The organism is Aminobacter sp. MET-1 (assembly GCF_026521175.1).
GTDB lineage: Bacteria > Pseudomonadota > Alphaproteobacteria > Rhizobiales > Rhizobiaceae > Aminobacter.
In genome coordinates, this window is record NZ_JAMSHL010000006.1 from 1 (window position 1) to 110,859 (window position 110,859).

Annotated in this window: 114 protein-coding genes and 2 tRNA genes (1 of these 116 only partly in view); 45 read left to right on the plus strand and 71 right to left on the minus strand. The window is 63.6% G+C overall.

The features are described from left to right. Positions 1-137: 137 nt before the first annotated feature. From NDO48_RS10410 to NDO48_RS10425, 4 genes are all read right to left on the minus strand, one after another. Entirely contained in the window at positions 138-1,295 is a 1,158-nt protein-coding gene (locus NDO48_RS10410; RefSeq protein WP_018427167.1) for an amino acid ABC transporter permease, read from the minus strand. 10 nt (positions 1,296-1,305) lie between these two features. Continuing rightward, a complete protein-coding gene (locus tag NDO48_RS10415) occupies positions 1,306-2,496 on the minus strand; it encodes an amino acid ABC transporter permease (RefSeq protein WP_018427166.1) in 1,191 nt (396 codons plus the stop codon). A 63-nt stretch (positions 2,497-2,559) separates the two neighbouring features. Next, a complete protein-coding gene (locus tag NDO48_RS10420; RefSeq protein WP_018427165.1) occupies positions 2,560-3,588 on the minus strand; it encodes an amino acid ABC transporter substrate-binding protein in 1,029 nt (342 codons plus the stop codon). Positions 3,589-3,842: 254 nt separating this feature from the next. Further along, entirely contained in the window at positions 3,843-4,730 is an 888-nt protein-coding gene (locus tag NDO48_RS10425; protein ID WP_267321431.1) for a phosphatase PAP2 family protein, read from the minus strand. Here NDO48_RS10425 and NDO48_RS10430 point away from each other — a divergent pair. After that, complete coding sequence (locus NDO48_RS10430; protein WP_267321432.1) at positions 4,729-5,904, plus strand: cystathionine beta-lyase; 1,176 nt, start codon at positions 4,729-4,731, stop codon at positions 5,902-5,904. The genes NDO48_RS10425 and NDO48_RS10430 overlap by 2 nt on opposite strands. Positions 5,905-5,977: 73 nt before the next feature. Then, positions 5,978-6,487, plus strand: a complete 510-nt coding sequence (locus NDO48_RS10435; protein ID WP_267321433.1) for a cupin domain-containing protein — start codon at positions 5,978-5,980, stop codon at positions 6,485-6,487. Positions 6,488-6,522: 35 nt separating this feature from the next. Here the strand turns inward: NDO48_RS10435 and NDO48_RS10440 are convergent. Further along, positions 6,523-6,599 (minus strand) — tRNA-Arg (locus tag NDO48_RS10440). A gap of 40 nt (positions 6,600-6,639) precedes the next feature. After that, the gene (locus tag NDO48_RS10445) at positions 6,640-6,945 is read right to left on the minus strand and encodes an ETC complex I subunit (protein ID WP_018427161.1); all 306 of its coding nucleotides are present in this window, start codon (positions 6,943-6,945) and stop codon (positions 6,640-6,642) included. Positions 6,946-7,134: 189 nt separating this feature from the next. Between NDO48_RS10445 and NDO48_RS10450 the strand changes: the two genes are divergently transcribed. Further along, a tRNA-Pro gene (locus tag NDO48_RS10450) sits at positions 7,135-7,211 on the plus strand. Positions 7,212-7,566: 355 nt separating this feature from the next. Here the strand turns inward: NDO48_RS10450 and NDO48_RS10455 are convergent. Together NDO48_RS10455 and NDO48_RS10460 are read right to left on the minus strand one after the other, a co-directional pair. Next, positions 7,567-8,586, minus strand: coding sequence for a porin (locus NDO48_RS10455; RefSeq protein ID WP_267321434.1), 1,020 nt, complete (start codon positions 8,584-8,586; stop codon positions 7,567-7,569). Between the two features lie 263 nt (positions 8,587-8,849). Then, complete coding sequence (locus tag NDO48_RS10460) at positions 8,850-9,554, minus strand: antitoxin Xre/MbcA/ParS toxin-binding domain-containing protein (RefSeq protein WP_267321435.1); 705 nt, start codon at positions 9,552-9,554, stop codon at positions 8,850-8,852. Between the two features lie 605 nt (positions 9,555-10,159). Between NDO48_RS10460 and NDO48_RS10465 the strand changes: the two genes are divergently transcribed. Together NDO48_RS10465 and NDO48_RS10470 are read left to right on the plus strand one after the other, a co-directional pair. Next, a complete protein-coding gene (locus NDO48_RS10465; RefSeq protein ID WP_267321436.1) occupies positions 10,160-11,260 on the plus strand; it encodes a helix-turn-helix transcriptional regulator in 1,101 nt (366 codons plus the stop codon). 75 nt (positions 11,261-11,335) lie between these two features. Continuing rightward, positions 11,336-11,614: a hypothetical protein gene (locus tag NDO48_RS10470; RefSeq protein ID WP_267321437.1), complete on the plus strand. Its 279-nt coding sequence runs from the start codon at positions 11,336-11,338 to the stop codon at positions 11,612-11,614. A gap of 4 nt (positions 11,615-11,618) precedes the next feature. Here the strand turns inward: NDO48_RS10470 and hdaA are convergent, their stop codons facing one another. From hdaA to NDO48_RS10485, 3 genes are read right to left on the minus strand one after another with little or no spacing between them, the layout of a single operon-like run. Further along, positions 11,619-12,320, minus strand: a complete 702-nt coding sequence (gene hdaA, locus NDO48_RS10475) for a DnaA regulatory inactivator HdaA (RefSeq protein ID WP_018427156.1) — start codon at positions 12,318-12,320, stop codon at positions 11,619-11,621. A 2-nt stretch (positions 12,321-12,322) separates the two neighbouring features. Next, positions 12,323-13,483, minus strand: coding sequence for an AI-2E family transporter (locus NDO48_RS10480; RefSeq protein ID WP_018427155.1), 1,161 nt, complete (start codon positions 13,481-13,483; stop codon positions 12,323-12,325). Continuing rightward, positions 13,455-14,012: a CDP-alcohol phosphatidyltransferase family protein gene (locus tag NDO48_RS10485; protein ID WP_267321438.1), complete on the minus strand. Its 558-nt coding sequence runs from the start codon at positions 14,010-14,012 to the stop codon at positions 13,455-13,457. The genes NDO48_RS10480 and NDO48_RS10485 overlap by 29 nt, the downstream gene beginning before the upstream one ends. A 189-nt stretch (positions 14,013-14,201) precedes the next feature. Here NDO48_RS10485 and purM point away from each other — a divergent pair, with 189 nt between their 5' ends. From purM to NDO48_RS10510, 5 genes are all read left to right on the plus strand, one after another. Next, positions 14,202-15,266 carry a phosphoribosylformylglycinamidine cyclo-ligase gene (gene purM / locus NDO48_RS10490; protein ID WP_267321439.1) on the plus strand — a complete coding sequence of 355 codons (1,065 nt, stop codon included), beginning with the start codon at positions 14,202-14,204 and terminating at the stop codon, positions 15,264-15,266. Further along, positions 15,263-15,970 carry a phosphoribosylglycinamide formyltransferase gene (gene purN / locus NDO48_RS10495; RefSeq protein WP_018427152.1) on the plus strand — a complete coding sequence of 236 codons (708 nt, stop codon included), beginning with the start codon at positions 15,263-15,265 and terminating at the stop codon, positions 15,968-15,970. Before purM ends, purN begins: the two co-directional genes overlap by 4 nt. 11 nt (positions 15,971-15,981) lie before the next feature. Continuing rightward, positions 15,982-16,509, plus strand: a complete 528-nt coding sequence (locus NDO48_RS10500) for a SixA phosphatase family protein (protein ID WP_267321440.1) — start codon at positions 15,982-15,984, stop codon at positions 16,507-16,509. Positions 16,510-16,582: 73 nt separating this feature from the next. Continuing rightward, complete coding sequence (locus tag NDO48_RS10505; RefSeq protein WP_018427150.1) at positions 16,583-16,999, plus strand: MarR family winged helix-turn-helix transcriptional regulator; 417 nt, start codon at positions 16,583-16,585, stop codon at positions 16,997-16,999. Between the two features lie 42 nt (positions 17,000-17,041). After that, entirely contained in the window at positions 17,042-17,434 is a 393-nt protein-coding gene (locus NDO48_RS10510) for a tautomerase family protein (protein ID WP_267321441.1), read from the plus strand. Positions 17,435-17,555: 121 nt separating this feature from the next. Here NDO48_RS10510 and NDO48_RS10515 read toward each other — a convergent pair whose 3' ends face one another. The 3 genes from NDO48_RS10515 to NDO48_RS10525 form a co-directional block, all read right to left on the minus strand. Then, a complete protein-coding gene (locus NDO48_RS10515) occupies positions 17,556-18,125 on the minus strand; it encodes a hypothetical protein (protein ID WP_267321442.1) in 570 nt (189 codons plus the stop codon). 109 nt (positions 18,126-18,234) lie between these two features. Then, on the minus strand, positions 18,235-19,128 hold the full coding sequence (locus NDO48_RS10520; protein ID WP_267321443.1) for a cation diffusion facilitator family transporter: 894 nt from the start codon (positions 19,126-19,128) through the stop codon (positions 18,235-18,237). A gap of 95 nt (positions 19,129-19,223) precedes the next feature. Then, entirely contained in the window at positions 19,224-20,129 is a 906-nt protein-coding gene (locus NDO48_RS10525; RefSeq protein WP_267321444.1) for a LysR substrate-binding domain-containing protein, read from the minus strand. A 97-nt stretch (positions 20,130-20,226) separates the two neighbouring features. Here NDO48_RS10525 and NDO48_RS10530 point away from each other — a divergent pair, with 97 nt between their 5' ends. Beyond that, positions 20,227-20,952 (plus strand): glutathione S-transferase family protein, encoded by a 726-nt coding sequence (locus NDO48_RS10530; RefSeq protein ID WP_267321445.1) that lies wholly within the window; start codon positions 20,227-20,229, stop codon positions 20,950-20,952. Positions 20,953-21,029: 77 nt separating this feature from the next. Here the strand turns inward: NDO48_RS10530 and NDO48_RS10535 are convergent, their stop codons facing one another. The 5 genes from NDO48_RS10535 to NDO48_RS10555 all read right to left on the minus strand — a co-directional run bounded on the left by NDO48_RS10535 (position 21,030) and on the right by NDO48_RS10555 (position 28,229). Beyond that, positions 21,030-23,135, minus strand: a complete 2,106-nt coding sequence (locus NDO48_RS10535) for a molybdopterin-containing oxidoreductase family protein (protein ID WP_267321446.1) — start codon at positions 23,133-23,135, stop codon at positions 21,030-21,032. Between the two features lie 203 nt (positions 23,136-23,338). After that, positions 23,339-25,216, minus strand: coding sequence for an ABC-F family ATP-binding cassette domain-containing protein (locus tag NDO48_RS10540; protein ID WP_267321447.1), 1,878 nt, complete (start codon positions 25,214-25,216; stop codon positions 23,339-23,341). 98 nt (positions 25,217-25,314) lie between these two features. After that, positions 25,315-26,589 (minus strand): MFS transporter, encoded by a 1,275-nt coding sequence (locus NDO48_RS10545; RefSeq protein WP_267321448.1) that lies wholly within the window; start codon positions 26,587-26,589, stop codon positions 25,315-25,317. 234 nt (positions 26,590-26,823) lie between these two features. Further along, on the minus strand, positions 26,824-27,492 hold the full coding sequence (locus tag NDO48_RS10550) for a hypothetical protein (RefSeq protein WP_018427141.1): 669 nt from the start codon (positions 27,490-27,492) through the stop codon (positions 26,824-26,826). Positions 27,493-27,716: 224 nt separating this feature from the next. After that, complete coding sequence (locus tag NDO48_RS10555; protein WP_267321449.1) at positions 27,717-28,229, minus strand: DinB family protein; 513 nt, start codon at positions 28,227-28,229, stop codon at positions 27,717-27,719. Between the two features lie 62 nt (positions 28,230-28,291). On the opposite strand from NDO48_RS10555, the gene NDO48_RS10560 reads away from it, so the two are divergent. Beyond that, a complete protein-coding gene (locus tag NDO48_RS10560) occupies positions 28,292-28,984 on the plus strand; it encodes a glutathione S-transferase family protein (protein WP_267321450.1) in 693 nt (230 codons plus the stop codon). Positions 28,985-29,061: 77 nt separating this feature from the next. After that, positions 29,062-29,484: a nucleoside-diphosphate kinase gene (ndk, locus tag NDO48_RS10565; protein WP_018427138.1), complete on the plus strand. Its 423-nt coding sequence runs from the start codon at positions 29,062-29,064 to the stop codon at positions 29,482-29,484. 202 nt (positions 29,485-29,686) lie between these two features. Here ndk and NDO48_RS10570 read toward each other — a convergent pair whose 3' ends face one another. From NDO48_RS10570 to NDO48_RS10595, 6 genes are all read right to left on the minus strand, one after another. Then, a complete protein-coding gene (locus NDO48_RS10570) occupies positions 29,687-30,454 on the minus strand; it encodes a YbaY family lipoprotein (protein ID WP_018427137.1) in 768 nt (255 codons plus the stop codon). A gap of 125 nt (positions 30,455-30,579) precedes the next feature. After that, positions 30,580-31,053, minus strand: a complete 474-nt coding sequence (locus tag NDO48_RS10575; protein ID WP_018427136.1) for a molybdenum cofactor biosynthesis protein MoaE — start codon at positions 31,051-31,053, stop codon at positions 30,580-30,582. A 3-nt stretch (positions 31,054-31,056) separates the two neighbouring features. After that, positions 31,057-31,308: a molybdopterin converting factor subunit 1 gene (gene moaD / locus NDO48_RS10580; protein WP_018427135.1), complete on the minus strand. Its 252-nt coding sequence runs from the start codon at positions 31,306-31,308 to the stop codon at positions 31,057-31,059. Between the two features lie 5 nt (positions 31,309-31,313). Beyond that, positions 31,314-31,910, minus strand: a complete 597-nt coding sequence (pgsA, locus tag NDO48_RS10585; protein WP_018427134.1) for a CDP-diacylglycerol--glycerol-3-phosphate 3-phosphatidyltransferase — start codon at positions 31,908-31,910, stop codon at positions 31,314-31,316. Between the two features lie 101 nt (positions 31,911-32,011). Beyond that, a complete protein-coding gene (gene uvrC / locus NDO48_RS10590; protein WP_018427133.1) occupies positions 32,012-34,081 on the minus strand; it encodes an excinuclease ABC subunit UvrC in 2,070 nt (689 codons plus the stop codon). Next, positions 34,078-34,842 (minus strand): SDR family oxidoreductase, encoded by a 765-nt coding sequence (locus tag NDO48_RS10595; protein WP_018427132.1) that lies wholly within the window; start codon positions 34,840-34,842, stop codon positions 34,078-34,080. Before NDO48_RS10595 ends, uvrC begins: the two co-directional genes overlap by 4 nt. Before the next feature lie 419 nt (positions 34,843-35,261). Here NDO48_RS10595 and NDO48_RS10600 point away from each other — a divergent pair, with 419 nt between their 5' ends. Beyond that, the gene (locus tag NDO48_RS10600) at positions 35,262-35,927 is read left to right on the plus strand and encodes an outer membrane protein (protein ID WP_018427131.1); all 666 of its coding nucleotides are present in this window, start codon (positions 35,262-35,264) and stop codon (positions 35,925-35,927) included. A 92-nt stretch (positions 35,928-36,019) separates the two neighbouring features. Here the strand turns inward: NDO48_RS10600 and NDO48_RS10605 are convergent, their stop codons facing one another. The 8 genes from NDO48_RS10605 to NDO48_RS10640 all read right to left on the minus strand — a co-directional run bounded on the left by NDO48_RS10605 (position 36,020) and on the right by NDO48_RS10640 (position 42,288). Continuing rightward, entirely contained in the window at positions 36,020-36,619 is a 600-nt protein-coding gene (locus NDO48_RS10605; protein ID WP_026227012.1) for a glutathione S-transferase family protein, read from the minus strand. 67 nt (positions 36,620-36,686) lie between these two features. After that, on the minus strand, positions 36,687-37,403 hold the full coding sequence (locus tag NDO48_RS10610; protein ID WP_018427129.1) for a ribonuclease T2 family protein: 717 nt from the start codon (positions 37,401-37,403) through the stop codon (positions 36,687-36,689). Between the two features lie 18 nt (positions 37,404-37,421). Next, positions 37,422-37,862 (minus strand): hypothetical protein, encoded by a 441-nt coding sequence (locus NDO48_RS10615; RefSeq protein WP_018427128.1) that lies wholly within the window; start codon positions 37,860-37,862, stop codon positions 37,422-37,424. Between the two features lie 53 nt (positions 37,863-37,915). Then, positions 37,916-38,770, minus strand: a complete 855-nt coding sequence (locus NDO48_RS10620) for a 23S rRNA (adenine(2030)-N(6))-methyltransferase RlmJ (protein ID WP_018427127.1) — start codon at positions 38,768-38,770, stop codon at positions 37,916-37,918. After that, on the minus strand, positions 38,767-39,309 hold the full coding sequence (locus tag NDO48_RS10625; RefSeq protein WP_018427126.1) for a hypothetical protein: 543 nt from the start codon (positions 39,307-39,309) through the stop codon (positions 38,767-38,769). Before NDO48_RS10625 ends, NDO48_RS10620 begins: the two co-directional genes overlap by 4 nt. A gap of 140 nt (positions 39,310-39,449) precedes the next feature. Further along, a complete protein-coding gene (locus NDO48_RS10630) occupies positions 39,450-40,064 on the minus strand; it encodes a hypothetical protein (RefSeq protein ID WP_018427124.1) in 615 nt (204 codons plus the stop codon). A 188-nt stretch (positions 40,065-40,252) separates the two neighbouring features. Further along, a complete protein-coding gene (locus NDO48_RS10635) occupies positions 40,253-40,702 on the minus strand; it encodes a DNA polymerase III subunit chi (RefSeq protein ID WP_018427123.1) in 450 nt (149 codons plus the stop codon). Positions 40,703-40,791: 89 nt separating this feature from the next. Next, positions 40,792-42,288 carry a leucyl aminopeptidase gene (locus tag NDO48_RS10640; RefSeq protein ID WP_018427122.1) on the minus strand — a complete coding sequence of 499 codons (1,497 nt, stop codon included), beginning with the start codon at positions 42,286-42,288 and terminating at the stop codon, positions 40,792-40,794. 314 nt (positions 42,289-42,602) lie between these two features. On the opposite strand from NDO48_RS10640, the gene lptF reads away from it, so the two are divergent. From lptF to rsmA, 6 genes are all read left to right on the plus strand, one after another. Next, positions 42,603-43,805 (plus strand): LPS export ABC transporter permease LptF, encoded by a 1,203-nt coding sequence (lptF, locus tag NDO48_RS10645; protein WP_018427121.1) that lies wholly within the window; start codon positions 42,603-42,605, stop codon positions 43,803-43,805. Continuing rightward, complete coding sequence (gene lptG / locus NDO48_RS10650; RefSeq protein ID WP_026227011.1) at positions 43,802-44,890, plus strand: LPS export ABC transporter permease LptG; 1,089 nt, start codon at positions 43,802-43,804, stop codon at positions 44,888-44,890. The genes lptF and lptG overlap by 4 nt, the downstream gene beginning before the upstream one ends. 12 nt (positions 44,891-44,902) lie before the next feature. After that, the gene (locus NDO48_RS10655; protein ID WP_018427119.1) at positions 44,903-47,284 is read left to right on the plus strand and encodes an LPS-assembly protein LptD; all 2,382 of its coding nucleotides are present in this window, start codon (positions 44,903-44,905) and stop codon (positions 47,282-47,284) included. A gap of 119 nt (positions 47,285-47,403) precedes the next feature. Then, on the plus strand, positions 47,404-48,336 hold the full coding sequence (locus NDO48_RS10660; RefSeq protein WP_018427118.1) for a peptidylprolyl isomerase: 933 nt from the start codon (positions 47,404-47,406) through the stop codon (positions 48,334-48,336). A gap of 2 nt (positions 48,337-48,338) precedes the next feature. After that, on the plus strand, positions 48,339-49,361 hold the full coding sequence (pdxA, locus tag NDO48_RS10665) for a 4-hydroxythreonine-4-phosphate dehydrogenase PdxA (protein ID WP_267321451.1): 1,023 nt from the start codon (positions 48,339-48,341) through the stop codon (positions 49,359-49,361). After that, a complete protein-coding gene (gene rsmA, locus NDO48_RS10670; RefSeq protein ID WP_018427116.1) occupies positions 49,358-50,185 on the plus strand; it encodes a 16S rRNA (adenine(1518)-N(6)/adenine(1519)-N(6))-dimethyltransferase RsmA in 828 nt (275 codons plus the stop codon). Before pdxA ends, rsmA begins: the two co-directional genes overlap by 4 nt. 130 nt (positions 50,186-50,315) lie before the next feature. Here the strand turns inward: rsmA and gmk are convergent, their stop codons facing one another. The 7 genes from gmk to fabD form a co-directional block, all read right to left on the minus strand. Continuing rightward, positions 50,316-50,969: a guanylate kinase gene (gmk, locus tag NDO48_RS10675; RefSeq protein WP_018427115.1), complete on the minus strand. Its 654-nt coding sequence runs from the start codon at positions 50,967-50,969 to the stop codon at positions 50,316-50,318. Positions 50,970-50,972: 3 nt separating this feature from the next. Continuing rightward, positions 50,973-51,863: a YicC/YloC family endoribonuclease gene (locus NDO48_RS10680; protein ID WP_267321452.1), complete on the minus strand. Its 891-nt coding sequence runs from the start codon at positions 51,861-51,863 to the stop codon at positions 50,973-50,975. Positions 51,864-51,896: 33 nt separating this feature from the next. After that, complete coding sequence (mltG, locus tag NDO48_RS10685) at positions 51,897-53,105, minus strand: endolytic transglycosylase MltG (RefSeq protein ID WP_018427113.1); 1,209 nt, start codon at positions 53,103-53,105, stop codon at positions 51,897-51,899. Positions 53,106-53,212: 107 nt separating this feature from the next. Continuing rightward, on the minus strand, positions 53,213-54,475 hold the full coding sequence (gene fabF / locus NDO48_RS10690; protein WP_026227009.1) for a beta-ketoacyl-ACP synthase II: 1,263 nt from the start codon (positions 54,473-54,475) through the stop codon (positions 53,213-53,215). A gap of 30 nt (positions 54,476-54,505) precedes the next feature. Continuing rightward, on the minus strand, positions 54,506-54,742 hold the full coding sequence (locus tag NDO48_RS10695; RefSeq protein ID WP_018427111.1) for an acyl carrier protein: 237 nt from the start codon (positions 54,740-54,742) through the stop codon (positions 54,506-54,508). Positions 54,743-54,989: 247 nt separating this feature from the next. Continuing rightward, a complete protein-coding gene (gene fabG, locus NDO48_RS10700; RefSeq protein ID WP_018427110.1) occupies positions 54,990-55,727 on the minus strand; it encodes a 3-oxoacyl-[acyl-carrier-protein] reductase in 738 nt (245 codons plus the stop codon). A 56-nt stretch (positions 55,728-55,783) separates the two neighbouring features. Further along, the gene (fabD, locus tag NDO48_RS10705; RefSeq protein ID WP_267321453.1) at positions 55,784-56,725 is read right to left on the minus strand and encodes an ACP S-malonyltransferase; all 942 of its coding nucleotides are present in this window, start codon (positions 56,723-56,725) and stop codon (positions 55,784-55,786) included. A 445-nt stretch (positions 56,726-57,170) separates the two neighbouring features. On the opposite strand from fabD, the gene NDO48_RS10710 reads away from it, so the two are divergent. The 10 genes from NDO48_RS10710 (at position 57,171) to purF (ending at position 68,062) form a co-directional block, all read left to right on the plus strand. After that, the gene (locus NDO48_RS10710; RefSeq protein WP_416377195.1) at positions 57,171-59,033 is read left to right on the plus strand and encodes an LTA synthase family protein; all 1,863 of its coding nucleotides are present in this window, start codon (positions 57,171-57,173) and stop codon (positions 59,031-59,033) included. Between the two features lie 299 nt (positions 59,034-59,332). Next, positions 59,333-59,791, plus strand: a complete 459-nt coding sequence (gene rpsF, locus NDO48_RS10715; RefSeq protein ID WP_267321455.1) for a 30S ribosomal protein S6 — start codon at positions 59,333-59,335, stop codon at positions 59,789-59,791. Then, positions 59,791-60,039: a 30S ribosomal protein S18 gene (gene rpsR, locus NDO48_RS10720; protein WP_018427106.1), complete on the plus strand. Its 249-nt coding sequence runs from the start codon at positions 59,791-59,793 to the stop codon at positions 60,037-60,039. Before rpsF ends, rpsR begins: the two co-directional genes overlap by 1 nt. 217 nt (positions 60,040-60,256) lie before the next feature. After that, a complete protein-coding gene (rplI, locus tag NDO48_RS10725; RefSeq protein WP_018427105.1) occupies positions 60,257-60,832 on the plus strand; it encodes a 50S ribosomal protein L9 in 576 nt (191 codons plus the stop codon). A gap of 136 nt (positions 60,833-60,968) precedes the next feature. Next, on the plus strand, positions 60,969-62,258 hold the full coding sequence (locus tag NDO48_RS10730; RefSeq protein ID WP_018427104.1) for a class I SAM-dependent methyltransferase: 1,290 nt from the start codon (positions 60,969-60,971) through the stop codon (positions 62,256-62,258). A 55-nt stretch (positions 62,259-62,313) separates the two neighbouring features. Continuing rightward, entirely contained in the window at positions 62,314-62,637 is a 324-nt protein-coding gene (locus tag NDO48_RS10735) for a YnfA family protein (RefSeq protein WP_267321456.1), read from the plus strand. Between the two features lie 190 nt (positions 62,638-62,827). Next, complete coding sequence (locus NDO48_RS10740; RefSeq protein ID WP_267321457.1) at positions 62,828-64,324, plus strand: replicative DNA helicase; 1,497 nt, start codon at positions 62,828-62,830, stop codon at positions 64,322-64,324. 124 nt (positions 64,325-64,448) lie between these two features. Further along, positions 64,449-65,852 carry a DNA repair protein RadA gene (gene radA, locus NDO48_RS10745; RefSeq protein WP_018427101.1) on the plus strand — a complete coding sequence of 468 codons (1,404 nt, stop codon included), beginning with the start codon at positions 64,449-64,451 and terminating at the stop codon, positions 65,850-65,852. Positions 65,853-65,879: 27 nt separating this feature from the next. Continuing rightward, on the plus strand, positions 65,880-66,506 hold the full coding sequence (locus NDO48_RS10750) for a CvpA family protein (RefSeq protein WP_018427100.1): 627 nt from the start codon (positions 65,880-65,882) through the stop codon (positions 66,504-66,506). An 86-nt stretch (positions 66,507-66,592) separates the two neighbouring features. Continuing rightward, the gene (gene purF / locus NDO48_RS10755) at positions 66,593-68,062 is read left to right on the plus strand and encodes an amidophosphoribosyltransferase (RefSeq protein ID WP_267321458.1); all 1,470 of its coding nucleotides are present in this window, start codon (positions 66,593-66,595) and stop codon (positions 68,060-68,062) included. Between the two features lie 28 nt (positions 68,063-68,090). Here purF and NDO48_RS10760 read toward each other — a convergent pair whose 3' ends face one another. Further along, positions 68,091-68,510, minus strand: a complete 420-nt coding sequence (locus NDO48_RS10760; protein WP_267321459.1) for a DoxX family protein — start codon at positions 68,508-68,510, stop codon at positions 68,091-68,093. 183 nt (positions 68,511-68,693) lie between these two features. Between NDO48_RS10760 and NDO48_RS10765 the strand changes: the two genes are divergently transcribed. The 3 genes from NDO48_RS10765 to NDO48_RS10775 all read left to right on the plus strand — a co-directional run bounded on the left by NDO48_RS10765 (position 68,694) and on the right by NDO48_RS10775 (position 72,022). After that, a complete protein-coding gene (locus NDO48_RS10765) occupies positions 68,694-69,440 on the plus strand; it encodes an SDR family NAD(P)-dependent oxidoreductase (protein ID WP_267321460.1) in 747 nt (248 codons plus the stop codon). Between the two features lie 110 nt (positions 69,441-69,550). Continuing rightward, positions 69,551-71,317 carry an SLC13 family permease gene (locus NDO48_RS10770; RefSeq protein WP_267321461.1) on the plus strand — a complete coding sequence of 589 codons (1,767 nt, stop codon included), beginning with the start codon at positions 69,551-69,553 and terminating at the stop codon, positions 71,315-71,317. A gap of 81 nt (positions 71,318-71,398) precedes the next feature. Further along, entirely contained in the window at positions 71,399-72,022 is a 624-nt protein-coding gene (locus tag NDO48_RS10775) for a hypothetical protein (RefSeq protein ID WP_018427095.1), read from the plus strand. Between the two features lie 4 nt (positions 72,023-72,026). Here NDO48_RS10775 and NDO48_RS10780 read toward each other — a convergent pair whose 3' ends face one another. Further along, positions 72,027-72,533: an OsmC family protein gene (locus NDO48_RS10780; RefSeq protein WP_267321462.1), complete on the minus strand. Its 507-nt coding sequence runs from the start codon at positions 72,531-72,533 to the stop codon at positions 72,027-72,029. Between the two features lie 117 nt (positions 72,534-72,650). Here NDO48_RS10780 and NDO48_RS10785 point away from each other — a divergent pair, with 117 nt between their 5' ends. Together NDO48_RS10785 and NDO48_RS10790 are read left to right on the plus strand one after the other, a co-directional pair. After that, positions 72,651-73,568: a DMT family transporter gene (locus tag NDO48_RS10785; protein WP_267321463.1), complete on the plus strand. Its 918-nt coding sequence runs from the start codon at positions 72,651-72,653 to the stop codon at positions 73,566-73,568. A 228-nt stretch (positions 73,569-73,796) separates the two neighbouring features. Continuing rightward, positions 73,797-76,016 carry an AMP-binding protein gene (locus tag NDO48_RS10790; RefSeq protein ID WP_267321464.1) on the plus strand — a complete coding sequence of 740 codons (2,220 nt, stop codon included), beginning with the start codon at positions 73,797-73,799 and terminating at the stop codon, positions 76,014-76,016. A gap of 25 nt (positions 76,017-76,041) precedes the next feature. Here NDO48_RS10790 and pssA read toward each other — a convergent pair whose 3' ends face one another. From pssA to NDO48_RS10815, 5 genes are all read right to left on the minus strand, one after another. Then, on the minus strand, positions 76,042-76,905 hold the full coding sequence (pssA, locus tag NDO48_RS10795) for a CDP-diacylglycerol--serine O-phosphatidyltransferase (protein ID WP_018427091.1): 864 nt from the start codon (positions 76,903-76,905) through the stop codon (positions 76,042-76,044). Next, positions 76,905-77,603: a phosphatidylserine decarboxylase gene (locus NDO48_RS10800; RefSeq protein WP_018427090.1), complete on the minus strand. Its 699-nt coding sequence runs from the start codon at positions 77,601-77,603 to the stop codon at positions 76,905-76,907. The genes pssA and NDO48_RS10800 overlap by 1 nt, the downstream gene beginning before the upstream one ends. 135 nt (positions 77,604-77,738) lie before the next feature. Beyond that, positions 77,739-79,634 carry an ABCB family ABC transporter ATP-binding protein/permease gene (locus tag NDO48_RS10805; protein ID WP_018427089.1) on the minus strand — a complete coding sequence of 632 codons (1,896 nt, stop codon included), beginning with the start codon at positions 79,632-79,634 and terminating at the stop codon, positions 77,739-77,741. A 14-nt stretch (positions 79,635-79,648) separates the two neighbouring features. Beyond that, a complete protein-coding gene (locus NDO48_RS10810) occupies positions 79,649-79,984 on the minus strand; it encodes an ArsR/SmtB family transcription factor (RefSeq protein WP_026227007.1) in 336 nt (111 codons plus the stop codon). A 68-nt stretch (positions 79,985-80,052) separates the two neighbouring features. Further along, a complete protein-coding gene (locus NDO48_RS10815; protein ID WP_267321465.1) occupies positions 80,053-81,435 on the minus strand; it encodes a LysM peptidoglycan-binding domain-containing protein in 1,383 nt (460 codons plus the stop codon). 112 nt (positions 81,436-81,547) lie between these two features. Between NDO48_RS10815 and NDO48_RS10820 the strand changes: the two genes are divergently transcribed. Next, positions 81,548-82,159: a TIGR00730 family Rossman fold protein gene (locus NDO48_RS10820; protein WP_018427086.1), complete on the plus strand. Its 612-nt coding sequence runs from the start codon at positions 81,548-81,550 to the stop codon at positions 82,157-82,159. Positions 82,160-82,298: 139 nt separating this feature from the next. Here NDO48_RS10820 and NDO48_RS10825 read toward each other — a convergent pair whose 3' ends face one another. The 10 genes from NDO48_RS10825 to cysS form a co-directional block, all read right to left on the minus strand. Further along, the gene (locus NDO48_RS10825) at positions 82,299-82,982 is read right to left on the minus strand and encodes a glutathione S-transferase family protein (protein WP_267321466.1); all 684 of its coding nucleotides are present in this window, start codon (positions 82,980-82,982) and stop codon (positions 82,299-82,301) included. A 10-nt stretch (positions 82,983-82,992) separates the two neighbouring features. Beyond that, positions 82,993-83,901 (minus strand): EamA family transporter RarD, encoded by a 909-nt coding sequence (gene rarD / locus NDO48_RS10830; protein WP_018427084.1) that lies wholly within the window; start codon positions 83,899-83,901, stop codon positions 82,993-82,995. 121 nt (positions 83,902-84,022) lie between these two features. Beyond that, complete coding sequence (gene cimA / locus NDO48_RS10835) at positions 84,023-85,636, minus strand: citramalate synthase (protein WP_018427083.1); 1,614 nt, start codon at positions 85,634-85,636, stop codon at positions 84,023-84,025. A 202-nt stretch (positions 85,637-85,838) separates the two neighbouring features. Beyond that, entirely contained in the window at positions 85,839-86,801 is a 963-nt protein-coding gene (gene pip, locus NDO48_RS10840) for a prolyl aminopeptidase (protein WP_018427082.1), read from the minus strand. Beyond that, the gene (locus NDO48_RS10845; RefSeq protein ID WP_267321467.1) at positions 86,798-87,274 is read right to left on the minus strand and encodes a GFA family protein; all 477 of its coding nucleotides are present in this window, start codon (positions 87,272-87,274) and stop codon (positions 86,798-86,800) included. The genes pip and NDO48_RS10845 overlap by 4 nt, the downstream gene beginning before the upstream one ends. Next, a complete protein-coding gene (locus NDO48_RS10850; protein WP_018427080.1) occupies positions 87,271-87,747 on the minus strand; it encodes a GFA family protein in 477 nt (158 codons plus the stop codon). Before NDO48_RS10850 ends, NDO48_RS10845 begins: the two co-directional genes overlap by 4 nt. Then, positions 87,744-88,235, minus strand: coding sequence for a GFA family protein (locus NDO48_RS10855; protein WP_018427079.1), 492 nt, complete (start codon positions 88,233-88,235; stop codon positions 87,744-87,746). The genes NDO48_RS10850 and NDO48_RS10855 overlap by 4 nt, the downstream gene beginning before the upstream one ends. Positions 88,236-88,247: 12 nt before the next feature. Then, positions 88,248-88,628 (minus strand): VOC family protein, encoded by a 381-nt coding sequence (locus tag NDO48_RS10860; protein WP_018427078.1) that lies wholly within the window; start codon positions 88,626-88,628, stop codon positions 88,248-88,250. Continuing rightward, positions 88,625-89,023 (minus strand): endonuclease domain-containing protein, encoded by a 399-nt coding sequence (locus tag NDO48_RS10865; RefSeq protein WP_267321468.1) that lies wholly within the window; start codon positions 89,021-89,023, stop codon positions 88,625-88,627. The genes NDO48_RS10860 and NDO48_RS10865 overlap by 4 nt, the downstream gene beginning before the upstream one ends. Before the next feature lie 313 nt (positions 89,024-89,336). Then, the gene (cysS, locus tag NDO48_RS10870; RefSeq protein WP_267321469.1) at positions 89,337-90,755 is read right to left on the minus strand and encodes a cysteine--tRNA ligase; all 1,419 of its coding nucleotides are present in this window, start codon (positions 90,753-90,755) and stop codon (positions 89,337-89,339) included. Positions 90,756-91,201: 446 nt separating this feature from the next. Between cysS and NDO48_RS10875 the strand changes: the two genes are divergently transcribed. After that, positions 91,202-91,351 (plus strand): hypothetical protein, encoded by a 150-nt coding sequence (locus tag NDO48_RS10875; RefSeq protein ID WP_018427075.1) that lies wholly within the window; start codon positions 91,202-91,204, stop codon positions 91,349-91,351. Here NDO48_RS10875 and NDO48_RS10880 read toward each other — a convergent pair. Together NDO48_RS10880 and NDO48_RS10885 are read right to left on the minus strand one after the other, a co-directional pair. Beyond that, positions 91,348-91,953 (minus strand): LysE/ArgO family amino acid transporter, encoded by a 606-nt coding sequence (locus NDO48_RS10880; RefSeq protein WP_267321509.1) that lies wholly within the window; start codon positions 91,951-91,953, stop codon positions 91,348-91,350. The genes NDO48_RS10875 and NDO48_RS10880 overlap by 4 nt on opposite strands. A gap of 134 nt (positions 91,954-92,087) precedes the next feature. After that, positions 92,088-92,867, minus strand: coding sequence for an SOS response-associated peptidase (locus NDO48_RS10885; protein ID WP_018427073.1), 780 nt, complete (start codon positions 92,865-92,867; stop codon positions 92,088-92,090). 127 nt (positions 92,868-92,994) lie between these two features. Between NDO48_RS10885 and NDO48_RS10890 the strand changes: the two genes are divergently transcribed. From NDO48_RS10890 to NDO48_RS10905, 4 genes are all read left to right on the plus strand, one after another. Then, entirely contained in the window at positions 92,995-93,417 is a 423-nt protein-coding gene (locus tag NDO48_RS10890) for an NUDIX hydrolase (RefSeq protein ID WP_267321470.1), read from the plus strand. Positions 93,418-93,476: 59 nt separating this feature from the next. Beyond that, positions 93,477-93,854, plus strand: a complete 378-nt coding sequence (locus tag NDO48_RS10895; RefSeq protein WP_018427071.1) for a TIGR02301 family protein — start codon at positions 93,477-93,479, stop codon at positions 93,852-93,854. A 133-nt stretch (positions 93,855-93,987) separates the two neighbouring features. Then, positions 93,988-94,245, plus strand: a complete 258-nt coding sequence (locus tag NDO48_RS10900) for a hypothetical protein (RefSeq protein ID WP_018427070.1) — start codon at positions 93,988-93,990, stop codon at positions 94,243-94,245. Between the two features lie 83 nt (positions 94,246-94,328). After that, entirely contained in the window at positions 94,329-95,144 is an 816-nt protein-coding gene (locus NDO48_RS10905) for a hypothetical protein (protein WP_040456075.1), read from the plus strand. A 54-nt stretch (positions 95,145-95,198) separates the two neighbouring features. Here NDO48_RS10905 and NDO48_RS10910 read toward each other — a convergent pair whose 3' ends face one another. Together NDO48_RS10910 and NDO48_RS10915 are read right to left on the minus strand one after the other, a co-directional pair. Then, a complete protein-coding gene (locus NDO48_RS10910) occupies positions 95,199-95,357 on the minus strand; it encodes a hypothetical protein (protein ID WP_267321471.1) in 159 nt (52 codons plus the stop codon). Between the two features lie 140 nt (positions 95,358-95,497). After that, complete coding sequence (locus NDO48_RS10915; protein ID WP_267321472.1) at positions 95,498-96,829, minus strand: dihydroorotase; 1,332 nt, start codon at positions 96,827-96,829, stop codon at positions 95,498-95,500. A 69-nt stretch (positions 96,830-96,898) separates the two neighbouring features. Here NDO48_RS10915 and NDO48_RS10920 point away from each other — a divergent pair, with 69 nt between their 5' ends. Beyond that, positions 96,899-97,753 (plus strand): YgfZ/GcvT domain-containing protein, encoded by an 855-nt coding sequence (locus NDO48_RS10920; protein WP_267321473.1) that lies wholly within the window; start codon positions 96,899-96,901, stop codon positions 97,751-97,753. Further along, on the plus strand, positions 97,753-98,370 hold the full coding sequence (locus tag NDO48_RS10925) for an HD family hydrolase (protein ID WP_267321474.1): 618 nt from the start codon (positions 97,753-97,755) through the stop codon (positions 98,368-98,370). Before NDO48_RS10920 ends, NDO48_RS10925 begins: the two co-directional genes overlap by 1 nt. 13 nt (positions 98,371-98,383) lie before the next feature. Here the strand turns inward: NDO48_RS10925 and NDO48_RS10930 are convergent, their stop codons facing one another. Further along, complete coding sequence (locus tag NDO48_RS10930; RefSeq protein WP_018427064.1) at positions 98,384-99,010, minus strand: glutathione S-transferase family protein; 627 nt, start codon at positions 99,008-99,010, stop codon at positions 98,384-98,386. Between the two features lie 171 nt (positions 99,011-99,181). Between NDO48_RS10930 and NDO48_RS10935 the strand changes: the two genes are divergently transcribed. Then, positions 99,182-99,937: a TSUP family transporter gene (locus tag NDO48_RS10935; protein WP_267321475.1), complete on the plus strand. Its 756-nt coding sequence runs from the start codon at positions 99,182-99,184 to the stop codon at positions 99,935-99,937. Between the two features lies 1 nt (position 99,938). Here NDO48_RS10935 and NDO48_RS10940 read toward each other — a convergent pair whose 3' ends face one another. The 6 genes from NDO48_RS10940 to NDO48_RS10965 all read right to left on the minus strand — a co-directional run bounded on the left by NDO48_RS10940 (position 99,939) and on the right by NDO48_RS10965 (position 105,786). Continuing rightward, complete coding sequence (locus tag NDO48_RS10940) at positions 99,939-101,123, minus strand: low temperature requirement protein A (protein ID WP_018427062.1); 1,185 nt, start codon at positions 101,121-101,123, stop codon at positions 99,939-99,941. Positions 101,124-101,233: 110 nt separating this feature from the next. Beyond that, a complete protein-coding gene (locus NDO48_RS10945; protein ID WP_267321476.1) occupies positions 101,234-101,506 on the minus strand; it encodes a DUF3303 domain-containing protein in 273 nt (90 codons plus the stop codon). 33 nt (positions 101,507-101,539) lie between these two features. After that, positions 101,540-103,000 (minus strand): RimK family protein, encoded by a 1,461-nt coding sequence (locus NDO48_RS10950; protein WP_267321477.1) that lies wholly within the window; start codon positions 102,998-103,000, stop codon positions 101,540-101,542. Beyond that, positions 102,997-104,103, minus strand: a complete 1,107-nt coding sequence (locus tag NDO48_RS10955; RefSeq protein ID WP_267321478.1) for a peptidase C39 family protein — start codon at positions 104,101-104,103, stop codon at positions 102,997-102,999. The genes NDO48_RS10950 and NDO48_RS10955 overlap by 4 nt, the downstream gene beginning before the upstream one ends. Positions 104,104-104,476: 373 nt before the next feature. After that, positions 104,477-105,271 carry an anti-sigma factor family protein gene (locus tag NDO48_RS10960; RefSeq protein WP_267321479.1) on the minus strand — a complete coding sequence of 265 codons (795 nt, stop codon included), beginning with the start codon at positions 105,269-105,271 and terminating at the stop codon, positions 104,477-104,479. Then, a complete protein-coding gene (locus tag NDO48_RS10965) occupies positions 105,268-105,786 on the minus strand; it encodes a sigma-70 family RNA polymerase sigma factor (RefSeq protein ID WP_026227002.1) in 519 nt (172 codons plus the stop codon). The genes NDO48_RS10960 and NDO48_RS10965 overlap by 4 nt, the downstream gene beginning before the upstream one ends. Positions 105,787-106,028: 242 nt before the next feature. Here NDO48_RS10965 and NDO48_RS10970 point away from each other — a divergent pair, with 242 nt between their 5' ends. Beyond that, a complete protein-coding gene (locus NDO48_RS10970; RefSeq protein WP_416377194.1) occupies positions 106,029-107,270 on the plus strand; it encodes an MFS transporter in 1,242 nt (413 codons plus the stop codon). Between the two features lie 95 nt (positions 107,271-107,365). On the opposite strand, the gene NDO48_RS10975 is transcribed toward NDO48_RS10970, so the two are convergent. The 3 genes from NDO48_RS10975 to NDO48_RS10985 all read right to left on the minus strand — a co-directional run. Beyond that, on the minus strand, positions 107,366-107,995 hold the full coding sequence (locus NDO48_RS10975; RefSeq protein ID WP_267321481.1) for an outer membrane protein: 630 nt from the start codon (positions 107,993-107,995) through the stop codon (positions 107,366-107,368). 293 nt (positions 107,996-108,288) lie between these two features. Then, positions 108,289-108,924, minus strand: a complete 636-nt coding sequence (locus NDO48_RS10980) for an outer membrane protein (protein ID WP_018427054.1) — start codon at positions 108,922-108,924, stop codon at positions 108,289-108,291. Between the two features lie 228 nt (positions 108,925-109,152). Then, positions 109,153-110,859, minus strand: the 3' portion of a protein-coding gene (locus tag NDO48_RS10985; protein ID WP_267321482.1) for a DUF2339 domain-containing protein. 1,065 nt of this gene lie beyond the right edge of the window; only the last 1,707 of its 2,772 coding nucleotides appear in the window; its start codon lies off the right edge, out of view; it ends in the stop codon at positions 109,153-109,155.

Sequence of the window (110,859 nt, forward strand, 5' to 3'; positions counted from 1 at the left end):
GCCATACCACTTGTGCATGCCGACGATGTCGATGGCGACATCCGTCGTCGAGATATGCATCTTGGCGCGATCGACCTTCAGTTCGTCTGCGCTGACTGCGTTTTCGGTGGCCATAGGCCTCTCCCCCTTTTCTTATCCTAGCGCTTGTGACCGGTATCTAGCCGGTGTTCCATGTAGATAGAATAGCGCGACATGCCGAAACAGAACATCCAGAATACGAGGGCCGCAAAGACGAGGCCCGAGGCCGGGGTCTGCGGAGAGGCCCAGGCTGCATCCGAGAAGTTCTGCCTGACAACGCCGAGCAGGTCGAACATCGAGATGATGTAGACGAGGCTGGTGTCCTTGAACATGCCGATGAAGGTGTTGACGATCCCGGGGATCACCAGCTTCAACGCCTGCGGCAGGATGATCAGCCCGGTTTTCTGCCAATAACTGAGACCGAGCGAATCGGCCCCCTCATATTGTCCCTTCGGGATGGCCTGCAAGCCACCGCGCACCACCTCCGCCATGTAGGCCGAGGCGAACAGCGACACGCCGATCAGCGCCCGCAGGAATTTGTCGAAGCTGACGCCGGCAGGCAGGAACAGCGGCAGCATGACGCTGGCCATGAACAGCACAGTGATCAGCGGCACGCCACGCACGGTCTCGATGAAGATGACGCTGAGCATCTTGACCACCGGCATCTTGGAGCGCCGTCCGAGCGCCAGCAGAATGCCCAGCGGCAGCGACACCACGATGCCGACGAAGGACAGCGTCAGCGTCACCATCAGGCCGCCCCATAGCGGGGTTTCGACATGGTTCAGGCCGAAGCGTCCGCCGACCAGCAGGAAGTACGAGACCACTGGCAACGCAAGGAACAGCAGGAATGCGTTCAAGCCCTTGCGCGGCACACGCGGGATCATCATCGGCACAAGCAGCGCCACGAACAGGATCGCCACCAGGATGACGCGCCAGCGCTCGTCGAGCGGATAGCGACCAAACATGAACTGACCGAACTTGGCGTTGACGAAAGCCCAGCAGGCTCCGGACCAGCCCTCAGGCTGAATACCGCCCTGCGCCACCGTGGCGCAGAAGGTGCGGTCGGTACCGGTCCACTGAGCCTGGATGAGCGCCCAGTCCACCAGCGGCGGCACGATAAACGCGACAATCAGCAGGCCGATGATGGTGAGGACCGAATCGTAAGGATTGGCAAACAGGTTCTTGCGCATCCAGGCGATCGGCCCGCGCTCCCGTGGCGGCGCCGGTTGCGGCAGCGCCATTTCGGTGCGGACGTAGCTAAGGTCGTTTTGCGACATGTCCGCCTCCTTACCTTTCCACCAATGCCATCTTGGCATTGAACCAGTTCATGAAGGCAGATGTGATCAGGCTGAGGCCGAGATAGACGACCATCCAGATAACCACGATCTCGATCGCCTGACCGGTCTGGTTGAGCACCGTGCCGCCCACGGCGACCAGATCGGGATAACCGATGGCAATCGCCAACGACGAGTTCTTGGTCAGGTTGAGGAACTGGCTGGTCAGCGGCGGAATAACGATGCGCAGCGCCTGCGGGATGACCACCAGCCTGAGCGTCGGACCCGAACGCAGGCCGAGTGCCGCCGAAGCCTCGCTCTGGCCTCGGTTCACGCCGCGAATGCCGGCGCGCACGATCTCGGCGATGAAGGCGGCCGTGTAGAACGACAAGGCGAGGTAGAGCGACAGGAACTCCGGCTTGATCTGCATGCCGCCAGTCAGATTGAAAGTAGACTTCTGCGGGAAGTTGAAGCTCGCCGGAAAGCCGGTCGCGACAAGCGCCAGGAGCGGCAGGCCGACAATCAAGGCGATCGACGTCCACAGCACCGGGAAAGTCTGGCCGGTCGCCATCTGCCTTTGCTTCGCCGCGCGCGCCACGAAGATCGACATCGCAACCCCCAAGAGGAATGCCACGCCGATAAGCCATGAGCCCTCCCCCCACATCAGCTTGGGGAAGTAGAAGCCTCGGCTGTTGAGATAGGAGCCGAAGGGCAGCTCGATGCTCTCCTTTGGCAGCGGCAGCACCGAAAGCACACCGAAATACCAGAAGAAGATCACCAGGAGCGGCGGAATGTTGCGGAACAGCTCGACATAGACGGTGCAGATCTTGCGGATCAGCCAGTTGTTCGAAAGCCGCCCGACGCCGATGACGAAGCCGAGGATCGAGGCCGTGACGATGCCGGCTCCAGCAACGACGACCGTGTTGATCAGGCCGACGATCAACGCACGTTTGTAGGTCGAGTCGGAATCGTAGGCGATCAGCGTATCGCTGAGGTCGAAGCCAGCACGTCCGTTGAGGAAAGCGAAGCCCGAAGCGATGTTTGCACGCTTGAGGTTTTCGACCGTATTGCCAACGATCCACCAGATAAGCGCGGCGAGCGCCGCGATAACCAAGACCTGAACGAAGATGCCGCGCACCTTCGGGTCATAGAGTAGCGACGCGCGGCCGCCCCCTACGCCATGGGGAATGTCCTGCGTAGCCATCAGAAGTCCCTCTGATAGAGAAACCGGAAGGCAGGAGACCTGCCTTCCGGATCAGACTTCGGATCAGCGGATCGGCGGTGCGTACTGCAGACCGCCCTTGGTCCAGAGCGCATTGATGCCGCGGGCAATCTTCAGCGGGCTGCCCTGGCCGACATTGCGTTCGAACAGTTCGCCGTAGTTGCCCACGGCCTTGACGATGTTGACGACCCAGTCGTTGCCGAGGCCGAGATCGGTGCCGATCTTGGTGTCTGCCTCGGTGCCGAGCACGCGCTTGATCTCAGGATTGCCCGAGTTCTTCATCTCCTCGACATTGGCCTGGGTGATGCCCAGCTCTTCCGCCGTCAGCAGCGCGAAATAGGTCCACTTGACGATGTGGTACCACTTGTCGTCGCCCTGGCGCGTAGCCGGTCCGAGCGGCTCCTTGGAAATGATCTCGGGCAGGACGACGTGGTCGTCCGGCGAGCCCAGTGTCAGGCGAATGCCGTAGAGGCCCGACTGGTCGGTCGTATAGACGTCGCAACGGCCGGCGTCATAGGCGGCATTGACCTCTTCAAGCTTCTCGAAGACGACCGGGTTGTACTCCATCTTGTTCGCCTTGAAGTAGTCGGCGAGATTGAGTTCGGTCGTCGTGCCCGTCTGCACGCAGACGGCTGCGCCCGACAGCTGGAGCGCAGAATTCACGCCCGGCAGCTTCTTGGCATTGATCATGAAGCCCTGGCCGTCGAAATAGGTGACGCCGGCGAAGTTCAGGCCGAGTGCGGTGTCGCGGTTGATCGTCCAGGTGGTGTTGCGCGAGAGAAGGTCGATTTCGCCCGATTGCAGAGCGGTGAAACGCTCCTTGGCCGAGAGCGGGGTGAACTTCACCTTGGTGCCGTCGCCGAAGACCGCCGCAGCCACTGCGCGGCAGAAGTCTGCGTCCAGGCCCGTCCAGTCGCCCTTGTCGTTCGGCGCCGAGAAGCCGGCCAGACCGGTGCTCACGCCGCACTGGACGAAACCCTTGGCCTTGATGTCCGAAAGCGTGTCAGCCGAAGCCGAGGTTGCCATGGCGCCGAGTGCAGCCGCCCCGAGAATCCCCGAAATGATGTATTTCATGACCCACGAACCCTTTTCTGTTTTTCCAGGCTTGGTGCCTGTCTTTTTGAATTTGTGAACTCAGCATCCCCTGTCCGGCCCATTTCCGGATTGCGCGTCCTGGCGGCGCGCTTTTGCTGCAGTCCGGTTCACCAGTGCATCGAAGGCGATAATTCTTATCAGGTCAAGCAATAAAGCCGGCCATACGACCAACATACAAGAGCATCGGAAATCGCTTCCGTGGCGTCAGGTTACGACGCAAGCAGCAATATGCTTCAAACTTGGGCGAGCGGCCGTTTTCTTTGCCGAAGACCGGTTGCGACCGGCAAGGTTTGCCCCGGACGCAAGTGGAAACCGACGCGCCGCCGGGCAAAGAATCGCGCCATCACCACGGTCAGCACGAAGCCGAACAGGAAGCCTGCGGCCACATCCGACGGATAATGCGCCACGGCTGGCACGCGGAAACTGGAAAACACCAGCCCGGCGATGCCGATCGGCAGCCAGTAGCGCGGAAACCAGATCATCAGCACGGCGGCAACCGCGCCGAGCGTGGTCGAATGACCGGAAGGAAAGCTGGTGAAATACTTGTTCACCACGAACGGGTCGAAATGGTAGGCGCCGAATTCGCCGAACATCCACGGCCGGGCCCGGCCGACCATGATCTTCACAACGTTGACGGCAATGCCGGTGATGGCCACAGCGCCGAACATGAATGCCGCCTGGCTGAAGATGACCACCAGTCGCGACCTGACGCGGTAGCCATTGCCCTTCCAGTCCGCTGTCGCCGATGCCAGGTACACCACGAAGGCGGGCACCAGATACCACTCCGACTTGCCGGTCTGGCTCGCCTCGGCCAGCCAGCTCATCAGCCGGTTGCGATGCGACAGCATGAAGTCCATCACGCGCGCATCGAACGGAAACAGCAGCAGGACCGCAGCCGCACCACAGAGCACCAGCAACGTCAGCTGGCGGGTCCACACCGGCTCGGGCGCTCCCACCGGCGATCGCCACATGCGGCGCCAGGAAAAGGCTATGGTGCCGGCCAACCGCCCGAACACGCCGCCCGGCCAGATCTGGCCCAGCCGAAGCCGCGGCCGCGGCGATTGCGCCTGTTTGTTCGGCGCACTATGGCTGGCGTCTTCGCTGAAAGGATGCGGATTCATGTCTCGAGACAACGGTAGGATCAAAGGCGTCAACACGCGGCTCGCGCATGCAGGCAACGATCCACACGGCTTTCACGGCTTTGTCAATCCGCCGGTCGTGCACGCCTCGACCGTTCTCTTCCCTAATGCTGCGACGATGGCGGCGCGTGATCAAAAATACACATATGGCACCCGCGGCACGCCGACGACGGACGCGCTCTGCGCAGCCATCGACGAACTGGAAGGTTCGGCCGGAACCATCGCCGTACCCTCGGGCCTTGCGGCGGTCACCATCCCCCTGCTCGGCTTCCTGTCTTCGGGCGATCACATCCTGATCACCGATTCGGTCTACTATCCGACCCGTCATTTCGCCGACACCATGCTCAAGCGCCTTGGCATCGAGGTCGACTATTACGACCCGCATGTCGGCGCCGGCATCGCCGCGCTGATCAAGCCGAACACGAAGGTGGTGTTCACCGAATCGCCGGCATCGAACACTTTCGAGATCCAGGACATCCCGGCCATATCAAAGGCGGCGCATGCGGTGGGCGCGATCGTCATGATGGACAACACTTGGGCGACGCCGCTCTATTTCAAGGCGCTCGATTTCGGCGTCGACGTCACCATCCACGCCGCCACCAAATATCCGGCCGGTCATTCGGACGTACTGAGCGGCACTGTTTCGGCCAATGCCGAATGCTGGCCGCGCCTCAGCGAGGCGTTCGTTACGCTCGGTTGCTGTGCCGGCCCCGACGACGTCTACCAGGTGCTGCGCGGCCTGCGCACCATGGGCGTCCGCCTTGCCCATCATGAAAAGAGCGCGCTTGACATCGCGCGCTGGCTCGAAGGCCAGCCAGGCGTCTCGCGCGTGCTGCACCCGGGCCTCGAAAGCCACCCAGACCACAAGCTGTTCAAGCGCGACTTCGGCGGCTCGAGCGGCATCTTCTCGGTGGTGCTGTCAGGCGGCGGACAGAAGAAGGCGCACGCCTTCCTCGATACGCTCGAAATTTTCGGCCTCGGCTATTCCTGGGGTGGCTTCGAGAGCTTGGCCGTGCATGTCAGTGTCGCCGACCGCAAGGTGGCCAAGGGCCCGTATGAGGGACCGATCATCCGCCTGCAGATCGGCCTCGAAGATATTGCCGACCTCAAGCAAGACATTTCCGCCGGGCTGTCCGCAGCGAACGCGGCGGAATAAGGTCGGACAACCATCGTCTCTGCCGATGACAGCCTGAGCGGCCAGAACCGGCCGACATTTCTGGAGGTGCGACATGACAACGTCCGACCGCCCCACCGAGATTGCCCACTGGACCGAAATCGAGCGTCCGGACGGCGACACATTCGCAGGCACCACCGAATTGCGGGGCATCGGTGCGTCACTTGCCGCGCATTTCGGCCTGCATCGGCTGGGCATCCATCATGTCCGGCTTCCACCAGGCCGGCGCACGTCCTTCCCGCACGCCGAAAGCCTGGAAGAAGAGTTCGTCTACGTGCTGGAGGGCGAGCCTGACGCCTGGCTTGATGGCAACCTGCACCGTTTGAAGCCGGGTGACTCCGTCGGCTTCCCGGCGGGCACCGGGCTGGCACACAGCTTCCTCAACAACAGCGACGCCGAGGTGCGGCTTCTGGTGGTCGGCGAAGCCAACAAGGCCGAGAACCGCATCGTCTATCCACGCAATCTGGAGCGCAAAGCAGTTCGTGATGACTGGTGGGAAGACGCACCGCGGCGTGTTCTGGGCGACCATGACGGCCTGCCCGACAGGCAGCGCATCAAGCGCTAAGGGCACTCGTTGCAAAGTTGCGTGAAAGAAGAGGGTGGCGATCCCGACAGGATTCGAACCTGTGACCATCGGCTTAGAAGGCCGGTGCTCTATCCAGCTGAGCTACGGGACCGCAAGCCAGCCCGACCGGGCCGGCTGCAGCAGGACGGACGTCAGTGCGTCCAGGGTATCCTGCGGTCGAAACGGAAATTATCCGAGTAGGAAATCTGCCGGCGCTTGGCTTCCTTCGGCTCCTGCACGCGGAAGGCGATGCCCTCGCGCTCGGCATAAGCGACCGCTTCCTCGCGGGTCTCGAAGGTCAGCCTGATCTGGCTCTTCATGTCGCCGGAGCTGGTGTAGCCCATCAGCGGATCGATCTTCTTCGGCTTCTCGGCGTCGAATTCGAGCACCCAGTGCCCGGTCTTGGCTTTGCCCGACTGCATGGCGGTCTTGGCAGGGCTGAAAATTCGCGCAGACATCACAAACCTCTTCGACGATTCCGCGCAGCGGCGCGGACATCCAGATGCGCCGTCAATACTGTGCAATCGCAGCCACTGCAAGGCTGAGGCGTCCCGGCGAACGGCGCTTCATGTGCAATGGCTTCATGTTTCGCTTTTTTGCCCTTGCCTTGTCCGCCGGAAGCCACTAGGCACGGCGTCGCAACGGTCCGGAGTGTAGCGCAGCCTGGTAGCGCACCTGATTTGGGATCAGGGGGTCGCAGGTTCGAATCCTGCCACTCCGACCAGCTTGCGACACCGAGGCGCCCAGCTTCGCCAATTCTCCCCGACATCCGCTGCTCCAGAAGCTCCGCCAATCTGCGGCCGCCTGCTCTCTGCCGAGCATGCTGCAGTTTGATCCAGCGCAAATAGTGCTGGTCGGATTTGGCTATGATCGCCTGCGTCGGGTGCAGGCGCCCTCCGAATGCACCCGAGCCAGCCTAGCTAACCCGCGTCGTATCCCCATTCGGCGCGGGCTTTTTCGCATACAGCACGAGCATTCCAGCGCCGCGCGCCGATCGACATGTCGCCCCAGCTAAGGGGCACAAACAGACAAACCCGGCGTGTTACCGCCGGGTTTGCGCTGCTTATCCTGGAGAACAATCAGAACGATGCGTCGAGGCGCAGGAAGCCGCTGAACGAACCGTCTGCATAGCTGTCGCCATCGTTGTAGTTGACGGCCAGCTTGGCATTCAGGTTTTCGACGATCTTGTAGTCGACGACCGCACCGATGGCCCAGTCATTGGCGTTGAGATCGACGGTCTGGCCGGTGATGAGATTGCCGACATGACGATCACCGAAGTACTGACCACCAGCACCAACCGACAGGCCGGCGTTGATCTGGTACTTCGCGTAGCCACCGACCGACCACTCATAGCCGGAATACGGAGCAAGCAGGCCAAACCAGGTCGCACCCGTTTCGTAGGTGGCGATGGCCTGAAGGGTCAGAGCGTCGGTTGCCTTGACGTTGACGATGCCCTTGAGGGCGATTTCCGAGAAGCGATCGTCGTAGCCAGCGTACAGATTGACCGAACCCCAACCCTGGGCGATCGAGACCTTGCCGGTGACGAGCGGGACGTAGTCGAAATTGGTACCTTCTTCTTCCAGGCCAACCGACACCGCAATGCCTTCGCCGGCATTGAAGGTGTAGCGGATCTGGTTGATGAAGGTGCCGCCGCCCTTGTCGAACTCACCATCGACGCCACCATCGAACAACGTATCGGTGCGACCGACCGTCAGACCGCCGAGCTCGAAGTAAGCGTAGCGAATCCACATGTCAGTGGTGTCGGAATAGCCTCCGGGACCATACGTGCCGCCGTCATTCTGCCAATGCAGTTCGATGTAGCGACGGAACGTGCCGTATTCGGTTTCCGAACGGGCATCGAGCTTCAGACGGGCAGCCGAATACTTCCTCCAGCCGTCATCGGTGTCCTTCCAGTCGATCTGATAACGAACCAGGCCGCCGACCTTCAGGCAGGTCTCGGTGCCGGGAATGTAGTAGAAGCCCGCTCCGTAGACGTCGCAGATGCGGACATACTCCATCGGCTCCGGTTCAGCGACGACGACTGCGTCAGCTGCATGAGCGCCCGAAACCGCGAGCAACGCCGCAGCAGAACCGAGCATAATCTCCCTAATATTCATTATCTAACCTCAATAGGAAATTCGTATGTGACGACACGGAAAAAGATTTCTATCCGTGACTTCGGCGACCAGAAGTGAAGAAAAATTCACATCCGCAATTATCGCTCTCACGCCATTTCAAATATTTCAAATCTATATTCTGAAAATCACCACTCGATTATATCGATCTGATAAGCACGTGATATAAATTCAACCATAATTTAGACAAATAGAACCAACAACACGAATGGCACAAACGGAACAATTCAAATCGGCCTTGCTTCTGAATACTTCTCGGCAGCCAAAACGACTTCCGTGACAATATCCTGGCGTAGCAATTCGATCGGCGTGCGGCCATTGAGTTCGGGAGACGCTTGCACCATCCAGAACCATGCGTTCCTTGGATTGGGTATCCGCTGAAGCACTTCCCGAATGCCGGAAGCGGGCCTGCCGTCTACAAACTGCGCCAACGGATACACGTGGCGCTGGCGCCCCTTCCTCAATGCAACGACCTCGTTGCAGCGGTGCCACCGGTGCAGGGTCGATCGCGGTATTCGAAGGGTTCCTTCGAGATAAGTCGCACCCGCAACGCGACCGGCCCAGTCTTCGATGACCGACGATTCGAGATCGGCACTGCGAGTTTGGCCGAGAAGCGGAAGCTTGACCTCGGGCTGCCCCGGAGATCTCCCCTCCTCATTCGCCAACCTCGAAGCCTCGGCAGCGAGGGCATGAATGAACTGTGAAGCGAGGCCTGCGAGATCAACCCCACGACCATCGGGAAGACGGCTGTCACCAAGGCCATCGGCTCGGAGTTGCAGGCCGCTTTTGCCGAGGAGGTTCGGCACGACGTAAGCCGCCCTCACGCCAGAAAAACTTGCGTCATGCGCTAAAATTCGTTCAAATTCCTTTGAGATAAAATCGACGTATTCGTTGATCAAATCCATTCCACTATGACGTATTGCTTCATCCATTTTTTGAAATTTCCTCAGAAATACGCAGGCAATATCAATTGCGCTTCTTCTCAATTTCGGTATCAAGAAATTACTTATGTCGCGTCCGTTCAGACGACAGAGCAAGGACGCCCAATGCCTATTTCAGGAACTGGCAAAGCGCGGCAGGGCGCAACAGCGGCCTTTACCGATATGAAGCTGTGAAACCACTTCATCGACTTCCTCCCCTCGATGCTGGCTTCCCGAGCCCAGACTTGCGCTTGCGCTCAGCCCGGGTGGTCATAACGGACATGATTACAACGACCTCTGGGACATCGGCATAGTCGATCCGGACGATGCTTCACCCTCGAGCTAATAAATGATCCCGCTGGATGGCCTGGGACGATCGGTCCGATCAGACGGGCACGTTACGCCGGGCGGTAGACACTATGTGCAGCTCATTTTGCGCCGGTGCGCTTGATCTTGATCAAGGCAGAAAAGTCGCCGCTCTGCCCAATTGTGAACAGCAGAAATCAAATCCGGTTTTGCCTGGAATCATACGCCAGCTTATAGCAATGGCGTAAGATCAGTCGAAATCGAACGGTTCGACTTCGGCAGATCATCCACTGGGCGGGAGTGGCGGGCGATTGGCGGAGCTTTCCGAGCAATTCATCGATCAAATCTACGAGGCATCCTTCGTTCCGGAGAAGTGGCCGGCGCTGCTCGATGGGCTGGCGCAGGCCGTCGAAGGCATGGGCGGCTATCTGTTCACAATCAGCCAGGGCGCCTCGGCCTATGTCGCCTCGGAGGCGATCGCGCCGCATGTCGAGGCCTTCATGCGTGAAGGCTGGATGGCGGTCAACGGACGCGCCGCCCGGGCCTCGGCCATCGCCCATCCCGGCTTCATCACTGACCTCGACGCCTTCAGCGCCGACGAACTCGAAACCGAGCCGATCTATCGCGATTTCCTGCGCCCGAGAGGCATCGGCTGGGCGGCCGGCACGCATATCCCCATCCCGACCGGCGACGTCCTGTCGTTCAACCTCGAGCGCGAGACCGATCGCGGCCCGTTCGAGCGCCACTATGTCGACGCGCTCGACCGGATGCGCCCCCACATCGCGCGTGCGGCAATGGTCAGCGCTCGCCTCGGCCTGGAGAAAGCGCGCGCCGGCGCGGAGGCGCTGGAGGCGCTGGGCCTGCCTGCAGCCGTGCTTGGCGGACGCGGACAGTTGCTCGCCTGCAACGAGATGATGCACGAGCTGATTCCCACCACCGTCAGGGATGGCGCCGAAAGGCTGGAGATCACCGAGAAGAAGGCCGATGCCCTGCTCGGCACTGCGCTGTCGGCACTGGCCACCGGCATCCGCCGCGACATCGTGCAATCGTTTCCAATTGTCGGCGCAAACGAGAAGCCGGCCAGCGTCGCCCATCTTCTGCCGGTGCGCGGGTCGGCCCACGATCTCTTCAGCCGCATGCACAGCATCCTGGTCATCATGCCGATGCCCGGGCCTGGAGCTCCCTCGGCCCAGGTCCTGCAGGCCTTGTTCGACCTGACCCCCAGCGAGGCGCGCATCGCCTCGGCCCTGGCCGACGGCCGGTCCATCGATGCCATCGGCGTCGACTTCGGCATAGCGCGCGAGACGGTGCGCTCGCACCTGCGCTCGATCTTTGCCAAATCGGGGGTTTCGAAGCAGTCCTCGCTGGTTCGCCTGCTGCTTGGCATCACCTTACCGGGCACCGCAGGGTAAGTGGTCTCTAGACGAAGTGCCTACTCGACATCGCGTGGGTGAGCTGCACAACTGGCCCCGGGGAGGACCTTCGCTTTGCCGTTTCTCGACCTCTATCTCGCCCAGCTCATCGATCCGTTCCGCATCGGCCTGCTCGCCGCGCTGCTGCTGACGGCCGCCAACACCGCGCCGACGTTGAACCGCTGGATCCCGATCGTGCTCGGCGTCGTCTTCGTGGCGGTGCTCATTCCGTACAGCTTCGGCTCGTCCGAAGACATCGCCAAGGCGTTTGCGGTCGGCGTGGGGCTGATTTCCAACGTCACGTTGCTGGCAGTGCTGCTTGGAGCCAAGGCGCTCTACACGCGCCTGGCCTGAGGGCTCAGAGTTCCAGTTCGCCCTGCCCTGCGTCGAGGGCGTTGACCGTCTCGGCGGCCAGCGTTCGGGTAATGCGTGTCTGCTGCTCAAGCGCGGCACGATCGAGCCGCTCGACGATGTTGATGGCGGTGGACAGCGACCGCTCGATGCGGCGAACGAGGAATTGCACGACATGCGGCTCGACCTCGACCTGCCGGTCGGCGAACAGCTTGGTGATGACGCCGGCCAGCAGAAGATCGTCAGGTTCCTCGATCTCGACGGTCGCCGCTGCCTTGAGGCGCGAGGCGAGGTCCGGCAGCGTCACGCCCCAGGCGGACGGAAAGCTGCGCGCGGTCAGCAACAGGTGCGAGCCGGCGCCGCGCACGGTGTTGATGAGATGGAACAGCCCGTCCTGATCGAGTTTGCCCTGGTCGGCGTCGTCGATCAGCACGGGTGACGCGCCGATTTCGCCGACATGGGCGACGATATCGGATGCGCGGAGCTGGATCGCACCAGCATGTTCGCGCCAGATCGCCGCCAGATGTGACTTGCCCGAACCCGCGGGGCCGGCCAGCAACACCACGGGCGACGGCCAATCCGGCCAGCGGTCGATCAGGGCCGCCGCCTGGATGTTGGCCTGCGAGACGACCAGGTCGTCACGCGACAGCCCCGGCAGGTGACCGAGGTCGAGCGGCAGCTGGCGCGGTTTTTCGGGCGCGCTGGTCATGGTCATTTTTCCGGGCCGGAGTCGTCAGGCCCGGCGGCGGGAGCGTGTCCCGCATGGCCGTGATAGAGCGGCGACTCCAGATAGCGCGAGATGGCAAAGCGGACGAGGACGGCCACGGCGGCTGCGGCGGGAACGGCGACCAGCAGTCCGACGAAGCCGAACATGGCGCCGAAGGCGACAAGCGCGAACATCAGCCAGACCGGGTGGAGGCCGACGCTCTTGCCGACGAGGCGAGGCTGCAGAATGTTGCCCTCGATGAACTGGCCGACGAAGAACACGGCGGCCACGGCCACGACCATGGTCCAGTCGGGCCAGAACTGCACGACGGCGACGCCCACCGAGAGCACCAGCCCGAGCAGCGAGCCGACATAGGGGATGAAGCTGACGAGGCCGGCGAAGAGGCCGATCAGCACGCCGAAGTTCAAGCCGGTCAGCGTCAGGCCGACAGCATAGATGATGCCGAGGATAATGCAGAGCGTGCCCTGGCCACGGACAAAACCGGCAATGGCGGTGTTGATGTCGCGCGCGATCTGCCTGACGGTCCCGACATGGTCGCGAGGGATCCAGCTGTCGACCACCGATACCATGCGATCCCAGTCGAGCAGCATGTAGAAGGCGACGACCGGCGTGACCACAAACAGGCTGGCGATGGAAAACAGCGCCACACCCGAGCTCCAGATCGACTTGAAGACGGTGGTGAGGAAACCGAAGCCGGCACTCAGGAGAGAGTTCAGCCCCTCGCGCAAGCCGGCGGCGTCGACGCCGAAGCGCTGCTCCAGCCATTGCGGGTTGAAGTTGGTGACCAGTTGCTGGAGCTTTTCGACATAGCCCGGCACTTTGGCGGCAAAATCCGCCATCTGCGAGGCGAGTACCGGGATCAGCACCACCAGCGCCAGGGTCAGAATGACGATGAAACAGATGAGGATCACGACGGTCGCCATCAGGCGCGACAGTCCAAGCCGCTGCAGCCGGTCGGCGACCGGATCGAGGAAATAGGCAAGCGCCATGCCGGCCACGAAGGGCAGAAGGATGTTGCTGAACAGATAGAGGAACGCGACGAAAAGGAGGGCCGTGATCAGCCAGAAGCGGATCTGCTTACGGAAGGCCGCCGCTGCAGCAGCTTCCAGCGCCTCGTTATCGATCGGGAGTTTCGCCTTCGCCATAGCCGCTCATATGCCTCAGCCAAGCGACGAGATAGGCCGCCGCCGAAGCGACGGTCAAGAGGCCGGACACCGTTATCAACGCCGGGAGCAACAGGCCAAGGCCGAACTCGAAGGACAATTGGGCGAGCACGATCGCCGCAAGCACGATCTGAACTGCGGTGTTGATCTTGGAAACCATCAGCGGCTTCACCACCACCGGGTTGCCCATGACAGTGGACAACAACACCGCGCAGACGATGAGCGCGTCGCGCGACACCACCAGGATCACCAGCCATAGCGGCAGGTGGCCCATGATGCCGAGCACGACGAAGACGCTGACCAGGAGCAGCTTGTCGGCCATCGGGTCGAGATAGGCGCCGAGCTTGGAGTGCTGATTGAATTGGCGGGCGATGAAGCCGTCGACGGCATCGGAGACGCCCGCGACGACAAAGCCGGCGAAAGCCCAGTTCCAACTGCCTGATATCATGGCATAGATCACGCAAGGCACGAGAACGAGCCTCATGATCGTGATCATGTTCGGAATTGTCACTGCCCTGTCCCGTCCTTGTTTTACGATAGATGGGCCACAGCGTCGGCCGCCGCAAGTGACCGGCACCCGACCTTCCCTCTGTCCACGGCTTTGAAACCCCTTATGATGGGGGAAGGCCTCATTTGCTTGCGGGAACGGGCCGTTCATGCGAATAGCGCCCCAAAAGGCGCACGGCATCAGGATCTGACGATGAGCGAAGGCAAGAACGGTCTCACCTATGCGCAGGCGGGCGTCGACATCGACGCCGGAAACCTGATGGTGGAAAAGATCAAGCCGCTGGTGCGTTCGACGCGCCGGCCAGGCGCCGACAGCGAGATCGGCGGCTTCGGCGGCCTGTTCGATCTCAAGGCGGCCGGTTTCACCGACCCGATCCTGGTCGCGGCAAATGACGGCGTCGGCACCAAACTGAAGATCGCCATCGACGCCGGCAAGCACGACACGATCGGCATCGATCTCGTCGCCATGTGCGTCAACGACATCGTCGTTCAGGGCGCCGAGCCTCTGCTGTTCCTCGACTATTTCGCCACCGGCAAGCTCGACCCCGACCAGGGCGCCGATATCGTCTCCGGTATCGCCGAAGGCTGCCGCCAGGCAGGTTGCGCGCTGATCGGCGGCGAAACCGCCGAGATGCCCGGCATGTACCATGGCAACGACTACGATCTCGCCGGCTTCGCCGTCGGCGCTGCTGAGCGCGGCCAGCTGCTGCCCACCGACGACGTGGTCGAAGGTGACGTGCTGCTCGGCCTTGCTTCCTCGGGCGTGCATTCCAACGGCTATTCGCTGGTCCGCCGTATCGTCGAGCATTCCGGCCTCAAATGGGCCGACCGCGCGCCGTTCGCCGACGGCCCGACGCTGGCAGAGGCGCTGCTCGAGCCGACCCGCATCTATGTCAAGCCGCTGCTCAAGGCGATCCGCGAGACCCATGGCATCAAGGCGCTGGCCCACATCACCGGCGGCGGCTTCCCAGAAAACATCCCTAGGGTGCTGCCCAAGGATTTCTCGGCCGAACTCGACCTGTCGGCCATCGAGGTTCCCGCCGTCTTCTCCTGGCTGGCCAAGACCGGCGGCGTGGCGCCTGAAGAAATGATGCGCACCTTCAACTGCGGCATCGGCATGATCGCGGTCGTCGCCGCCGGCCAAGCAGCCCAGGTTGCCGCCGTGCTGCAGGAGGCCGGCGAGACCGTCGCCCCCATCGGCCGCATCGTGCCGCACCGCGACGCCGGCGTCATCTATCGCGGGTCGCTCGCCCTATGACCATCCAGCGCCGACGCACCGTCATCCTGATTTCCGGCCGCGGCTCCAACATGGCGTCGCTGATCGACGCGGCAGCGGATCCGGATTTTCCAGCAGAAATCGTCGGCGTCATTTCGGACAACGCCGACGCCAAGGGCTTGGGCATCGCCGCCAGTCGCGGCATCGCCACCAAGGTGGTGACCCGCGCCGACCATGCCAGCAAAGATGCGCATGACCGGGCGATCGACACCGAACTTGCCACCTTCGGCGCCGAGATCGTCGCACTTGCCGGTTACATGCGGCTTCTGACGTCAGGTTTCGTCGAGAAGTGGCAAGGCCGGATGATCAACATCCATCCCGCGCTGCTCCCCTCCTTCAAGGGCCTCGACACCCACAGCCGCGCGCTCGAAGCCGGCATCCGCGTGCATGGCTGCACCGTGCACTTCGTCACGCCCGCCATGGATGACGGGCCGATCATCGCCCAGGCCGCCGTTCCGGTGCTGATCGACGACGACGAGCCGGCGCTTTCGGCCCGCGTGCTCAAGGCCGAACACAGGCTCTATCCGTTGGCGCTCAAGCTGTTCGCCGAAGGCAAAGTGCGGATGGACGGCAACCGGACCGCATTCTCCGGCTTCACCGACGCCACCAGCCAGGACCACATCGCGGCGCCCACGCCGGCGCGCGAAGAGATCGACCTCGAACAACTGGCGCGCATCACCCCTTAAGGGAGATCGGCATGGCAAGGACAAGGCAACTTCTTCTCCTGCGCCACGCAAAATCGAGTTGGGACGATCCTAAGCTCGTCGACTTCGACCGTCCCCTGTCATCGCGCGGCGAACGTGCCGCACCGCTGATGGGGGCGGAGATCGCCCGCCGCGGCTGGCGACCGGATCTTGCGCTGGTTTCGCCCGCAATCCGTACGCTGCAGACATGGCAACTTGCCTCGGCAGGCTGGCCGCGCCCCCTGCCCCCAGCCGATTTCCCACAAGGCCTCTACGAAGCGTCTGCCGATGCCGTGCTGGCGGAGGCGCAGACGGCACCTGCCTCTGTGCGTTGCCTGCTGATCGTCGGCCACAATCCTGGCCTCGAAGACTTTGCCCGCGAGCTGGCCGGCCCCGGTTCGGACAGCACGGCGATGCGGTCCATGGCCGAGAAGTTTTCGACTGCTGGCCTCGCTCGTTTCGAGATCGACGTCGCCTGGGACGCCCTCCAGTTCGGCGCAGCACGACTGACCCATTTTCTCAAGCCACGCGACCTTGGCTGAGCCCCGACAAGGGCAGGCAGAACTTCCAGCACAATATAGTTGCATATACAATCATTTTTGCTATCCTGGGTGCATGTTCGACCGCTGCATCTACTTCAACACGACCGCTCTCGCCCGCCAACTCGACCGTGTCTGGACGACGGCCTTTGCCCCGTTCGACCTGACGCCGCCGCAAGGTTTCATGCTGCGGGCCGTGCTGACGCGGCCGGGCCTATTGCAAAGCGAGCTTGCCGAAGAACTGAAGATCGCAAGGGCGACCGCGACGCGCGGCCTTGACGGGCTGGAGGCCAAGGGCCTGATCGTCCGCAACAAATCCACCGAGGACAAGCGCGAATCCGCGATCACGCCAACTGACGAGGCGCTTGAGATCAAGGACGCGCTGAACGCCGCAAGCGGTGCTGTCACCGAGCGCCTGTCCACCCTTTTCGGCGAAACGGTCTTTGCCGGTTTCGTCGAGCAGGCCAAGGCAATCGCGTCAAAGCTGGAATGAACCGGCCATAATAGTTGCATATCTAATCATTGGAGAGAAATCATGCCTATCCTCACCGTCAAGATTGCCGCCCAGCGCAGCGACGCGCTGACCGACCAGGTGGCAGCGATGCTGGCCGAACACACCAGCACCATTCTCGGCAAGAAGCCTGAGGTGACGGCAATCGCCATCATCTATGTCGATCCGCGCGACTGGATCATTGCCGGCCGCTCGCTTCAGAGCCGCGGCAAGTCGAGCTTTGCGCTGGAGATCAAGGTCACCGACGAGACCAACACCAAGGATGAGAAGAAGCGCTACATCGCGGCGGTTTTCGCCGGTTTCGCCGACATTCTCGGCGACATCCACGAGGAGAGCTACATCCACGTCCACGACGTGCGCGCCGCCTCTTATGGCTATGGCGGCAAGACCCAGGAATTCCGCTACCAGCACCCGTGATGGCACCACCCCTGATCACCGCATCTGACATGGCGCCATGTCAGATTCTGGGGCGCGCCTGTCTTGAGGCGCGCAAATCCTGGGCGGGCGCCTGTCTTGGGGGCGCCGGGGCAAAAACCGCCTAGCGGAACTTGCGCGTGAGCAGGGACACCAGCCTGGGTGCTGCCATGATCAGTACGGCGCCGACCAGCCAGACCACGACGACCAGCGGCTTGAGCACGGCACTGAGGAGCATGAAAAATCCGCCGAGCAGGCCTGACGTCTCGGCGCTGCCGACGACACCGACGACCTCCGAACCGATGCCGGTGGCGGCCGCCGCATCCCGGCCGGTCTGCACCAGCGCGCCGGCATTGGTCGACGTCCAGGCGAGCAAGCCGTCGACGAGGCTATAGCCGCCCCAGGCCAGCAGCGTCCACACCACCAGCACGACCAGCGCTGCCGTGCGGCCGAAGCCGGGCAAACGCGAGCGCGGCGCGGTTTTTTCCTGAAGCCCCCGCCCGTCGCGCCCGAAGGCTCCATCATTGCCTGACGGCGAACGCTGACCCCAGTTGCCGCCGCCATGGTCGCTGCCGCCCCGACTGCTGCCAGGGGCCTTGTCGCCAAGCCGCTTGCCGATTTCGCCGAGCACCGAGCCGAGCAGGCCATCCCGGCCCTTATCGCTGTATTTGCTCCTGAAATCATGCCCGCCCATCGACGCTCTCCTAAGGTTCCGCGCCGAACACGCATCGGCCGGGCCATAGATAGGCATTCCAGATGTTAGAGATAATGAGACAGAGTACTGACATGTTGACGCAGGCAAGTCAGTGGATGCGCTCCAGCGGTGCGCAGCTCTCGCGCTCCATCTGCAGTGTGGTGTGGTGCAGATCGAACTTTTCCTGCAGGCGAGCTTCGATCGCCTGACGCACCGTCTCGCCGTCCGCTCCCTCCGCCAGCACCGCATGCGCTGTCAGCGACGCTTTGCTCTGAGTGATTGCCCACAGATGCAGGTCGTGCAACGAGGCAACTCCGGGCACGGTTGCAATCGCCTCTTCGACCTCGGCAAGGTCCATACCCGGCGGCACACCTTCGAGCAGGATGTTGATGCACTCGTTGAGCAAGACCCAGGTGCGCGGGAACACCATGAAGCCGATGCCGACGGCAATCAGCGAATCGACCCATTGCCAGCCGGTGAACCAGATGACCAGCGCCCCGGCGATGACACCGAGCGACCCCAGCATATCGGCCCACACCTCGAGATAGGCGCCCTTGACGTTGAGGCTGTTGTCCTTGTGCCCTGTCAGCAAGCGCATCGAGATGAAGTTGACGGCAAGGCCGATGACGGCGACGACGAGCATGCCAAGCGAAGCGATCTCCGTCGGCTTGGAGAGCCGTTCATAGGCTTCGTAGAGGATGTAGAAGGCGACGCCGAGCAACAGCAGCGCATTGAAGGCGGCCGCCAGGATCTCGAAGCGGGCATAACCATAGGTGCGCAACAGATCGGCTGCACGGCGACCCACCTTGATGGCGATCAGCGCGATAGCCAACGCCATTGCGTCGGTCGCCATGTGCATGGCATCCGAAATCAGCGCCAGGCTGTTGGTGACGATACCGCCGATCACCTCGGCGATCATGAAGCTGCCGGTCAGGCCGAAAGCGATCCAGAGCCGGGACTCCGGCGTGTTTTGCATGTCGCCATGATCGTGGTCGCCGCCCATCAAGGCCTCCCCTCGGAATCTTCTGCCGCAAGCTAGACCGATATGAGCAACGGACGAAAGACGCAGCGCTCACACGTCTGCGCGAATGGCGACGCCTAGCCGGCTGCCGCGACGCCGTCCTTACCCTTCTCGAGCAGGAAGTCGATGACGGCGCGCACCGCCGGCAGCTGTCCGCGCCGGTGCGGCGTAAGAATCGTCGTGGTCACGCGGCCTGCCGTCCAATCGGGCAGCAGCCGCACGAGCCTGCCCTGCGCGACAGCATTAGCCGAGATCAACTCGGGCAGGCAGACGATGCCGAGGCCGGATTCCGCCGCCATCAGCAGAGGCACCGATTCATCGGCGTGGAAGCGCTGCCGCGGCGCCACCTCGACGATGCGGCCTTTGCCATCGCGCAGCCGCCAGCTCCTAGACGTCATCGAGCTCATCAGCCCGTCATGGCCGGCAAGCGCTTCCGGTGTCTCCGGCGCGCCGTGCGCGGCGACATAGGACGGTGCGGCCAGCACCGTGATTGCATCCTCGCTCATCCGCCGCTGCATCAGGTCGGAATCGGGCAGCGGCGCGAAATGGCTACGCAGCGCGATGTCGAAACCGTCCTGCACCAGGTCGACGAAACGGTCGGTGACATGCAGCTGGACCAGAAGCCCGGGGTAACGGCGTGCCAGCACCGGCAGCCGATGCGCCAGCCGGAACTGCGCGTTGGGCACCGAGGTGGTGATGCGCACGATGCCGGCCGGCTCGGCCAGCCTCTTTTGCACCACCGTCTCCACCGCCTCGGCCTCGATGACGGCGGCACGGGCATGGTCATAGACGTCGCGGCCGACGTCGGTCAGCGTGAATCTGCGCGAGCTGCGGTGGATCAGCACCGCGCCGAGCGACGCTTCGAGTGCTGCCACCCGCTTGCTGACCGTCGATTTGGGGCAGCCGAGGCGCCGGGCGGCGGCGGCAAAACCACCAGTGTCCACGGCTGCTGCGAAGAAATGGAGATCGTTGAGGTTCAGCATCAAAGTCTATGAATGTGGACGTACGGTTTCAAGTTGCCTGACTACAGGATCAAAGTCCACATCGATACATCAGGGTCATCAACAATGGAGACCTGATATGACAACCCTACCGATCTTCACCTCCGGCTTCCCGCTCGGCTCCTCAGCCGGCCTCGTCGCCGCCTTCGAATGGCTTGGCCAACCCTACCGGCTGACCCGCGTCGACATGCTCGGCGAGATGCGCACAGAGGCATACAAGCGCTTCAACGGCCGGATCGAAACGCCGGTGCTTGTCACCGATGAAGGCCGTGTCCTGACCGAGACCATGGCGATCGCGCTGTGGCTCGAAGCGCGCGATCCCGAACGCCGCATCAGCTTCGAACCGGGCACTCCGGAGGCCGACAGGATGCACCAGTACATTGCCTTCCTGAACACGGCCTTCACCGGCGCTTTCGGCCCGTTGTGGACAGCGCTCGAAGCGGAAGACGCCACCGAAGCGGAGCGTGAGACGCTGCGTAAGTTCGGACGTGAATTCGTCGCCGTACGCCACGAACAGCTCGAGGCAATGATCGGCGACAGCGATTACCTGCTCGGTGACAGGCCGACGCTGGCGGACGCAGTGTTTGTCGGCGTGGCCCGCTGGACCGACTTCCACAAGGCGGTCCACCCGGCCGACTATCCGCGCATCCTGGCGCTGCGCAACCGCATCGAAGCCGACCCAGCCTTTCGCTTTGCCGTGGCGATCGAAGACGGCGACACCACAGCCAAGGGCAGCGGCGCGATGAAAGGACTGGTGCCGCTCGCCCAGGTGCTGCGCGACACGGACGCTGAGCAGGCCGCCTGACCGGCCTTACGATAAAGGGCTGCGCACCAACAATGGCGTGCAGCCCTTTTCGTCCGTTCCAAAGCCAGCCGGCGGTGCTAGGCCGCGCGTACCCAGACCTTGTTGTCATGCACTGCAGCGCCGCCATAAGGCGCCGGCGCGTCGGCGCCGGTCAGCACATTGATGCCTTCGCCGCGCTCGTGGTCGGAGTTCGGCCAGATTCCTTCGGCGATGACGACGCCACGCTTGATCTTGTCGAACAGGCGGGCATGCAGCACCACCTCGCCGCGTTTGTTGCCGACCTCGACGCGGTCGCCCGTGGCGACCCCCATGGCCGCGGCATCCTCGGGATGGATCAGCAGCTCCGGCCGCCCCTCCTTCTCGCGCGACACCGGCGTCTCGGCGAAGGTCGAGTTGAGGAAGTTGCGCGCCGGCGAGGTCGCCAGGCGGAACGGATGCTCTTCGTCCGCCACCTCGATCAGGTCGACATGGTCGGGGAATTCGGGCAGCTGCGCCACCGGGCCGAAGATGCCCATGCTACGCGGCGGCTTGTTCGGCGCCATGCCACCATTCCACTGCGGCCGGAAGCGGAACTTGCCGTCGGGGTGGCCGAAGCCGCTGAGGAAATGGGCGCTGTCGAACTCCGGCTGCATGTCGGCCCATTTCTGGTCGCGGAAGCTGTCGAAATTGCCGAGGCCCTTCTTCTCCAGCATGACGTCGATATGCTGGCGTTCGGTCAGGCCGAAACCCGGCATGTCGGAGACGCCGAGCCGCTCGGCCAGTTGCTCGATGACGAAGTGGTTGGTGCGGGGACCCTCGGGCGGCTCGATCAGCTTTGGCCCCAGCGTGATGTGCTGGTTGCCGCCGCCCTTGTAGATGTCGTCATGCTCGAGGAACATCGTCGCCGGCAGGACGACGTCGGCGAGTTTTGCCGTATCGGTCATGAACTGCTCGTGCACGGCCGTGAACAGGTCGTCGCGCATCAGCCCCTTGACCACCAGGCGCTGCTCGGGCGCGACATTGGCCGGATTGGTGTTCTGGATCAGCATCGCCGTGACAGGCGGGCCGCCATAGAGCGCGTCCGCAGCATTGGTCAGCACCGGGCCGATGCGCGAATGGTCGAGATAACGGATGTTGGGGTCGCGGAACCTGGTGCCTTCGAGCAGCTCGCCATTGAGCTTGAAGATGCCCGAATTGGAATGGAAGGCGCCGCCGCCCTCATATTGCCAGGCCCCGGTCACCGCCGGGATCGACAGGGCGGCATGCATGTTGACCGAGCCGTTGCGCTGGCGCGAGAAACCGTAGCCCAAACGGAAGAAGGTCTTTTTGGTGGTGCCGACCAGCCGGGCGAAAGCCTCGATCTCGTCGACGGTCAGGCCGGTTATGGCGGCCGCCCATTCCGGCGTCTTGTCGGCGAGATGGGCTTCCAGCCCCTTGGGATCGTCGGTGTATTTTTCGAGATAGGCGCGGTCGGCAAAACCTTCCTTGAACAGAACGTGCATGACCGCGCAGGCGAGTGCCGCATCGGTGCCGGGCTTCAGCACCAGCCCCATGTCGGCCTGCTTCAGCGTCGCCGTCTCGTAAATGTCGATGACGACGATCTTGGCGCCGCGTTCCTTGCGCGCCTTGATCGCGTGGGTCATCACATTGACCTGGGTGACCACCGCATTGGTGCCCCAGATGACGACGCAGTCCGACTTGCCGATCTCGCGCGGATCGCTGCCGCGCAGCGCACCGGTGCCCATGACATAACCCGTCCAGGCGAGATTGGTGCAGATCGAGCCGAAGAAGCCGGAATACTTCTTGGCGTGGCGCAGACGCTCGATGCCGTCGCGCTGCACCAGCCCCATCGTGCCGGCGTAGAAATAGGGCCAGACCGTCTCCGAGCCGTATTTGACTTCCGCGGCGATGAATTTTTCGGCGATCAGGTCGAGCGCCGCCTCCCAGCTCGCTTCCTTCCAGTTGCCGTCGCCCTTGGCGCTAGTGCGGATCAGCGGCTTCAGCAGCCGGTCGGGATGGTGGACGCGGTCGGCGTAGCGGGCGACCTTGGCGCAGATGACACCTGCCGTATAGCTGTTCGACTTGGCGCCATGGACACGGCCGATGCGCTTGTCGTCGAGCAGCTCGACCTCGAGCGCACAGGTCGACGGGCAGTCATGCGGGCAGGCCGAATGGCCTATCCTGATCTTGGCGTGCTGGTTCATGGCGCCCTTTTACCCTGATGTCCGCGCGGCGTGTAGGGCCAATTCGAGGGGGTGCGCTGCCCCTCATCCCCGCTGCCGGGACCTTCTCCCCGTGGACGGGGAGGAGGGACGCGCGAAACCGTTGCGGCCAGCCTCCTTCTCCCCATCACCAACCGGGGAGAAGGTCCCGCAGGGGGATGAGGGGCAGCGCCGCGTTGCGGCCCTTACTCGGCTGTGCCTTCTTCATATTCGGCCGACATGGTCAGCCACTTGTCTTCGTGGCCATTGAGCTGGGCCGATAGCTGCGAGCGCTCCTTGGCGAGTTGCGTCGCCGTCGTCGGATCCTTCTCGTAGAGCTTCGGGTCGGCCAGTTGGTCCTCGATCGTGTCGATGCGCTTGCGGATACGATCCATGAGTGCCTCGGTGGCGCGGATTTCCTTGGCCAGCGGCTCGAGGGCGGCGCGCCGCGCGGCGGCCTCGCGGCGCTTGTCGGCCTTGGAGGCCTTGTCGGCCTCACGCTCCTTGCGCCGGTCGCCGGACACACCCGTCACCAGCGTCTTGTAGTCCTCGAGATCGCCGTCATAAGGATTGACCGAGCCGTCCTTGACCAGCCACAGCCGGTCGGCCGTGGCTTCCAGCAGATGGCGGTCGTGACTGATCAGGATGACGGCGCCCGGGAACTCGTTGAGCGCCATAATCAACGCCTCGCGGCTGTCGATGTCGAGGTGGTTGGTCGGTTCGTCGAGGATGAACAGGTTCGGCCCGTCAAAGGCGGAAAGCCCCATCAACAGCCGCGCCTTTTCGCCACCCGACAGATCCTTGGCGGCGGTGTTCATCTTTTCCGTGGGAAGGCCGAACTGGGCGACACGCGCCCTCACCTTCGATTCCGGCGCGTCCGGCATCAGTCGGCGCACATGCTCGTAGGCGTTTTCTTCCGGCCTGAGGTCGTCAAGCTGGTGCTGGGCGAAGATCGCCACCTTGAGGCCTGGCGCAATCGTCACCGATCCCGTCTCGGCCTGAAGGCGTCCGGCAAGCAACTTGGCAAAGGTCGACTTGCCGTTGCCGTTGGCGCCCAGAAGCGCGATGCGGTCGTCGGCATCGATGCGCAGCGTCATTTTCTTCAGGATCGGCTTGTCGGCCTGGTAGCCGACATTGACCTTGTCGAGAGCCACGATCGGCGAGGCTACCGTCTTCACCGGCTCGGGAAAGCTGAACGGCCTGACATTGTCCTCGATCAGCGCCGCGATCGGCTTCATCTTCTCCAGCGCCTTGATGCGCGACTGCGCCTGGCGTGCCTTGGAAGCCTTGGCGCGGAAGCGGTCGACAAAGGATTGCAGGTGCTTGCGCGCCGCTTCCTGCTTGACGCGGCCCTTTTCCTGCAACTCCCGCTGCTCGGCGATCTGGCGCTCGAACTGGTCGTAGCCGCCGCGCCAGAAAGTCATCTTCTTCTGGTCGAGATGGACGATCGAATTGACCGCGCGGTTGAGCAGGTCGCGGTCGTGGCTGATCAAGAGAACCGTGTGCGGATACTTCGACACATAGTTCTCGAGCCACAGCGTGCCTTCGAGATCGAGATAGTTGGTCGGTTCGTCGAGCAGCAGCAAGTCAGGTTCCGAAAACAGCACGGCCGCGAGCGCAACGCGCATGCGCCATCCGCCCGAGAAGGACGAGGCCGGCCGCCGCTGCGCTTCGTCGTCGAAGCCGAGACCGGCAAGAATGGTCGCCGCGCGCGATTCCGCCGAATGCGCGTCGATGTCGGCGAGGCGGATGTGGATCTCGGCAATGCGATGCGGATCGGTGGCCGTCTGCTCCTCGGCGAGAAGCGCGGTGCGCTCGACATCGGCCTTGAGCACGATGTCGATCAGCGGTTCCTCGGTACCGGGCGCTTCCTGCGCCACCTGGCCGATGCGCGTGTTCTTCGGCAGGCTGATGCTGCCGGTTTCCGAGCTGAAGTCGCCAGTTATCGCTTTGAACAGCGTGGTTTTGCCCGTGCCGTTGCGGCCGACGAGGCCCGCCTTGGTGCCGGCAGGCAGGGTCAGCGACGCATGATCGAGAAGCAGGCGTCCGGCGATGCGGAGGGAGAGATCGTTGATAATAAGCATGACGAGAGGGTTTCTGACGAAGAGTTCCGACAATGGCAAGTGCGTGCGCACCATCAAGGGCGCAACGCATGGCCAAAAATAGCTACCGAACTGAAGGTTCAGGCGTAAGCCGGCCGGCCCACGCGGTACATGGCACCTTCGGTTGCCTCGCCGCCGACTGCTGCCGCGTGACCGTCGAGCGATGCCGGCGGCGGCGATGCATATCCAAGGGCAAAGAGCACCGCCGAGCCGGCAGCGAATGCCGCAAAGAGCATGAACATGCCCTGCCCGCCAAACGCACCGAGCGCCAGCCCGCCAAGCAGCGGCCCGAAGAAATTGCCCACCGCGCACAAGGAATGCGCGCCGAAATATGCGCCGCGATTGCCGTCGTTGGAGATGCGGTCGACCAGCACATATTCCGAGGGCACGACCAGCACCTCACCGATGGTGAACAGCACCATGAAGCCGATCAGCATTGTGGCGCTGGTGGCGAAGGCAAAACCGACCTCGCCGCCGAGGAACAGCAGGCACCCCAGGACCATTGCCTTCATCGGCCCGATCCGCTCGATCAGCATCCGTGCAGGCGCCGTGGCGAACACAACAACCGCCGCATTGGTGGTGACCAGCCAGGCGAAAATCTTGACCCCATCTTCCAGATTGGTGGTGAGGTACTGCGACAGGGTCACCGACCACTGGCCGTAAACGGCAAGCAGCAGCGTGCCGCCGCCGAGATAGAAGATCAGCCGGCGATCCCTGAGCGTGGCGACCAGCCTGCGGAAGCCCGGTATCTGCGCAGCAGCGCCGGCACCAGCCGTGCCGACGAACACAGCCGGAACGATCAAGAAGATCGCAGCCGAGAAGGCAAAATGAACCGCGCCTGCGATGAAGAATGGCATGGGCGAATTGGCGCCAATGGCAATGCCGATCATCGGCCCGACAGCCCAACCGGCATTGATCACCAGATAGCGCCAGGAAAACACCTTGAGCCTAAGCTTTTCAGGGGCCGCGTCGCTCATCAGCGCGCGCGAAACAGGCTCATAGACGGCTGCTGCCACCGACGACACGATATGGGCAATGGCAAAGGCGGCAACCGACTGCGCCAGACCCAGGCCGATCAATCCAAGGCCGGCGAACAGCAGCGCGACTGTGAGTACACTGCGGCGGCCGATCCGATCCGAAAGCGTGCCGGCAAAAGGGCTTGCGGCTGCACCGAGAAGCGGACCTGCACCGATCAGCATGCCGATGGCAGCGGGACTGAGGCCGAAATCCTGCTGCAGGCGGATCGCGAGGAAGGTGAGCGTCATGCCACGGGCGATCGCAACCATGCCGGAGCCCGCGATGAGCAGCAGCACGATGGTCTGGCCGGTCTTTTCGCCGAAGGCGCGCAAGGGCATTCCCCATGGTTCGAAACGTAGCCGACGGCGGGCGCAATTGCCCATTCCACGACCATAGCCACCCTCTGTCCCAGTTGTACCAACAAGGCAAGCGGCCGCGACGGCCGGATCTCATGATCCAGACAGGCTCATGACATTTTTTCGGGAAGGGCCCTCAGCGAAGACCGGCGCGCCCTGCCGAAAAACGAAACGGCCCGCGAAGCGCGGGCCGTCCGAAATCACCACTGTCGCCGCTTAGCGGCTGGCCATGCGCAGAAGCTTGCAGAGTTCGCGCAGGTCGCTCTCGAACGCCATCGGGTTCGAAAGCACCATGTTGCAACGCTTGACATAGGCCGCCACCTGCGCCTGCGACATGCCGCCGATCACGCCCGGATTGATGACGCCTGGACCGCCGGGGCCACCAGGACCTCCCGGACCGCCAGGACCACCAGGGCCACCCGGCAGACCGGGACCGCCGATGGTGACGCCGAGATCGAGCAGATTGTTCCCGCCAACACCAACAGTGGTGCTGACCTTGGCCAGCCCGCCTGTACCGCCGACATTCGCGCCGAGATTGGCGTTGAGGCCGCTCGAGCCGCCCAGCGTTGCCTTTGCATTGGCGTCGACGAGGCCCTTGCTGTTGGCTACGCCGGCATCGACATTGGCGTTGAGACCCTTGGCGCCGCCGACACTGGCGTTGACGCTGGCGCTCGCCAGCCCCTTGCTGCCGCCCGAACCGAGCCCGACATCGGCATTGATGCCGCCCGAACCGCCCACGGTCGCGCCGATGCCCTTCGAATCAATCGAGACGCCAAGTCCCTTGCTACGATCGCCGATGTCCAGCGCGCTGGCCGGCGCGGCGAGCGCTACAAAAACAATGCCACCCGCCAGTGCAGTTGCGATTGCCTTGGAAATGCCAGTCATGGATGTCTCCCTGTGGTTGCCAATCCAAACAACCAGCCACCAGAAACTGGTTGCCTGCGCAGTAACGATCCCACTGGACTGAAAGTTTCAGCCCACCACGGAGACTGACATCTTTCTCAATCGATAGTCAAATCGAGTCACAACTTATAGTAAAGCGTATTAACAACTTTCATTTGTGTGCAAACAATTTTTCCGTTTGCATGAAAATCATAATTTAATTCTAATTAAGCATAATTGCGGCCCACTTCCGACCTTTGGAAATAGATCAAGTCGAGGTTTATCGAAGGTCGCCCCAACACGGTCAGGATCATATGCGCCTGGCCGCGATGATGGGTCTGATGGTTGAAGAGGTGGGTCAGCGCAGGTGCCAGACGCTGCGAAATGGTACGCATGTCGGTTACTGTCATATAGGTGAAGCGGCCGGCGAAGGCCTTCTCCTCGAGACCATCGATCCATTCGACGATGCGCCTGTCCTCCGCCTCGCGGGCCGTCTTCAGTCTGGCAAGGTTCTCGTGCAAGATCGCGTCAAGCGCCGACGGAGCATCGCCCAGGCCCGTGAAGCGCTTCAGCCAGATGCGGTCCGCGGCGAGCAGGTGGTTCAGGGTGCCGCGCATCGACTTGAAGAAGGCACCGACGTCACGGCCGAAGTCTTCGTCGCCAAGATCGGCCGCAGCGCCATAAACCTGCTCGTTGGCCCATTGATTATAGGCGGCCATCATCCTGAAATGCTGCTTCATCTGATATTCCTTGGTGCTTCGAAACCGTCTGTCCTTCCTAAGTGCATCGGAAAGCCTCGCCAATGACCATTCTGTTCTACGATCTCGTCGGCAGCGATGCCGCACGCCCCTTCAGCCCGCATTGCTGGAAGGTGGCGATGGCGCTGGAGCACAAGGGGCTCGATTACCGCGCCGTTCTGAAGCGCCTTGTGGAAGTGCCAGAGATCGAAGGCGGCGTCTCGAAGACGATCCCCGTCATCCGCGATGGCGACAAGGTGATCCCGGATTCGTTCGCCATCGCGCTTTATCTGGAAGAGGCCTATCCAGAGCAACCGTCGCTGTTCGAAGGCCCGGGCGGCATGGCGCATGCACGCTTCATCGAGCGCTGGTCGCAGCTGACGCTGCATCCCTATATCTCCGTGGCTGCGCTCACGGCCCTGCACGCCATGCAGGACGACGAGAATGCAGCCTATTTCCGCAAGAGCCGCGAAGCCCGTTTCGGCAGGCCCCTTGAAGAGGTAACCGCCAGCCGCGATGCCAGCCTCTCCGGCTTCCGCGCTTCTCTGGAGCCGCTGCGCAGTATGCTGTCCTACCAACCGTGGATCGGCGGCGAGCAACCTTTGTTTGCCGATTACATCGTCTTCGGCGCGCTGCAGTGGGCGAGGATCGCCACCCCCTACCAGCTACTCGAAGCTGCCGACCCGGTTGCCGAGTGGTTCGAGCGCTGTCTCGACCTTCATGGCGGCAAGGGGCGCAGCATCGCCGCGGCCGCCTAGTCCCCCTTGGCAATGCAGCGGGCGGCCTGTATAGAGCCCGCCACACTGCAAAATCCCAGAAATCATAAGGACCAGACATGGCGATCGAACGCACCTTTTCGATGATCAAGCCGGACGCAACCAGGCGCAACCTGACCGGCGCAATCACCAAGATGCTTGAGGATGCGGGCCTGCGCGTCGTCGCTTCCAAGCGCGTGTGGATGAGCCGCCGCGAAGCCGAAGGCTTCTACGCCGTTCACAAGGAACGCCCCTTCTTCGGCGAGCTCGTCGAGTTCATGTCGTCGGCTCCGACGATCGTCCAGGTTCTCGAAGGCGAGAACGCCATCGCCAAGAACCGCGAAGTGATGGGTGCCACCAACCCTGCCAATGCTGCCGAAGGCACCATCCGCAAGGTCCACGCCCTGTCGATCGGCGAGAACTCGGTGCACGGTTCGGACGCTCCTGAGACCGCTGCCGAAGAGATCGCCTACTGGTTCTCGGGCACCGAAGTCGTCGGCTGATCCAGACCATCGGCAACGCCTGACAAGGCGTTGATCCAGAATCGAAAAGCCGGGGTTTTGCCCCGGCTTTTTCTTTCTCCTGTTGTTCGCTCCTCGACAGGCCGAGGACGCAATCGCCGCCTGGTCGAAGCCTTCGACCTAAGCTGGACGGGCCATCAGTCTTTTCAAAGAGTTACCTGACAAGCCACAGAAAACGATTCAATCAGCCGCCATCGCCGAAACGCAGGATGTCCTTGCCGTCCTTGTCGGCGAGGATCAGCTTGCCGCCGTCCAGACGATAGGACGTCACCTGGCCAAGGGCCTGGTGATAGCGGTGCTCCTGATCCATCACCGCCTGCTCGCAGGCCATGAAGGTCGAGCCGAGCGGGCCGAAGGTGATCGCCTTGCCGTCGACCTTGGCCTGGCCGAAGAAGTTGTTGCAAGCGCCACGGCCGGTCACGCCACCGGCCGGATCGATGCGCAGCGTCGAAGGCGGCGCGTCAAGAACGTCGGCACCGCCGATCTGCTCCACCACCCATTCGCGGTCGAAGATGTCGTCCTTGGCCGGTTCGCTGGCCTGGCTCACCATCTTCAGTACCATGCTCTGCGGCACGGCGTTGAGCGGATCGACCGAGTAGCGCTCGTCATTGATGAACCAGAGGCGGTCGTCGACCGTGATGCGCGCCTGAAGCGCATAAGTCATGCCCGTCCGGATGGCGACCGGATCGAAGCGGACCTCGAACTTGATCGGCACCTGCCCGGCCGGATCGATCTTCTGCTGGCCGATGACAGTGGACGGAGCATCGGCCAGCGACACGTCGACCAGTTGCACGGTCAAAACTGCGTGAGGCGGCAATGCGATGCGTTCGCGATAGAGCACCTCGCCTGAAATCGTCTTCTCTTCAGCCATCGCCATGTCAGGTACTGCAAGCATGCCGATCAGCAGCGGCGCAAAGCCGAAAACGATGAATTCCGCGAGCTTGCCCAGCATGGTTGTCTCCCCGCAATGCGTTGTTGCCTGGCCGCGGCATGACTGTTGCCGTCATCCAGTTCCGAAGGTGCAAAGGATTGCGGTGGTTCCGTGGCCGCCCGTCGCTCCAAGACGGCCACCGACTGTCATGGCCGGGCCCAGCGCGCCGCGGCAGCTTCGTCACTTTCCTTGGCATCCACCCAGTCGCCGGCGCTGCCGTCGGCGCGATGCTCCTTCTTCCAGAAGGGCGCTCGCGACTTGAGATAATCCATCAGGAAACTGGCGGCCTCGAAGGCGGCCTGCCGGTGCTTGGAGGCAGCAACGACGAGCACGATGTTCTCGCCCGGCCTGACCCGTCCGAAGCGATGAATGGCGGTCATGCCCGACAACGGCCAGCGCTCCAGCGCTTCGGCCGCGATCCTGGAGATTTCAGCCTCGGCCATGCCCGGATAATGTTCGAGTTCGAGTGCCGACAACGTGCCGGCCTCGTCACGGCACAGACCGGTGAAGGTGACGACAGCACCGACATCCGCCCGACCCGCAGTCAGCCGGCCGATTTCCTGGGCGACGTCGAAATCCGCCGCCTGGATGCGCACCATGGGCACGACGGCGGAGGTCATGGCTCAGCCGCCCGTCATCGGCGGAAACAGCGCGATCTCGCGCGCACCGGCAACCGGCTGGCGGTGATCGACATGCTCCTGGTTGATTGCGACCCGTATCACCTCGGGATGCTGCAAGGCGCTTTCGAACTCTTCGCCGCGCGACTTGAGCCACAACAGAAGATCGGAAACCGTCTTCACCTCGGCTGGCAGTTCGACATCTTCTTCTGCCTTGCCGATCCGCTCGCGCACCCAGGCGAAATAGATGAGTTTCATGCGGCTCACTCGTCCATGATGTGCTTCAGGCCAGCACGGAAATAGTCATAGCCGGTATATAGTGTCACGATCGCCGCGATCCAAAGCAGCACGAGGCCGGTCTGGGTGGTCAGCGGGAAAATCTTGTCACCGGCAGGTCCTGCCAGCAGGAAGGCGATGGCCACCATCTGGATCGCCGTCTTCCACTTGGCGAGCTGGGTGACGGGCACGCTGACCTTGAGCGCCGCCAAATATTCGCGCAGGCCCGAGACCAGGATCTCGCGGCACAGGATGATGATGGCCGCCCACAGCGACCAGCCGGCAATGCCGCCGCGATTGTCGGTGTCGGCGGCAAGCAGCAGCAGGCAGGTGGCGACCAAAAGCTTGTCGGCGATGGGGTCGAGCATTCGGCCAATGTTCGAAGTCTGCTTCCAGGCGCGCGCAAGGTAGCCGTCAAGATAGTCGGTGATGCTGGCGATGACGAAAATCGCCAAGGCGCTCCAGCGCGCGAAGTCGGACGACTGCAGACGTCCTTCCAGGAAGAAGCAGAGCACTACCATCGGCACGGCTAGGATGCGCGCATAGGTCAGTATGTTGGGCAGGTTGAATGCGCGCTGGGCCATGGTCTCGAATGCTCTTTTCGGTCTGCCTAAGTGAAATCAGAAGCGGGCGTCAGGGGTCAACTGCCTATCGCTAGGCCAACATGTTTGCGAACGACAATCCATCACCCATTATCGTGAAAATGGTTGTAAACAAGGCGGGCAGTCGATTCAGAGATGCCTTCCACCGCCATCAGGTCGTCGACGGCAGCACGGCTCACCGCCTTGGCGGTGCCGAATGCCAGAAGCAGCGCGCGCTTGCGTGACGGACCGATGCCGGCGATCTCGTCAAGCGGGTTCTTGACCATCTCCTTCTTGCGCCGCGCCCGGTGCGAACCGATGGCGAAACGATGGGCCTCATCGCGCAGGCGCTGGACAAAATAGAGCACGGGATCGCGCACCGGCAGCGAGAACGAATCCTTGCCCCTGACGAAGAAGCGCTCGCGCCCCGCCTCTCGGTCCTGGCCCTTGGCGACGCCGATCGCCACCACCCGGTCCTCGATGCCAAGCTCGGCCAGCATGGCGCGCACGGCCGTCATCTGCCCCTGCCCGCCGTCGATGAGGATGACGTCAGGCCAGGCCGGAAACGCACCGGCATCCTCGACGCTTTCGGCCTCCTCGGGCTGCTCGCCGCCATGCTCCTTGAGCAGGCGTGAGAAACGGCGGGTCATGACCTCACGCATCATGCCGAAATCGTCGCCAGGCGTGATGTCGGTCGAGCGGATGTTGAACTTGCGGTACTGGTTTTTGACGAAGCCTTCCGGGCCGGCGACGATCATGCCGCCAACGGCATTGGTGCCCATGATATGCGAGTTGTCGTAGACCTCGATGCGAACGGGCGGCTTTTCGAGGGCAAAGGTCTGGGCAAAACCTTCCAGCAGGCGAGCCTGGGTCGATGTTTCCGCCAACCGGCGGCCCAATGCCTCGCGGGCGTTCTGCGCGGCATGGTCGACGATGTCCTTCTTCTCGCCGCGCTGAGGCACAGAAAGCGTGACCTTGTAGCCGGCGCGGGTCGACAGCGCTTCAGCCAGCAGTTCCTGTTCTTCGACAGCATGTGACAGCAATATCGAGCGCGGTGACGGCTTGTCGTCGTAGAACTGCGCGAGGAACGAGCCCAGCACCTCGGCGGCTTCGAGCGACGAATCTGCCTTCGGGAAATAGGCGCGGTTGCCCCAGTTCTGGCCGGTGCGGAAGAAGAACACCTGGATACCGGTCTGCCCGCCCTCCTGATGGATGGCAAAGACGTCGGCCTCGTCGATCGTCTGCGGATTGATGCCCTGGTGGCTCTGCACATGCGACAGTGCTGCGAGGCGGTCGCGATAGACGGCGGCGCGCTCGAAATCGAGATCCTCCGCCGCCTGCTGCATCTGGCCGGAGATTTCGGTCTTCACCTTCTGGCTGCGGCCGGAGAGGAAGTCCTTCGCCTCCTGCACCAGCTCGTCGTAGCCTTCGCGCGAGATCTCGCCAGTGCAGGGCCCGGCGCAGCGCTTGATCTGGAACAGCAGGCACGGCCGGGTGCGGTTGTCGAAGAAGCTGTCGGTGCAGCTGCGCAGCAGGAAGGCGCGCTGCAGCGAGTTGATGGTGCGGCCAACTGCCTGCGCCGACGCAAACGGACCGAAATAGTCGCCGCCCTTTCGGGAACGCGCGCCGCGGTGCTTGTAGATGCCGGGTGCCGTGTGATCGCTGGTCAGCATGATGTAGGGGAACGACTTGTCATCCCGCATCAAAACGTTGAAGCGCGGCCTCAGGCGCTTGATGAGGTTCGCCTCGAGCAGCAGAGCCTCAATCTCGGTGCGGGTGACGACGAACTCCATCGTCGCCGTCTCGCGCACCATCTTGCCGATGCGGTTGGTGTGGAAGCGCCCCTGCGCGTAGTTGGTGACGCGCTTCTTCAGGCTGCGCGCCTTGCCGACATAGAGCACGTCGCCGGCCGCGTTCATCATGCGGTAGACGCCGGGCGCGTTTGGCAGGCGCTTGACCATGGTCTGGATGACTTCGGCACCGACCAGACCGTCGGCGTCGCCGGCATGCGCGGTCCAGTCGATGGCGGTGAACGGCAGGTCCGGACCAGAGGCCGCCGGCGCAAGTTCGTCCTCTACCGACTCGTCGTCGTCGAGTTCGATGTCGGGCATGTCTTCGGCCGCCTTGCCGCCCTTGCGGGGGCCAGAGCCGGTATCGGATTCGCGTGGACTCATTCCACCATGCCTGTCACGTCGGGCGTCTGCCATGCAAGATGCTGGCCGCCGTCGAGCGCGATCATCTGGCCAGTTACTGACCTTACCTGCCACAGATAGCGAACGGTCGCGCCAAATTCGCCAAGCTCCGGGCCGTGCTTGAGGATCAGCCCGTCGAGCTGGGCGGCAAAGGCTGCAGCGTCCTGGCGCGCGCTGGGCAGCGTCGGCCCCGGTCCGATGGCGTTGACGCGGATACGCGGCGCCAGCGCCTGGGCCATGGTGCGCGTCGCCGCCCAGAGTGCGGCCTTCGACAGCGAATAGGAAAAATAGAGCGGCGTCGGCTTGAGCACGCGCTGGTCAATCATGTTGACGATCAGGCCCTCTGCGCCGTCAGGCAAGGCAGCCGCGAAATTCTTTGCCAAAAGCGCAGGTGCCTTCACATGCAGGGCAAAATGCCGGTCCCATGCCTCCCAGTCGAAGTCCGTCACCGAGTCGCTCTCGAACACCGAGGCATTGTTGACCAGAAGCGTGATCGGCCCGAGCGCTGCCTCGGCAGCGGCGAGCAAGCTGTCGACCGCTTTCATGTCGGCAAGGTCGGCCTGCACCACCGCCGCGCGCCCACCATTGGCATTGATGGAAGCAGCCAGATCGTCGGCAGCGGCGCGCCCGTGGTTGCAATGGATGGCGACGCCGAAGCCATGAGCCGCCAGATCCTCGGCGATCGCGCGTCCGATCCGCTTGGCACCTCCGGTCACCAGCACATTGCCTTCCATGGCCGCCATCTGATCATCCCTTGCTGTTTGCCCGACAGCCGCACGCAGTCGAGTTTGGTTACCCTTCGGTAACATCAGTAAAAAGCCGTTCATCGATCTGGCGACAATGTGACGAAGCCCTTCGGCGGCGCCTTCCAATCGTCCCGCGAACCATATCGGCAGACGAGATATAGAACGCCCAACTCCTTGCACCAAGCGGCTTGCGGCAATTCGCCGACAAGGCAGCCGACAGGCGATGTTGCATTAGCGCAACGTCATGCTTCAGCCTCATTTCAGCCCGGCAATCACCCAACTTCAGGTTCGGTTCAGCCGCATTTCGACACGACATTCGGAACTGTTCGGCGCCTGGACCGTTTATCCCCCCGGACGGGTTTCAAGGGCGCCATTTTGAAAGAAAGCCAGTGTCTAGTTGGCTTAAGGAGTAAAAAATGACTGCCATTCTCAAGCACGCTCGTCCGCTCGCGGCAGCGTTCGGCCTCGTCGCTCTGGCGGCTATGCCGGCTTTCGCAGCCGACGTCGTCATGGAAGAGCCGCCGGCCCCCGCAGCTCCGATGGAAGTTGCCCCGGTCGCCAGCTGGGCTGGTCCCTATGCTGGTGTGACCGTCGGCTACGGCTTCTCGGGCACGGCCAACGACAAGACGTTCGACAACAAGATCGACACCAAGGGTTTCCTTGGCGGTGCGTTCGTCGGCTACAACTATCAGATGGACAACATCGTCATCGGTGCTGAAGGCGACATCGGCTACAGCGGCATCAAGGGCGACAACTCCGGCACGGAAGTGAAGTCGGGCGTCGAAGGCTCGCTGCGCGCCCGTCTTGGCTATGCAGTTACGCCTGACATCCTGCTCTACGGCACGGCCGGTGGTGCTGGCCAGCGCGTGAAGGTGTCGGATGCAACAGGCAGCGACTCCAACACCGCGCTTGGCTGGACCGCTGGCGTCGGCACCGACGTCAAGCTGACTGAGTCGGTCTTCGGCCGCGTCGAGTATCGCTACACCGATCTCGGCACCGACAGCTACAACCTCGGTGGCACCAACCACGACGTCTCGCTCAAGGATCACCGCATCCAGTTCGGCGTCGGCATGAAGTTCTGATCCTCCCGATCGGACCAACGGAAAAGCCGGGCCTTGTGCCCGGCTTTTTTGTTTTCCTGCCGGCCGAGGGGGCGCCCAGCTGCGATGCCAGATCATCCCTGCGGGATGACGGCCTTCAACTCGGGGAATTTTTCGTCGAAACGCGCGGCCCAGCGCTTTAGGCGCGGACGCCCCTTCTCCCACTTTCCAGCGAAACGCAGTTCCATGTAGCCAATCGCCGCGCGCAGCGCGATCTGGCCGGTCGTGATCGCCTTGGGCAGCTTGGGCGGATTGGCGTTGAGCAGGTCGAGCGAGCGTGCCACCTTCGCCCACTGCTTGTCGATCCAGGGCTGATGGACGATCTCCTCTGGGCGCGAGCGGCGCTCGTAGACCATCGCCAGCAGGCAGTCGCAGATGCCGTCGGCCAAGCCTTCCAGACGCTCCGCGTCCAGGCGCTTGTCAGCGTTGCGCGGGAACAGCTTGTTGCCCGAAATCCGGTTCAGATATTGGGTGATGACGCGGCTGTCGTAGATGCCCTGTCCGTCGTCCGTCACCCAAACCGGAATCTTGCCGAGCGGGTTGACGTCGGTCAGCATCGCCGGCTGCGGGCCGGTCTCGACCGTCACCGGCTCCACCGGAATCCCGGCATAGACGGCCGCCATGCGAACCTTGGCACTGTAGGGCGAAGCGGAAGAATAAAGCAGTTGCGGCATGGTGGCTCCCTTTTCGCGGGCGACCATATCAGCGCGTGCCGCAAGGGCAACGCGCGAACAGCAAGAATCAGCCGCCACGCACCGGCGGCATCACCACCTTGTCGAGCCGGCAGGCACGCCGATCGACTTCAGGACAGGCACGGAAATCGAGATCCTTGGTCATGCAGATTCGGACGTCGCGGAGATAGCGGCGGTCACAGGTCACCGCGATATCCTCTGCGCTCATGCTGGGATTCGACTGAAGGAAGGCGCGCTCGGCCTGACCAGGCGCCAAGGTCTGGTAGTTGTCCAGGCGGCGGAATTGGGCGGGAATCTCGATCTTTTCGCGAGCGGCCCGCAACACTTTGAAATAGTCGTCCTGGCTCAGCCCCGAACAGGTGCCGTGCGTGCGCCATTCGTGGCGGATCAAGCCGGCTGATGGCATCAGGTCGTAGAGCCCGCGCAGCGTGGCGCTTGACACATCGCTGTTGCCGGTCTGGCAGTCCGAAGGATAGCCACGCTCGAATTGCGGCCACAGGCCATGCACAACGAAGGCATAGGGCCGGCCAGCGCGGCATTGCTGGCCGTTGGCCTGCTCGCCCTCCGCTTCGCAGTAGCTCGGCGACCACGACAGCGACAGCACATAAAAATCGAAGCCCTGCCCGCGCGGAACTGCGGCTGCCTGCTGCGTCGCGGGTCCAGCAGACTTGTCAGCCGCGGGCCTCTCCTGCTCGGCAGGAGCACAGGCACAAAGCGCGGAAAAGGCCGCGCCGACGAGCGCGACCTGGAGCATCCTGCGGATCATGACGAAATCCGGCCAACCTCAGCGCAGGACGCGGCAGCGGCCGTCATAGACGTTCCAGCGATCGAAGCCGGACACGCAGAACTCGACATTGTTGCCGATCGAAGCAAAGCCCATGCCCTCTTCGACCAGATACCAGATGTCGCGATCATGTCCGTCAGACAGGGTCACCTTGGCGCCGCAATAGGTGCGGCCGATAGGGTGGTTTTCGTCGGCAGCTTCATAGCGATGCTCGTGGATGCGCTGGAAATCGGTGATGGCCACCTGCGGCAGATTCGGCACGTGGCGAACCTGGTGAGCAAAGCGGCTGGTGATGCGGTTGAGCACCGACGCGTTGCTGCACAAACCGGAATCGGCGGCATAGCTGCCGGAAAGGTCGGCTGCCTGGGCGGAGCCCGCACCAAGGGCGATGGCGCCAAGGCTGGTCGTTGCGGCAAGGAAGATGCTGGCGATGCGACTCATGGTTTCCACTCCGAAGCTGCTGCAACTCAGTTTGCGGCGTCGCCGCGTCGCGGTCAAGAAGCCTCGCCGGCCAGCCATTCGACAGACCATCGCGCCCCCTTCTGCTCGGCAAGCACCTTGGCCAGCGCCGGCAGCATGGTGCGCAACTCGGCCTCAAGCTGGAACGGCGGATTGACCACCACCATGCCAGTGCCATCAAGCCTCGGCTCCGGAGAAGGTGGGCGGATGTAAAACTCGATGTCCATGATCTTGGGAATGCCGGCACCTGCCAGTGCCTCGCGAAAGGCGGCAACCGCCTTGCGATCCTTGACCGGATACCACAGCGCGAAGACGCCGCCAGGCCAACGCTTGTGGGCCCTGGCCAGACCATCGACAAGGCGGTTGAACTCGCCTTCCTTCTCGAACGGCGGATCGACCAGCACCAGCCCACGCTTTTCCTTCGGCGGTAGATGCGCGCCGAGTGCGAGCCAGCCGTCGAGTTCGATCACCTTCGTCTGGAAATCGCCCTCGAACTGGGCAGCCAGCGTTTGCGCATCCTCAGGATGCAGCTCGATTGCCGAGAGGCGGTCCTGCTTGCGAAGCAGATGACGGGCGATCACAGGCGAACCAGGATAGCTTGAAATGCCGCCCTCGGGGTTCTGCGCCCTAACAGCATCGAGATAAGGTTCCAGCAGTTCAACGGCGTCTGCGGGCAGCTTTGTCTCGACCAGTCGGCCGATTCCGTCGTGCCACTCACCCGTCTTCTGCGCTTCTTCGGAGCCAAGGTCATAGAGGCCGATGCCGGCATGGGTGTCGATGACGCGAAACGCCTTGTCCTTGCGCTTCAGGTATTCGACCAGCCGGGCCAGCACCGCGTGCTTGACCACGTCAGCAAAGTTCCCGGCATGATAGGCGTGGCGATAATTCATGTCTTGTCCGCATTCCTGCCCCAGCGCTTCGCCGGTGGCTTTGTCCTTGTCGTCCGATCGTGTCCGCGCGCCATGGAAACCGCGACACCGGCAAGGCCGGCGGCAACCAGGAAGAAGCCCGGCAGATGGGCCCGTTGGTCAACTTCCATCACCCCGCCACGCAAAACGACATCGACGCTCCTGACACCAATTCCGCTTATGCCCGGCTGGCCGATCTCGAAACTGTAGATGCCCGGCTCCACCGTGCGGATCAAGCCGGCAATGTTCCGATGCATCGGGTCGATGGTCTCGGGATTGCGCTCGCTGATTGCCACGTCCCGCAGTTTCAGCGTTTCGCTGAACACCACTTCGCCGCGTGTCGAGGCAACGACAGAAATGACCAATGGCACAGATCTCTGAGCTATAGGCTCGACCGCAACCACGTCCACCATCACCCGAACAGGCGCGTCCGTATCTGCCAAAATGGCAGCGGCGGCAGGGAACTTGCCGTCATCATAGATACGGTAGATGCCGATCTCGCGGCCACTGAGATTCTTCACCGCCCAAGGGTAGGCGTAAATCGCCCTACCCCCACGACCATGGCGATGACGGACAGAAACCTCAGGATTGCCGAGATGTCGTCCTCTTCCTCATTTTCGGACATGCGCTCCCCACTCGCAACGCCGCAAAATGCAAAAAACTATGTCTTGTCTGCTCCCCTGCCCCAGCGCGGCGCCGGGGGCTGCGAGCTCGGGTTCTCCGGATTGCGCTTGCGGCGCAAAGACAGCACCAGACCTATGAAGCCCACAGCCATGAGCGAAAAACCGGTCGGTTGCGCTCGGGGGTCGGGTTCGCCGGCGCCGGAGCGCAGGATAAGGTCGACGCGCTGAATCTGGACGTTGTCATTATCGCCCTGTGCCACCACGAAACGATAGCTGCCCGCCTTCACCTCGCGGATCAGGCCGGCATCGTCGCGGAACACCGGATCGGGCAGTTGCGGACTGCGCTCGCGCGGGGTCGTGTCATAGAAGTTCAGCGCCTGGGCCAGCACAGTCTCCCCACCTGTCGAAGCCGTCATCGACAGGATCGCCCGCGCCGGCTGGACGACAGGCGGCGCCAATGTGGTCAGATCGACCAGCACACGCACCGGCGCATCGGTCGTTGCCAAGGCCACGTCCACCGGACGGAAGCTGCCGCCCCGATCATAGACGCGGTAGGTCCCGATCTCGTTGCCGGAGAAATTGGTGGCTGCCCAAGGATAAATGATTCCGAGGCCAGTGCCCGCAAGCAGGATGAGTAGAAACAGGGACCGCATGGCGCTCGATGCTCTGGAGGTCGCGGCGAAGCGCAACCGAAGACAGGGAATAAGCCCTACTACGGCTTTTGCCCCGCATCGGGAAGTGGAGCGCTGTCTTTGCCCACTATTTCACGCTGCATCTTGTCTGGTGGCCGCCTCGGCCTGCGAGGTCGCCTGCATCCGTCCCGCCAGGCTCGTTGTGCCCCTTAGGCCTTGCGTTCCCATCGCTTGTCGGCGGTTTGCTGCCAATAGGTCACAGCGTGGCCGGCGACCTTCATCGTCTTCCAGTGCTGGCGTGCGTCTTCGAGCTGTAGCGCGTCGTGTCCGTCGAACAGGAACACGGCACGTTGATAGGGGCTGAGGTCGGGCGGCGAAGCACCATCGACCATGAAGCGGATTTCGGCGGCGTTCGGGTTGCCCTCGCCAACAGTCAGGATGACGGGCTGATCGGGCGCATGAGGCTCACGGTCGCTGCCATGGGCTAGAAACGACTCCTCGCGGAAGGTCCACAGATGCACGTCGAGCGCATCGCGCCGCTCTTCCGAGCCCACCTGCACCACTGCTTTCCAGCCGCGCTGCAGGCTGCGCTCGAGCAGGCTCGGCAGGGCATCCTCGAGCGTCGATTCGGTCAAATGATAGAAAAGGACTTCGGCCATAGGGCAATGCTATGCCCCAATTCAGAGCGCGGGTGAAGCTTCGGGCGGCAGCCGCTTGGAACTTGGCTATGGCTGCCGCCTGTCAGGCCTTATGCTTCGTAGTGGTCGCGCACCAGCCTGTCGAGCAGGCGCACGCCATAGCCGGAGCCCCAGGACTGGTTGATCTCGTTGGTCGGCGAGCCCATGGCAGTGCCGGCAATGTCGAGATGCGCCCAGGGCGTTTCCTTGACGAAGCGCTGCAGGAACTGCGCGGCCGTGATCGAGCCGCCGTAACGACCGCCGATGTTCTTCATGTCGGCATTCTTCGAATCGATCAGCTTGTCGTAATCCGAGCCCAGAGGCATGCGCCACAGCTTTTCCTGTGTCGCGGTACCGGAGGCGGTCAGCCGGGTTGCCAGCTCGTCATTGTTGGAGAACAAACCGGCGTGCTGCTGGCCGAGCGCCACCATGATGGCACCTGTGAGCGTCGCCAGATTGACCATGAACTTCGGCTCGAAGCGCTGGTTGCAGTACCAGAGCGCATCGGCGAGCACGAGACGGCCTTCGGCGTCGGTGTTCAGCACCTCAATGGTCTGCCCCGACATCGAGGTGACGATGTCGCCCGGACGCTGGGCGTTGCCGTCGACCATGTTTTCGACGAGGCCGATGATGCCAACGACATTGGCCTTGGCCTTGCGGGCGGCAAGTGCATGCATCAGGCCGGTGACGGCGGCAGCACCGCCCATGTCGCCCTTCATGTCCTCCATGCCGGCTGCAGGCTTGATCGACACGCCACCCGAATCGAAGACCACGCCCTTGCCGACGAAGGCGACGGGCTTATCCTTGGCCTTGCCGCCGTTCCACTGCATCACAGCGAGGCGCGGCGGACGCACCGACCCCTGGGCAACGCCGAGCAGCGCGCCCATGCCGAGCTTCTTCATTTCCTTCTCGGTCAGTATCTCGACCTTGACACCAAGCTTTTCGAGTTCCTTGGCCTGGGCGGCGAACTCGACCGGGCCGAGCACGTTGGCCGGCTCGTTGACCAGGTCACGTGCGAGCACCACGCCGCCGACCACCGCCTCGGCATCGGCAAATGCCTTCTTGGCAGCTACCGGATCGGCGCAATGGATGGTGATCTTGGCAGGCTTCTTGTCGTCGGCCTTGCCGTCGCCATTGTCCTTCTTCGTCTTGTATTTGTCGAAATTATACGTCCGGAGCAGGATGCCGGCGGCGAAACCGGCGGCAGCGGCGCCATCGACGGCGACATCCGCGATATCGAGGATCACGGCCACCTCGGTTGCCTTGCGCAACTGGCCGGCAACCGTGCCGCCGAGCTTCAGCCAGGAATATTCGTCGAGCGACGCAGCCTTACCGGCGCCGACGGCAACCAGCCTGTCGACGGCAGTCCCCTCGGGCGCCAGCACCTCGACGACGGCGCCGAACTTGCCGGTGAAATCGGCGACCGGGAAGGCGCGATCAAGCGTCTTGGCCGGATCGCAGGTGCGCGCTGCATCGCTCAAGCCACCATCTTCGGCGGAGAAGACGAACACGCTGCCCTTTTTCGGCACACCTGCCTTGGCGAAACTGATCGACGGCTTGGAAGTCATGATGCCCTGCTTTCGGATGTCATTCAGATTGTGCGCGACATTTGGTCGTTTTCGACTTTTTGGCAAGCCTCCCGTCATCCAGGCTCACTATAGGTAAAGACGAAATGTCGCTGGCGACCTTGCATTAACCATCTCTCTTCGGCCTTTCTTAGCCAATAGGTTCGAGAGTCGGGTCGGCGGAAACATGGCGTTGAAACGATGCCGGCCTGGGGGCGCTGGTTGTGCCGGCAAGCCTGGGACTATAGCTTAGAGACACTGGCCAGACGCGATCGTGTCGACCAGCCAAGTCGGAAACACGGAATCCTGATCATCCAATGAAGGTCGTAGAGCGCTACATCCTGCGTCGTGCGTTCGCGGTGTTCATTGCGGCGCTGACCTGGACTTTGGCGATCGTCTGGACCACCCAGGTGCTGGGCCGCATCGACCTCGTCACCGACAGCGGCCAGTCGGCGTTGACCTTCTTCGAGGTAGCAGCGCTGATCTTGCCGACCATCATCCCCATAGTCGTGCCTTTCGCCGTCATCATCGCGGTCGCGCAGACGCTCAGCACCATGAACGGCGATTCCGAACTGGTGGTGATCAATGCGGCCGGCGCCTCGCGCATGACAGTGATCCGGCCGATCCTCATCCTGGCCATCGGCGCCAGCCTGTTCTCCTTCGTCATCGACAATGTAGCAGACCCGATGGCACGCCAGCGCAACCGCGAACTTGTCGCGACGTCACGCGCCGATCTCCTGTCGCTGATCATCCAGGAAGGCTCGTTCCGCAAGGTCGACGAAGGCCTGTTCGTGCAGGTCGGCGAGCGCCTGCCGGATGGTGGCCTGGGCCGTATCTTCGTCGCCGATTCGCGCGAGAAGAATGTCGACCTGATCTACTATGCCAAGTCGGGTGCCTTCATTAAGCGCGACAACAAGCAGATGCTCGTCATGGAAAATGGCGTCATCCACCGCAAGGCACCAGCCGGTGAGGTCTCGGTCATCAGCTTCGATTCCTACGCCTTCGACCTCAGCGAATTCAGCTCCGCCGCACAGGAAGTAACTATGCGGCCGAAAGACCGCGGCACGCTCTATCTTATGAACCCGCCCGCCAACGACAAGGTTTACCAGCGCAATCCCGACGCCTTCAAAGCGGAACTCGATCGGCGCTTCACCGAGTGGCTATACCCGATCACATTCGCACTGATCGCGCTCGCGGTTGCGGGCGACGCCCGTTCGCACCGCGACGCCCGCATCCATCCGCTGATCACCACCATCGGCATCGCGCTGTTCTTCCGCTGGCTTGGGTTCTTCGCCGACAGCAAGGCTGAAACCGTGCCGTGGCTGGGCTTTGCCGTCTACGGCGTGCCGATCGGCGCCTCGCTGTTGGCGATCTGGTTCATTCGCAACAACAAATCGATGGAACTGCCCGTCGCCACCGCCGACTGGATCGCGTCGCGGTTCGCGCGCTTCAGCGACGCCATGACAGCCTTGCGCCTTCGCCTCTGGGGCGGCGGCGCATCCGGCCAGGGAGCCGCGTGATGGGCTGGACACTCGGCCGTTATTTCTTCTTCCGCTACGTCGTCATCACGACGTGGTTCTTCGTCGGCATCTTCGCGCTGATCTTCATCATCGACGTCACCGAATTCTCGAGCAATGTCGGCGGCCTGCCGGGCTTCAAGTTCAGCATCGCGCTCACCGTATCGGCGTTGCGCGTGCCGATGATCATGCAGCAGACGGTGCCTTTCGTGGCGCTGTTCGGCGCCATGGCGACGCTGATCTCGCTCAACCGGCGCTACGAACTGGTGATAGCCCGCGCCGCCGGCATCTCGGCCTGGCAGTTCCTGCTGCCTTGCTGCGCCGGCGCGTTGTTCTTCGGCCTCGTCACCGTCGGCATCCTTAACCCGATCGCAGCCTACGGCTTCTCGCATTCGGAAAACCTCGAATCGGAGCTGCGCTCGCGCCAGTCCAATTCGGTCTCGGCCTTCTCGGCGCCGTGGCTGCGTCAGAAGACGAAGGACGAGGAAGTCATCATCGGCGCCCGTGCGGTTCTCAACCAGGGCCTTGAACTGTCCGACGCCGTGTTCTTCATTTTCGACAATGACGGCAACATGGTCGGCCGCAAGGATGCGCGGCGTGCCTATCTGCGCGACGGCTACTGGGAGTTGGTGGACGTCCGGAGCATGAAGGGCGGTGAGAATTTCGTCGCTGAACCGACAGACCGGGTGCCTACCAATCTCAAACCGGAATTCGTCCAGGAGCGGCTGGCGCGCCCGGAAACGATCCCGTTCTTCCAGTTGCCCGCCAAGATCGAGGTGGCTCGTTCGTTCGGCCTTCGCGCCAATGCCTTCGCCATGCAGTTCCACTCGCTCGTCGCCCTGCCCTTCCTGCTGGTGGCAATGACACTCATTGCTGCAACAGTGTCGATGCGATTTGCGAGGATGGGGCAGTCGGCAACGATGATTCTGGGTGGCGTCGTCGCTGGCTTTCTGCTTTATGTCGTTTCGGTTCTGGTCAAAGCATTCGGCAATGCTGGATTCGTGCCGACCTATATTGCGGCCTGGCTTCCAGTCGTCGTAGCAATGTTTTTCGGGGTAACTTTCCTGCTCTACAGGGAGGACGGTTAGGTGAGGGGCGTAATGGCCAGCCAAAAGACGGCCCAAATCAGGGCCCGCCTGTTTGCTGCGACTGCGCTCGCATGCCTTTTTGCGTTCGCTGTTCCGCCGAGCACGCCGGTTGCCGCCCAGACGATCGCCGACCTTGCGCCTGACGTGCCCGAAGGCTCGCAGATGCTGCTCGAGGCGGACACGCTCGTCTATGACAACGACGCCAACACGGTCACCGCCGTCGGCGGCGTGCAGATCGACTATGCGGACAACCGCCTGGTCGCCCAGCGCGTCACCTATGACCGCAAGACCTCGCGGCTGGTCGCCAGCGGCAACGTCGAAATCCTGAATGCCGACGGCACCAAGATCTTCTCGCAAGAGATCGACATCACCGATGACTTCGCCAACGGCTTCGTCAACGCGCTGCGTCTCGAAACCGTCGACAAGACCTATTTCGCAGCCGAAAGCGCCAAGCGCGAAGGCGGCGTGCTGACGACGTTCAACAACGGCGTCTACACCGCTTGCGAACCCTGTGAGGACAAGCCCGACAAAGCGCCGATCTGGCGTATCAAGGCACAGAAAATCATCTGGAACGGCCAGAAGAAGACCGTGCGCTTCGAGAATTCGAATTTCGAATTCTTCGGCTTCCCGATTGCCTTCTTGCCGTCGTTCGAAATCGCGGACCCCACGGTCAAGCGCAAGAGCGGCTTCCTGATGCCGAGCGTCGGCTACAACAACAAGCTCGGCTACAGCCTCGGCATCCCCTACTATCTGGCGCTTTCGCCGACCTACGATCTCACGGTCAAAGGCACCGGCTACACCCGCCAGGGTTTCCTCGCCGAGGCCGAATGGCGCCAGCGCTTCAATAACGGCGAATACAGCCTGAAGATCGCGGGCATCAACCAGCAAAATCCCGACCGGTTCGACGCCAACACTGTCGATTCGGGCCCAGCGGGCGATCCGAACAAGCTGCGCGGCATGGTCGGCACCAAAGGGCACTTCGACCTCAACCCGCGCTGGGCCTTCGGCTGGGATATTCTTGCCCAGTCGGACAAGAATTTCTCACGCACCTATGGGATCGACGGCTTCAACGACTCCACCCATCGTTCCGAGGTCTATTTGACCGGTCTAAGCGACCGCAACTACTTTGACCTGCGCGCCATGCGCTTCCAGGTCCAGGAGGACGCGCTCGACAGCGATCCGCTGGCGCGCGCCGACAAGCAGCCCTGGGTGCTGCCGTCGCTCGACTATGCCTATATCCCCGACATGCCTGTCGCCGGCGGTGAACTGTCGTTCGACGTCAACGCACGCGTCATCCAGCGCTCGGGACTGGACACAACCGTATTCGACCCGGCTTTGACACCCACTGTGCATGGGCTTGAGGGCAACTCCGGTCGGCTGACAGCAGAGGCCGAGTGGAAGCGCACCATCATCACAGACGGCGGTTTGCTGGTCACCCCTTTGATGGCGTTCCGCGCCGACGGTAGCTATCTCAACGCCTCCAATGCATCGGTCGACGCGATCAACAACATGGCCGGCGACCTCGGCGTTGCAGCGGACGTCCGTTCGTCGCTGTTCCGCTACATGGCGACGCTGGGTCTTGAGCTGCGCTGGCCAGTGCTGTTCTCGTCGACCAGTTCGACGCATGTGCTCGAGCCGATGGCGCAGGTCTTTGCGCGTCCGAACGAGGGCGACATCGGGCGCCTCGGCATCCCCAACGAGGATGCCCAGAGTTTCGTCTTCGATGCGACGTCGCTGTTCGAGCGTGACAAGTTCTCGGGCTACGACCGTATGGAAGGCGGCACGCGCGCCAATCTCGGCCTGCGCTACACCGGCAACTTCAACAATGGCTGGACCACCAATGCAATCGTTGGCCAGTCCTACCAGCTCGCCGGTGAAAACTCGTTTGCCGCACCCGATCTGGTCAATGCCGGCGCCTATTCCGGTCTCGAGAGCGACACTTCGGATTACGTGGCGCTCGTCGGCATCGCCAGCCCCAACGGCTTCTCGGCATCGGCCAGCGGTCGCTTCGACGAACAGACGTTCGCGGTCCGTCGCGCCGAGCTGAAGGCTGGCCTCGACGCCCGTCCGATCGCGGTGTCGGCGAAATACGCCTTCATCGAGTCGCAGCCTCTTTACGGTTTTGCCAACGACCGCCACGAAGTGACGTTGGGCGCCACTGCACGCTTCAACGACGAGTGGCGCGTGTTTGGATCGGGCACCTACGACATCCAGGGCGACCTGATGGTCAAGAACGGTGTCGGCTTCGCCTATGACGACGAGTGCTTCACCTATATGATGACCTACGTCGAGAGCCGCGAGCACGCCAAGCCGAACGACGTTTCACGCACCGTGGGCTTCAACATCTCGTTCCGCACGCTCGGCGATTTCGGCTCGGCGAAGGATACCTTCTAGGGGCGAACGTAGACCTGCCGGGGGCGGCCTGACATCGTTTTGCCGTATAACGCGGCCAATGACGGGGCAATATGCATCCGGGCATGGCTCGGATCTGGGGTTTGAACGGGACTTTTTCGATGCGAAAGTACTTCTTATCGGCAGGCTTCGCGCTGCTCGTGGCGGCAACGTCTGTTTCGACGACCGTCTATGCGCCGCCGGCCTTCGCCAGCGAGATCAAGTACATCGTCAACGATGTGCCGGTCACCAGCTACGACATCCAGCGTCGCGCCGCCTTTCTCAAGCTGCAGAAGCGCAAGGGAAATGCTGGCGAGGAGATGATCGACCAGACGCTCCGCCAAGCGGAAATGAAGCGGCTCGGCATCCGCATCTCCGACAAGCAGGTCGACGACGCCTATGCCCGCTTTGCCGGCTCCAACAAGCTCAAGCCCGAGCAGATGAACCAGATTCTGGCTCAGGCCGGTGTGACGGCGGCCCACTTCAAGGAATACATCCGCACGCAGATCGGCTGGAACCAGGCGCTCAGTGCGCGCTTCCGCTCCGAAGCGGGTGGTGGTGGAACCAGCGAGCAGGACGCCGTGCGTCGCATGCTGCAGCAGGGCGGCGCCAAGCCTTCGGCCACCGAATATATGCTGCAGCAGGTGATCTTCGTGGTGCCGGCATCCGAGCGCGGCTCGATCGCCAAGCGCAAGCGCGAGGCCGACGCGATGCGTGGCCGCTTCAACGGCTGCGAACAGACGCGTGAATTCTCCAAAGGCCTGCTCGACGTCACCGTGCGCGATCTCGGCCGTGTGCTCGCGCCGCAGCTGCCGCCCGAATGGGCCGAAGACATCAAGAAGCTCAAGGCTGGCGGCGTGACGCCAGCTCGCGAGACCGAGCGCGGCGTCGAGTTCATCGGCGTATGCAGCGCCCGTGAAGTCTCCGACGACAAGGTCGCGCAGATGGTCTTCCAGGCCGAAGGTGCCGGCAAGGAAGGCAACGAAAAGGCCGAAGAGCTCAGCAAGAAATATCTCGCCGAACTGCGGGCCAAGGCCCGCATCGTCAACCGCTAGCCGTGGGTGCCCCCGGCGCCCCACTGGCGCTGACCATTGGCGATCCCTCAGGCATCGGCCCGGAAATCGCAGTCTCCGCGTGGCGACTGCGGCAGGCTGCCGACGTTCCCGCGTTCTACCTGCTTGGCGACCCGGCGCTTGTTGCTGCGCGCGCGGCCAAACTCGGCCTCGAGCTTAAGATCACAGAAACCGACCCAGCCAACGCCGCCGCTCATTTTGCATCGGCCCTGCCGATCGTACCCTTGGCCGCAAGGCTCGTCGACGCACCCGGCCAGCCCGACAAGCAGAATGCAGGCGGGATCATCGAGGCCATCGACCGCGCCGTCGCCGATACGTTCGAGGGTCGCGCCGCCGCCGTCGTCACCTGCCCCATCGCCAAGAAGCCGCTCTACGATGCCGGCTTCCGCTTTCCCGGCCACACCGAATATCTGGCCTACCTCGCCTCCCAAAGGCTCGGCCACCCCGTCACGCCGGTGATGATGCTTGCCGGTCCAGACCTGCGTGCCGTGCCGGTCACCATCCACATTGCCCTGGCCGACGTGCCAAAGGCGCTGACGACAGAGGCGATTGTCGAAACGAGCCGCATCACCGCCCACGATCTCCGTCTGCGTTTCGGCATCGCCAATCCGCGCATCGCGATCTCGGGCCTCAATCCGCATGCCGGCGAAGGTGGAGCCATGGGCCACGAGGACGAGCGCGTCGTGCGCCCAGCCGTCGACGCGTTGCAGGCGGAAGCTATCGACGTCTTCGGCCCCCTGCCCGCCGACACCATGTTCCATGCCCGCGCCCGCGCCGGCTATGATGCCGCAATCTGCATGTATCACGATCAGGCCCTTATCCCCGCCAAAGCCTTGGCCTTCGACGAGACCGTCAATGTCACGCTCGGCTTGCCCTTCATCCGCACGTCGCCCGATCACGGCACTGCCTTCGACATTGCCGGCAAGGGCATCGCCAGGTCCGACAGCCTGATCGCTGCGCTCAAGCTGGCCCGACAACTCGCCGACGTAGAGGGTGGCCAGGCATGAGCACCAGCATCGACGGCCTGCCGCCGCTCCGCGACGTCATCGAGCGCCACGGCCTGCAGGCCAAGAAGGCGCTCGGGCAGAACTTCCTGCTCGACCTCAATCTCACAAGCAAGGTTGCGCGCGCCGCCGGCGACCTGACCGGCGTCACCGTCATCGAGGTCGGCCCCGGCCCGGGTGGCCTGACACGGGCCCTGCTCATGAATGGCGCTGAGCGCGTGATCGCCATCGAACGCGACGAGCGCACCATGGCTGCGCTGGCTGAGGTTGCCGCACACTATCCTGGGCGGCTGGAGGTCATTTCCGGCGATGCGCTCAAGACCGACTTCACCGCACTTGCCTCGGGCCCGGTCAAGATAGTTGCCAACCTGCCCTACAATATCGGTACGGAACTTCTGGTCCGCTGGCTGACGGTGGAGGCGTGGCCACCCTTCTATCAGTCGCTGACGCTGATGTTCCAGCGCGAGGTCGCAGAGCGGATCGTGGCGAAACCCACAAGTTCGGCCTATGGCCGCCTCGGCGTACTGGCCGGCTGGCGTACGGAGGCAAGGATCGCCTTCGACGTGCCGCCGCAAGCCTTTACCCCGCCGCCCAAGGTGACCTCGTCTGTGGTTCATCTGGTGCCGCGCGCGGAGCCGCTGGCTATCGATGTGAAGGTTCTCGGCCGCGTCACCGAGGCGGCCTTCGGCCAGCGCCGCAAGATGCTGCGCCAGAGCCTGAAGAGCATGGGCGGCGAACGGGTCTTGGAAATTGCTGGTATCGACCCCACCCGCCGAGCCGAGACGCTGAGCATCGAGGAATTCGTGGCCCTGGCCAAGGCGGTCTGACGCTGCTTCTCCGCTTTGCGAGAGACGGTGGGCGAGCGCAATGAGCTTGGATGATGAGGGTTACAGCCTGACGGCCACCCCTCATCCGTCGCCCTGGCGACACCTCCCACAAGGGCAGAAGGCAAAAAGATCAGACCTTTTCGTCGAGCAGCTTCGAGACGAAATCGAACAGGCCCGGCCGACGGTCGCGACGCAGCCGCTCGGCGGCCACGATCGCCCGCACTTCGGCAAAGGCACGGTCGAGGTCTTCGTTGACCACGACATAGTCGTATTCGCCCCAGTGCTCGATCTCGTCGCGGGCATTCTTGAGCCGCGTCTCGATCACCGCATCCTGATCCTCGGCACGACGCTTGAGGCGGGCCTTCAGTTCGCCCATGGAGGGCGGGAGGATGAAGATCGAGACGATGTCGCCGCGCATCTTTTCCTTGAGCTGCTTGGCGCCCTGCCAGTCGATGTCGAACAGCATGTCACGGCCCTGCGACATGGCCAACTCGACCGGCTCGCGCGGCGTGGCGTAGAAATTGCCATGCACTTCGGCCCATTCGAGCAGGGCGTCGTTGTCGCGCAACAGCTCGAACTCGCGCTTCGAGGTAAAGTGATAGTGTGCACCGTCGATCTCGCTGCCGCGGCGCGGACGGGTGGTCACGCTCACCGACAGCTTCAGCTCCGGATCGGTCTCGATCAGGTTGCGCGAGATGGTCGACTTGCCGGCGCCCGACGGCGACGACAGCACCAGCATCAGTCCGCGACGCTTGATGGTGTTGGAAAGGTTTTCGGCGCTCATGCGCTACTCCAGATTCTGAACCTGCTCGCGGAATTGGTCGACCACGGCCTTGAGCTCCAGCCCGATGGCGGTCACTGCGGCGGCGTTCGACTTCGAACATAGGGTATTCGATTCGCGGTTGAATTCCTGCGCGAGAAAATCGAGCTTGCGGCCAACAGCCCCGCCGCCGGCGAGCAGCGCGCGCGCCGATGCGACATGGGTCTTCAGCCGGTCAATCTCCTCGCGGATGTCAGCCTTGGTGGCAAGGAAGGCGGCTTCCATGTTGAGCCGCGCCTCGTCGAGCGCCGGTGCCGCATCGAGCAGCAATTGCACCTGTTCGGCAATCCGCTGGCGGATCTGCCCCGGCTCGCGCGATGGGTCAGCCTCGGCCTTCAGCGTCAGCGCCTCGATAGCCGCGATATGCCCCAGCAGCAGGCTGCGCAGCGCCTCGCCCTCGTCCTGGCGGGCCTCGACCAGGCCGGCAAGCCCGGCCTCGAGACAATTCATGATCGCAGCGTCGATCGCCGCCCGCTGCTCCTCGGTCTCGACAGCCTCGGGCATATCGAAGACGCCGCGCAGGGCCAGCAGGCCATCAGCGGTCGCTGGGGCCGCGCTATACTGCTCGACCAAGCGGTTGGCGAGATTGGCGACATCCTTGAGGAAAACTTCGTTGATGACGGGCTGCACCATGCCGGCACTGCTGCGGCTGACCGTCAGCGTCGCTTGCACATTGCCGCGGGTGAAGCGCTTCTGGACGGCCTGGCGGACAGGCTGCTCAAGCCGGTCGAAGCCTTGCGGCAGGCGCAGGCGCACCTCGACGCTCTTGCCGTTGACCGACTTCACTTCCCAGGCGATGGCTGTGCCATCATGCTCCGCCGCGGTGCGGGCGAAGCCGGTCATGCTCTGCAAATTCATCTGGCCCGCCTGTCCCTTGCGTCGGCTCGCGCCTTACTTCTTCTTGACGGAATTCGTGGTCGTGGCGTCGTTCTTGGCCGGATCGGGCTGATCTGCCGCCTTCTCGTCCTCGACGACCTTGCGCTGAAAGGCACGCCAGCGGGCAACGTTTTCGTTGTGCTCGTCCAGCGTCGCGGCAAAGACGTGGCCGCCGGTGCCGTCGGCAACGAAGTACAGGTCCTTGGTCTTCGACGGGTTGGCGACCGCCTCCAGCGATGCCTTGCCCGGGTTGGCGATCGGCGTCGGCGGCAGGCCCTTGATCGTGTAGGTGTTGTACGGCGTCGGCTTGTCGATGTCGGAGCGGAAGATCGGCCGGTCGGCCGGTTTGCCCTTGCCGCCGAAGATACCGTAGATGATCGTCGGATCGGACTGCAGGCGCATGCCCTTGTTCAGCCGGTTGATGAACACGGCAGCAACGCGCGAGCGCTCATCACCCCGGGCGGTTTCCTTTTCGACGATCGAAGCCAGCGTCACGAACTCGTTGATATCGGCCAGCGGCAGGTCTGGCGCGCGCCGCGCCCAGATGCTGTCGACCAGCTCTTTCTGGTCAGCCAGCATCTTGTTGACGATCTGTTGGCGGCTGGCGCCGCGGGTAAAGCGCTGGGTGTCGGCGATCAGCGAGCCTTCGGCAGGGATATCCTTGGGCATATCGCCGCTCAGGGCCTCCTGCTCGGCGATACGCTGCCAGGCCTGCTCGACCGTCAGCCCTTCCGGGATGGTCAGCGAATACTGCACCGACTTGCCGCTCTTCAGCAGATCCATGATGTCGAGCATCGAAGCGCCGGCCTCGATCTCGTATTCGCCGGCCTTCAGCGCGCCGTCATTGCCATAGGCACGCACGCCCAGGCGGAAGATGCGGGCGTCGCTGACGAGGCCGCGTCGCTCGAGCTGGTCGGCAATATCGGCCACGCCAGTGCTCGGCTTGACCAGGAAGGTGCTGGGCGCCGTCGAGGGGCCCTGGCCGGTGAATTCCTGCTTGCCGAAATAGAGTGCGGCACCACTGGCGAGGATCACCAGCACGGCGGCCGACATCATGAAATTCAGGAAGACGACAAACTGGTTGCGCGAGGCGCGCGAACGCTTCGAGGGCGGCGGTGTGCCGGCTTCGGGCCGCAGCGCTTCCTGTGCGGTTTTCGGAACGATCGGGCTTGCCTGCGCTGCGCGCTGAGCCCCATCCCCCTGCCCTGGCGTATTCATGCTCATTTTGCCTCGCCACTCTCTTTTGCGTCGAATCCCCGCCGGGAGACTAGGCGCGAATGTGGCAGAAATCACGGCAGAGGCCCCGCTCGGAGGCCCCTACCCACAGCCTGTCAGCCGTTATAGCGCCGGAAGACCAGCGAGGCGTTGGTGCCGCCGAAACCGAACGAGTTCGAAAGCGCAACGTCGATCTGCCTGCTGCGCGGCTTGTTCGGCACCAGATCGATCGCGGTTTCGCGTTCGGGATTGTCCAGATTGATCGTCGCCGGCGCGATGTTGTCGCGAATGGCGAGGATCGAGAAGATCGCCTCTGCCGCACCTGCTGCACCCAGCAGGTGGCCGATCGACGACTTGGTCGACGACATCGACACCTTCGAGGCAGCATTGCCGACCAGACGCTCGACAGCGCCCAGTTCGATGGTGTCGGCCATGGTCGAAGTGCCATGGGCATTGATGTAGTCGATGTCGGCGGGCGTCAGGTCGGCACGCTTCAGCGCTGCAGACATGCAGCGGAAGGCGCCGTCGCCATCCTCGGCCGGAGCCGTGATGTGATGGGCATCGCCGGTCAGTCCATAACCGACCACTTCGGCGTAAATCTTTGCGCCGCGAGCCTTGGCATGCTCGAGTTCCTCGAGAACCACGACGCCTGCGCCCTCACCCATGACGAACCCGTCACGGTCGCGATCATAGGGACGCGAAGCCTTCTCAGGCTCGTCGTTGCGATCGGTGGACAGCGCCTTGCAGGCCGCGAAGCCGGCCAGCGACAGACGCGTCACCGGAGCTTCGGCACCACCGGCCACCATCACGTCGGCATCGCCGAACATGATCAGGCGGGCAGCGTCGCCAATGGCGTGCGCACCGGTCGAGCAGGCGGTGACCACGGCATGGTTCGGCCCCTTGAGGCCGTGCCGGATCGAAACCTGGCCGGAGACCAGATTGATGATCTGGCCGGGAATGAAGAATGGGCTGATGCGGCGCGGGCCGCGTTCCTTGAGTATCAGGGCATTTTCGGCAATGCCGTCAATGCCGCCGATGCCTGAGCCGATCATGACGCCGGTCGCGTTCTGCTCGTCCGGCGTCTTGGGCTCCCAACCCGAATCCTTCAACGCCTCGTCGGCGGCTGCGATCCCGTACAGGATGAAGTCGCCGATCTTGCGCAGTTCCTTGGGCTCAAGGACCGCTTCGGGGTTGAAGGTGTTGTTGGAGCCGTCACCCCTGGGGATGACGTTCGCGATCTTGCATGCAAGGTCGTCGACTTCGAATTCCGTTATCCGCCTGGCAGCGCTCCGGCCGGAAAGAAGCTCTTTCCAGCCGTGTTCATAGCCCATGCCGTACGGCGAAAGCAGGCCAAGGCCCGTGACGACCACACGCCTCATCGCTGGCATCCCCGATAATCCAAGGGACGCTTAGGCCGAAGCCTTGTCGATGTACTTGACGGCGTCGCCAACGGTCAGGATGGTCTCGGCCGCGTCATCGGGAATCTCGACGCCGAATTCTTCTTCGAACGCCATAACGAGCTCGACCGTGTCGAGGCTGTCCGCGCCCAGATCGTCAATGAAGCTTGCAGCTTCCGTCACCTTGTCGGCATCGACGCCAAGGTGTTCGACAACGATCTTCTTGACGCGCTCTGCGGTGTCACTCATGTGGGCATCCTCAGTCTTGTGTTTCTTCGGTCTTCGTTAGCGGGCGGAATGCCGCTAATCAAGCTCAATTCTGCGCTTTCCAAAGCGCACGGGCAGCGGTCCGGTCAAGGTCCAGCCACCTGATGGGGCGCGGCAATACACGAATTCTTTACCGCGTCCAAGGGCCAAAGGGCCGGTTATCCCGGCCTATCGACCGCTGTCGGGCAATTCCGGCACCTCTGAACGGGCCGGATCGCACCAATCCAGCTCAGATCATTGCCATCCCGCCGTTGACGTGGATGGTCTGGCCGGTGACGTACGCGGCCTCGTTGGAGGCAAGATAGGCAACCGCCGAGGCGACTTCCTGGCCGGTTCCCATGCGCTTGGCAGGAATAGCGCCCATGATCGCCTCTTTCTGCTTGTCGTTGAGCTTCTCGGTCATCGCCGATTCGATGAAGCCCGGGGCAACGCAGTTGACGGTGATGTTGCGGGTCGCGATCTCCTGCGCCAGCGACTTCGAGAAGCCGATCATGCCGGCCTTCGACGCGCAGTAGTTGGTCTGACCGGGATTGCCGGTCACGCCCACCACCGAGGTGATGTTGATGATGCGGCCGTGACGGCGACGCATCATCGGATGGGTCAGCTCGCGCGTCAGGCGGAACATCGCCGTCAGATTGATCTCGATGACCTGGTCCCAGTCTTCGTCGGACATGCGCACGAACAGACCGTCCTTGGTGATGCCGGCATTGTTGACCAGGATGTCGACACCTTCGAGCTCGGCCTCCGCCTTCTGGCCCAGCGCCTTGACCTCGTCGCGGTTGCCGAGATTGGCCGGGAACAGCTTAACGCGGTCGCCGAGATCGTTGGCCAGGGCCTCGAGTTTCTCGACGCGGGTGCCGTGCAGGCCGACGATGGCGCCCTGCTTGTGCAGGATGCGGGCGATTTCTTCGCCGATGCCACCGGAGGCGCCGGTGACGAGTGCCTTGCGGCCGGTCAGATCAAACATTGTTCCACTCTCCTTGGAGCACACCCTTCACACGGGCGGGGGGGCGTTCGAATTGTTCAGGCGAGCGCGGCGACTGCCGCGTCGACGTCTGCCGGGTTGTTGACGGCAGCGGTCGCGATTTCCTTGTTGATGCGGCGGGCGAGGCCCGACAGCACCTTGCCGGCACCCACTTCATAAAGAGTGGTGACGCCGTTGTTGCCGAACCACTGGACCGTCTCGGCCCAGCGGACGCGACCCGTCACCTGCTCGACGAGGCGGGCGGCGATCTCTTCCGGATCGGTGATCGGCTGCACGGTCACGTTGGCGACGACGGGCACGACAGGCACATTCTTCTTCACGCCGGCGAGCGCCTCGCGCATCTTTTCGGCCGCCGGCGCCATCAGCGCCGAATGGAAGGGTGCGGACACCTGCAGCATCAGCGCGCGCTTGGCGCCCTTTGCGGTGCTGAGCGCTGCGGCACGTTCAACCGCTGCCTTCTCGCCGGAGATAACCAACTGGCCGCCGCCATTGTCGTTGGCGATCTGCACGACCGAGCCCTGAGCGGCCTCGGCGCAAGCCGCATCGACGTCAGCCTGATCGAGGCCGATGATCGCTGCCATCGCACCCTGGCCCGCCGGCACAGCCGCCTGCATGGCATCGCCGCGGATGCGCAGCAGGCGCGCTGTGTCAGCTACGGAAACGAAGCCGGCCGCCGCAAGCGCGGAATATTCGCCAAGCGAGTGGCCGGCAACGAAAGAAACCTTGTCCTTGAGCGAAAGCCCACGCGATTCCAGCGCGCGGAACGCCGCCATCGACACGGCCATCAGCGCCGGCTGGGCATTGGCGGTCAGCGTCAGCGTCTCCTCGGGACCTTCCCAGATCAGCTTCGACAGCTTTTCGCCGAGCGCGTCATCGACTTCCTCGAAAACCCGGCGCGCTTCGGGAAAAGCATCGGCGAGTTCCTTGCCCATGCCGACAGCCTGGCTGCCCTGCCCCGGAAAAGTAAATGCGACGGCCATTCTTGTCTCCTGGCTGCTGGCGCATCGCTCGAAGGCTTGTACGCCCCCTGATTGGCGCGATGCGCAGACATAACAAACCGAAGTACGCTTGCCGCCCCTGGGGAACGCCGGGCACTCCGGATCGCTGTGGCTCTGGCGCAATGCGCCCTGTCAAGTCAAGCCTTGTGCGTCTTCAGGCCCGAAACGGGCCGATAATCACACAATGATTAGGCCAAAACACGATTTGTTGGCCAACGCTTCTCAATTTTGCCATAAGCCCTAGCTTCTGCATGACAGTTTGATGACGTTCAGGTGACGTTCAGGTGACGTCTACATTATGAAGCCGTCATGAACTCGGGGAAGCATTGAGTTGGGAAGTGTAGACGATAACGGCGTCGCCGCCGCGCAGAGCGTTGCCAACGCGGATCAGACCGCGTTCTGCCGGCGCGCCTATGCGCTTGGCGTGATGCGTTCGGTGATGGTGACGCTGGCGGTTTCGGCCGTGCTGGTCTTTGCCATCGAGCTGATCGCGCGCGGCTCCCTCATCGACACCATCAACTTCTTCCAGCAGCCCTTCAAGCCGAGCTGGACCACGGTCGCGCTGTTTGCGCTGATCCTGATCGGCCTCGACGCGCTCCTCGGCCGGCCGCACAACGGCCTTTTGATCGTCGCCCCCGTTGCGCTGACGCTAGCCTTCGTCGGCCACCAGAAGTCGCTCTATCTCGGCGATCCGCTCTATCCGACCGACTTTCTCTACGCCCGCCAGATCGTGGAATTGATGCCGCTTCTGGTGCGCGAACGCCCGTGGACCGGCGTCGGCATCGCCGTCGGGCTTGTCGCCGGCATCTCGCTGCTCGTGCTGGCCTGGCGCCATTGGCGCCGCCGCATGCCGGCGCTGTCGTTCTGGGCGCGCATCTCGCGCCTTGCCATTGCGCTGCCGACGCTCGCCTTCTTCGTCTCGATCATGGACTACGCGACCTTCTCGTGGACGCGCGATCGGCTGCAGATCATTCCGATGATGTGGGACCAGAAGGAGAACTACGCCTCCAACGGCTTCGCCATCGCCTTTGCGCTCAACGTGCCGATGGCCAAGGTCAACGCGCCGCAGGGCTATACGGAAAAGGCGATCGATGCGATTACGCGCACCGACGTCACGACCTCCCTGCCCGAGGAAAAGCCCGACATCATCGTGGTGATGAGCGAATCTTTCTGGGATCCGACGCGCCTGCCCGGCGTGGAGATCAGCCCGGACCCGATCCCGAGCGTGCGCGCCGCGCAGTCGGGCCACGTCTTCTCGCCCGAATTCGGCGGCATGACGGCCAATGTCGAGTTCGAGGCGCTGACCGGCTTCTCCAACGCGTTTCTGCCGGCCGGCAGCATCCCCTACCAGCAATATGTGCGCAATCCGGTACCTTCGATGGCAACCTTCCTGCGCAGCGAAGGCTACGAGACCAAGGCCATCCACCCCTTCGGCGGCTGGTTCTGGAACCGTGCGCCCGTCTACAAGGCCTTCGGCTTCGACGAGTTCATGTCGGAAGAGAACCTTCCGCCGCTGAAGAAGCGCGGCCCGCTCGCTTCCGACGAGGCGCTGACCGAAGAGATTATCCGTCAGGCCGATGCCACGGACCATCCGTTCTTCTACTTTGCCGTCAGCCTGCAGAGCCACGGCCCCTATGAGCCGGGCCGCTACAACGACGCCACCCACAAGGTCGAGGCCAGCAAGCTGTCGCAGTGGACGCGCGATTCGATCCTGACCTATGCCGAGGGCGCCTCCGACGCCGACCGCAGCCTGCAGCGCCTGATGGACTGGGCCAGCAAGCGCGAACGCCCGACCGTGATCGCCTTCTTCGGCGACCACCTGCCGCCGCTCGGCCCCGTCTATGTCGACACCGGCTTCATGAAAGAGCCGGTCGCCAAGCGCAAGGCGCCGATCAACGACATGCTGGTGCAGCACGAGACGCCGCTGGTGGTGTGGTCGAACCGCACGGGTGCGGCGCGCGACATCGGCTCGATCAGCCCGGCATTCCTGCCGCTGCATGTGCTTGAGACCGCCGGGATCACCCACCCCTATTACACCGGCTTCCTCGGCGAGGTGCACGACCGCTTCCGCGTCGTCGACCGCAACGTGCTGCTGCCGCGCCTCGGCGAGACACAGTTCGACTGGTCGCGCCAGAAAGAACTCGACCCTGCGATCCGCGATTTCCGCTGGCTGCAGTACGACATGATGTTCGGCAAGCGCCGTGGCGCCAAGGAGTTCTTCCCCGAGACGGTCGACAAGGTCGTGGCCAACCGCACGCGCTCGCCGCTGTTCCTGCGCGAAGACGCGTAGCCAGCCCTGAAAATCGGCCGGAAAAGGCCGGTTTCGCCCGATATCTCGGCCCTGCCTCTTGCCTTATCGGCCCTTTGCCTGTAGACGCCCGCCATCTGCCGGTCCCAGCTGGGGGCTGAACGGAGGGCCGGAGGTTTTCTCGGAAACTTCCGCGTGAAGCGAAAACGCTTCCGCCTCCCGTGTCTCCGCTCTCGACCGTCTCGTCACGCACCTTTCTTCCCCGCATCGCGGGTTAGCAGAGGTCGCAGAGGCTCTAGCCGCCGGGACCGGAAGATGGAAACGAAGAAAGGCAAAGAACTATGGCTCTTTACGAACATGTGTTTCTTGCCCGTCAGGACCTCTCGCAGCAGCAGGTCGATGCACTTGTCGAACACTACAAGGGCATCATCACTGCAGCTGGCGGATCGGTTGGCCGGGTCGAGAACTGGGGCTTGAAGTCCCTCACCTACCGCATCAACAAGAACCGCAAGGCGTATTACACGCTTATGGACATCACCGCTCCGTCGGCTGCCGTCAAGGAAGTCGAGCGCCAGCAGGGCCTGTCCGAAGACATCCTCCGCTTCATGACCGTCAAGGTCGAGGCACATGAGGAAGGCGTGTCCGCCATGATGCAGAAGCGCGAAGAGCGCTCCGAGCGTGGCGACCGCGGTGGCTTCGGCGACCGTCCGCAGCGCAGCTTCGGCGACCGCGACCGCGGCGACCGTGGTGATCGTGGCCCGCGCCGTCCGCGCGAAGGCTTTGAAGGGGGTGCAGAATAATGGTCGACATCAATCAGATCCCGACCCGTCGTCCTTTCCATCGTCGTCGCAAGACCTGCCCGTTCTCCGGCGCCAACGCTCCGAAGATCGACTACAAGGACGTGCGTCTGCTGCAGCGCTACATTTCCGAGCGCGGTAAGATCGTTCCCTCGCGCATCACCGCCGTCAGCCAGAAGAAGCAGCGTGAACTCGCCCAGGCGATCAAGCGCGCCCGCTTCCTCGGCCTGCTGCCCTACGTGGTGAAGTGATATCCGTTCCGGCCCGGCGGCACCTGCCCCGGGCCGGAACATCTCCCTCCGCGACGGGCGTGGCAGGGTAGTCCTCAAAATCCCGGGTTGGGTTTTCTCAGGAAACCCTAACTGCCGCGACAGGCAGGACAGCGACACAGGCGCCACGCGCCCTTCTTGCTTCCTTGCCCGTTGAACCCAATTCGCTGCCTTTGCAGCCAACGAAAGGACAAGGAAAATGGACGTCATTCTCCTCGAACGTATTTCCCGCCTCGGCCAGATGGGCGACACCGTCAAGGTCAAGGACGGCTTTGCCCGTAACTTCCTGCTGCCCAAGGGCAAGGCGCTTCGTGCCAACGAAGCCAACAAGAAGAAGTTCGAAGGCCAGCGCGCCCAGCTCGAAGCCCGCAACCTCGAGCGCAAGACGGAAGCCCAGCAGGTCGCCGACAAGCTCGACGGCAAGACCTTCGTGGTCGTGCGCTCGGCTGGTGAAACCGGCCAGCTCTACGGTTCGGTCTCGACCCGCGACGTCGCCGACATCCTGATCGCCGAAGGCTTCACGGTTGCCCGCAACCAGGTCGAGCTGAACCAGCCGATCAAGACCATCGGCCTGACCAACGTGGCGATTTCGCTGCACGCCGAAGTCGAGGTCACCATCACCCTCAACATCGCCCGCACGTCGGACGAAGCAGAGCGCCAGTCGAAGGGCGAGACGCTCACGACCGCCGAAGCCATCTACGGCGACGACATCAACGAGAACGCCCGTCCGGACGCCTTCTTCGATCCGAACGCCGAAGAAGAAGACGACATCTAAGCTTCGTCTTCCTCCAGTTTTCTGGACCAAGCCCGGGCGGAAACGCCCGGGCTTTTTTGTGCCTGGTGGAACTTGCCAAGGGCTGCATCATTGAAGAGGATCACAAGACAGGACTGACAGATCGCGAGCACTGCCCATGAATGTGTTGCTTCAGCGCATCCTCGGAAGACTTGTACGCGTAGGAAACCTGACCGTGACCGGTCCGAAGGGAAGCACCCATCGGTTCGGCGACGGCAGCGGCGAACCTGTACACATGGTGATCAAGACCCGCCACGCGGAGCGCGCGATCACCTTCGACCCGATGCTGGCCATTCCCGAGACCTTCATGGACGGCGAAATGGACATCGTCGGCGGCGACGTGCTGGGACTGATGCGGATCGCCTTCCAGAATCTCGGCAACGGCACAATCGACGCCGCCTGGACACGCGCCATCGACGGGCTGCGCGTCGCCTTCCGCCGTTTCCAGCAGGTCAACACTGCGGCGCGTGCCAAGCGCAACGTCCAGCGCCACTACGACCTGTCGGGCGACCTCTACCGCCTCTTCCTCGATGAGGACATGCAATATTCCTGCGCCTATTTCGCCGAGCCGGAGATGACTCTCGAGGAGGCGCAGCTTGCCAAGAAGGCGCATCTCGCCGCCAAGATGCGCCTGAAGCCCGGCCAATCGGTGCTCGACATCGGATCCGGCTGGGGCGGGCTCGGGCTTTACCTCGCCCGCTCCTTTGACGTGCAGGTGCTCGGCGTCACCTTGTCGACGGAACAGCACGCCGTCGCCACCGAGCGCGCCCAGGCCGAGGGGCTCGAAAACCAGGCCCATTTCGAAATCAGGGACTACCGCGACCTCGTCGAGCGCTTCGACCGCATCGTCTCGGTCGGCATGTTCGAGCATGTCGGCGTCAACCACTACCGCGCCTTCTTCGACACGGTGGCCAAGCGTCTGAAGCCCGACGGCGTCATGGTGCTGCACGCCATCGGCCGCGCCGGCCCACCGACGGCGACCAGCGCCTTCATCCGCAAATACATCTTCCCCGGCGGCTACATCCCGGCACTGTCGGAAGTGCTTCCGCATATCGAGAAATCGGGGCTCATGGTCACCGACGTCGAGATCCTCCGACTGCACTACGCCGAGACGCTGAAGCACTGGCGCGAGCGCTTTCTCGCCAACCGCGACAAGGCCAAGGCGATTTATGACGAACGTTTCTGCCGCATGTGGGAATTCTACCTCGCGGCGTCCGAAGCCGCCTTCCGTTGGCAGGACCTCATGGTGTTCCAGATCCAGCTTACCCATCGCAACGACACGCTGCCTGTCACCCGCGACTATATCGGCAAGTGCGAGAAGGCTCTGGCCATGCACGCGATGGCGCATCGCAAGGCGGTTCCCGCGGCCAAGCCGCCGCGCAAACGCAGGGTGACCGACAAGGAATAGCTTGCGCCTCATGCCGCTCCCGTAGGAAAAAGCCCTTCTCATCGCGGGCTTTTTCATGACCTACGCCATCTACATCGCCGCCGCCCTTGCCGAAATCGCCGGCTGCTTTTCATTCTGGGCGTGGTGGCGGCTCGACAAGTCGGCGCTGTGGCTCATTCCAGGCATCGTCTCCCTGATCGCCTTTGGCTGGCTGCTGGCCCTTGTCGAGGCGGACGCCGCCGGCCGCGCCTATGCCGCCTATGGCGGCATCTACATTGCCGCGTCGCTCGGCTGGCTGTGGCTCGCCGAAGGCGTGCGACCCGACCGCTGGGATCTCATCGGTGCCGCCATCTGCATCTTCGGCGCTTCGGTCATCCTGCTCGCGCCGCGCGGGGCATAACTGAATATTCCTGTTTTGTTCCTAGCTGACAGCGATTAGACTCGCTGCGATTCGCGTCAACCGGATTTCTCGCGACGGCGTGCTGGCCTGTGGACGAGTGTGAACAGCGGGCAGCGTGCAAAATAGACGCAGTCGTGCCCGCGGGCGCATCTGCTAGTGAGAACGTTCGGGTTCAGAGACGGGGAAGACATTGGCCGAGGCAGCGCGCAAGTTTGAAGTGGCGGAAACCCCGCTCTACCGGGAAGCCCCCAACAACATGGAGGCCGAACAGGCGCTCCTGGGCGCCATGCTGGTCAACAACGACGCCTTCTACCGCGTCTCGGACTTCCTGAAGGCTACCCATTTCTACGAGCCGCTGCACCGCAAGATCTTCGAGGTCTCAGCCGAGCTCATCCGCATGGGCAAGATGGCGAACCCGGTCACCATCAAGACCTTCCTGCCGGCCGACGAGAAGGTCGGCGACATGACAGTGTCCCAGTATCTGGCGCGCCTCGCCGCTGAAGCCGTCACCGTGATCAATGCCTCGGACTACGGCCGGGCCATCTACGACCTCGCCACGCGCCGGGCGCTGATCACCGTCGGCGAGGACATGGTCAACATCGCCTATGACGCGCCTGTCGACATGTCGCCTGCCGAGCAGATCGAGGATGCCGAGCGCCGCCTGTTCGAGCTCGCCGAAACCGGTCGCTACGACGGCGGCTTCGAAAGCTTCTCCGATGCAGTCAAGACGGCAATCGACATGGCCAGCGCGGCCTACATGCGCGACGGCCATCTCTCCGGCGTCTCCTCGGGCCTGCAGGACCTCGATACCCGCATGGGCGGCCTGCAGTCTTCCGACTTGATCGTGCTCGCCGGCCGCCCTGGCATGGGCAAGACCTCGCTCGTCACCAACATCGCCTTCAACGTTGCGCATGCCTATGTGCCGGCGCAGCAGGCGGACGGCTCGTTCAAGGCCGAAAATGGCGGCGTCGTCGGCTTCTTCTCGCTCGAAATGTCGTCCGAGCAGCTCGCCACCCGTATCATTTCCGAGCAGGCCGAGGTGCCCTCCTCCAAGATCCGCCGCGGCGATCTCACCGAGACCGACTTCGAAAAGCTGGTCAGCTGCACCCAGACGCTGCAGAAAATCCCGCTGTTCATCGATTCGACCGGTGGTATCTCCATCGCCCAGCTCTCGGCGCGCGCCCGCCGCCTCAAACGCCAACGCGGCCTTGACCTCATCATCATCGACTATATCCAGCTGATGCAGGGTTCGTCCGCCAAGTCGTCGCAGAACCGCGTCCAGGAAATCACCGAGATCACCACCGGCCTCAAGGCGCTGGCCAAAGAGCTCAACGTTCCGATCATCGCACTGTCGCAGCTGTCACGTCAGGTCGAAAACCGCGACGACAAGCGTCCGCAGCTCTCCGACCTTCGTGAATCGGGCTCGATCGAGCAGGACGCCGACGTCGTGATCTTCGTCTATCGCGAGGAATACTACCTCAAGAACAAGGAACCGAAGCCCGGCACCGACGAGTACCTGCAGTGGGAAGTCAACATGAACGAGGTGCGCGGCAAGGCCGAAGTCATCGTGGCCAAGCAGCGTCACGGCCCCACCGGCACCGTCAGCCTCGGCTTCCAGGGCGAATTCACCCGCTTCTTCGACCTCGCCCCCGAGCATCATTTGCCGGACAGGTTTGGGGAAGAGTAGCGCATGCGCGAATGTGCGCTCGTCATCGGTGATGGTGGCAGGCCAGCGCGCCGCTCTGTCCGGCAGGACAGAGGGGGGCAACGTAGGATTCTGCCTTTCCATTTTTCCGAAAGGCACCTCACCCATGGCTAAGGCCCGCACCCAGTTCATCTGCCAGAATTGCGGCGCGGCGCATCAACGCTGGGCCGGCAAGTGCGATTCCTGCGGCGAGTGGAACACGCTCGTCGAGGAAGGCACGGCCGGCGGTATCGGCAGCGGACCGTCCTCGCTCAAGAGCGCGCGCAAGGGCCGCGCCGTCACGCTGACGTCGCTCGACGGCGACATCGAGGATGCCCCGCGCATCATCTCGCGCATCGGCGAACTTGACCGTGCCACCGGCGGCGGCTTCGTCCGTGGCTCGGCATTGCTCATTGGCGGCGATCCCGGCATCGGCAAGTCGACGCTGCTCACCCAGGCAGCGGCGGCACTTGCCAGCCAGGGCCATCGCATCGTCTACGTTTCGGGCGAAGAGGCTGTCGCCCAGATCAGGCTGCGCGCCCAGCGCCTTGGTGTTGCCTCGACGCCCGTGGAGCTTGCCGCCGAAACCAATGTCGAGGACATCCTCGCCACCATCGCCGACGGCAAGCGGCCGGACCTCGTCATCATCGACTCGATCCAGACGCTGTGGACCGACCTCGCCGATTCCGCCCCGGGAACCGTCACCCAGGTGCGCGCATCCGCCCAGGCAATGATCCGCTACGCCAAGTCGACGGGTGCCGCTGTCGTGCTGGTCGGCCATGTCACCAAGGAAGGCCAGATCGCCGGCCCGCGCGTGGTCGAGCACATGGTCGACGGCGTGCTCTATTTCGAGGGCGAAGGCGGCCACCACTACCGCATCCTGCGCACTGTCAAGAACCGATTCGGCCCTACCGACGAGATCGGCGTCTTCGAAATGTCCGACAAGGGCCTGCGCGAGGTCGCCAACCCGTCCGAACTGTTCCTAGGCGAACGCCATGCCAAGGCGCCGGGAGCAGCCGTGTTTGCCGCAATCGAGGGTACCCGCCCGGTGCTGGTCGAGATCCAGGCGCTGGTAGCACCTTCCACGCTGGGTACGCCGCGCCGCGCCGTCGTCGGCTGGGATTCGTCGCGCCTGTCGATGGTGCTCGCCGTGCTCGAGGCCCATTGCGGGGTGCGCTTCGGCCAGCACGACGTCTATCTCAACGTCGCCGGTGGCTACCGCATTTCCGAGCCCGCCGCCGATCTCGCTGTGGCTTCCGCACTGGTTTCATCGCTCACCGGTATTGCCCTGCCCGCGGATTGCGTCTATTTCGGCGAAATCAGCCTCTCGGGCGCGATAAGACCCGTTGCGCATGCGCAGCAGCGCCTTAAAGAGGCCGAAAAGTTGGGGTTCGGAAGGGCCGTACTGCCCTCCGGCAGTGGGGACACCGCAGGCGGCTCAAGTGCCGGAACGTTCCAGCCGTCCGAGCTTTCTGATCTGGTGGCACGGATAGCCGGCTCAAGACGAAGCCGCGCGGAAGAGACGGACTGACACCGTCGTCATGGAGTGAGTGACACGATGCCGATTACGCTGCTCGACGGAATTCTGGTCGGCTTCACCCTCGTTTCGGCGATGCTCGCCATGGTTCGCGGTTTTTCGCGCGAAGTGCTGTCCATCGCATCCTGGGCGGCGGCGGCGGTTGCGGCCTTTCTGTTCTACAAGCCGGTCGTGCCCTACGTTCAGCCCTATATCGAGAACGAGAAGATCGCCATGGCGGCTGCCGCCGGCGTCGTCTTCATCGTGGCACTCATCGTGGTCACCATCATCACGATGAAGATCGCAGATTTCATCATCGACAGCCGCATCGGCGCGCTCGACCGCACGCTGGGCTTCCTTTATGGCGCCGCGCGCGGCGTTCTGGTGGTCTCGGTGGGCCTGTTGTTCTTCAACTGGCTGGTGGGCGACAAGTCGCCGGCCTGGATCTCCGAAGCCAAGTCGCGGCCGCTGCTCGAGAGCATCGGCACCACGCTCGAAAACATGCTGCCCGAGGATCCTGAGAAGTCGATCCTGAAGAAGCTCAACCCGCAGAGCGGCGAGCCCGGCACGGCAGCGCAGCCGACCGACGGCACCGAGCCGGTCGACGGCGAAGCGGATGCTCCGGCCGAACCGGCGCCTGCTGCGCAGCCGCCCAAGACCAGCAATTGACGATGGCGTGAGAGGCAGCGGAACTTCCGTTGCCCTTCCCGTCCCTTGGCACTATATAGCGTTTTTGCGACAAGAGGCCTCGCCCCATGGCAGACGCATCGACCGCCCTCTCAGCGGAAGCAGACGACCATTTCCATGACGAATGCGGCGTGTTCGGCATATTCGGCCGGCAGGATGCCGCGGCGATCGTGACACTGGGGCTGCATGCGCTCCAGCATCGCGGCCAGGAAGCGGCGGGTATCGTCAGCTATGACGGCAGCCAGTTCCATGTCGAGCGCCATATCGGCCTGATCGGCGATACCTTCACCAAGCAGGCGGTCATCGACCGGCTCAGCGGTAACCGTGCCATCGGCCATACGCGCTACGCCACGACAGGCGGGGCGGGCATGCGCAACGTGCAGCCCTTCTTCGCCGAACTCGCCGATGGCGGCTTTGCGGTTGCCCACAACGGCAACCTCACCAATGCGATGACCGTCCAGCGCGCGCTGCAAAAGCAGGGCGCGATTTTTTCATCCACCTCCGACACCGAGACGATCCTGCACCTCGTCGCCACGTCAAAGGAACGCGACCTCAACTCGCGCTTCGTCGATGCGGTGCGCCAGGTCGAGGGTGCCTTCTCGCTGGTAGCGCTGTCGTCCAAGAAGATGATCGGCTGCCGCGACCCCCTCGGCATCCGCCCGCTGGTGCTGGGCGATCTCGACGGCGCCTGGATCCTCGCCTCCGAGACTTGCGCGCTCGACATCATCGGCGCGCGCTTCGTGCGTGACATCAAGGCCGGCGAGATGGTGGTGATCACCTCGAAAGGTGTCGAGAGCCACTTCCCGTTCGAGCCGCAGAAACCACGCTTCTGCATCTTCGAATACGTCTATTTCGCCCGTCCGGATTCCTCGGTCGAAGGCCGCAACGTCTATGACGTGCGCAAGCGCATCGGTGCTGAGCTGGCGATCGAAAGCCCCATCGACGCCGACATCGTCGTGCCGGTGCCGGATTCCGGCACGCCGGCAGCCATCGGCTTCTCCCAGCAGGCAGGCATTCCGTTCGAGCTCGGCATCATCCGCAACCATTATGTGGGGCGCACCTTCATCTCGCCAGGCGATTCCATCCGCCACATGGGCGTGAAGCTCAAGCACAACGCCAACCGGCGCATGATCGAAGGCAAGCGCGTGGTGCTGGTCGACGATTCCATCGTGCGCGGCACCACCAGCCAGAAGATCGTGCAGATGGTGCGTGAAGCAGGCGCCCGCGAGGTGCACATGCGCATCGCCTCGCCGCCCACCCGCGCCTCGTGCTTCTACGGTGTCGACACGCCGGAGAAGTCCAAGCTTTTGGCATCGCGCATGTCCGTCCAGGAGATGGCCGACTTCATCCGTGTCGACTCGCTCGGCTTCCTGTCGATGGACGGTCTCTACCGCGCCGTCGGCGAGGCGAACCGCGACGACGAGCAGCCGCAATATTGCGATGCCTGCTTCTCCGGCCAGTACCCGACCCGCCTGCTCGACCTCGAGGGCGCCGACAACGTACGCTCACTGTCGCTGCTGGCGACCGGCGGGGCGTAAGCCTGCTCTGACGATCCCGGCTTTCGCCTCAGATGGCGGAAGCCCTGCCCCTCCACAGAACGCCCAGCTTCGCGGCCAGCACCCCGCCCGGCCCGTGAACGGCTGCAAACAGCAGTCCGGCCAGGAAGGTGAAGTGATCGACGAAAAAGCCGAATTCGGCCTGGTTGCCCTGCCAATGCCCAGGGCCGTGGAAGGCAAAGGCGAGGAAGATCACATAGGCTCCGGCGAGCAGCGCCGCTTCCGAGAAGAACGCGCCGCTGAGGAAAGCCAGCACCAGGCCAACCTCGAAAATCGCAGCGAGCCAAGCCAGGAGCAACGGCAACGGAAAGCCGGCCGCGGCAATATAGCCGGCTGTGTTGCCCATTCCGGCGAACTTGAAACCTGCCGCCATGGCGAAGACGCCGGCGAAGATCAGCCTCGCCAGCAGGATTGCAGCAGTTTTGCCCATCATATCCTCCTCTTGGTACGTCCCGTACCCTAGGACGTAGCGGAGCGGGCCTTTCCGACATCGTCGGCAAGAAATGACGTCCGGCCCTGCACCTGCGGCATCCAATCAGCCCGCGTGGGGTTTTGTTCCCGGCGAAATCGTCCTATCAGGCTGCGGATCGACCAGCTCGAATTGGATGCCCTGATGACCAGCACTCCCGACCTTTCCGGCCGCATCGCCCTCGTTACCGGCGCATCGCGCGGCATCGGCTACAACGCAGCCAAGCACCTGGCAGCAGCCGGCGCCCATGTCATTGCGGTCGCCCGCACGGTCGGAGGCCTGGAAGATCTGGACGACGAGATCAAGGCTGCCGGCGGCAGCGCCACGCTGGTGCCGCTCGACCTGACCGACATGGCAGGCATCGACCGCATCGGCGCAGCCATCAATGACCGCTGGGGCAAGCTCGACATTCTCGTCGCCAACGCCGCCGTGCTGGGCGTCATCGCCCCCATCGGCCATGTCGAGGCCAAGGTGTTCGAGAAGGTGATGAACGTGAACGTCACCGCCACCTGGCGCCTGATCCGCACCGTCGACCCGCTGCTGCGCAAGTCCGACGCCGGCCGCGCCGTCATCGTCAGCTCCGGCTCGGCCCATTCGGCCCGCGCCTTCTGGGCGCCTTATGCCGCCTCCAAGGCAGCCGTCGAGGCGCTGGCGCGGTCCTGGGCCGACGAGACCAAGAACTCGCCGCTGCGCGTCAACATCTTCGACCCCGGCACCAGCCGCACAGCAATGCGCGCCCAGGCAGTTCCGGGCGAGAACCCGGAGACAGTGACGCATCCTTCGGAGACGGCGCGCCACATCCTGCCGATGCTCGACCTGGCCCTCACCCATACCGGCCAGATCTACCAGATCCGCGGAGAACGCTGGGCATCCTACCAGATGCCGGCGTAACACCCCTCGCCTGCCAGCGCTGCTCCGGCGACATGGCCGGTGCGACGCAACGAAGGCGCAGGTCTTCGCGTTGACCTGCGCCAACCGACAGAAGTGGGGACTTCCGCCTGATGACAACCGCCCAGTTGATGTCACTTGCCATCATCGTGCTGATGATGGCGGCGTTCATCTGGGGCCGGTTCCGCTATGACCTCGTCGCCTGCGGCGCGCTGATCGCCGCCGTGGCCACTGGAGTGGTCCAGCAGGCCAACGCCTTCTCGGGCTTCAGCGACGACATCGTCATTATCGTCGGCTCGGCGCTGCTTGTCAGCGCCGGCGTCGCCCGCTCGGGCATCATGGAATACGCCATCCAGCGCTTCGCGCCGGAGGTTTCCACCGTCCGCGCACAGCTGGCGCTGCTGGTCATCATCGTCACCCTTCTGTCGGCCTTCGTGAAGAACATCGGCGCGCTGGCGATCATGATCCCCATCGCCTACCAGTTCGCCCGGCGCTCCAACACCTCGCCCTCGGTGTTCCTGATGCCCATGGCCTTCGGCTCGCTGCTCGGCGGACTGATGACACTGATCGGCACTTCGCCCAACATCGTGGTGTCGCGCGTGCGCCAGGAGATGACCGGCGAGACCTTCGGCATGTTCGACTTCACGCCGGTGGGTGCGGCACTTGCCGTCGCGGGCGTCGTCTTCCTCATCATCTTCTACAGGCTGCTGCCGATACGCACCCGCGCGTCCGCTTCGATCCACGAGGCCATCGACATCAACAACTACGTCACCGAGGCACGGGTCGTCGCCGACTCGACCATTGCCGGCAAGACGCTGGCCGATCTGCTCAAGCTCGGCGGCGGCCAGACAGTGGTCACCTCCATCCTGCGTTCGCGCGCCCTGCACGTCACGCCGTTTCCCGATGTCACGCTGCGCGAAGGCGACATCCTGTTGATCGAGGGGGCACCCGACGCGCTCGACCGCATGGTCGCCCAGGCCAAGCTCAGCGTCACCGGCGGCCGCGACATGGCCGGCGGCAAGCATCTGGCCACCGCCGTCGAGGCGATCATCGGCGAAAACTCCAGCCTGATCGGCGGTTCGGCCCAGCGGCTGGCGCTCTACGACCGCTTCAACGTCAACCTGCTGGCGGTCAGCCGCAAGGGCGAGCGCATCCAGGAGCGACTCGGCGCGGTCGTCCTCAGGCTCGGCGACGTGGTCGTGCTGCAAGGCAATCCCCAGACCATGCCCGACATATTGCGCGAGCTTGGCTGCCTGCCCCTCGCCGAGCGGCCGATCCTGCTCGGCAGTTTTCGCCGCGGCATCGTGCCCGTCGCCATTCTCGTGGCGGCCATGGCTGCCACAGCCCTTGGGCTGCTGCCGGTGCCGCTCGCCTTCTTCACGGCAGCCGTCGCCATGGTTGTATTCCGCGTCATCCCTTTGCGCGAGGTCTATGGCGCGATCGACGGGCCGATCCTGGTCATGCTGGCGGCGCTCATTCCCGTCAGCGACTCCCTGCGCCGAACAGGGGCAACCGACGTGATCTCGGCCTGGCTTGCGGACTTCGCCGCAGCCCTGCCGCCGGCCGGTGCGCTGACCCTGATCATGATCGTCGCCATGGCGGTAACGCCGTTTCTCAACAACGCCGCCACCGTACTCGTCGTAGCCCCAATCGCCGCCAGTTTCGCCAGCACCCTCGGCTATCGCCCCGAAGCCTTCCTGATGGCGGTGGCCATCGGTGCGGGCTGCGACTTCCTCACGCCCATCGGCCATCAGTGCAACACGCTGGTCATGGGCCCCGGCGGCTACAAATTCTCCGACTATCCGCGCCTCGGCCTGCCGTTGTCGCTGCTCGTCATCATCGTCGCCGTTCCCATGCTGATGCTGGTCTGGCCGATCTGACCCGCACGCAAGCGTGATTGGCCGTCGCCGCCATCTCGACCTAGCCTCCCAGTCTCAGCAAAGAGCCATGGAGGAAGGCCGATGAAACGCATTCTCATCCTGTCGGCAGCACTTTGCGCCGGCGTGCTCGGCGCCAGCGCGCAAGACAATACGATGAGCTTCTTCGTCACCAGCGTGGGCTCCGGCAAGGGCGCCAATCTCGGCGGTCTGGAAGGTGCTGACGCCCATTGCGCTGGCCTCGCCGAGGCAGCCGGCGTCACCGGCAAGACCTGGCACGCCTACCTTTCGACCAGCGACGCCGATGCGCGCGACCGCATCGGCAAGGGGCCGTGGTTCAACGCCAAGGGCCAGAAGATCGCCGACGACGTCGCCTCCCTGCATGGCGACGCCAACAACATCAACAAGGAAACCGCCCTCGACGAAAAGGGCAATGTCATCAACGGGCGCGGCGACACGCCCAACCGCCACGACATGCTGACCGGCTCGAAGCCCGACGGTACCCGGATCGCCGACCAGACCTGCTCCAACTGGACCAGCGACGGCGAAGGTGCTGCGATGATGGGACACCACGACCGCAAGGGCCTTGACGATTCCGTCGCCGCCAAGTCGTGGAATTCGTCGCATGCCTCGCGCGGCGGCTGCGGCCAGCAGGCGCTGAAAGGCACTGGCGGCGACGGGCTGTTCTATTGCTTTGCGGTGAACTGAGCGGTCAGCGAATGGCGGTCACCACCAGTTCGGGCCGCAGGTTCAGTGTCTGGAACACCACGCAATAGCGCTCGGTCAGCTTGATCAGCGTGTCGATGCGCTCCTGCGGCTCGTTGGTGTCGAGCTTGAATGCCAGCCGGATGGTGCGAAAGCCCACCTGTGCATCCCTGGCTACACCGAGCGTGCCGCGGAAATCAAGATCGCCCTCGGCGGAGACCCTGGCTTCGCCGAGGCGGAATTCGAGCGCCGTGGCCACCGCCTTCAGCGTAACGCCGGCGCAGGCCACGAGAGCTTCGAGCAGCATGTCGCCGGAGCACAGTTCCATGCCGGTGCCACCGGTGGCCGGGTGCAGGCCGGCGGTGACGATGGCTCGGCCCGTTTCAACCTTGCAGGCAATGGATTGATCGTCGACCGAGCCATGTGCCTTCAGCGTGATCATCGCCCGCCCGGCGTCCTCCCGATAGGCTTCCTTCAGCGGCGTCTGCAGGGCCTTCAACTGTTGCGCATCCATGGCATCCTCCGGGCTCGTGGATGGCCAAGGCTAGCACAAAGCCGGTGGCATGCGATCTCCTGACATGAGGCTGGCAGCAACAGGGGGCTAAGGTAGTCTCACCAACCTGGAGGCTCCATGACCGGTGCGGCAGGCTCCGCTTCCGAACGCAGGCTCGGCATCGTGCTGGTGGCACTGTCGGCTGCCGTTTTCGGCCTCGCCGGCGTACTCACCAAGTCGATCGACGCCGATCCGCTGACGATCACCTCCTGGCGGGGCCTGATCGGCGGCATCCTGATTTCGGCCTATGTGTTCTGGCGGCGCGCCCACGGCAGCGGCGAAAGCCTCAACCTCGGTTGGGGCGGCTGGATGCTGGCCGTGCTGGGCACGGCGGCGAGCATCGCTTTCATCGCCGCCTTCAAGAACACCTATGTCGCCAATGTCGTCGTCATCTACGCCACGGTGCCCTTCGTGGTGGCTATTCTGGCATGGCTGATCGTCGGCGAGGTCTTCCGCCGCGAGACGGCGCTGGCAGCCACCGCCTGCCTGGCAGGCGTCGCCATCATGGTCTGGTCAGGCCTCAGCGGCGGCCATCTGTTCGGCGACCTGCTGGCGATGCTGATGACCTTCATATTCGCGCTCTACGCCGCGCTCGTCCGCCGCTTCCGCGACGCACCGGTGGTCTGGGCAGGCGCCGTTTCGGCCTTCCTCGGCATTTTTCCCGCCTGGCTCGTCTCCGACCCGCTCTCCGTTCCCCTAGAGGACGTGCCCCTGCTCGTCGCCTTCGGCTTCAATTTCGCGCTCGCCGTCATCCTGTGGACCGAGGGCGCGCGCCGCATACCGGCGGCCGAGGCCGGCCTGCTGGGTACGACAGAAGTGCCCTTCGGCATCTTCTTTGCCTGGCTGTTCCTCGCCGAAGTGCCGCCGTCTGCCAGCCTCGTCGGCGGCGCCATTGTTCTGACTGCCGTGATCCTGCATGCCTGGCGGGACTGGAGCGAGGCCCGGCACGCCCCCGCTTTGCCCGGCATGGTTGAAAAAGAATCGAAAAAAGCGTGAGGCCCGCGGAACCATCTCCATTGCTTCGCGTTGTTAGCCTCAGGACGGGTTGCCCCATCCCCCCATCCCCTCCACCCGTCCCCTTTTCTTTAAGCCGGTCGAAAGACCGGCTTTTTCCTTAGGGCATACTCAGGGAGTGGGGACGACGATGCTCATTGACCTGTGGTGATCATCGTCTAGTTTCGATGCGCGTGGCATTCGCACGCTGCGCGCATTGGGAGGTGCGGCATGATCCTGGCCAGTGCTGTCTTGCTCGGCATTGCTGCTGTGTGGTCGCTCGCGGCCGGGCTCTTGATGCAGGATCTCGGCATCAGGTTCCGTCAGGCGCTGCTTTATGTGCCGTTCCGGCTGGTCTACCGCATCCGAGACGAGGCCATGCGCGATGCCCGCAAGTCCGATGCCCCTGTCATCTATGTCGTTTCGCACCAGTCGCGGCTTGAACCGGCACTGATGCTGTCACTCTTGCCCGACCAGACGCTGCATATCCTCGACGAAGCGTCGGCCCGCTCCCACTGGCTCGAGCCCTGGCGCGAGCTTGGCCGCACCATCGCCTTCAATGCCGAGCATGTCTTCGTCAGTCGTCGACTGGTGCGCGTGCTTCGCGGAAAAGGCCGCCTTGCGGTCTATATCCCCGACACGGTCGAGCCCGACGTCAAATCCTTCCGTCTGTTCCGCGCCATTGCCCGCATCGCCATGCAGGCCGACGCCCGGATCGTGCCGGTCTATGTCTCGGGAACCCGCTTCCTGCCGTTCTCGCTGACACCGCCTGAACGCGCGCCGCGAAGCTGGTTTCCACGCCTCACCATCGCCGCCCTCGCTCCGATGACGGTCGCAGAACTGCTGCAGCGCGCCGGCTATCAGCGCAGCAACACCACCAACGCACTGTTCGATCGTGTTGCCGAGGCACGCCTTGCAGGTACGGATCTCGATCGCGGCATCTTCTACGGCATGTGTGATGCAGCCGAGCGCTTCGGCGCTTCCCGGCCCATCATCGAGGACGTTGTCGGCGGCGTACTCAGCTATCGCATGGTGATGACCGGGGCGCGCCTGCTTGGCACACGCTTCCAGAAGCTGGCCGCTCCGGGCGAACCCGTGGGCGTGATGCTGCCCAACACCAACGGCGTGGTGCTGACCCTGCTCGGGCTGATCTCATCAGCAAGGGTGGCTGCCATGGTGAACTACACCGCCGGCCCGGCCAGCGTCGCCTCAGCGGTCAAGACGGCTGAGATCAGGACCATCGTGTCATCGCGCGCCTTTGTCGAAAAGGCCGACCTCGCCGATGTCGTGGCGGCAATCGAGCAGGCCGGCGCGCACATCATCTGGCTCGAAGACCTGCGCGACAGCGTCAGCCAGAAAGAGAAGATTGCAGCCCTGCTCCAATGGCACAGGCCGCTCATGCCGCAGGATGCGTCCAAGCCGGCCGTCATCCTGTTCACGTCAGGCTCCGAAGGCACGCCCAAGGCTGTGGTGCTCTCCCACCGCAACATCGTCGCCAATGTCATGCAGGCCGAAGCGCGCATCAGCATTTCGCCCGAGGACAAGCTGTTCAACGTGTTGCCCGTATTCCACTCCTTCGGTCTGACAGGCGGCACGTTCCTACCGCTGCTGACGGGCGTGCGGCTGTTCCTCTACCCCTCGCCGCTGCACTACAAGCTGATCCCCGACGTCGCCCGCAAGGTCAGGCCGACGATCATGTTCGGCACCGACACCTTCCTGTCGGCCTATGCGCGCACTGCCGAGGACGGCGACTTCTCCAGCCTGCGCTTCGTGGTGGCCGGCGCCGAGCCAGTTCGGCAGGAAACGCGCCGCACCTGGCGCGAGCGCTACGGCGCCGAGATCATCGAAGGCTATGGCCTGACCGAGGCGGCACCCGTGGTTGCCGTCAACACCGCCACTCACAGCCGTGACGGCACTGTCGGGCGTCTGCTGCCGGGCCTCCGCATGCGGCTCGAAGAGGTCGAAGGCGTCTCCGACGGCGGACAGCTGTGGCTCAACGGCCCCAATCTGATGATGGGCTACATGACCGCAGACAAGCCTGGTGTGCTCCAGCCGCTTGAAGGCTGGCACGACACCGGCGACATCGTCTCCGTCGACCGCGAGGGTTTCATCACCATCAAGGGCCGGGCCAAGCGCTTCGCCAAGATCGCCGGCGAGATGGTGTCACTGGGCGCCGTCGAAATCATGGCGCAGGCTTTGTGGCCGGAGCAACACCATGCGGCCGTGGCAGTGCCGGACAAGCGCCGGGGCGAGCGCATCGTGCTCGTCACCACGGCAGCCGACGCCAAGGCCGACGAGTTGCGGCTCTACGGCAAGCAGGCCGGCGCGGCCGAGCTCATGGTGCCGCAGGACATCATCAAGGTGGTGGAATTGCCGGTGCTCGGCTCCGGCAAGACCGACTATGTCGCCGCCCGCCGGATGGCGATGACGCAGTTGGGGCTCGCCGCCTGACGCGGCGCTGCCGGAGCGGGCAGCACTAGTCTTTGGTTTTCGGGGGTTCGGGAGCCTCATCCGCTGCGGCTTCGGCGGCCACGGCTTCGGCCGCCGCTGCAGCCTTCTCGCCTTCGATCCTCGAACGCCGGGCATAGGCGCTGGCGCTCAGCGGCAGGAACAGCAGGTAACCTGCGACCGACGCCGTCAGCGTCTGCCAGGGATAGCCGGTCAGGAGCAGCACGTAGAACACCGCCGCCAGCATGACCGGCAGCAGGTACTCCCTGCGGATGCTCAGCTTCTTGCCGGAGTAAACAGGCAGACGGCTGACCAGCAGGAAGGCGACAAGGATGGTGAAGACGGTGGCGGCATAGGCCACGGTGCGCGTGCCCTCGAGGCCGAGGAAGCCGAGATACATCGGCAGCATCAAGGTGATGGCGCCGATCGGTGCCGGCACGCCGACGAAATATTCGGCCTGCCACGCCGGTCGTTCGAGATCCTCGTCGAGCACATTGAAGCGCGCCAGCCGAAGGCCCATGGCGATGGCGAAGAGCAACGTCGCGATCCAGCCGAACGAACCCGCCTTGTCGAGCAGGTAGGCATAGAGCACAAGCGCCGGCACGACGCCGAAATTGACGATGTCGGCGAGCGAATCCATCTGCGCGCCGAATTTCGAGGTCGCCTTCAACATGCGCGCCAGGCGGCCGTCGATGCCGTCGAGGAAGGCAGCCAGCAGCACCATCACGACGGCCGATTCGAAGCGATCCTGGAAGGCGAGCCTGATCGCCGACAGGCCGGCGCAGATCGCCAGAACGGTGATCAGGTTGGGCAGCACCATGCGCAGCGGGATCTCGCGGATGCGCGGCCCGCCGCTGCCATGCGGTTCGAAGGGCTTGAATGGCGCCACCATCAGGAAACCCTGACCAGCGGCGGATGGCTGGCGCCGCCGAATTCGGCAATCACGGTCTCGCCGGCAACCGCCGTCTGGCCGACGGAAACCCGCGCCACCGCATTGGTGGGCAGGAACACGTCGACACGCGAGCCGAAGCGGATCAGGCCAAAACGCTCGCCTACGGAGATATTGCCGCCGACATCGGCCCAGCACAGGATGCGGCGGGCGACGAGGCCGGCGATCTGGACCGCCGCCACCTGCCCATTGGGGCTGTCGATGACGACGCCGTTGCGTTCGTTTTCCTGGCTGGCCTTGTCGAGCTCGGCATTGAGGAACTTGCCCGGCCTATGCTCGATGCGGACGATCTTGCCGCGGACAGGCGCGCGGTTCACATGGACGGAGAAGACGTTCATGAACACCGAGATGCGCGTCATCTCGGCATTGCCGAGGCCGAGTTCGCGCGGCGGCACTGCGGGCCCCACAGCCGACACCACGCCGTCGGCCGGACTGATCACCAATCGGTCGTCTACGGGGGTCACGCGCTCCGGGTCGCGGTAGAAATAGGCGCACCAGGCGGTGAGAATCACACCAACCCAGAACAGCGACGTCGAGAAGAAGCCGAGCAGGACGGTGACCGCGGCAAAGCCCGCAATGAAGGGATATCCCTCGCGATGGACCGGAACAAAGACGTTTCGGATCGTGTCGGCAATGCTCATGAAGGGGCGGCCATCGCTGTTGAAGACCCGCAGTGCTTACCGGAAACGGTCCGGCCTCGCAACGCGGCATAGCGGCGACGGCAACGCCCTCCCCAATCACTGGCCCCAATCACTGGCCCCAATCACTGGCCCCAATCACTGGCCATCGGCGACCTCCGGCGTGCGGCGGCGAATGGCCACGCCGAACTCGTCTTCCTCGCGCACCTTGCGCAGCCTCTCTTCCGCTTCGGTCGCTTCGCGCTGGCGGTCCCACATCCTGGCATAAAGCCCCTTGTGGCGCAGCAGCTCGGCATGGGTACCGCGCTCGGCGATCCTGCCGTCCTCGAGCACGATGATCTCGTCGGCCGAAATGACGGTCGAAAGCCGGTGGGCGATGACAAGTGTGGTACGGCCCTTGGAGACCAGGTCGAGCGCGCTCTGGATGTCCTGCTCGGTCTGGGTGTCGAGCGCCGAAGTCGCCTCGTCCAGCATCAGGATCGGCGGCGCCTTGAGGATGGTGCGGGCAATTGCCACGCGCTGCTTTTCGCCCCCAGAGAGCTTGAGGCCGCGCTCGCCGACCATCGACTTATAGCCGTCGGGCATGCGCTCAATGAAGCCGGAGATCTGGGCGAGCTCGGCTGCCTTGCGAACATCTTCCTCGTCGGCATTCATGCGGCCGTAGCGGATGTTGTAGGCGATGGTGTCGTTGAACAGCACCGTATCCTGCGGAACCATGCCGATGACGCTGCGCAGGCTTTCCTGGGTTACATCGCGGAGGTCCTGGCCATCGATCAGGATCGCACCCTGCTGGATGTCATAGAAGCGGAACAGGAGCCTAGATATCGTCGACTTGCCCGCACCCGAAGGACCGACGATCGCCACAGTCTTGCCGGCCGGCACTTCGAAGCTCACGCCCTTGAGGATCTGGCGGTTCGGATCGTAAGCAAAATGCACGTCGCGGAACTCGACGCGGCCGGTGCCAACCACCAGGGCGTTGGCGCCCGGCTTGTCGACCACTTCCTGGCGCACGTCGAGCAGGTCGAACATCTGTTCGATGTCGGTCAGCCCCTGGCGGATTTCGCGGTAGATAAAGCCGATGAAGTTGAGCGGCACCGAAAGCTGCATCAGCATGGCGTTGATGAAGACGAAGTCGCCGACAGTCTGGGTGCCCGCCTGGACCTCCAGCACCGACATCCACATGACTATCGCCATGCCGATGCCGAAGATGACGCCCTGCCCGAAGTTCAGCCAGCCAAGCGAGGTCCAGGTCTTGGTCGCAGCGCTCTCATAGCGCGCCATCGAGCGGTCGAAACGCTCGGCTTCCATACGTTCGTTGTTGAAGTACTTCACCGTCTCGAAATTGAGCAGCGAGTCGATCGCCTTGGTGTTGGCGTCGGTGTCGGACTCGTTCATCTCGCGGCGGATGCCGATGCGCCAGTCGCTCGCCCTGACCGTGAACCAAGTGTAGAGCCACACCGTGATTGCCACTACTGCCACATATTTCCAGCCATAGGCGAAGGCAAAGATGCCAGCCGTCAGCGCGAATTCGAGGATCGTCGGCGCCGTGTTCAGGATGGTGAAGCGGACGATCGTCTCGATGCCCTTGGTGCCACGCTCGATGACGCGCGACAGGCCACCAGTGCGGCGCTCGAGATGGAAACGCAACGACAGTTCATGCATGTGCACGAAGGTGCGGTGCGCCAGTTGGCGAACGGCATACTGGCCGACACTGGCAAACAGCGCGTCGCGCAGCTGATTGAAGCCGAGCTGGACGATGCGGATGACGTTGTAGGCCACGACAAGCATGACCGGGGCGGCCAGGATCGCCGGCAGCAGCAACGGGCCGCGCTGGTCGCCGGCAAGCGCGTCTGTCGCCCATTTGAAGAAATAGGGGCTGATGACCAGGCCGCCCTTGGCGACGAACAGGAACACGGTCGCCCAGACAACGCGCAGCCTGAGGTCGGGCCTGTCTTCCGGCCACATATAGGGCCACAGGTTCTTGATGGTGCTCAGCGTCGAGCCCCGTTCGGCGGATACGGTCTTGTTGGCCACTGTTCTTGCCTTGATTAGCTGCCCGAGCCTTCGTCCGCGCAGCAGGATTCGACGAGCGCGGAGACGGATCGGGAAATGGCGGCGAGCGCCACCTGGTCGATTTCATAACGCGAGCGCTGGCGCTCCGGCGCATAACGCACCAGACCAGCCTCGACGAGGATTTTCAGATGTTGGGAGACGGTCGACTGGGCTAGGTCGAGATGCTCGACCACCTCCTTGCAGCAGCATGACCTGCCGCCGCCCAGCCGCCTCAGGATTTCAAGCCGCGCCGGATGCGAAAGCGCGGCTAGCTTTTGCGCCACGTCCGCGCTGGACCCGCCGCAATGCTGGTTTGAGTGGAAGGATTTCATCGTCTATCGACGATAGACGATGAAATTAACCTTCGCAACCGCAATTGCCGGAAAAACCGTGCCTCGGGCTACGGCTTGGGCGCCGGCTCGGGCATCGCCTGCTCGCCCATGGCGTCCATGTTGGCGGCTTCGCCCTCCTTGGACTTTTCAGGCACGCGGAACACCTGCCCCGGCCAGATCCGATCGGGATCGCGGATCTGGTCCTGGTTGGCGAGGTAGATGTTCGAGTAGCGCACACCATGGCCGTAGACGCGACGCGAAATCCGCCACAAGGAATCACCGCGGCGGATGATGACCGCGCCATTGACCGGCTCCAGCTTGGACGCGGTCGGCTCGGTTCCGGTCGCGGGCGCCGACGCCACCTCGGCCGGCTTGTCGGCAGCCGTTGCCGGAGCTGCCGCAGGCGCCTCGGTCGTGGCCGCAGGCGCAGGTGCGGCGGCAGTCGCGGGCTCGGCCGGCTTGGGCTGTTCCACTGGCGCCACGGCTGCGATCGCCTCACCCGGTTCGCGCGTGAATGGCACTGCGGCGCGCGCCGCAACCTTGACGCCATCCGGCTCGAGCGCATCGACGCGCACGATGTAGTCGCCGACGGGCAGTTCGCGCTCGGCCTCGATCAGGAAGCGACCCTCGGGCGAGGTCTGCGCTTCGCCGATGAGGATTTCATTGGCGTAGGCCCGCACTTTGCGGCCGGCATCCGCCGCACCGGCGATGAAGATCTTCTTGCCCTCGATCTCGACCGCCTCGACGCTGATCTTGATCTGCGAGGCAGGCGCGTCCGACTTGGCCGGGGCAGGCTGCTGGGCCGCCGGGGCCGCAGGTGCTGCGGTCGGCGCATTCGCCACCTGTTCTCCGGTTGCCGGAGCCGGAGCCTTGGTGGGTTCGGGCACGGTGATCAGTTGTGAAGGCTTGCCGGGCTCTTCGACCAGCGCCAGCACCTGGCCGCCGGGCTGCTCTGGCACGGACACCACCGCCGTCTCGGTCGAGGTCGCCACGACATTGTCGGGCGCGGTCGAACGCAGCACGATCTGGTAGTCGCCGGGCTTCAGCGGCTTGTCGAGCACGATGGCGAAGTCACCATCGACGCCGGCCGTCGCCGCGCCGATCACCTGCGAGCCGGTGACGATCTCGACCTTGGCGTTGCCTGCCGCCTTGCCGGCGATCACCACCGAACCATTGCCCTCGACGCGAACCACGTCGAAGCTGGGCGCCACAACGGCCTGGGTTGCCGCGGGCTGCTGCGCTGCCGGAGCGGGTGCTTCGGCCGTGGGCTTGGGGGCTTCCGCAGGCTTCTGTTCGGCTGGCGCAACAGCGGCCGGTGCGGGCACATTCGCCACCGCGGCCGGGGGCTGGCTCAGATAAGGATCGAGCGCGCCTGATACATATGCAATGCCGGTTGCGACGACGGCGCCGCCTGCTGCCAGCAAAAAGACTTTAATCGGTTTCGTCGCCATGTTTTCCCCTGCCCTGGCCGCTTGAGGCGGCATACCTTGTTTTGCCGGCAGCGACAAGAAAAAGCCCCGTTCGGGCTTGACCCTGCCCGCAGACGCAATACCCAATCAGGCCATGAACAAGATTCGATCCATCTGCGTCTATTGCGGCTCATCGCCGGGCCGCGATGAAGTCTACATCAAGGCCGGTCACCTGCTTGGCCGTTCCATCGCCAAGGCCGGCCTGCGGCTCGTCTATGGCGGCGGCACCAAGGGCATCATGGGTGCGGTCGCCGATGGCGCGCTGCGCGCCGGTGGCAAGGTCACCGGCATCATACCGCGCTTCCTGATGAACAAGGAAGCGACCGAAAGTGCGCTCACCCGTCTGGATGAGCTGCAGATCACCGAAAACATGCATGAACGCAAGCATGCGATGTTCGAGAAGTCGGATGCCTTCGTCGCCCTCCCCGGCGGCATCGGAACCGTCGAGGAGATCGTCGAGATCATGACCTGGGCGCAGCTCGGCCATCACCGTAAGCCGATCGTCTACGCCAACATCAACGGCTTCTGGGACCCGATGCTGGCGCTGATCGACCACATGAAGGCCGAAGGCTTCGTCCACACCACGCATCTGGTGCAGCCGCTGGTCGTCGACGATCCGGAAGCCGTGGTTTCGGCGATCATGGTCGCTGCCGGCGCGGACGCCACCCCAACCGAAGGCGTGCAGTCGCTCATCGACAAGATGTGAGCCGCATCAGGCCAGGAGCAATTCCAGGAAAAGTGCGCATCGGTTTTCCGTTTGGATCGCGACAACGGAAATCCGATCGCCGCCGTGATCTGCTTGGCGATGCCGATACTCAAGAGTTTGCCGTCACTGGCAAGCAGGATCAGTTGGCACGCAGATCGAGCGTGATGGTGCCCGCAACCAAGACCTCCTCTTCATGCGGCGGATCGCGCCACGTCTCGGCAAGCGCTGCCTCGTACCATTCGCGCATGGCGGGCTGCTCCAGCATCAGCGCGACGTAGTCGTTCGCCCTGCCACCGAAATCCAGTGCATAGGTCTGCGCCCTGAAGATGACGGGCGCAAAGAAGGCATCGACAGCGGTAAACCTGTCGCCGGCGAGGAACGGTCCGCCGAAACGCTCGAGGCCCTGGTTCCAGAGTTCGCCGATGCGTGCAATCTCGGCTTCAAGCCCGGCCGGCCTGTCTTTGAGGCGAACGCGCACGCCGCAACTCATGCCGCAGATGTTGCGCAGGTTGCGGAAGCTGGAATGCATCTCGGCTGCTGCCGAACGCGCCCAGGCACGCGCCGCTGCATCGTCCGGCCAGACACCCTGATGGCGCTCGGCCAGGTATTCGATGATCGCCAGAGAGTCCCAAACGGTCAGGTCGCCATCGACGAGCACCGGCACGCTGCTCGTCGGGGAGAAGGAGCTGAAATCAGGCTGCCCGGGCAGGTTGCCAAACGGCACCTGGCGCTCGGTGAACGCAATGCCCTGCCCGCGCATCAGCGCCCACGGCCGCAGCGACCACGAGGAATAGTTCTTGTTGGCGATGTAGAGCCGGTACATGCGCTGCTCCTCAGCTGTTCTTGGACCGATCGTAGAACATCGACCAGGTGTAGACGGCAAGTGCCACCCAGATCAGGGCGAAGGCCACCGCGCGCTCGCTCGAGAACGGCTCCTTGAAGATGAAGATGGCGATGAAGAAGATAATCGTCGGCGCTATGTACTGCATAATGCCGATCGTCGACATCCTGAGCAGCTTGGCACCGTTGGCGAACAGGATCAGCGGGATCGCGGTGACGAGGCCGCAGCCCATCAGCAGCCACACATCCACTGCGTTGGTCGTGCCGAAATGGCCGACGCCGGTCGCCTGCAGGTAAATGATGTAGCCGAGTGCCGGAATGCCGAGGATCAGGACTTCAAGCAGGAAGCCCTGGGCCGGACCGATCGGCAGAGTCTTCTTGAACAGGGCATAGAAGCCCCAGGTCAGCGCCAGCGCAATGGACACCCAGGGCAGGCCGCCGGTCTCCCAGGTCAGAAGGGCGACCGCGACCACCGCAAGCGCGATTGCCACCAGTTGCCCCCTTGAGAGCTTTTCGCCCAGCACGACGGCACCGAGGAACACCGTAAACAGCGGATTGATGTAGTAGCCGAGCGCTGTCTCGAGCGCGCGGTCGTTGCCGATCGCCCAGACATAGATACCCCAGTTCATGGTGATCAGAGCTGCCGTCAGCGCGCCATTGGCAAGCGTGCGCTTGTTGCGCAGCGCCGCCTTGATGTCAGCCGTGCGGCCCATCCAGAACAGCAACAGCCCGGCCACCGGGATCGACCAGACGATGCGGTGGGCGACCACTTCCGGCGCGGGGATATGGGCCACTGCCTTCATGTAGAAAGGCAGCACGCCCCACATCAGATAGACGGTCAGGGCGTAGATGAAGCCGCGGGTCGCGTCTTCACGGGAAATGACGGGCGCTTGTGTGCTCATGGCGCGAACCTATGCGCCGGAGCGCCGGCGCAAGCCATTTCAAAATTGTGATGGTCCACCTGCTTTTCGTTGATGGATCAATCGACAGGGCCAGCGACAGTCGCCGGCCCCGGCCCGCGGCCTATTCGGCAGCCACCAGCCCCGCCATCTCGCGGTTCTTCATCAGCTTGTAGATGATCGAATCCATCAGCGCCTGGAACGAAGCATCGATGATGTTGGTCGACACGCCGACCGTCCACCAGCGCGCACCGCTGCTGTCGTGCGATTCTATGAGCACACGGGTTATGGCCTCGGTGCCGCCATTGAGGATACGCACCTTGTAGTCAGCCAGTTCGAGGTCGCCGATCTCATCCTGGAACTTGCCGAGGTCCTTGCGCAGGGCAATGTCGAGCGCATTTATCGGACCGTCGCCCTCGGCCACCGACATCTTGTCCTCGCCGTCGACCACAACCTTCACCACCGCCTCCGAGACGGTCTTGAGGTTGCCGTTGGCGTCGAAACGGCGCTCGACCAGGCAGCGGAAGCTGGTGACCCGGAAGAATTCCGGTACGCCATGCAGCATGCCGCGCGCCAGAAGCTCGAAACTGGCGTCGGCGCCCTCATAGGCATAACCCTCGGCCTCGCGCTCCTTGACCACCGAGATCAGCGCATCGAGCCTATGGTCATCCTTTGGTACGTCGATGCCACGGCGCCTCAGTTCGGCAATGAAATTGGCCTTGCCGCCCTGGTCCGACACCATCACCTTGCGACGGTTGCCGATGGCTTCCGGCGGCACGTGTTCGTAGGTCTTGGGCTCCTTGGCGATGGCCGAAGCATGGATGCCGGCCTTGGTGGCGAAGGCGGAGGCGCCGACATAAGGCGCCTGTGCTTCGGGCGCGCGGTTGAGCAATTCGTCAAAGGCGCGCGACAGCCTGGAAATACCAGCCAGCGCACCCTCCGAGACGCCTGTTTCGAAGCGTTCGGCAAAATGCGGCTTCAACGCCAGTGTCGGGATGATCGTCACCAGATTGGCATTGCCGCAGCGCTCGCCGATGCCGTTGATGGTGCCCTGCACCTGGCGCACGCCGGCCTCGATGGCGGCCAACGAATTGGCCACCGCCTGGCCGGTGTCGTCATGGGCATGGATGCCTAGATTGGAGCCCGGGATGCCGCCCGCGATCACCCGGCCCACGATCTCGCGCACCTCCGACGGCTGGGTGCCGCCATTTGTGTCGCACAACACAACCCAGCGCGCGCCAGCCTCGTAAGCCGTCCGCGCACAGGCCAGCGCATAATCGGGATTGGCCTTGAAGCCGTCGAAGAAATGCTCGCAGTCGACCAGTGGCTCCTTGCCAGCGGCGCGCGCCGCCTCGACCGAGGCGCGGATCGACTCGAGGTTCTCCTCATTGCTGACGCCGAGCGCCACGCGAACGTGGTAATCCCAGCTCTTGGCGACATAGCAGACAGCATCGGACTTGGCTTGCACAAGTGCGCTGAGGCCGGGGTCGTTGGACGCCGACACCCCTGCTCGCTTGGTCATGCCAAAGGCCACGAACTTTGCCCGCCTGGTACGCTTTTCCGAAAAGAACGCCGTGTCGGTCGGGTTGGCGCCCGGATAGCCGCCCTCGACATAGTCGAGCCCGAACTCGTCGAGCATGCCGGCAATCGCAATCTTGTCCTCGACTGAGAAGTCGATGCCCGGCGTCTGCTGGCCATCGCGCAGCGTCGTGTCGAAGAGATAGATGCGTTCTTTCATACCAACACCTTGGGGGCAGCCCTATGGCGCGCCCCTCTGTCTTGCCGGACATCTCCCTCACGAGGAGGAAGATTGGCAGTATTGACGCCTCGCTCTGTCCTGCACCGCCGGGGATTGGCACCGGCTGGCGCGCTTGCCGATCTCCCCGTCTGTGGGGGAGATGTCCGAGAGGACAGAGGGGGGCAACATAGGGCGGAAACGTTCACGACGCTTTTCCCGCGAACCTGTCGGTCGCCCTGATGAGCTGGTCGAGGATGCCGGGCTCCGAATAGGCATGGCCGGCGCCTTCGATCAGGTGGAACTCGGCCTGCGGCCAGGCCTTGTGCAGCGCCCAAGCATATTTCGCCGGGCACGGCATGTCATAGCGCCCATGGACGATGACGCCGGGAATGTTGTGCAGCTTGTGCGCGTCGCGGATGAGCTGGCCTTCGTCCATCCAGCCGGCATGGACGAAATAGTGGTTCTCGATTCGCGCAAAAGCGATGGCAAAATGGTCCTCGCCGAACTTGCCGCTGGTATCGGGGTCGGGCAGCAGCGTGATGGTCTCGCCTTCCCAGGTGCTCCAGGCAAGGGCTGCCTCGAGCTGCGCCTTCGCATCGTCGCCCACCAGGCGCTTGCGGTAGGCGCCCATCATGTCGCCACGCTCGGCCTCGGGGATCGGCTTGACGAAACGCTCCCACTTGTCGGGAAACATCTCGGAGACACCAAACTGGTAATACCATTCAAGCTCGGCGCGGGTCAGCGTGTAGATGCCGCGGACGACCAGTTCGCTGACGCGTCCGGGATGCGTCTCGGCATAGGCGAGCGCCAGCGTCGAGCCCCAGGAGCCACCGAAAACCTGCCACTTGTCGTGGCCTGCCATCTCGCGCAGCCGCTCGATGTCGGCCACCAGATGCCAGGTGGTGTTGGCCTCAAGCGAGGCATGCGGCACCGATTTGCCACAGCCGCGCTGGTCGAAGAGCATGATGTCATAGAGTTTCGGGTCGAACAGGCGCCTGTGCTTCGGTGAGGTTGCCCCGCCGGGGCCGCCATGCAGGAACACCACCGGCTTGCCGCCCCTGGTGCCCGAGCGCTCCCAATAGACCTGGTGGCCGTCGCCGACATCGAGCATGCCGCTGTCGAAGGGTTCGATCTCGGGATAAAGGCCGCGCAGTTCGCTCGTCATAATTTCAGTCCATGCTCGGGCCAGTTGGCCGTCTCTTCGTCGGGATGCTGGAAGGAGATGATCTGCTCCTGCCGCTGGTAGTAGTCAGGATTGTCGTGCACCGGCTGGTCGAAGATCGTTTCCACCCACGGCAGGCGAAAACCGTGGTTGATCTGGATCGTCGGTGCGAGGTCGGAACGGTCGTCGAACGAACCGATCGACAGTTCGAGGCCCTCTGCGTGCCGGTATGCCATCGGCGTGCCGCAGCGCTGGCAGAAGCCCCTGGCGATGTTGACCGAGGACTGGAAGTAGGTCGGTTCCTCGCGCACCCACTCGACGCCATCCGCCGGCATCGCGACGAACGCGCCGAAGAACGAGCCGAACTGCTTCTGGCACATGCGGCAATGGCAGATCGAGCTGCGCCCCAGCGCGCCGTGGATACGGAAGCGAACGGCGCCGCACTGGCAGCCGCCGGTTCTAACAGTCTCCGTCATGACCTTTTCTCCGCTGGCCATTGTTCAGTGTCGTGGTCTGGATGCTGGCGGTTCGACGGGGCGACCGCCGCGTACCAGGCACTCTCGTCCGCCGACAACTCCACCGCGTCGAGCTCGCCGAACCACGGCATCTTCTCAGCCGAGCCGCACTGGAATGTCGGCATTACCGCTTCCGGATCGTCGAGCGAACCGAGCACGACATTGATCGTATCGCGTTCGACGACATCGAACAGCATCGGCGTACCGCAATCGCGGCAGAAGCCTCGGCGCACGATGTCGGACGATTGGAACCAGCCGACCTCGCCGCGCGTGACGGTGAACGTCGCCTTGGCCGCCCGCGCCAGCGGCATGAAATAGTTGCCCGACGCCTTCTGGCACATGCGGCAATGGCAGATATGCGCATTCTCCAGCGCCTGGTCGATGCGGTAGCGCACCGCCCCGCACTGGCACCCGCCCGTCGACTGAGCGTTCATGCGCGCACCTCCGGTGGCCAGCTCTCGGTGTCGTGATCTGGATGCTGGTACGAGACGATGTTGTTGACGAAGTCGGCCGCTTCAGGGTCGTCTTCGGTCGAATAGCCGGGCAGTTCGTGAACATGGTCGACATAGGGCAGCTTGCCTTCGAGCCCCCATTGCACGGTCGGCGCTATCTCCGCCGGCTCGTCGAAGGCGGCGATAGCCAGCGCCGTGCCATCAGGCGCCTCGTAGCTCAGCGGCGTGCCGCAGTCGCCGCAAAAGCCGCGCAGGCCGAAGTTCGACGAGCGGAATTTCTTCGGCTCGCCGCGCGTCCAGCTGAGTTTCGCCTGCCGCACTGAGACCAGCGGTGCGTAGAAATTGCCAAACGCCTTCTGGCACATGCGGCAATGGCAGACCGAGGCATCGCCGAGCGCACCCTCGACGTGGAAGCGCACCGCGCCGCATTGGCAGCCACCCGAATAGACGGGCTTGTTGTCGAGGCTCATCGCGACATTCCCTCACGCCGGCGCATGGCACACTGCCTCGATGTTGTTGCCATCGAGGTCGTAGACGAACGCCGCATAATAGTCAGGATGGTAATGCGGCCGCGGTCCCGGCCCGCCATTGTCACGTCCGCCGGCGGCAATGGCCGCAGCGTAAAATGCATCGACCTCGGCCCGGCTGCGCGCCGTGAACGCATAGTGCCGTCCCGGCCCGGCCGGCGCCTCATGCAGCCAGAACACCGGCCGCTCGCGGCCATAGCCGCCAACCTTGACGCCACCGGTATGCTCCGGCGGCACCATCATCAGAAGCGTAGCTCCCAGCGGCGCAAACGACTTGTCGTAGAAGGCCCTAGCCTTGTCGAAATCCTGAACCGAAATGCCCGTGTGGTCGATCATTGCACGAACTCCTCTTTCATGCCGACGGCCGCCCCGCCATGGCCGGCCGAGATGACTATGTGCTGGCAGACGTTATCGATATCGCGAACAACGTCGTCGTTCCAGAAGCGGAGAATGGTCCAGCCGTCCTGTTGTAGACGCTTTGTGCGCACCGCATCCGCTTCGGCCTTGGCCGCATCGGCATGCTGCGAACCATCCAGTTCAACGACAAGCATTTTCTCAGGGCAGGCAAAATCGACGATATAGCCGGCAATCGGAAACTGACGCCGAAAACCGAGCCCCATCAACCGGTGCGCGCGCAGCGCATTCCACAGCTTCAACTCGGCATCGGTCATCTTCCGACGCATCGATTTGGCATTCCTGCGGTTGGCTGGGGCGACCGGCGTATGTGGCATCAGCAACTACCACCCTGCACGGCTGCTGCTCTACGTTGCCCCCCTCTGTCCTGCCGGACATCTCCCCCATGAGGGGGGAGATTGGCAGCTGCTTTCGCACCGCCTCTTCTGCAACTTTGGTGATTTGCGAAATTCGGCGTGACGGCTGATCTCCCCCCTCGTGGGGGAGATGTCCGACAGGACAGAGGGGCGCGCTGCCCCGCAGGCCCATCCGCCGAATCCACAGCCCGTTTCCTCCCCTTGAGGGGGACATGACCGGCAGGGCAGCGGGGGGCGTACAGCCCCACCCTATCCACGCCGTGCAACATGACCATCACCGCTTCACTTCCCACGTCGTCACGCGCTCGCCGCTCACCGGGTCCTTGCCGTCCTTGAGCTGCACGCCCTGCGCCAGCAACTCGTCGCGGATCCTGTCGGCCTCGGCCCAGTTCTTGGCGTTGATCAACGCCAGCCGGCGCGCAATCGTTGCAGCGACCGCGGTCTCGTCCACCTCGGCGGCGTCGAGCGTGAAGCCCAGGAACAGAAGTGCTGCCTTGAGCTCGGCGGCCACCTCAACGCTCCCGCCCGCCTCGCCGGCCAGTTGCGACAGGCCGTGGAATGCGGTCGCGGTGGCGAGGTCGTCGCCAAGCGCTGCAATCAGCGATGCGGGCACGCTCGCCTCGGCTTCACCGGCGCCATCGGCCGCACGCTTCCACTTGCGCAGCGTGTTCTCGGCCTCCTCCAGCTTGCGCACCGAGAAGTCGATCGGTTCGCGATAATGCGTCATCAGCATGGCCAGCCGCAGCACCTCGCCCGGCCATTTGCGGCCGCCGAAGGTCTCGGTCTCGAGCAGCTCGTGGATCGAATAGAAATTGCCCAGGCTCTTGGACATCTTCTGGCCTTCGACCTGCAGGAAGCCGTTGTGCATCCAGTAGTTGGCCATGACCTCGGTGCCATGGGCGCAGCGCGACTGGGCGATCTCGTTCTCGTGGTGCGGGAAGATCAGGTCGAGCCCGCCGCCATGGATGTCGAAGACCTCGCCGAGATAGGCCGATGCCATGGCCGAGCATTCGATGTGCCAGCCAGGGCGGCCGCGGCCCCAGGGGCTTTCCCAGCCGGGCTCCTCGGGTGAAGACGCCTTCCACAACACGAAGTCGCCGGGGCTGCGCTTGTGCGCCTCGACCTCGACGCGTGCGCCGGCCTGCTGCTCGTCGAGATTGCGCTTCGACAATTGGCCGTAATCCGCCATCGAGCCGGTGTCGAACAGCACTTCGCCTTCAGCTTCATAGGCATGGCCGCGTTCGATCAGGCTTAGAATCAATGTGATCATGTCGGCGCGGCCGTCGGCGCGCGGCTGCACGAACTCGGTCGCGCGCGGCTCGACCGTCGGTTCGAGGCAGCCCAGCGCCTTGACGTCGGCCTGATACTGGTTCGCCGTCTTTTCGGTGACACGCCTGATCGCCTCGTTGAGCGGCAGATCGGGGAAGTCACGCAAGGCGCGCGCGTTGATCTTGTCGTCGAGGTCGGTGAGGTTGCGCACATAGGTCACGTGCCCCTCGCCATAGACATGGCGCAGCAGGCGAAACAGCACGTCGAAGACGATCGCCGGCCGCGCATTGCCGATATGGGCGAAGTCGTAGACGGTCGGCCCGCAGACATACATCCGCACGTTTTGCGGATCGATCGGCACGAAGTCCTCCTTCGTGCGCGTCAGCGTGTTGGTAAGGCGCAAGCCCCTGAATGCTTCAGACATAGAACTCCCCGTGCCAATGACCCCGAAAATCTCCGATTTTCGGAAAGGATCATGCACCCAATCTCAGTTTCACGGCGTCTCTTGCGCGTCCAAAGGGACGCGCGGCGCCGTGGCCTGCTGGCCCGGGCGTTCAACCTGTCTTTGTGAAGAGGAGGCGAAAACGTCCTGACCAGCGCGAACGCTAGCCAATAATGCAAATGCCGGAAATGGCGAAAGACGTTTTCATGAGCCGCTTTATCGTCTGCTGCCATGTTGCCGTCAAGCCGCAGCGTCATGAAATGTTACCGCCGGCGTCGCAACCGGACCGGTCTGAAACAATTCCTTAAGTATACCGGCACCGTAATGAAACAAAGCCGGGGTAGAAGCCGCCGCATTGCCACGAATTCGACCGAATCCGTAAGCACATGCAGCCGCTCACAGCACATCTGACGTAAGGGAAGAGACCAATGAAACGAAAACCAGCCGAACAAGACCGAGCGCATAGCAAGAGCGCCGAACTGACCGAACAGTACCGGGCCATCGGCCCCGCCGCGATCCTCGCCGCGCTGATCTGCGCGCCGAAGAAGGACAAGGCAGAGCCCAAGAAGGCTGCCTAAATCCGGCTGACCAGGCTCAGGCCGATGGCGGACATCACCGCCCCGATCAGGAAATCGAGCACGCGCCAGGACGCAGGCCGGGCAAATACCGGCTCCAGCAGCCTCGCGCCATAGCCGAGCCCAAAGAACCAGACAAACGATGCCGTTGCAGCGCCAAGGCCGAACGCCAGGCGCGCCTGTCCCTCATATGCCGCCGACAGGCTGCCAAGCAGCACGACCGTGTCGAGATAGACATGCGGATTGAGGAAGGTGAAGGCGAGGCAGGCGGCAATCGCCGGCCCGAGCCTGGCTTCGCCCGCATTCGCGGCCTTGAGCACCTCGGGCTTCAGCGCCCGGCGGAAGGCGATGATCGCGTAGGAAAACAAAAACAGCGCGCCGCCGATGGTGACGGCCGTGATCAGTTTCGGCGACTGCGAGATCAGCGTGCCGAGCCCCGCCACGCCGGCCGCGATCAACAACGCGTCCGACAGGGCGCAGATCAGGCTCAGCACGAACACATGCTGGCGCAGCAGCCCCTGACGCAGGATGAACGCATTCTGTGCGCCGATCGCAATGATCAGCGACGCACCGAGCAGGAATCCGGAGATGGCGGCAGAGATGATGGGCGTGGACACGTCGCCCTTCTAATGCACGGACTGGAAAAGCGAAATCGATTTCGCGGAGGCAGGATGCTGGATTTATGATGCCAGAGCGTCCGTTGCGCGCCCCCGCGAGGGCGTACTGCACTTGCTGCCTGTCAGAACAGTTTCATCTGGCCATCGTCGCCGGCCTTGCGTTTTTCCGCCTTTGGCTTCGCCACCTTTTCGGGCGCCTCCTCCGGCAAGGGCTCGACCCGGTCCTGGATCTCCACCCCCAGATTGGTCACCTTGTTGACCAGGTCCGAAACAGGGATCTGCTCGAAGAAATCAGGCTGCGCCGGCCGCATCAGTTCGGCGACATGGCGCGGTTCCTGCGTACGGCAGTCGAGCCAGCGGGCGAAATCCTCCTGCTGGATCACCACCGGCATGCGGTCGTGGATATGCCTGATATCGGCGCTGGCGCCGGTTGTCAGGATCGTTGCAGTGTCCATTTCCGAACCTCCCGGTTCGCTCCAGGTCTCCAACAGCCCGGCCAGCGCCACCAGCCCGCCCTTGCGCGGCCTCAGCCAATAGGCCTGGCGCCGGTTGCCCGGCAGCTTTTTCCATTCATAAAAGCCCGACACCGGAACCAGCGCGCGTCGGTGGCGCATCGCGGTTCTGAACGAAGCCTTCTCGATCGCCGATTCCGAGCGCGCGTTGAACAACAGCGGCATATCGGCCGGATTTTTGGCCCAGGCAGGAATTAGTCCCCAGCGGGCCAGCAGCGCCATGCGGTCGGGCAGGTTGGAGCCCGGCGGTCGCTGCGGGCCTGCCGTCACCACGAGGATCGGCTGGGTGGGGGCCACATTGTAGCGCGGCGGAAAGCTCTCGAGGTCGCCTACGCCGATGAAGGCCGCCGTCTCCTCAGGCGATGCAATCACCGCAATCCGTCCGCACATCGCTCACATCCTCGTTCATGCAGAAAGTGGCGATGGATCGCGCCCGCCGCAACCGCTAAAGCAGCTTATCCCCCTGCCCGGATGCCGGGCGGGATGTTGCAGAACGAGACAGGGCGGGCAAAGGCGAATGAACGAAAACAAGATCGTCCCGGCCGTGTCGGTCGCCGTCATGCGCGACGCCACCATCATGCTGGTTCGGCGCGGCCGGGCGCCATCGAAGGGACTCTATGCCTTTCCGGGCGGGCGGGTCGAGGATGGCGAAACGCTCGAAGATGCGGCGCGGCGTGAACTCACCGAGGAAACCGGCGTCGATGTCCGCGGGCTGGCGCCGCTGCGGGAAATCCTGATCGACAGCCGCCACGACGGCGGTTCGCTCTACATGCTTACGGTCTTCGGCGCACGCCATCTCAAGGGCGAACCGGTTGCTGCCGATGACGCCGATGAGGCCGCCTTCTTCACGCTTGCCGAGATCGAACGCCTGCCGCTCACCGACTCGACGCTGGAGATCGTGCTCGAACTGCTCGGCGGCGACGTCGTCCTTCCCGCATAGGCTTTGGAAAGCCTGCTTTCGAGCCTTGCGGCAGACAAATTGTTTCGCCACAAAAGCTTATGATGCGTGCTTCGACCTTCATGCTTGCCCTGACGCTTGCCGCGAGCACCGCGCTTGCCGTGCCGGCGCGCGCCGCCGAAGCGCCGTTCGAGCCGGGCCTGATGCGGCTGGCCGAAGTGCTGGGGTCGCTCCACTTCCTGCGCAACCTCTGCGGCGAAAAGGGCACGCAGTGGCGGGCGGAGATGGAAAAGCTGATCCAGGCCGAAAATCCCACGCCCGAGCGTCGCGCTCGCTTCATCGCGTCCTTCAACCGCGGCTACCGTTCCTTCGACGGCACCTACACGGCCTGCACGCCCTCTGCCACCGAGGCGATTTCCCGCTACATGAAGGAAGGCGAGGCGCTCAGCCGCGACATCGCCTCGCGCTTCGGAAATTAACAGGCTATTTACTTTCCCGGCATTGCCGACCGTACACAGACGGCCGATTGTGTTAGTTCTCTTAACGGGACATTAAAGGGATAGCTCAAGTTGATCCGAATCACCGGGTCGCTTGGCAGGGTGAAAGACCGAAATGGAACAAAGCGTAAGCGACATCGACGCCCTGGTCCGGGAAGAAAAGCGCCTGACCGCCGTCGAGAGCCATAACGAGGCGTGGGCGGAAGGCCTTTCCGCAGGCATCGAACCCGAGATCATCGCCGAGGCAGCGCTTGCCACCGCCTTTGCCGAGATCGTGGTCTCCGGCGGCGAGGCAGCAGCGCTGGCGCTGCTTGACCGCATGCGCGCCCGCGTCGAGGCCGGCGAGTTCGAGCCCGTACGCCTGCGGCATTGAGCCCCCGTCCCGGTTCTTTGACTAGCCGACGCGGTTTCGGCATCATGCCGGCAAGTTAGAGAATCCCCCGGAGCGACGTTTCGATGCGGCCACACACTGATTTTGCGCCACGCGCCATGGTGCGCGTCGCGGCCCTGGGCCTTGCGGCTTCGCTGATGCTGCCGCTTCATGCCACCACTGCTTTTGCCCTCAGCGAGATCAAGCGCGAGGAACTGCCGGCCCCCGTCACCCCGCCAAAGCCCGCCGACCAGTCGACGCCGACCGAAAACTCGGTGCCGATGCCCGATCCGGTGCAGAAGCCGCAGTCCGGCACCACTCAGCAGGCTCCTGCCGGCGACCAGGCTCCAGCCGACCAGCAGTCGCCGGCCGAGGACGAGATGCCCGCCGACACCACCAGCCCGGCAATGCCGCATCTCGACCCCGAGGCGCCGTTGCCCGAGATCGTCTACGACCTCAGCCGCCTGCCCGAGCCCGTGGCGCGGATGCGCAGCCTTCTGGTCGAGGCGGCAAAGTCCGGCGACATCGAAAAGCTCCGTCCTCTCGTCGGCCAGGGCGACGCCATGCCCCAGCTGTCTTTCGGCGACATCGAGGGCGACCCCGTCGCCTTCCTCAAGAGCCTTTCCGGCGACAGCGACGGCCAGGAAATCCTCGCCATCCTTGAAGAGGTGCTGAATGCCGGTTACGTGCATCTCGGCGAAGGCACTGACGAAGACCTCTATGTCTGGCCCTATTTCTTCGGCATCCCACTCGACAAACTTGACCCGCGTCAGAAGGTCGAGCTGTTCAAGATCGTGACGGCGGGCGACTACGAAGACATGAAGCAGTACGGCGCCTACGTCTTCTACCGCCTTGGCATCACGCCCGAGGGCCGCTGGGCCTTCTTCGTCGCCGGCGATTGAGGGTGCCTGCCGTTCTTGAACTCAGCGAGAATCGGCAAAGGCCCTGGCGAGTATTCAGAAAATCTCGGTGACATAGATCGCCGCTTGGCTGAACGCCAACGACGGGACTGATCCCTTCGCGAACGATCTTACCGCACCGCCGCTTCCGAAAACTGCATCGCCCTGTGAGGGTGTCGTGATCTCGGCTTCCCACATGGCGCGGATGCCGCGCACGATGATACCGCTCCTCCTGGCCCCGTTTACGGGGAAAAGGCGGCTCGAGGGGCCGGATGGGGATCAGCGCATAAATCGGGGAGGCTGCCTCCACCCTCACCTGGCTTCCGGTTTCCTCTCCCGTGAACGGGACAGGAAACCTACTTCACCACCGCCTCAGAAAACGCAACCGCCCTGCCCTGCGACGGGGTGGTGATCTCGGCTTCCCACATCACGCGGATGCCGCGGACGATGGTGCCGACCGGCCAGCCGGTGACCTGCTTGCCGTCATAAGGCGTCCAGCCGGCCTTGGAGCCGGCCTGGGCGTTGGTGATGGTCTCGGTCCGCTTCATGTCGACGACGGTGAAGTCGGCGTCGTAACCGGCGGCGATGCGGCCCTTGCGGGCCATGCCGAAAATGCGGTTCGGGCCATGGCTCGCAAGATCCACGAAGCGCTCCAGCGTCAGGCGGCCGGCGTTCACGTGGTCGAGCATGATCGGCACCAGCGTCTGCACGCCGGTCATGCCAGAAGGCGAGGCCGGATAAGGCTTGGCCTTTTCGGTCATCGTGTGCGGCGCGTGGTCGGAGCCGAGCACGTCGACGACGCCCTGGCTGATGCCATGCCAGATGCCGTCGCGGTGGCGTGCCGAACGCACCGGCGGGTTCATCTGCAGCAGCGTGCCGAGACGGGCATAGTCGTCCGAGCTCATGGTCAGGTGATGCGGCGTCGCCTCGCAGGTGGCGACATCCTTGTGCCGTTCGAGGAAGGTGATCTCTTCCGCCGTCGAGATGTGCAGCACGTGGATGCGGGCGCGCTCCTGGCGAGCGATGCGCACCAGGCGCTCGGTGCACTTGAGGGCTGCGATCTCGTCACGCCAGATCGGGTGCGAGGACGGATCGTTCTCGACGCGCAGGTTCTGGCGCTCGCGCAGGCGGAACTCGTCCTCGGAATGGAAGGCAGCGCGGCGGCGGGTGTTGCGCAAAATGGAGGCGACACCCTCATCGTCCTCGACCAGCAGGTCGCCTGTCGACGAGCCCATGAACACCTTGATGCCGGCAGCGCCCGGCAGGCGCTCCAGTTCGGCGACATCCTTGGCGTTGTCGCGCGTGCCGCCGACCCAGAAGGCGAAGTCACAGTGCATGCGCGCGGTGGCACGGCTCACCTTGTCGGCAAGCGTTGCCTCGCTCGTCGTCAGCGGGTTGGTGTTGGGCATCTCGAAAACCGTGGTGACGCCGCCAAGCACGGCCGCGCGGGAGCCGCTCTCCAGATCTTCCTTGTGTTCGAGCCCCGGCTCGCGGAAATGCACCTGGCTGTCGACGACGCCCGGCAGGATGTGCAGGCCGCGGCAGTCGATGGTTTCGCCGGCGGATGCGCTGCCCAAATCGCCGATCGCGGCGATCCGTCCGTTGATCACGCCGACATCGCGGACGCCTGTCCCGTCTTGATTGACGACCGTCCCGCCCTTGAGGATGAGATCGAAGGTGTTAGCCATCGCGGGTGCCCTTGTCTGGAAATTGCCTGCGGCTTACGTAATGGCTCTCCGAAATGCAAGATCAGGTCCATGCCGACAGCCATTCTCGCCGACCGCGCCACCATAGATGTCTCCGGTCCCGACGCCGAGCATTTCCTGCAAAACATCCTGACCGTCGACCTTGCGGCGCTCGGTGAGCGCGAGGCCAAACCAGGCGCTCTGCTCGCTCCGCAAGGCAAGATCATGTTCGATTTCCTGGTGTCGCGCAGCGGCGAAAACGGGCTCCGGCTCGAATGCCGTGCCGACATCGCTGACGATCTTGTCCGCCGCCTGATGCTCTACAAGCTGCGAGCCAAGGCAGACATTTCCAAGCAGAATCAATTGGCTGTCTCGGTCTCGTGGCAAGATGATTCAGCTGCCTCCCAATCCGATTCAACTGTCCGCGACAGCCGCTTTCAGCAGCCTGTCTTCCGTCACTACGGTTCGGCGCCTGCAGCCGATGCCACCGAGGCCGACTGGCACGCCCTCCGCATCGCCAGCGGCGTCGCCGAGAGCGGCCCCGACTATGCGCTGGCCGACGCCTTCCCGCATGATGTGCTGCTCGACCAGCTCGACGGCATCGGTTTCAAGAAGGGCTGCTTCATCGGCCAGGAGGTCGTCTCACGCATGCAGCACCGCGGCACGGCGCGCCGCCGCGTGCTTTTGATATCCGCTGCCTCCGACCTGCCTGCCCCTGGCACCGACCTCATGTCAGGCGGCAAGGTTGTCGGCACGCTCGGCTCGGTTTCGGGCAAGCACGGCCTCGCCATCGCCCGCATCGACAGGGTGAAGGCAGCGCTCGACGCCGGCGCTGCGATCACAGCCGGCGACGTCGCGGTCACCCCTGCGATCCCCGACTGGGCACGTTTCACCTATCCCGAAGCCGCCAGCGCGGAAGACGCCTGATGGCCGACCGCCCCGGCGCCCCGCCACGGGCCTGGCAGCGCATGCTGTCGGGCCGCCGCCTCGACCTGCTCGATCCCTCGCCGCTCGACGTCGAGATATCGGACATCGCCCACGGCCTCGCCCGCGTCGCCCGCTGGAACGGCCAGACCTCGGGTGACCACGCCTTTTCGGTGGCGCAGCATTCGCTGCTGGTCGAGCAGATCTTTCGCCGGATCGCGCCCGACGCCTCGCCCGAGGCACAGCTGGCCGCACTGCTGCACGATGCGCCCGAATACGTCATCGGCGACATGATCTCGCCGTTCAAGTCGGTGGTCGGCGGCGGCTACAAGACCTGTGAGGAGCGGCTACAACACGCTGTCCACCTACGCTTCAGCCTGCCCGGCACGATCTCCCAAGGCCTCAAGAAAGAGATCAAACGCGCCGACCAGATCGCTGCCTATTTCGAGGCGACCGAACTCGCCGGCTTCTCAGTGGCTGAAGCAACGCAGTTTTTCGGCCGCCCGCGCGGCATTTCCGGTGACGGGCTCGACCTTGCGCCGCAGCCGGCCAAGCGCGTCCAGAAGGCTTTTGTCGACCGCTTCCAGGCCATCGAAAGACAGCGCTCCGGCCGGGCCTGATCCCGTGGCGGCCTCAGGCCGGCGGGATGAACTCCTGGCTGATTTCCTGGAACACCGGCATCGCCTCGAGCCGGGCCGACAGCGCCGCGAGCGAAGGGAACGCATCCATCGCCACCAGCCCAGGATGGGCATCGTTGATGAAGCGCAGCACGCACGCCACGCCGACATCGGCATGGCCGATGCGGTCGCCGAACCAGTAGTCGCTGTCTCTGCTCGCGCGATCGGCTTCCAGCACGCCCAGCACGTCGGTGATCTGGGTGCGGCAGCGCTCCACCCAGACGGTCGACACTTCCTTGTGCAGCCGCCGCTCGTAGAACAAGCTTACCGCCTTGTCGCCCAGGCCCATGGCAAGGGCGCCGACCTTCAGCGCCTGGTGGCGCGCCGGCTCGGCGATCGGGAACATCGCCTGCCCGCCGGGCGCCAGGCTGTCGAGATAATCGAGGATGATGTGGCTCTCGATCAGCGAGTCGCCGTTGTCGAGCACCAGCGTCGGCACCCGCGTCAGCGGATTGTAGCGCCTGATCTTGTCGGCATCGCCGAAGGCCGACCACGGCTCGTGCGTAAACGAAACGCCATAGAGCCTGAGCGCTATGCCGACGCGGCGGACGAAGGGGCTGTCATACTGGCCGATGAGCATCATGTTGTGGCGTCCCGGAAGAAGTCCTTGCGCGATACTACACGAGCATGCGTGTCGATCCAGAAGCCACTGACTGGACCGCGGCAAGCCAGATGCTTTGCCGGCGCAGCCTTGCCGGCAGGCCGCAACTGCCCCAGAACGGCCGGGCAATCCACATTGAGGCTGGGCTGAGTCGTGACCTTTGGTGACGTAGCGCTGTGGCAATATCTGCTTGTGTCGGTGGTGTCGTTCTGCGCCGCCATCCTCGGCGGCGTCACCGGTTACGGAACTGGCCTGTTGCTGCCGCCGGTGCTGCTGCCCATCGTCGGGCCTGAGGCGGTGGTGCCGATCATCAGCGTCTCGGCGCTGATGACCAATGGCAGCCGGCTGACCGCCTTCCGCACCGACTTCGACCGCCGCACGGCCCTTGCCGTCGGCGCCTTCGCCTTCCCTGCCTGTCTTGCCGGGGCCTATGGCTACACGCTGCTGTCGGGTCCCGGCATCACGCTGCTCATCGGCGCGGTGCTGATCGTGCTGGTGCCGGTCAGGCGGCTCCTGATGCGGGCCCGCGGCAATCTCCGAGGCGCGGGGCTCCGCGCCGCCGGGCTGGGTTATGGCCTGCTTGCCGGCGGCACATCAGGGGCCGGCGTCGTGCTCATCACCATCCTTTTGGCCGCCGGCCTCGGCGGCAGGGCCGTGGTTGCCACCGACGCCGGCATTTCAATGACGCTCGGCCTCGCCAAGGTGCTGGTGTTCCAGACCGCAGGCTTCCTGCCGTTCTCGTCGGTGGCGATGGCCCTGGTGATCGGCTTCAGCGCCACGCCAGGCGCGTTCATCGCCAAGCGGCTGGCGTCAGGCCTCACCAACCGCAGCCACATCGCCATCCTTGACACCGTGGTGGTCGCCGGCGGGGCACTGCTCATCGCCCAGGGCCTGCGCAACTGGCTCTAGCTCAGTGCCCGTGGTGCCTGCTTGGCTGCCCGCGCAGCTCGAGATAGGCCACCAGAACCATCACAAAAGTCGTCGCAGCTCCGATCAGCAGCGGCGACATATGGCTGGCGAAGGGCACCATGGCCGCAAGGATGCCAAGGCCGATGACATGCGACAGCGGCACGCGACCGACGACATAGAACTTGAACAACAGGTTGCCCGCGAGATAGAGGGCCGAGCCGCCGATTGCTGTCCAGATCAGCGCCGGCTCGACATGGCCAAGCGGATGGGCAAGCACCAGTTCGTCCGAGACCGCCACCACGATGATGCCGGCCACCAACACGACAGGGATATAGGTGTAGGCGACACGGGCGATCTGCCCGGTGTCCGCGGCCTCGGCGATCTTGTGATGGGCAAGCTCCTGCCCGACATTGAAATAGACCAGCCACATCGCCACAGACGCGAGGAAGGTGGTCAGGAACGCGGCGAAATTGACCCAGGTCCATTCGAGCTCGCCAAAGGTCGCGCCCGAGACCAGAATCGACTCGCCGAGCGCGATGATGATGAACAGCGCCGAGCGCTCGGCCATGTGCCCGCCCTCGACATCCCAGCCCGTCGTCGACGAGGCGCCGTGCCACGGCGTCCAGAAGCCCAGCGCCGGCGACACCAGCTCGATCAGCAGGGCAACCGCCCACAAGGCAAAACGATACTCCGGTTCCGCCAGGCCGCCGGCGATCCAGAACACGCCCGACAGCGCCAACCACAGTCCGATGCGGACAAAGTTGAGGTAGTTGTCACGGTTGTGTTTCCTGAGCGCCCACATCACGAACAGGGTGCGACCGACCTGCATGCAGACGTAGGCAAGCGCGAACTGCAAGCCGCGCCCTTCGAACGCCTCGGGGATGGAAGTCGACAACATCAGGCCGACCAGCATCAGAGCAAACAGCATGCCGCGCACCGGCGATTTGCCGGGGTCGAGCCAATTGGTCACCCAGGCGGTGTAGTTCCACACCCACCACACGGCGACCAGCATCAAGAGGCTTTCCAGCGCGCCGCTCAAGCTCAAGTCGCGCAACAGGAAATGCGAGAGCTGGGTGACTGCGAAGACGAACACCAGGTCGAAGAACAGTTCGACGAACTCGACCCTGGCGCTTTCGCCCGGCCGCCGCTTGCGCTGGTAATCCTGAGTTGCCCCGCTTAGTGCCATGCGTGTCCCCTCTGCTGGTTGAGGCCAGCATTCATGGCGGCAGGGCCTCGCGTCAAGCGGGTAGAACGACTGTCACCACACCTATTGCCAAGCCCAAAGCGGCCGCCAGCTCACAGATGGGGAGCGAGCCCTGCAGCGGTGTCCTTGCTGGTCGCCACCGGCACGATCTCGAAGCCGACAAGATCGGCCCATTCCACCACCCAGCGCTGCAGCAGCGTCACGTCGTCGGCCTCGACCAGCATGAAGCAGCGGCTCATGTCCGCCGCGATCCAGCTGTGGTGGACGATGAAACCTTCCGGCGCCAGCCGTCCCCTGTCACGGAAACGGCGATAGATCACCTTGGGATCGCGCCCGCGGAAATCCTCGATCACAAAGAACTGCATGAACTCCCCCTCCCCTGAGACGCTTGTGCGAGCCTACTTCCCGTTCCGCTCGAGGCGGTCCAGGAACCATTGCGTCAGCCGCACCCAGACCTCGTCCTTCTCGCCAGAATCCTCGACGCCATGGTCCAGGTTCGGGTTGTCGTTGACCTCGATGACGAAGACCCCATCCTTGGTCTCCTTTAGATCAACGCCATAGAGCCCGTCGCCGATGCAACGGGCGGCCTTCACCGCCGCCTCCACCACATGGGCAGGCGCCTGTTTCAGCGTAAACGTCTTGATGCCGCCTTCGACCGGCTTGCCCTTGCCGTCGTGGTTGACGATCTGCCAGTGCTTCTTGGCCATCAGATAGTGGACGGCAAACAGCGGCTGGCCACCAAGCACGCCGATGCGCCAGTCATACTGGGTCGGCATGTATTTCTGGGCAATCAGTAGGTCCGAATCCTCCATCCACGCCGTCGCCAGCGCCTTCAGCTCGTTGAAGTCATGCGCCTTCTTCACGCCGCGCGAAAACGAGCTGTCGGGGATCTTCAGCACCAGCGGAAAGCCCAGCGTGTCAGCTGCGATCTGCAGGTCCGATGGCCCTGATATCATCACGGTCGGCGGCACCGGCACGTTGTTGTAGGCCATCAGTTCGTTCAGGTAGACCTTGTTGGTGCAGCGGATCATCGACAGCGGATCGTCGATGACAGGCATACCCTCTTGCTGTGCCCTTCGGGCAAAGCGGTAAGTGTGGTTCGAGATCGACGTCGTCTCTCGGATGAACAGCGCGTCGTAATTGGCGAGCTTGGCAAGGTCCTTCCTGGTGATCGGCTCGACCTCGACGCCCATCTTTTCGGCGATACGAGCCCAGTGGCGCAGCGACGAGATCGCCGAGGGCGGCAATTGCTCATGCGGGTCGATCAGGGTGGCGAACGTATAACGCGACGGCGTACGGGCCTTGGTGTCGCGCCATTCGCGGCTGGTGTAGGTGTCGAGCGCTGCGACGAAGCGCGTCTTGTCGGCTTCGTCGAGCCGGCCGAGGGCGGCAAAGCCGACCTTGTGGATCGAAGCCCACTCGCCATCCTTGATGGTGACTTCCAGCGCCGGTGCCCGGAACCAGTCGAACAGCAGCTTGGCGAAACGGTCCCACGCCTTGGACGGCCCGATGCCGAAGAACACCGTGACCTTGGCCGGAAAGCTGCCCCCCAGATCCTTGCGGCACTTGTTCAGCGCCAGCTCGAGCTCCGGCAGCGCGTTCTCGTAAAGCTTGCGTTCGGACAGGTCGATCATGGTTTCGACCGAGGGGATAACCTTGTGGCCGCGCGATCCGGCCAACAGCGAGGCGTAATAGCCGCGGCTCTGGTAGTCGTAGCGGTTGGACAGGTTGATGACCTTCGGCCGCTGGCCGCGGAACAGCGACGGATGGGCGAGATAGTCGCGATTGGTGATGATCTTGTGCGGCGTGGCGGTCTGGTCGAGATCGCTTTGCCGGCCGGTGAGGATGACCCAGGTCATTGTCTGGCGGACTTTCCGAGGATGATGGCTGCACGCAGGCCGTCGGCGCCGAACTGTGCCATGCGCATGAAGATGTCGTAGGGAACGGGAATGTTGGCGGCGTCGGAGGCTGTCTCGCGCTGTTCGTCCTCTATCCAGGGATCGTGGATCAGTATGTGGCCACCGTCGTCGCCGATGGCGAGCACCCAGTGCGGCACCTTCTTGCCGAACATGATGAAGCCGGAGATCAGCACCAGCGCCAGCTTGCCCTCGGCCAGCCGCGCCCTGATGTCGTCGAGCCCGAACGGCCGATAGGTCACCGGAATGGCGTATTTGTCGGCACGGGCGCGGAAGTCGGCCTGTGCCAGTTCCATCACCCGACGCTTCTCGGCGCTGCGCACCGACTGCAGGAACAGCGCGCCCTCGGCCGAGACGAAGATCTCCGTGCCAAGCCCGGCCTCATATGCGGCCACCGCCAGCCCGAACGGTTCGCAGCCGCCCGGCCCCGACATCATGAAGATGGTCGTCGCCTCGCGCCAAAGCCTGATTTCCATCACCGGATCCGGCGCGAAGGTCCGGTCGAAATTGGCCATGGCCATCATCAGGCAGCACGGCCCGCAGGTGAAATCGCAGGTCTGGGCGTAGAATGGCACTCTGGTGGTGATCGGCACGTCGCCGCGCAGCATCTTTTCGTAGCGAAGTGCGGTCATGCCGTCTTCGTAATAGTCGGGCTCCTGGCCGATGCGGCGATAGCTGTTCTGCTCATAGAGCCTGATGGCGCGGAGATTGTCCTCGCGCACCTCGAGACGCATCATCATGCGGCCATGCTCGTAGGCGACGCGCTCGGCCGCATCGAGCAGGCTGCGGCCGATACCCCTGCCGCCGAATTCGGGGGCGATGGCGAATGAATAGAGCCGTGCCACGCCACTGCCCTTGCGAAACAGCACCATGGCGTAGCCGGCGACCCGACCGTCGATGTCGGCAACGAGTGCCTCTGCGGTTTCGTGATCGATGAGCTGGCGGAAGGAACGACGCGAGATGCGGTCGCCGTCAAACACGGCGTTCTCGATGGCGCAGAGCGCATCGACATCTTCAGCGCGGGCCGTACGAATGTCGGCTGCCATCTGGACCTGAGAACCTCGTATGGGCGGGAGGAGCCCTAAAGGAATGTCCCTGCGAAGCACCGGCGTGCCCCGCATTTCATTGCGCAGTCACGCCTCGATTCGGGCCTTATTGTGACATGGCTCCGGGGGCGGTGAGGATATGAATCTCATAGGATTATTGCCGAAAAACAGTGCGTCCCTTGCGGCTTTGCCCATGCAGTGGGTGCGGGGCTGGACAGCAGCGTGATGTCTTGTTTGCTCGCTCGACCGTCACGGCTTGGCCCGCTACCGATGTCTTGATGGCTTGTGATAGCTCATTGACTGCAAACCATCAGGAACCAGCGCCGAGCCGCAGCCGCTGATACGGCCGAGATGCGCGCCGCCCGCCCGAACCCTACGACTGCGTCAGTCCCGCCCCGGCCAGCAATTGCTTGTAGGCGTCCTTGGCAACGACGCTCAGCACGTCTGGCGGCAGGGTGCCGACGATGGCGCAGCCATAGCCCTTGGCCTGCCAGTAGACGGCCTCGGGGCCGCCACCCGACAGCACATAGGTGCCCTTGGTGCGTTCGGTGCCTTCGGTCGTGACATAGACCGAGATGCGGTTGCCCTGCTCGTCGGCATAAAGCATCAGCGCTGCCGTGCTGCCATTCGCGGGCACCAAGCGACCGCCGAGCAGGCGGAAACCGTTGCTGGTGAGATCGGGCGCGATCAGTTTCAGCCCGGTGCGCTTGGACAGCCAGCCGGTGAGGTAGGCCTGATCGGTGCCGTCGACCTCGACAGGCCGGTTCTTGTCGGCGGCAAAGGTCTGGTGCGCGGCTATTGCCAGCTGGGCCATCTGGTCGTCGGAATCAGCTCCCCCGCCAAGACCACCGGCGCCGGCGACATAACCTCCGAGGCCGCCGGCAACCAGCAGCGCAGCAGCGGCGGCCATCCGCCACCATTGCGCCATCAGCTTGCGCTTCGGCGCTTCGCCATTGACGGCATTCTCCAGCCGCGCCGGAACCGGTTCCTCCAGCACGTCGGCAAACAGGTTGCGCAATGCCGCATGGTCGGCGGCATAACGCTGGCTCCTTGCCTTCATGTCGGGGTTGGCCTCCAGCCAGGCCTGGTAGGCGGCGCGCTCGTCCTCGGGCAGCTCGCCGTCGAGCGCCAGATGAATGTCACGGTCGGTAAAAGCGCGCATGTTCATTTCTCGACGATCCTTATCGTCCGGCGGCGTGCCTGATCGTCGAGCAGAGCACGCAGTTCGTCTCGGCCGCGGGCGATGCGCGACATCAGCGTGCCGGCGGGCACACCGAGCATCGTCGCCGCCTCGGCATAGGAAAACCCTTCGATGGCAACCAGCACGAGGGCGGCGCGCCGGTCGGGGCTTATCGCCTGCAGCGCATCGACGATCTCGCGCGAGGCGACGCTCTCTGTCTGGATGGCGGGTGTTGCCAGCGCCTCCGAGGTATCGAGCGGCAGCATCGCCGCCTCGCCGCGCCGGTTCACCTTGCGCACCTGGTCGATGAACAGGTGATGCATGATCGTGAACAGCCACCTGCGCGGGTTCTCCCCCGTACGCCAATTGTCCATCCGCACGAGCGCCCGCTCGAGGCTATCCTGGACTAGGTCGTCGGCTGCGTCGCGATCACGCAACAAGGCGCGTGCGTATCGACGCAGACGGGGAATTTCCGCAAGTATCGCTGCCTTCTTCTCTTCCATAACAGCGGATCGCAAGTCGCCCTCTATGCACGCCGATTGAACGCGCCTTGGCGGCGCAACGCAAGCGGCCGAAGCAAGACGGCCACCTGAGACCCAAGCCTGGCACCCAAGCGCTGTGCTAACGCCTGAGGCGGGCGCTCTATTCCCGATCCATCAGATTTCTTGAAGCATGGGCTAGTTCAATTGATTTTGAACATTTGGGCGCATCGGATAAAAACATTCCACTCACGGGAGATTTGACGATGACGGCAGCGGCGGTGAACACCAGGTCGAGGTCGAATGTGCCTTGGCTCATCATCATTTGCGGCTGTCTGATCGCCGCGCTCACCTTCGGCCCGCGCTCGGCGATGGGCTTCTTCCAGTTGCCGATGCTTGCCGAAAAAGGCTGGGACCGCACCACCTTCGGCCTCGCCATGGCGATCCAGAATCTATTCTGGGGCCTCGGCCAGCCTATCTTCGGCGCACTGGCCGACCGCTTCGGCAGCTGGCGCGTGCTGACCCTCGGTGCATTCCTCTATGCGCTAGGCCTCTACATGATGTCGGGGGCCGACACCGCCTCGATGCTTTATCTCAGCGGCGGCGTGCTCGTCGGCCTCGGCGTCGCCGCAGGCTCGTTCAGCATCGTGCTGGCGGCCTTCGCTCGCCACACGCCGGCCGAAAAGCGCAGCATCGTGTTCGGTATCGGCACTGCCGCCGGCTCCGCCGGCATGTTCCTGTTCGCGCCGATCAGCCAGGGCCTGATCGACGCCTATGGCTGGTCGGACACGCTGGTCTACATGTCCATCGCCATGCTGGTGATCCCGCTGCTGGCGATCCCACTGGTCGGCAATTCGCGCTCGGGCAAGATTTCGCATGCAGAGATCGAGCAGACTCTCGGCCAGGCACTGTCGGAAGCCTTCGGCCACAAGAGTTATGTGCTGCTGATCTCGGGCTTCTTCGTCTGCGGCTTCCAGGTTGCGTTCATCACCGCCCACTTCCCCGCCTATATCAGGGACATCGGCATCGACGCCCGCTATGCGGTGATCGCACTCGCCCTGATCGGCTTCTTCAATGTCATCGGCTCGCTCGCCTCAGGCGTCATCGGCCAGAAATACTCGAAGCCGCATTTCCTCGCCTGGATCTACATCGCCCGTTCGGTGCTGGTGACGGCGTTTCTGCTCTTGCCGCAGACACCGACGAGCGTCATCGTCTTCGCCGTCATCATGGGGCTGTTGTGGTTGTCGACCGTACCGCCAACCAATGGCCTCGTCGCCATCATGTTCGGCACGCGCCACCTGGGCATGCTGGGCGGCATCGTCTTCTTCTCGCACCAGATCGGCTCGTTCCTCGGCGTCTGGCTCGGCGGCTACCTCTACGACCATTTCGGGTCCTACAACCCGGTGTGGTGGCTGGGCGTGGCACTCGGCATCTTCGCGGCGATCGTGCACTGGCCGATCAAGGAACGCCCGGTCGTCCGCCATCAGGGGATGGTACCGGCGGAGTAGCCTCCACTTAGCCTGAAAACGAAAGAACCGGCGCAACCAAGTTGCGCCGGCTCTTTGTTTTCAGGAATTCGGCAGAGCCCCGTCGGAGCTCTGGATCAGAATCGGTAGTTCAGGCCGGCCTTCAGCGAATTGCTGGAGATTTCGTCGGCCTGCTTCACGCCGTCGACGGTCGAGCGAACCTTGCCGTAGTCGACATGGTTGTATTCGAGCTTGGCGGTGACCTTGTCGCTGATGGCCTGTTCGACGCCGGCGCCCAAGAGCAAGCCGCCTTCCCAGTTGCTGCCGGAAGTGACGTTGGTGCGGCCATCAAATTTGGTCAGGCCGTAGCCCGCCGTGCCGTAGACCAGCGTGCGGTCCATGGCGACGCCGGCGCGGGCCTTGGCGGCGGCGTCGAACTTGCGCTCGAGCTGGGCGCCGTTGGCGATGTTGTGGCGGGTGCCGTTCGAGAAGCTGGCGTCCATCTCGGCGCCATAGACGAACATTCCCGACTGGAAGTTGGCGCCGACCTGGCCGCCGAGGCCCCAGCCGGTCTTGCTCGAGAACGGGTTGGGGAAACCGTCGTTGGAAATGCCGACATGGGCGCCGCCATAAACGCCCGACCAGTCATAGGCGCCCGAAGAGTTATCCTGGTAGCCCGAGGACATGTCGGCCGCGGATGCGACGACGGGCATGGCGAGGGGCGCGAGGCCAGCGAAGAGGACGAAAAGCAGATTTCGCGTGGTCATGGTGTAGTGCTCCGACATTGCTTGGGACCGCGAGCGGGGGCTTTGCGATCCTGTGACGGGGCATCGACACAACGGCAGTACGGGGGAGGAAATCCGCAGGGTCGAGTCCCGTGCGCCATATCATTGGCGCGAGGCGACCTTCGCCCGCATTCGTTGCCGAATTCTTACCCGATGTTAATAGATACCGATCGGATCCGGCAATCTTTCGGTAATGTTAACAGGTGGTTAATCCATCGAAGATACCGAGGGCAGGCCGATTGGGACCCACCTGCCCTCGGTGTATGCCAACTGTCCTAGAACTTGTAGTTCAGACCGGCCTTCACCGTGTGGCTCGCCAGGTCGGCACTGCGACGGATGCCGCCGGTGCTCACCGCACTGACGTCGCCATAGTTGACGTAGTTGTATTCCACCTTGGCCGAGACGTTGTCGGTAAAAGCCTGTTCGACGCCCGCGCCGACCAGGTAGCCGCCATCCCACTTGGAATCGGAGATGACATTGCTCTTGGGCTTGAACTTGGAAACGGCGTAACCAGCCGTACCGTAGATCAGCGTGCGGTCGAGTGCCACGCCGGCGCGCACCTTGGCAGCCGCGTTCCAGCTTTGCTTGAGTTCGGCGCCGCCACCCAGCTTGTGCTTGGCACCGGCGTAGCCGCCTTCGACCTCGGCACCATAGACGAACATGCCGGACTGCATGTTGACACCGGCCTGGCCGCCGAACTGCCAGCCGGACTTGCTGGAGAACGGGTTCGGGAATCCATCAGACGCGACGCCGCCATTGACGCCGGCGTAGATGCCCGACCAGTTGTAAACGCTGCTGGTCTGCTGCTGGGAATAATAGTCCGAGGCCACGTCGGCCGCATTGGCCACCACGGGCATGGCAAAGGGGGCGAGGCCAGCGAACAGGACGAGATACAGATTTCGCTTGGTCATTTTCTTGGTGCTCCGAGATTTGACAGAGGCTGCGAAGCAGATGCTTCGCAGCCGTTGACGGGCACCGGCACGACGGCAACGGGGGAGAAACCCGCCGGCCAATTCCCGTGCACCCTATCGTTGGGTGCGAGCGGAAAATGCCCTGGGCGGATTGCGCCAACATTGCACGGAATATAATAAAATCAATTATTTATCGGTAACTTTCCGGCAATCTTCGTTAAGCTTTCCTTACCCCTCGTCGCGTGAAGCACGCGTCAGCAGGCGCTGGTAGAACAGGCCGATACCAATCAGCACTGCACCGAGGCCGATGAAGGACAAGGCCCTCAGCACGCCCTCCAGTTCCGACATGTCGAACAGGAACACCTTGGCGACCGCGACACAGATCAGGGCTGCGGAGGCGATACGCAACACCTGCGAGCCTAGCCTCACACCGGCGACCAGCAGGCCAACGCCCATGGCCAGCCACAGCGCCGAGTAGGAGTAGGTCTCCACCTGCCCCAACCCCGCCCACAGGCCGATATGCTCGCCCTGGAACAGCCGGCGCAGCGACAGCGTGGCATAGGCAAAGAGCAGAAGTGCCGCGACCAGCGCCAGCATCGCCGAATACCATTTCGGCCGCTTGCCGCGGGCGTAGAGCGCGAGCCCACCGGCAGCGATCGCCGGCAGCAGATAGGCCAGGAACAGCAGGTTGAAGAACGGGATCCTGCCCGTGCCTTCGTCGGTGAACAGCGGATTCAGCACCGCAAAGTGCTGGGCGACGACAAACAGCACCGACAGCACGCCGATGGCGAGCGACCCCTGGCGCAGCACCGGGCTCGGCGAGCGCATGTCGAGCGCCACAAGGATGCCGGCGCCACCAAGGGAGATCAACGTGTAGATCGCCTGTTCGGCCAGCGTCGGGGCTTCCGAGTTGATGATGCCGCCATTCATGGCGTGGCGGACAAGCATCGCGACCGCGAGCAGCGAGAACAACGCGGCGACTGCCTCCATCACCAGACGGGGCCGGCCGTCGGTCGTGCGCCGGAGCTGCCAGGCGGCGAAGGCGAAGGCAAGCGCCGGGATGCCATAGCCCGGCAGCAGCCAGTTGAAGACAGGCGTACGGCCAAGCACATCGGCGCCGACGATGGTCGGGTCGAAGGCGATGCGAGCAAGCACGGCAATGGCGGCCGCCACGCTCAGCCAGCCGAGCACCCGATAGCGCCGCAGCCGCGTCGCCAGCGCCGGCAAGGCGGCCGAGGCGCCGAGCAGGACCGTGGTCCAGCCCGAGCCGAAACCCATATGCAGCGCAAGCAGCAAGGCCGCGCCCGCCCCGCCAAGGGCAAAGGACACCGCATGTCCGCCTGCGAATGACGGCTCCTCGGCGCGCGCGATCCATTCGCCGGCGGCAATGAAGGCCAGCGTCAGAACGGCTGCCAGAAGCGCCCGCAGCAGGTCGCGGTCGGGGTTGCCATAGGCCAGCCAGAGCGAAAACAGCACCACCAGCGGCACGGTTACCGCCCACCCGGCCCAAGCGGCGGAACGCCAAGGCCCGACGGCGACCAGGCGCCGCGCGTTCCAGAAGCCGGCGCCGGCAAACACCAGGCCGAGCACCCAGCCGATGCGGGTCAGCGTCGCACCTGCAATCTCGATCGGCAGCCCCTCGACGGTCAGGGCGCCGATGGGCAGGTCGAGCTCAACCGTGCCTCCGAAGATGTTGCGCAGGTAGACGAGCACGGTGGCGATGCCGGCGGCGAACAACATGGCAAGAGCTGCCGGCCGGTAGAGCGCCACGGCCAGCATGCCGAGCAGCAGAACAGCACCCCGCAGCGGACCGCCGATCACGGCATAGGCCGGATGGAGGAACAGGACCAGCGCTGTCACCGCGATGAAGAAGGCCGGCACGATGGACGGCCAGTCGAGGGTATCAGCCGCCTCTTCGCTGATGCGACCAAGCCA

Excerpts from the sequence above, each read along its gene's own strand:
- NDO48_RS10410 (WP_018427167.1), bottom strand. The coding sequence starts at position 1,295 with ATGTCGCAAAACGACCTTAGCTACGTCCGCACCGAAATGGCGCTGCCG.
- NDO48_RS10415 (WP_018427166.1), bottom strand. The coding sequence starts at position 2,496 with ATGGCTACGCAGGACATTCCCCATGGCGTAGGGGGCGGCCGCGCGTCG.
- NDO48_RS10420 (WP_018427165.1), bottom strand. The coding sequence starts at position 3,588 with ATGAAATACATCATTTCGGGGATTCTCGGGGCGGCTGCACTCGGCGCC.
- NDO48_RS10430 (WP_267321432.1), top strand. The coding sequence starts at position 4,729 with ATGTCTCGAGACAACGGTAGGATCAAAGGCGTCAACACGCGGCTCGCG.
- NDO48_RS10425 (WP_267321431.1), bottom strand. The coding sequence starts at position 4,730 with ATGAATCCGCATCCTTTCAGCGAAGACGCCAGCCATAGTGCGCCGAAC.
- NDO48_RS10435 (WP_267321433.1), top strand. The coding sequence starts at position 5,978 with ATGACAACGTCCGACCGCCCCACCGAGATTGCCCACTGGACCGAAATC.
- NDO48_RS10445 (WP_018427161.1), bottom strand. The coding sequence starts at position 6,945 with ATGTCTGCGCGAATTTTCAGCCCTGCCAAGACCGCCATGCAGTCGGGC.
- NDO48_RS10455 (WP_267321434.1), bottom strand. The coding sequence starts at position 8,586 with ATGCTCGGTTCTGCTGCGGCGTTGCTCGCGGTTTCGGGCGCTCATGCA.
- NDO48_RS10460 (WP_267321435.1), bottom strand. The coding sequence starts at position 9,554 with ATGGATGAAGCAATACGTCATAGTGGAATGGATTTGATCAACGAATAC.
- hdaA (WP_018427156.1), bottom strand. The coding sequence starts at position 12,320 with ATGACCAGCGCGCCCGAAAAACCGCGCCAGCTGCCGCTCGACCTCGGT.
- NDO48_RS10480 (WP_018427155.1), bottom strand. The coding sequence starts at position 13,483 with ATGGCGAAGGCGAAACTCCCGATCGATAACGAGGCGCTGGAAGCTGCT.
- purM (WP_267321439.1), top strand. The coding sequence starts at position 14,202 with ATGAGCGAAGGCAAGAACGGTCTCACCTATGCGCAGGCGGGCGTCGAC.
- purN (WP_018427152.1), top strand. The coding sequence starts at position 15,263 with ATGACCATCCAGCGCCGACGCACCGTCATCCTGATTTCCGGCCGCGGC.
- NDO48_RS10500 (WP_267321440.1), top strand. The coding sequence starts at position 15,982 with ATGGCAAGGACAAGGCAACTTCTTCTCCTGCGCCACGCAAAATCGAGT.
- NDO48_RS10505 (WP_018427150.1), top strand. The coding sequence starts at position 16,583 with ATGTTCGACCGCTGCATCTACTTCAACACGACCGCTCTCGCCCGCCAA.
- NDO48_RS10510 (WP_267321441.1), top strand. The coding sequence starts at position 17,042 with ATGCCTATCCTCACCGTCAAGATTGCCGCCCAGCGCAGCGACGCGCTG.
- NDO48_RS10515 (WP_267321442.1), bottom strand. The coding sequence starts at position 18,125 with ATGGGCGGGCATGATTTCAGGAGCAAATACAGCGATAAGGGCCGGGAT.
- NDO48_RS10520 (WP_267321443.1), bottom strand. The coding sequence starts at position 19,128 with ATGGGCGGCGACCACGATCATGGCGACATGCAAAACACGCCGGAGTCC.
- NDO48_RS10525 (WP_267321444.1), bottom strand. The coding sequence starts at position 20,129 with ATGCTGAACCTCAACGATCTCCATTTCTTCGCAGCAGCCGTGGACACT.
- NDO48_RS10530 (WP_267321445.1), top strand. The coding sequence starts at position 20,227 with ATGACAACCCTACCGATCTTCACCTCCGGCTTCCCGCTCGGCTCCTCA.
- NDO48_RS10535 (WP_267321446.1), bottom strand. The coding sequence starts at position 23,135 with ATGAACCAGCACGCCAAGATCAGGATAGGCCATTCGGCCTGCCCGCAT.
- NDO48_RS10540 (WP_267321447.1), bottom strand. The coding sequence starts at position 25,216 with ATGCTTATTATCAACGATCTCTCCCTCCGCATCGCCGGACGCCTGCTT.
- NDO48_RS10545 (WP_267321448.1), bottom strand. The coding sequence starts at position 26,589 with ATGCCCTTGCGCGCCTTCGGCGAAAAGACCGGCCAGACCATCGTGCTG.
- NDO48_RS10550 (WP_018427141.1), bottom strand. The coding sequence starts at position 27,492 with ATGACTGGCATTTCCAAGGCAATCGCAACTGCACTGGCGGGTGGCATT.
- NDO48_RS10555 (WP_267321449.1), bottom strand. The coding sequence starts at position 28,229 with ATGAAGCAGCATTTCAGGATGATGGCCGCCTATAATCAATGGGCCAAC.
- NDO48_RS10560 (WP_267321450.1), top strand. The coding sequence starts at position 28,292 with ATGACCATTCTGTTCTACGATCTCGTCGGCAGCGATGCCGCACGCCCC.
- ndk (WP_018427138.1), top strand. The coding sequence starts at position 29,062 with ATGGCGATCGAACGCACCTTTTCGATGATCAAGCCGGACGCAACCAGG.
- NDO48_RS10570 (WP_018427137.1), bottom strand. The coding sequence starts at position 30,454 with ATGCTGGGCAAGCTCGCGGAATTCATCGTTTTCGGCTTTGCGCCGCTG.
- NDO48_RS10575 (WP_018427136.1), bottom strand. The coding sequence starts at position 31,053 with ATGACCTCCGCCGTCGTGCCCATGGTGCGCATCCAGGCGGCGGATTTC.
- moaD (WP_018427135.1), bottom strand. The coding sequence starts at position 31,308 with ATGAAACTCATCTATTTCGCCTGGGTGCGCGAGCGGATCGGCAAGGCA.
- pgsA (WP_018427134.1), bottom strand. The coding sequence starts at position 31,910 with ATGGCCCAGCGCGCATTCAACCTGCCCAACATACTGACCTATGCGCGC.
- uvrC (WP_018427133.1), bottom strand. The coding sequence starts at position 34,081 with ATGAGTCCACGCGAATCCGATACCGGCTCTGGCCCCCGCAAGGGCGGC.
- NDO48_RS10595 (WP_018427132.1), bottom strand. The coding sequence starts at position 34,842 with ATGGCGGCCATGGAAGGCAATGTGCTGGTGACCGGAGGTGCCAAGCGG.
- NDO48_RS10600 (WP_018427131.1), top strand. The coding sequence starts at position 35,262 with ATGACTGCCATTCTCAAGCACGCTCGTCCGCTCGCGGCAGCGTTCGGC.
- NDO48_RS10605 (WP_026227012.1), bottom strand. The coding sequence starts at position 36,619 with ATGCCGCAACTGCTTTATTCTTCCGCTTCGCCCTACAGTGCCAAGGTT.
- NDO48_RS10610 (WP_018427129.1), bottom strand. The coding sequence starts at position 37,403 with ATGATCCGCAGGATGCTCCAGGTCGCGCTCGTCGGCGCGGCCTTTTCC.
- NDO48_RS10615 (WP_018427128.1), bottom strand. The coding sequence starts at position 37,862 with ATGAGTCGCATCGCCAGCATCTTCCTTGCCGCAACGACCAGCCTTGGC.
- NDO48_RS10620 (WP_018427127.1), bottom strand. The coding sequence starts at position 38,770 with ATGAATTATCGCCACGCCTATCATGCCGGGAACTTTGCTGACGTGGTC.
- NDO48_RS10630 (WP_018427124.1), bottom strand. The coding sequence starts at position 40,064 with ATGCGGTCCCTGTTTCTACTCATCCTGCTTGCGGGCACTGGCCTCGGA.
- NDO48_RS10635 (WP_018427123.1), bottom strand. The coding sequence starts at position 40,702 with ATGGCCGAAGTCCTTTTCTATCATTTGACCGAATCGACGCTCGAGGAT.
- NDO48_RS10640 (WP_018427122.1), bottom strand. The coding sequence starts at position 42,288 with ATGACTTCCAAGCCGTCGATCAGTTTCGCCAAGGCAGGTGTGCCGAAA.
- lptF (WP_018427121.1), top strand. The coding sequence starts at position 42,603 with ATGAAGGTCGTAGAGCGCTACATCCTGCGTCGTGCGTTCGCGGTGTTC.
- NDO48_RS10655 (WP_018427119.1), top strand. The coding sequence starts at position 44,903 with ATGGCCAGCCAAAAGACGGCCCAAATCAGGGCCCGCCTGTTTGCTGCG.
- NDO48_RS10660 (WP_018427118.1), top strand. The coding sequence starts at position 47,404 with ATGCGAAAGTACTTCTTATCGGCAGGCTTCGCGCTGCTCGTGGCGGCA.
- rsmA (WP_018427116.1), top strand. The coding sequence starts at position 49,358 with ATGAGCACCAGCATCGACGGCCTGCCGCCGCTCCGCGACGTCATCGAG.
- gmk (WP_018427115.1), bottom strand. The coding sequence starts at position 50,969 with ATGAGCGCCGAAAACCTTTCCAACACCATCAAGCGTCGCGGACTGATG.
- NDO48_RS10680 (WP_267321452.1), bottom strand. The coding sequence starts at position 51,863 with ATGAATTTGCAGAGCATGACCGGCTTCGCCCGCACCGCGGCGGAGCAT.
- mltG (WP_018427113.1), bottom strand. The coding sequence starts at position 53,105 with ATGAGCATGAATACGCCAGGGCAGGGGGATGGGGCTCAGCGCGCAGCG.
- fabF (WP_026227009.1), bottom strand. The coding sequence starts at position 54,475 with ATGAGGCGTGTGGTCGTCACGGGCCTTGGCCTGCTTTCGCCGTACGGC.
- NDO48_RS10695 (WP_018427111.1), bottom strand. The coding sequence starts at position 54,742 with ATGAGTGACACCGCAGAGCGCGTCAAGAAGATCGTTGTCGAACACCTT.
- fabG (WP_018427110.1), bottom strand. The coding sequence starts at position 55,727 with ATGTTTGATCTGACCGGCCGCAAGGCACTCGTCACCGGCGCCTCCGGT.
- fabD (WP_267321453.1), bottom strand. The coding sequence starts at position 56,725 with ATGGCCGTCGCATTTACTTTTCCGGGGCAGGGCAGCCAGGCTGTCGGC.
- NDO48_RS10710 (WP_416377195.1), top strand. The coding sequence starts at position 57,171 with ATGCGTTCGGTGATGGTGACGCTGGCGGTTTCGGCCGTGCTGGTCTTT.
- rpsF (WP_267321455.1), top strand. The coding sequence starts at position 59,333 with ATGGCTCTTTACGAACATGTGTTTCTTGCCCGTCAGGACCTCTCGCAG.
- rpsR (WP_018427106.1), top strand. The coding sequence starts at position 59,791 with ATGGTCGACATCAATCAGATCCCGACCCGTCGTCCTTTCCATCGTCGT.
- rplI (WP_018427105.1), top strand. The coding sequence starts at position 60,257 with ATGGACGTCATTCTCCTCGAACGTATTTCCCGCCTCGGCCAGATGGGC.
- NDO48_RS10730 (WP_018427104.1), top strand. The coding sequence starts at position 60,969 with ATGAATGTGTTGCTTCAGCGCATCCTCGGAAGACTTGTACGCGTAGGA.
- NDO48_RS10735 (WP_267321456.1), top strand. The coding sequence starts at position 62,314 with ATGACCTACGCCATCTACATCGCCGCCGCCCTTGCCGAAATCGCCGGC.
- radA (WP_018427101.1), top strand. The coding sequence starts at position 64,449 with ATGGCTAAGGCCCGCACCCAGTTCATCTGCCAGAATTGCGGCGCGGCG.
- NDO48_RS10750 (WP_018427100.1), top strand. The coding sequence starts at position 65,880 with ATGCCGATTACGCTGCTCGACGGAATTCTGGTCGGCTTCACCCTCGTT.
- purF (WP_267321458.1), top strand. The coding sequence starts at position 66,593 with ATGGCAGACGCATCGACCGCCCTCTCAGCGGAAGCAGACGACCATTTC.
- NDO48_RS10760 (WP_267321459.1), bottom strand. The coding sequence starts at position 68,510 with ATGGGCAAAACTGCTGCAATCCTGCTGGCGAGGCTGATCTTCGCCGGC.
- NDO48_RS10765 (WP_267321460.1), top strand. The coding sequence starts at position 68,694 with ATGACCAGCACTCCCGACCTTTCCGGCCGCATCGCCCTCGTTACCGGC.
- NDO48_RS10770 (WP_267321461.1), top strand. The coding sequence starts at position 69,551 with ATGACAACCGCCCAGTTGATGTCACTTGCCATCATCGTGCTGATGATG.
- NDO48_RS10775 (WP_018427095.1), top strand. The coding sequence starts at position 71,399 with ATGAAACGCATTCTCATCCTGTCGGCAGCACTTTGCGCCGGCGTGCTC.
- NDO48_RS10780 (WP_267321462.1), bottom strand. The coding sequence starts at position 72,533 with ATGGATGCGCAACAGTTGAAGGCCCTGCAGACGCCGCTGAAGGAAGCC.
- NDO48_RS10785 (WP_267321463.1), top strand. The coding sequence starts at position 72,651 with ATGACCGGTGCGGCAGGCTCCGCTTCCGAACGCAGGCTCGGCATCGTG.
- NDO48_RS10790 (WP_267321464.1), top strand. The coding sequence starts at position 73,797 with ATGATCCTGGCCAGTGCTGTCTTGCTCGGCATTGCTGCTGTGTGGTCG.
- pssA (WP_018427091.1), bottom strand. The coding sequence starts at position 76,905 with ATGGTGGCGCCATTCAAGCCCTTCGAACCGCATGGCAGCGGCGGGCCG.
- NDO48_RS10800 (WP_018427090.1), bottom strand. The coding sequence starts at position 77,603 with ATGAGCATTGCCGACACGATCCGAAACGTCTTTGTTCCGGTCCATCGC.
- NDO48_RS10810 (WP_026227007.1), bottom strand. The coding sequence starts at position 79,984 with ATGAAATCCTTCCACTCAAACCAGCATTGCGGCGGGTCCAGCGCGGAC.
- NDO48_RS10815 (WP_267321465.1), bottom strand. The coding sequence starts at position 81,435 with ATGGCGACGAAACCGATTAAAGTCTTTTTGCTGGCAGCAGGCGGCGCC.
- NDO48_RS10820 (WP_018427086.1), top strand. The coding sequence starts at position 81,548 with ATGAACAAGATTCGATCCATCTGCGTCTATTGCGGCTCATCGCCGGGC.
- NDO48_RS10825 (WP_267321466.1), bottom strand. The coding sequence starts at position 82,982 with ATGTACCGGCTCTACATCGCCAACAAGAACTATTCCTCGTGGTCGCTG.
- rarD (WP_018427084.1), bottom strand. The coding sequence starts at position 83,901 with ATGAGCACACAAGCGCCCGTCATTTCCCGTGAAGACGCGACCCGCGGC.
- cimA (WP_018427083.1), bottom strand. The coding sequence starts at position 85,636 with ATGAAAGAACGCATCTATCTCTTCGACACGACGCTGCGCGATGGCCAG.
- pip (WP_018427082.1), bottom strand. The coding sequence starts at position 86,801 with ATGACGAGCGAACTGCGCGGCCTTTATCCCGAGATCGAACCCTTCGAC.
- NDO48_RS10845 (WP_267321467.1), bottom strand. The coding sequence starts at position 87,274 with ATGACGGAGACTGTTAGAACCGGCGGCTGCCAGTGCGGCGCCGTTCGC.
- NDO48_RS10850 (WP_018427080.1), bottom strand. The coding sequence starts at position 87,747 with ATGAACGCTCAGTCGACGGGCGGGTGCCAGTGCGGGGCGGTGCGCTAC.
- NDO48_RS10855 (WP_018427079.1), bottom strand. The coding sequence starts at position 88,235 with ATGAGCCTCGACAACAAGCCCGTCTATTCGGGTGGCTGCCAATGCGGC.
- NDO48_RS10860 (WP_018427078.1), bottom strand. The coding sequence starts at position 88,628 with ATGATCGACCACACGGGCATTTCGGTTCAGGATTTCGACAAGGCTAGG.
- NDO48_RS10865 (WP_267321468.1), bottom strand. The coding sequence starts at position 89,023 with ATGCCACATACGCCGGTCGCCCCAGCCAACCGCAGGAATGCCAAATCG.
- cysS (WP_267321469.1), bottom strand. The coding sequence starts at position 90,755 with ATGTCTGAAGCATTCAGGGGCTTGCGCCTTACCAACACGCTGACGCGC.
- NDO48_RS10875 (WP_018427075.1), top strand. The coding sequence starts at position 91,202 with ATGAAACGAAAACCAGCCGAACAAGACCGAGCGCATAGCAAGAGCGCC.
- NDO48_RS10885 (WP_018427073.1), bottom strand. The coding sequence starts at position 92,867 with ATGTGCGGACGGATTGCGGTGATTGCATCGCCTGAGGAGACGGCGGCC.
- NDO48_RS10890 (WP_267321470.1), top strand. The coding sequence starts at position 92,995 with ATGAACGAAAACAAGATCGTCCCGGCCGTGTCGGTCGCCGTCATGCGC.
- NDO48_RS10895 (WP_018427071.1), top strand. The coding sequence starts at position 93,477 with ATGATGCGTGCTTCGACCTTCATGCTTGCCCTGACGCTTGCCGCGAGC.
- NDO48_RS10900 (WP_018427070.1), top strand. The coding sequence starts at position 93,988 with ATGGAACAAAGCGTAAGCGACATCGACGCCCTGGTCCGGGAAGAAAAG.
- NDO48_RS10905 (WP_040456075.1), top strand. The coding sequence starts at position 94,329 with ATGCGGCCACACACTGATTTTGCGCCACGCGCCATGGTGCGCGTCGCG.
- NDO48_RS10915 (WP_267321472.1), bottom strand. The coding sequence starts at position 96,829 with ATGGCTAACACCTTCGATCTCATCCTCAAGGGCGGGACGGTCGTCAAT.
- NDO48_RS10920 (WP_267321473.1), top strand. The coding sequence starts at position 96,899 with ATGCCGACAGCCATTCTCGCCGACCGCGCCACCATAGATGTCTCCGGT.
- NDO48_RS10925 (WP_267321474.1), top strand. The coding sequence starts at position 97,753 with ATGGCCGACCGCCCCGGCGCCCCGCCACGGGCCTGGCAGCGCATGCTG.
- NDO48_RS10930 (WP_018427064.1), bottom strand. The coding sequence starts at position 99,010 with ATGATGCTCATCGGCCAGTATGACAGCCCCTTCGTCCGCCGCGTCGGC.
- NDO48_RS10940 (WP_018427062.1), bottom strand. The coding sequence starts at position 101,123 with ATGGCACTAAGCGGGGCAACTCAGGATTACCAGCGCAAGCGGCGGCCG.
- NDO48_RS10945 (WP_267321476.1), bottom strand. The coding sequence starts at position 101,506 with ATGCAGTTCTTTGTGATCGAGGATTTCCGCGGGCGCGATCCCAAGGTG.
- NDO48_RS10950 (WP_267321477.1), bottom strand. The coding sequence starts at position 103,000 with ATGACCTGGGTCATCCTCACCGGCCGGCAAAGCGATCTCGACCAGACC.
- NDO48_RS10955 (WP_267321478.1), bottom strand. The coding sequence starts at position 104,103 with ATGGCAGCCGACATTCGTACGGCCCGCGCTGAAGATGTCGATGCGCTC.
- NDO48_RS10960 (WP_267321479.1), bottom strand. The coding sequence starts at position 105,271 with ATGAACATGCGCGCTTTTACCGACCGTGACATTCATCTGGCGCTCGAC.
- NDO48_RS10965 (WP_026227002.1), bottom strand. The coding sequence starts at position 105,786 with ATGGAAGAGAAGAAGGCAGCGATACTTGCGGAAATTCCCCGTCTGCGT.
- NDO48_RS10970 (WP_416377194.1), top strand. The coding sequence starts at position 106,029 with ATGACGGCAGCGGCGGTGAACACCAGGTCGAGGTCGAATGTGCCTTGG.
- NDO48_RS10975 (WP_267321481.1), bottom strand. The coding sequence starts at position 107,995 with ATGACCACGCGAAATCTGCTTTTCGTCCTCTTCGCTGGCCTCGCGCCC.
- NDO48_RS10980 (WP_018427054.1), bottom strand. The coding sequence starts at position 108,924 with ATGACCAAGCGAAATCTGTATCTCGTCCTGTTCGCTGGCCTCGCCCCC.